Consider the following 113,099-nt stretch of genomic DNA (forward strand, 5'->3'; position numbering starts at 1 on the left):
GTTGGTATTCGCCTCCGAAGGAGAGGCGAATACCCCGATGGCCGAGTCGGTCATCAAGCGGCTCACCGGCCAGGACCCGATCACCGCGAGGTTCTTGAACAGGGAATTCTTCACGTTCAAGCCGACCTTCTTGATCTTCATGGCGACCAACCACCGGCCGCTGATCAAGGGGCAGGACGAGGGATTCTGGCGCAGGGTCCGGCTGGTGCCGTTCCGGCGGTTCTTCGCGCCGGCCGAGCGCGATCCGAACCTGGCCAAGAAGCTGCTCGCCGAAGCTCCGGCGATCCTGTCCTGGGCTGTCCGTGGCGCCCAGGAGTGGTACGCCAACGGGCTCCAGGACCCAGCCGTGGTCACCCGGGAGACCCAGAGCTACCGGGAGACCAGCGACATCCTCGCCGGATTCATTCCCGGCATCCTGGAGCAGATCGAGGACCCACACCAGGAACTGTTCGGACCTGATGTGTACCTGGCCTACCGCGAGTGGGCCGAGGCCGCGGGCATGCCGTACCGGGACATGCTCTCCGCCCGCGCGTTCTACGGCGCGCTGGAGGAGCGGGGAGCACATCGCAAGAGGAGAAGCCGGGGCATCTACTTGACCGGTGTGCGCTGGGGCGCAACCACCGACGGCGCAGCGTCGGGGACAGAAGAGGAAAGCACTGTTGGAGTGCGCGTCGGGGGGCGCCGCATCTTCGAGGAGAGGGCTGCGTGATCACCTACGACTGCCTGTACTGGGCACTCGTCGCCGTTGCAACGGGGGAGCCAGAGGGGCGCGATGAGCCTTTCGGGCCGTTCGCACGGCAGGGACAACCTGTTGGGCTGCTGGGCAAGGCACTGGCGAGGGCCGGCGTGCCGGATCTGTCCGAAGAGGACAGTCCGTGCGTCAACAGCATCCGCCTGCTCGACGTGAAGGCCGCCGCCATGGCCGAGCTGGTTGTGCAAGTACTGGATGCAGGAAAAACCTATGACCAGGCGCGGATCGCCGCCTGGACGACGTTCGAGCTGATGCGCCGGTGCGAACTGTCGGAGGAGACGGACTTGTTCGCCTACGCCGATCCGCCGATCCCCGAAGGCGAAAGTCTGCGGCGTTGCCCGCGAGCACAGTGCTCGGCGAAGGCGGCCTGATGAGAATCCTCAACCACACCATGGCCGGTGCCCCGGTCGAGGTGCGGGTGCTGGAGGGCCGCGGCGACTCCGCGGAGCTGCTGAACTTCTGCACCCACACACCGGTGCTGGCCATGGACACCGAGACCACCGGCCTGGACATCTACGCGGCAAACTTCCGCATCCGCACTGTCCAGTTTGGACACGCCGACCTGGCCTACGTCGTGCCGGTGGAGTACGGCTTCGGCGACCTCGCCACCGAGGGCCTGCGGCGAAGCAGGACCTTGGTATGCCACAACGCACCCTTCGACCTGCTCTCCCTGGACCGGACCGGCCTGGCCGACTTCGAGAAGCTGGCACCCAGGGTGCGGGACACCCGCCTCATGGCCCACCAACTCGATTCACGCGCCCAGGGGGAAGGCGGCATCGGCCATGGCCTCAAGGACCTCGCCGAGGCCCTCATCGACGACCAGGCGCCCGACACCCAGACGGGCCTGCACCAGGTCTTCCGCCAGCTCGGCCTCCGGGTCAGCGAGGGCTTCGCCCAAATCGACCTGGCGCACCCGGTCTACCTGCTCTACGCCGGCCTGGACGTCATCCTCACCCACCGCTTGCACACCGTCCTAACCGCCGAGATCCAGCGGCGGCAGGTGGCGCAACTGGTGGACTTCGACCACCAGGTCCAGCAGGCCACCAGCCGCATGCAGCGGCGCGGCATGCTGCTCGACGTCGAGTACACCGAGCGCCTGGTGGTCGAGCTGCGCGACGACGCGGAGGCCGCTCGGCGCGAGGCCGCGCAGTGGGGCGTGACGAAGGTCGGTTCCCCGGCCCAGGTCGCCGAGGCGCTGATCGCCATGGGCGAGGAACTGGCTGAGCGCACTGCCGGCGGGGCGTGGAAGGTCGACAAGCAGGTCTTGGGCGGCCTCGCCGACCCCGGTCGCGGTCGCGGCGCCAACCCGCTGGCCGCGGCGGTGCTGGCCGCCAAGCGCGCGGACAAGTGGCGCACCAGCTACGCCGAGGCCATGCTCGCCAACCGCGACAGCCACGACCGCATCCACCCCACGATCAACGCCCTCCAGGCCCGCACCGCGCGCATGTCGGTGTCCAACCCGCCGCTGCAACAGCTCCCGTCCCGGGACTGGCGCATCCGGCAGTGCATCCTGGCCGAACCGGGACACGTCATCCTCTCGGCCGACTTCGCCTCCGTCGAACTGCGCGTACTGGCCGCACTGGCGGATGAGCAGGCGATGAAGTCGCTGATCCAGAACGGTGTCGACCTGCACGACTCGACCGCGGCGGCGCTGTTCGGTCCGAATTTCACCAAGGCCCAGCGCCAGCTCGCCAAAGCCATCGCCTTCGGCAAGGTCTACGGCGGTGGAGCCGCCGGCATCGCGCGACAGACCGGCGTGGAACTGTCCATTGTGGAGCGCGCGGTGGCCGGGTTCGACCGGACCTACCCGGCGATCAGCCGCCTCTCGCATCGTCTCCGCGACCGAGTGCGACTCACCGGCGAACGATGGGTGACCACCCCGACCGGTCGCCGGATTCACCTGGACTCCGACCGGCTCTACGCAGCCACCAACTACCTGATCCAGCCCACCGCCCGCGACATCGCCGCGCAGGCACTGCTGGCGATCGAGGACGCCGGGTACGGAGAGTTCCTGCGGATGGTCATCCACGACGAGTTCCTGGCCAGCGTCCCGGCCGTCGACGCGGAGGAGATCGGCCACGGGATCACCCAGGCCATGAGCATGACCCTGCGCGGCGTCCCGATCGACGCCGACTTCGAGGTCGGCGGCCGAAGCTGGGGCTCCCTGTACGGCGCCCCAGCCACCGGTCATTTTTTTGCCCAAACTCATAAGGTGGCCACACACTCGTCCGGCTCGGTGGAGGCACCCACCGAACCACACGGCGAGGGCGGGGCGGCCTCGTGAACGCTTTGGACGCACCCATCGCCGCAGCGGCTGCCCGCGTCCTCGGTCAGAGCGTCCCCGGCCCGGGTGGCTGTCTGCTCTGGCTCGGCGGGCGCAACGACGCCGGCTACGGCTACATCCGAGTCAACGGCCGCTCCACCGGCGTGCACCGCGTCGTCTTCCTCGCCCGCGGAGGCCAACTCCTGCACGGCGAAGCGGTCCACCACCTGTGCGGCGTGCGGCACTGCGTTGCCCACGGCCACCTTGCCGCGGTCACCGCCTCCGCCAACGCGGCCGAGGCCCTGGCCACACACGCCCTGCGCAACCGGATCACCGCGCTCGAACGCGCCCTCCGCTCCATTTCCCCTGCTCACCCACTGCTCGCCGACGCGAGCAACGACAACGACCAGTTGGAGTACGACCTTGCCGACCACGACGCCTTCGACGCCCGTGCTCCGCATGCTGCGTAGCGCTTGCGACCTGGACAACGTGCTCCAGGCCGCCCGGCAGGTCCAGTGGGAACCCGCCCCCACGGCCCAGGCGGACACCGACGGCCGCCGGAGCCAGGGCGGCCACAACGACCCGACCGCCACCGCGGCACTGGATGAACGGCGCCTGCGACTGCGGGCAGCGGTCCAGGCCGTCGAGGGGACGCTTCTGCGTTCAGCCGTCGCGTTCGCATCGGCACGCGAGGAACTCCAGGACGCCCTCGCCGTCTGGCAGAAGCCCTAACCGCAGACCACCACCGCCGGGACGGGCGTCCACCACCCGCCCTGGCTCCCTTCGGCATGCGCCGACCCCTGACCTCAGAGTGTGTGTCCACCTTATTCGGAGATCATCATGCACGCGATCACCCTTGCCGCCGGCCAGGACTGGGACCTCCTGGAACGCCAGCAGGCCGGCGACCAGCACGCCGGAGAACAGCTCGTCGCCGGATGCCTGCGAGCCGCCCAGAAACTCGCCTCGACCCGCGCGACCACCGCCTTCGACCGCGAGGAGGCACTCGCCGTGGCCGTGGCAGCCTTCTGGGCCGCGCTCAGCGCACTCGACCCACATGCGTTGCGCCGCAAGAAGATCCCGGTCTGGTCGGCGGTCAAGAGCACGGTGAACCGGGACCTGACGGCCGCCCGGTACGCCGCACACCACTGCCTGTCCGCCCCCATCGGCGCCATCCAGATGGTCAACCAGATGCTGCGGGAGGCCGACAACGACGTCGACGCCGCGTGGCTGCTCTTCGTCGAGCGCTACAACGAGCGGCTCAGCCGCACCGCCTTCTACGACCTGGCCAGGCACATGATCGGTGGCGTCCAGCACGTCGAGGACATGACCACCATCGTGCAGGACGCGGGCGATCCCACCGCCCAGACGTGCGTGGACCAGGACCGCACTGCCGCCGTCCAGGCCGCGGTGGCTGAACTGGACGCGCGCCAGGCTCAGGTCATCGCTGCCCGTTTCGGCCTGGCCGGCACCGAACCCCTGACCGACACCCATACCGCCAAGACGCTTGGGCTGACGCGCCGTCAGGTCGGTATCGCCCGAGGAGCTGCGCTCGACAAGCTCAAGGTGCGCCTCGCCGACGTGGCCGCCTGAGTGCGATGCCCCGGCACCGAGTTCGGTACCGGGGCATCCTCGCGCCGAGGAGATCGTCAGCGATTGTGCAGTGCGGGCTTGTCCAGCATCAGCCGGAACAGCTTCTTGTTCACCCGCAGCGGAGCACCCTCCGGCCCCTTGATGCACGGCGCGACCGGGATGAGGTCCACTTGCTGCTCCTTGGCGAAGTACCACCGTCGCCAATGCCCGGATACCGGCCACCGGAAGGTGTGGCTCCGCCTTGCGCCGTCCTCACAGCCACCGGAGTCGGGAGCACTCTGGATTTCCCTTACTACGCGGGAAATCTCGCCGCGCAGCGTGACCATCGTGACCTCCGCCGACTGTCCCGCCCGCTCCCGCCGTCGCTGGTGCCGTTTGGGCGGAGTGACCACGGTTCGCTCCACGATCGTCCGGCTCCTCATCAACAGCCAGGTCGACATGAGCGCCCTGATCGAAGGGTTCAAGACCGGGATGTCCAGCTCGGCGAACGGGAGGAACGCCTCGCCGTCGTAACCAAGCCGGCCGCAGGCGCGGAAGGCCGCGGCCAGCTCGTGCTGCCCCCGCTTCTCGTACTGGGCGCTGAGTTTGTCTTGGTCGGAGAGCATGACGATCTGCACCCCATTCTCCCCACGGCGAGAGGCCGGCATCCACATGATCGCGATGATCTCGGTGTAGATGGTCTCCGTTCTCGGCCAGATGCCAGTGGGTGCGACGTAGCGATCTACCGGATCGTCGAAGATGAGAAGCCCCCGAGGAGCTGGCAATGCCGCAGAGTGAAGGTGATAGCGCGGCAGTACGGCCCCGCCGGACTTCGCGAGCGCGGTGGTCTCGCTGGAGGCGTTGAGCAGGGGCGGGTTCACCAGTTCCCGGAGGAGCCGCTCTTGGAACCTCACGCACGCTTCTACCACGGGCAGACCCTCCTCCGGGGACGGCAGTTCCGTGGGAAGACCGTCCAAGAGGGTCTTCGTCAGCCCGCGGTGGAACCCGGGTGTGGCGACGAAATCCCGGAACCGGTCGAGCGTGTCCAGGAGTTCAAGAGAGGAGAGCACGTCTATGCCCTCGTCTCAGGCAGGTTTCGCCCGCCGGACCCGTCCGGGTTCCAGCGGATCGCGCACGGGACGCAGGTCCAGGTTTGTCCGTCGGGCTTCCCGACCGGCCGCCGACACCGCGGGCACATCGCCACCAGCAGAAGGGCGGGCAGTCGCTGGGCGTGCTTGTGCGCCTTGCGTTCGCACGCACCACAAGGCGGCAGGCCGTGGTCCGGGTTAAGCAGCCCCACCACGAAGGCTCCGCAGTACGCCTCGCCGCACGCACCGTTCTTTGGGGGGTCGATCAGGGTGCGGAGTAGGTGGGCAACCCTTCCTCGTCTGGCGACGCTTGGTCTTGAGGTTTGGGGTTCCTGCTTCCGCAGGGGGATCACGTTGTTGAAGGTCAACTCGAAACCCTTCTGGGTAATGTACCCAAATTCGGGTATATAACCTGAAAATGGGTACATTACCCGATCTCTGGTAGTGGTTTACGGTTTTCTGCTGTGACCAGCGCTGATGCGGGATGGGTGCCAACCATCGGCACGTTTGGCGAGCGCATCGCCGCGGTGCGTGTTCACCTGAACTGGAACATGAAGAAGGCCGCCGACCAGACCGGCATCCCGTTCGAGTCCTGGAGACGCTGGGAGAACCGCGAGAGCACGCCCCGGGACCTCGAAGAGACCTGCCGCAAGATCGCGCTCGGGACTGGGTGCGACTATGCCTGGCTGGTCGGTGGTCGGCCGGCCGCCGGAGCCCGGCGCGTCTAGTCCGGGTCGTTCCGCGGCGCTTGTTCCGCTCCGTCGATCTGCTTGAGCGCCGCGTTCCGCAGCGCACTGTTCCGCGCCCGGTTGCCGCCCTGCTCGGACTGGAACGCATCCAGGGTCATCGGCTTGCCGTTCTCCCGTTCGTACCGTTCCAGCAGCTCGGCCGTTCTCGCCAGCTCCTCTGCGGCGAAGGCCCACTCCCGCGGTGCTCGCCGCCCTGGAGAACGCCCTGACGTAGAACGACTTCGTTCCGGCCGGCGGCGTGGAGTCCGTTCTCCAGAACCCTCAGCGGGTTCGGGAGGGCGGGCAAGGTCTGTCATCGCGTTCACCGGCTCTGGAACGGGAGTACTCGCAGCCGCGGAAGCGGCTTGCCGTTCCCGTTCGGCAAGTTCGGTGAAGCAGCGCCCGTACCCGTGGGCGGCCTCGGTGAGGACGATGACGAGCACGGGGCCGAACGCGTGGAGCGCCGCCGTTCCCCACGCGCCGTTCTCCACCGCACCTCCGCAGTTCAGCCACAACGTCATCCCGGCCGTCACCCATCGCAGCGCCGTTCCCCAGCCGGTACGGACGCCGTACTCCTGGAGAACGGCGTCCCCGTACAGGGCGACGACCAGGGCGACGTCGACTGCGGGAGGCAGGAGTACGGCGAGGTACCAGGGAACGCCGTGGTCCTCCAGGTAGTCCTTGGCCGTTCCCAGTGAGTACAGCATCGCGATGCCGGCCACGACCCAAACACCCCGAACGATCATCCGCTGCGCCGTCCTCAACGAACGCGTGTCCCCAGCCATCACGCCCCCACCGCGTACAGCAGCGGCTCGTCGTTGACGAACATCTGCAACCGCTCGGGATCGAAGCGGCGCTCCGCCTTGGTGTGCGGTTGAACGGTGACCTTGACGTTGTGCTGCACCAGGAGATCCCGACGACCGACCTCATCGAGTTCGGCCCATCGTTCAGCGACAGACTGTCCGGTGTGGACTCGATTCTCCCCGGCCGGCCGGAACGGGAGGCCCTCCAGGTACTTCTGCCTCTCCCGAAGATCACGGTAACGCGACAGATAGTCCTGTTCTGCATCTTCATCGCCCTCGAACAGGTTGTGCACATAGCGGTCGTCGCGCAGCCTCTTGAGCGCCTTCTTGACCTCCGCGATTTCGGCGGAGTGGTCCTCCCCCGGGTCATTGATGACCTCAACAACTTCCAGTCGCCCAAACCCTGCAAGAAACTGGGCCTCCACCCATTCCTCAACATAACGGGAAGTTACAGCTACAATCTTGTGCTTGCTCGCACCAGGAAGTGCGGCGAGCGAACACCGGTACACCCTGGTGCGATGCCTGCCGGCACCAGCCTCCCCGCTAACCATACGCGCATCGCATACTCCACAGAAGAGCAAGTCATATAGGAGCCTGACTCCCTTTCTCCTCGTGTTCACATGGCCGCGCTTCTTGGCGTCCATGACGTCGATTACTTCCTGCTGCTCGCTCGCCGTAAGGATCTCTGGACCTCTGCGAACAAACTCCCCAGCCTTCTCATGTCCTGGCGGATAGACCAGAGCACGCGCTTCCAACTGTTTGACCCCGTTGGGGTCCGTGTACTTGAAGTCGTACGTAACGTAGCCGCGGAGAGCCGGAGACCGCATCATTCGCTCGATAGACACCGCAGACCATCCACGATGCCGCTCCGAGACCTTGTGCCGAGGAAGTGGGCGACCAAGAATAGCCGCCACCTCTTGCGAACGCTTCTCGCGAGCGAGCGCAGGAGGAAGTTCTCCTCGTTCATTAAGCCCCTTGGCGATGGAGTACCGCGACTCGTCGTCCCTCAGTCTTGTCGCGATCTCTACGAGCACGGCTACCTGACTCTCATCCTTGTCGAGGACGTAGCCGCCTCCCTCCCGAGCAACCGGCTTGAAACCGTACGGAACGGTCCCATAGCCGTAGCGACCGGAGTACCGCAGATACTCTCGCGCATTGGCAATCCGTTCAGCAATTGCCTCGCGCTCCATCTGAGCCAGCCCAGCCAGCACCGCAACGATGATCTGACCGACCGTCGAGAAGAGATCAAAGTTCTCGGCGGCGGAGATCACCTCCTTGTCGCGTTCCTTTGCCCACTTCAGCAGCTCATGGAAGTCCATGATCGACCGCGCGAACCTGTCGACCTTCCATGCAATGAAGCCGTCGAACTGCTTAGGTGGCGAATCTGTTAGCCACTTACCGAATTCGGGGCGATCAAACGGACTGACCGCGCCCGAAACATCAAGGTCGACTGCCCATGCAACGACCTTGCCGCCTCGACGTTTGGCCTCTTCCAGAATGATCAGTTCTTGCCGCTCAGGACTGGAGGTGTTGTCACGCATATGGGAGAGGCGAATGACGCCGACGTAGCACTTCTCCCGATCCCCGGCAGGGCGCTGAGAGTTCCAGAAATCAGACACCGCGGAACTTCCGTCCCCGCGCCATGCGGACCCGAAGCCGTCGTTCCTGATCCTTGATCCGCTCCTCAAACTCGGCCAGCTCAAGGATTACGCCCAAAATCGGCAGAGACAGAGGACTGTCCATGAGGTTGCGCGACGTCTCAGCGTCCACCAGCATCTTGCCGTGCAGCCGCGCCCAGTTCATCAGCCGAACCAGTTCGATGAACTGCCTGCTATAGGACTCCGGGGACGCAAGAACGATGGCGTCGAAAAGGTGCGGTGCGGGAAGCCGGTCAAGTGGATCGCGCCGGACTGCTGTCCCCGACCGCACGTAGACCCACCTCGTGATCTGACCGCCGAAGTCCTCCACCACTGCGCGGACCCTGCCTTGCTGGCTGTAGTCCTGCCGGATGATGGCGACGAATCTGGGAGCAGCAGGCTGAGGTTGGGTGCCAGCGTCCGGGTTGGTCATGCCGGCTAGCTGGATGCGCCCCTGATCCTGGTGGACGTTCCGTTGTGCGTTGGCGTAACTTGGCATGATCATGAAGTGGCCAATGACGCCTGGTCGGGTGGGGCGGGCAATCACACGCCGGGCGCCGAGGGCGAGTACGCGGCGCGCAAGGCCGCGGCGCACCGGGCCTACTTCGAGTGGATGCCGGTGCGCAACGCCGGGGACCGGCTTTACCGGCGGCTGCGTTTCGGCAAGCTCGCCGAGCTGACCATGCTCGATCTGCGCACGCACCGGTCACAGCAGGTCAAGGCGCTCTCCGGGGAGGTGGACCGGCCGGATCGGAGCATCGCCGGGGCCGAGCAGCTGCGCTGGCTGATCGACGGCCTGGTCGGCTCGACCGCGCAGTGGAAGCTGGTCGGCACCTCGGTGATGATCACGCCGACGCTGATCCCGCCGCTGCCCTCGGAACTGCTCGGGCCGCTGCTGAAACTGCTCGGCCTGCCCCAGGAGGGCGGGGCGGTGCTCACCGACCAGTGGGACGGCTACACCGCCGATCGGCGCAAGGTGCTGAAAGCCTTGGCGGAGAACAAGGTCAAGGACACCGTGTTCCTCACCGGCGATGTGCACTCCTCCTGGGCGGCGGACATCCCGGCGGACGCGGGCCTGTACCCGCTGAGCCCGTCCCTGGCCACCGAACTGGTGTGCACCTCGGTCACCTCGGACAACATCGACGATGTGCTCAAGGTGCCGCCGCGCACCGCCTCGGTGATCGTGGAGAAGGCGATCACCGGGCTGAACCGGCACATCAAGTGGGTGGAGTACGACTCGCACGGCGCCTCGGTGCTGGAGGTGACCCCGGCCGGCACCCAGATGGATTGGTACTACCTGGCCGACCGGACCAAGCCGGACAGCGCGGTGCGGCACGGGCGTTCGTTCCTGGTCAAGGCCGGGACGCAGCGGGTGCAGTCAGTGCCGAATCCCCTGGCCTGACCAGGGACCCGGGGGCCGCTGTCTCCCGCGACAGCGACCCCCGGTCCTCGCTCAGCCCACGCGGTAGGCGCGGACCAAGGTCTCGGTGACCGAACCGCCGTCAGCGTCGATCGCCTTGGTGCGCAAGGAAACGAACCCACTGGCCGGGTTGGTCACCTTGGCGGTCCAGGACTTGCCGGACGGCAGCACCGGGACGGGGTGCCAGGTGGCGCCGTCGTCGGTGGAGGCCTCCATGGTCACCGCCACCGCGCCCCGGCCACCCGAGCCTGCCTGGTGCGGGGCGTTGACGGTGAAGGCGAACTCGCCCGGCCTGGCCCGGTTGGCCAGGTCAAGGGGCACCTCGTAGCGGATGTCCAGCAGTGGCAGCGCGGTCTGCTTCGCCGTCTGTCCACTGTGGAACTTCCAGGTGGCGCTGGACTTCGTGCCCAGCTCCACCCCTGGCAGCGCGCGAGCGCCCTCCACGGTCAGCTCCAGCGGCTGGCGCCGCTCGGGCACGTCCACCGTGGCGATGCCGGGGACGTCACTGCCACCCAGGCGTTTCCCGTTGGTGGACAAGGAGGTGTGGCCCTTGTCGAAGTCCGGGCTGAAGTATCCCATCGCGGGCAGGCCGCCGGACTGGGAGAACATCGGCAGCTCGACCCGCACCTTGTCGCCGGTGCGGGTGATCGCGGGCCGGTGCAGCTCCGGGCCGAACGGGCCGGTGAACAGCGACTGCTGCACGATCTGTCCGGCGCGGAAGGTGATCGGCAGGGTTTCCTGGATGCCGTAGGCCGCGGTCTCGGTCTGGCCGACGGCCGCGCCGGTGATCCAGTCCATGCCTGGGGTGTAGTACACGTCGAGTTCGGCTGGCACCCGGACCGGGGCGACCGACCCGAACCACATGCCGCCGACCTGCACGTTGGCCTGCACCGCGGTGGGCAGTTCGCCGGTGCCGGGCTGAGCGATCCGGGTGCGGGCCTTGCCGAGGTCCTTGGCCGCGTGCGGCCAGTCGATCCCGTCCGGCAGCCGCCCGGTGACCCGGTCGTGCAGCACGTACAGGCTCGGCGAGTTGGCGATGCCGCGGATGGTGACGCTGCCGCCGGGCTGGGCGCGCAGCGCGGCGCTGGCCTCGCCGTAGACGTTGATCACCGGGCCGGGCCACTCGGGCCGGTACTCGGCGCCGGCGTCGTCCAGGATCACTCCGGCCGCACCCGCGGCGAACGCGGCGGCGACCCGCCGGTTGATCTCCACGGTGGGCTGGCGGCCGGGCTGCATCAGCGCGAACGCGCCGCGCACCTCGACCTTGGCGATCTCCTCCGGGGTGCCGCCGCCGGTGTCGGCGACCTTGGCGGTGCGCTCACCGCGGAATCCCAGGGGGTTCAGGTCCCTCGGGTTCAGTTCGCGGTCGCCGAGCTTGGCGGAGAGCAGCGGCCGGTTCCAGGAAGTGTTGCTGTACAACACGAGTCCGGGTGTGGCCGCGCTGGGCACCACGAACTCGCGGCCCGGCTTGGACACCATGGCCACCCCGGCGCGTTGCTTGCCGGGCAGGTCGGAGAACACGCCGACCTCGTGGCCGAGCTGGAACGGGGTCTGCACGGCTTGGGGGTCGTCCACCCGCACCTGGATCGGCTTGGCCTTGCGGCCATCCAGGACGATCTCGGTGTCCCGGTCGACGGTGATCTCCTGCGCCAGCTTGACCCGGTCGGTGAACACGCCGTTGGGCAGGCCGGGCGGGTACTCGGTGTCGATCACCTGGCCGATCACCCGGTACCGCCCGGCGGGCACGCCTTCGCTGCTGTTGTGCAGGATTCTGGCCTTGCCGGTGTCCAGGTTCTGCACCAGGACCAGGGTGAACGCGTCGGTCTTGCCCTGGTGGCTGAAGGACTTCACGGTGACGATGTGGTCGGCGGGACGGCGTTCGGCCACGACCGAGGTGCGCAGTTGCACGCCCTCGCCGGTGGCGGTGAGCCGGGCGCCGACCAGGCCGGTGCCCTTGGTGAAGTCGGCGGTCACGGTGACCTCGGCCGAGCCCTTGGCCGGGACGGTGACCTGCTTGGCGTCGGCGGTGAGCAGGCCGCCGTGCGCGGGCAGGTCCAGTTTCAGCGTGACCGGACGGTCGGAATCGTTGCTGTACTTGAGTTTCCGCTTCTCGGGCTGTTCGCCGCCGGTGGGCACGCTGCCCATGGACAGCGAGGCCGGTTCGACCCGCACCGGCTGCCGGTGCGCCCGCGCCAGGTCGAGGCTGCCGACACCCTGACCGAAGACGTCAACGCCGTTCAGCGGAGTGGCGGCGCCCATCAGCGCGGCCTTGAGCCGCTCCCCGGTCCAGCCCGGATTGCGTTGCGCCAGCACGGCCGCGGCGCCCGCGACGTGCGGGGTGGCCATCGAGGTGCCGGAGATCCGCAGGTACTGCTCGCTGACCGCGAACTGCGGCATCGTGCCCGCCGCGCGGGCGGCCACGATGTCCACGCCCGGCGCGGTGATGTCCGGCTTGGCGGCGTGGTCGAGGTGCCGCGGACCACGCGCGGAGAACGGGGCGAGCTGCCCGGACTTGGTGCTCGCGGCCACGGTGAGCGCCGCGTCGGCGGAGCCGGGTGACTCGACGGCCTCCTCCGAGCCGTTGTTGCCCGCGGCGATGACGAACAGCGTGCCCTTCTGCGCGGACAGCGTGTTCACCGCCTGGGACAACGGATCCGTGCCGTCGGTGGGCGGGCCGCCGAGGCTCATGTTGACCACCTTGGCGCCCTGGTCGGCCGCCCACTGCATGCCAGCCAGGATGCTGTCCTCTGGGCAGTACTCGTCGCACACCTTGCCGATGAGCAGGTTGGCGTCGTAGGCGATGCCGCGGTACCGGCCCCCGGATGCCTTGCCGGTGCCCGCGATGGTGGAGGCGACGTGCGTGCCGTGGCCGTTGCTGTCCCGCACCGGCACGCCCTGGAGGAAACTCTCCGCCGCGGCGACCCGGCCGGTGAGATCCGGGTGGTTCTGGTCGTAGCCGGAGTCGAGCACGCCGACCTTGACCCCGGTGCCGGTGCCCCCGGCCTGCCAGACCTGGGGTGCGCCGATCACCGCCGCGCTCTGGTCCAGGTTGAGCGAAAGCCTGCGGTTGAGCCAGAATTTGCCCTCGGCCGCCCGCAGCGACGGCCCGGTCAGCGAGGCCCAGAACTCCCCGGCGCGCTCGGCCGGCCGGGTCAGCGCGGTGACGCCCAGCGCGGGCAGTTCGCGGGTGACCGTGCTGGCCGCGGGCAGGTCCCGGCGGGCCCTGGACTGCGGCGGCCGGGTCAGCAGCACCGGCAGTACGCCGGTCTCGTCGAAACGCTGCCGCAGCAGTTCGGTGACGTCGAACAGGGTCTCGTCCAGGCGGCCCGCGCGCACCAGCGGCAGCGCGTCGGAGGGGTAGACGAACCGGTGCCCGTTGAGGATCACCTTGTGGAAAGCCAGCTCCTCGCGACCGGGACCGGGCCGGACGGTGACCACGTCCTGGCCGCGCACCACCACCTGGTCGCCGCTGAGCAGGGTGATCACGCGTTGCGGTGGCGCCGACGACGGTGGCGGTTCGGCGGCCGCCGAGACCGGGGTGAGCGCCGCCCCGGCCAGGGCGAGCAGCGCCACGGTCGCGCCCCAACGGCGACCGTGACTGAAGTACGTCCCCATGGATGCTCCCTCGTTGGCGAGAACTCCCGTGTTCTCGCTACGGGAACATCTACGACAAACCGGGCCGTGAGGTTGCTTGTCGACGAGAAGTTCGTGAGATTGGTGGACATGACACGAGCGGTCGGGTCCTGTTCTGCCGTCCACTGTGGACTAACAAGTGCGCGCGGTGGTGCGCGGGCGCGGGCCGGCGACCGGGAGGCCCTGGCGGTGTTCAGCCGAGCAGCGACCTGAGCGCGGCCAGGATCAGCGCGGGCTTGGCCGGGGTGGCGTTGGGGCCCATCAGGCCGATCCGCCAGACCCGGGTGGCGTACTCGCCGGCGCCCGCGCCGATCTCGATGTCGAAGTCGCGCAGCAGCCGGGTGCGGATGGTCGCCGAGTCCACGCCCTCGGGCACCCACACCGTGGTCAGCTGCGGCAGCCGGTGCCCGTCCGCGGCGAAGAGTTTCAGCCCCAGTTCGGCCAGTCCGTCCTGCAACTGCGCCCCCGCCGCCTGGTGCCGGGCGTGCACCGCGGGCAGGCCCTCGGCCAGGATCCGGCCAAGACCGGCGTGCAGGGAGGCGATCATCGCGGTGGGCGCGGTGTGGTGGTAGGTGCGGCCGCCGCCCGCGCCGCCGCTGACGTAGTCGCCGATCAGGCCGAGGTCGAGGTACCAGGTGCTGGGCCGCTCGACCCGTCGTGACCAGGCCCGCTCGGAGAAGGTGAACGGGGCCAGGCCGGGGGCCACGCCAAGGCATTTCTGGGTGCCGGCGTAGGCGATGTCCACGCCCCACTCGTCGATGTGCAGCGGCATGCCCGCGATGGAGGTGACGCAGTCCGCGATCACCAGGGCCTGCTCGTCGCGGGCGTGCACGGCCTTGGCCAGGCCGCCGATGTCGCTGAGCACGCCGGTGCTGGTCTCGGCGTGCACCGCGGCCACCAGGTCCGGTTTGGGGTGCGCGTCCAGGATGCGGCGGATGTCGATCGGGGCGCCCCACTCGTGGTCCACCCGCACCACCTCGGCGCCGTAACGCGAGGCGACCTCGCACATGCGCGTGCCGAAAAGCCCGTTGACGCCGACCACGACCACGGTGCCGGGCCGCACGGTGTTGACGAACGCGGCTTCCATGCCGATCGAGCCGGTGCCCGACAGCGGCAGGGTGCGCCGGTTCGTGGTGCCCCACACGGTGCGCAGCCGGTCGCAGGTCTCGTCCAGGACGCGCAGGAACTCCGGGTCCAGGTGGCCGAGCAGCGGCGCGGCCAGCGCGAGGGTTGCCTCCGGGTAGGGGTTGCACGGTCCGGGGCCCAGCAGCACACGATCAACCAACGGCATGCGCGGCAGGCTACCGCAGGGCCTGTGCACGGGGCCGCGCCCGCGATAGCCGCGCCGACGCGGCCCCTGGCGGCACGGCCGGACCACCCGAATACGCCCGGTATGAGGGCGGCCCGGCCGCACCGCCAGGAACCACCTCGATCACGACTCTCGCCCACGCGGCCCCGCGCACAGGCCCTGGGTTCAGCGATGGCTCCTGATATCCCGCCAGATGATCTGGGCGGCATAGGGCAGCAGGTCGGAGCTACGCCGCCACAGCCACGGCAGGCCCTTGAACAGCAGCCAGCCCACGTGGTGCAGCGGGGTGATCTTGACTCCGCCCGCGCAGGTCATCGACACCGGTTCGGGCACCTGGCAACCGGCCGCTTCCAGGAGTTCGCCGAAGCCGCGGGCCAGCATCCGGTGGCCGAGTTCGGAGGGGTGCAGCCGGTCCACGCTCCAGGTCGGCAGGTCGTAGGCGCCGGGCAGGGTGTCCAGGTCGAGGCAGCCGATGCGGTGGCGGCCGACCACCTCGTCGGTGAGGTCGTTGACCTCGGCGATCCGCGAGCGCAGCGCACGGGCCAGGGGGCCGGGGATGCGGAAGACGCGGGCGTGGTCGTGGAAGCGGGCGGTGAGCACGGTGGTCCCGGCCGCGGTGAGCCTGCCGACCACCTCGTCCAGGTCGGCTTTGATCGCCTCGGCGTCGAAATCCGAGCGCAGGGTGTCGTTCATGCCGACGACGAGCACCGCGGCGTCGGGCCGCTGGGCCAGTGCGCGGGGCAGCTGCTGGTCGCGGACGCAGCGCATGCGCGCGCCCTGGAAGGACAGGTTGTGCAGCTCGGCGCCGAGCCCCTCGGCCAGCAGCGGGGCGAACCCGCGCCAGCCGCCGGGGACTCGGTCGCCGATGCCGACCGTGGTGGAGTCGCCGAGCGCGACCAGGCTGCGTACCGCTCGCCCGGTGGCACCGGGGACGAGCGCCGGGGCGGTGAGCTGAACCGTCACGCTTCCACGATCAGGGCCGCCGGCTCACTGCCGGTGAGATCAGGATGACCGGGCGGAGACGCCTCGGGGAACTTTCGCCCCCGCCCGGACGTTCACGCCTGCATCTGCCAGTCGATCCCGGCCGAGACCATCCGGTGCACCGCCTCGGTGAGGCTGTCCTGGCCGGGGCCGAGGTACATCCGCATGTACGGCATGGGCGACCCGGTGGGCGCGTACGGCCAGGGCCAGGCGGGCGCGAAGAGCACCCCGGTGCGGGCGAAGGTGTCGTCCCGGAACCGCACCGTGCCCTCGGGGATCTCCTGATACGCCTGTGGCAGGGCGAAGAGCAGGTAGGAGGTGCAGCTGCCGGTGTGCACCGCCCCGGCCGGGTAGTTGAGTTTGCCGTGGAAGAGCCGGTCGACCAGGCGGCGTTTGGCCGCGTACTCGGCGCACTGCTCGGCCAGGAACACCGCGCTGGCCGGGTCGGCCAGCCAGTCGGCCATGGCGTGCTGGTAGATCCCGCCGTACATCAGCGAGCTGTGCAGCCGGTACCGGTTGACCAGGAGGTCCAGGGTGGCCGGTTCGGCGGTCATCAGGCCAAGGCCCCACCCGTTGCAGTGGAACTGCTTGCCGAGGGAGCGCACCGCGAGCCAGCGGCGGCGGGCATTGGGCGGGGCGGTGGCGAGCCGGGACAGCAGCACCCGCAGCGCGGAGGTGGGCGCGGTCTCGGGGTCGTGCACGCCGAAGTAGGCGTCGTCGACGAGCAGTCCGGCGCCGTGCCGGTGCGCGGTGTCCACGGCCGCGGCGACGAACTCGGGCCGCCAGTTGACCGCGGTGGGGTTGTGCTGGGCGTTGACCACCACCATGGCCAGGCGTTCCTCCGGGGTGGAGTCGATCCGGTCGATGACGTCCTGGAGTTCCTCGGCCAGCGGGCGGAAACCGGTTTCCGGGCGCAGGTGGAGGTAGCGGACCTGGTAGCCGAGGCTGTGGAAGACGCCTTCGTAGTCCCAGCTGGGGCCGGCGGCCACCACGATCGGGGTGCGCCCGTCGGAGCCGAGTTCATCGAGGAGGTAGCGGCCGAAGTCGAACATGGCGCCGCGGGTGCCGGTCCAGGTGGCGGCGACCTCGAAGTCGCGGCCGGCTTCGGCGATGCCGTCGAGGCGGTGCGAGGTGACGATGTAGTCGCGGGCGACCTTGCGCAGGGCTGGCAGGCCGTACATGGAGAGCTGGTACCCGTGGGCGTACAGCGGGCGCTCATGGAGGTGGTCGAGCAGTCCGGCGGGAACCTGGTTCCAGGTCTCGCCGAAGCTCAGGCACAGCGGGTCGCCGTGCCGACAGCCCTGGGCCAGGTAGGCCCGCAGCAGCCCGACGTCGGGCATGCGGCTGGGCAGGATGTCGTCGGCGACCAGCGCCGTGAAGTCAGCTCGTGTGGTCAATGCAGTAACTCCCCAGTTACTCAGCGGCAGGGTGGAGATCCCAGCCACGTCATACGAGGAGCGTCCGCGAACGGTTCACCCGATCCAGAAGAATATCGTGATTATTATTCCGGACCGGGCCGGCGGGTTTTCAGCGGAAGGCGGGGTAGAGCGGAAGCTGCTCCGCGTCCTGGCCGAACCGGCGCACGATGGCGGCGGTCACCGCTTCGGCGTGTTCGGCGATCTCGGGCTTGCCGCAGGCCAGGGCGTCGGCGCGCAGTCTGCGCCAGCGGTCGGCGAGGGCGGCGCTGCGGCGTGGGGAGAACTGGTTGGCGTCGATGGGCCGGTCGACCTCGGTGGTGCGCGGCAGCAGCCACCAGGTGGACAGCCACACCCACAGCACCTGGGCGTCCAGCAGCCGGGGCAGCAGCACGGCGTCGTCGTCCAGGTCGGGCCAGACGGTGCTGGCCTCGGAGCGCCAGGCGGCGAGCATGGCCTCGGTCATGCCCTGGGGCAGGGCGAAGGAGCACCAGCAGGACGGGAACGGCACCCGCAGGTAGGCCACGTCCAGGGCGACATCGCGCATGCAGCCCCACTCGAAGTCCAGGAACCGCACGCCCCGGTTGGTGACCAGGTTGTTGTCCGGGCACACGTCGGAGGGGCTGAAAGCGCGGTAGCGGGTGCCGCCGAGCAGCCAGGAGGTGTTGCGGGCGGCCTCGGCCACCGCGTCCGGTGTGGTGACGCCGATGGCTTCGGAGAGCAGCGCGGGCAGTTCGGTGAGGGCGGTGCGGGCCTCGGGTGCGATCGGGTCGGTCCAGCTGCGCTGGCCGAGGCGGCGCATCAGCGCGTCGAAGTCGGCCTCGCGGCCCGCGGTGTTGGCGTGCACCCTGCCCAGCGCCCTGGCCCAGGCGAGCAGCGCGCGTTCGGCGGCGCGGGCGTCATCGCCCAGCAACTTGTCGGCCAGGGTGGGGGCGCGGCCGAGGTCTTCGAGCACGAGCAGCCGTTCGGCCGGTCCGTGCGCGATCAGTTCGGGGCTGACCCGTTCGCCCACCGACAGCGCGGTGAACAGCTGACTGCTGGCCGCCTCGTGCGCGAAGGGGTCCGCGGTCTGCCCTGGCAGCAGCGGGGTGCGGTATCGCTTGATCACCAGCGTGCGCGGCATGGCGAAGGGGGTCTCGACCACTCGCACGCGGAGCACGACCGACCGGTCGCTACCGCCCAGATCCTCGGCATCACTCAGCCGGACGCTCGCACCGAAGCGGCGGCGCAGCACTGCCTGCGCAGCGGCGACCGTCTCGGCCACCTCCGCTGCCACCGCGTTGTGGACGTCCAGCGGGCCGGTGGAGATTTCCACGCTCATCGTTGTCGACCCTACCGGGCTCGGCTATCACGGATCGGCATGATCTGGTTACGCTCTGGCAAAGCTATCCCGACCAACAAGCCTGTGGACATTGTCTTTCGGTTCCGATCTCGTTGCGGCGCAAGCCCTCTGCTGCGCGCCGATTCCACCCACCCGGCGTACTACCAACGATCGACAACCACGCTGAAGTTCCCTCGATTGTCCGGTTTTCACCCGTCGGCGAGCGGTCGGCCGTTGTCCTGATATTTGTTCTGACGGTTGCGCAGCAGCAGCACGATCGCGGCGGCCAGGACGATGCCTGCCAGGTTGACCAGCAGTTGCAGCGCGGACTGCCCGGCCCGGCCGGGTTCGCCGAGCACCAGCGCCAGTGCCGCGTATCCGGCGGCCGGGACGGTGGTGACTGAAATGAAAACCCCTACCAACGCGGCGGATTTCGCCGAGGTGAGGGCGAGCATTCCGGCGGCTCCGGCGAGCAGGGCGACGATGAAGGAGAACGGGCCGACCTGGAAGACGAAGTCGACGGCGTGGTTGACGTCCATGATCGATCTGTCGAAGAGTCCGGCGGCGTTGCCGAGCGCGGCCAGTCCGGCGGTGACGGCCATGGCGGCCCAGAAGCCGAGGACGAGGGCGGCCAGGGCGCGCCGGGCCAGGTCCCAGCGCCGCCGGACCAGGCCGACGGCCAGCGCGGCCAGTGGCCCGAACTCGGGTCCGACGACCATGGCGCCGACGATGGTGACCGCGGAGTTGGTGATCACGCCGATGGCGGCGAGCAGGCAGGCGATGGTGAGGAAGCCCAGGTAGGTGAAGTTGAGCCGGGATTCCTCGCCGGTGCGGGAGAGCAGTTCCTCCCACACCACCGCGTCCGCGCCTTCACCGGGTGCGGCGCTCTCGGCCCGGTCGGCGGCGTCGGACAGGGTGGTGTCGATGCTTTCCAGGGTGATCGCGCCGTGGTGGTCGATGCCGAGCGCGCACAGTTCGGTGAGCAGGTCGTCCAGGGACTCCCTGGCCACGTCGGCCTCGATCACATCGCCCTTGGGCGCGACGCCCGCGCCGGCCAGCAGCACCAGGTGGGTGGCTCCCGGGCACTCGTCAAGCAGCCGGAGCACCGTTTCGGTGTGCTCCGGCTGGTTGACGACGCGCAGGTGCAGTAGCGAACTCACGCGGTCGCGGAGTCCTTGCTGTCGGGCTTGGGCGCGGGCTTGAAGTCCACGCCCGCTTCCTTGCGCTGCTGGGCGGTGATGGGCGCGGGGGCCGCGGTGAGCGGGTCGTAGCCGCCGCCGCTCTTGGGGAAGGCGATGACGTCGCGCAGCGAGTCGGCGCCGGTGAGCAGCATGCAGATCCGGTCCCAGCCGTAGGCGATGCCGCCGTGCGGGGGCGCGCCGAACTTGAACGCGTCCAGGAGGAAGCCGAACTTCTCCTGGGCTTCTTCTTCGGAGAGGCCCATCACGCCGAAGACGCGCTGCTGCACGTCGGCGCGGTGGATACGGATCGACCCGCCGCCGATCTCGAAGCCGTTGCAGACCATGTCGTAGGCGTAGGCCAGCGCGGAGCCGGGGTCCTTCTCGAAGTCCTCGATGGAGTCCGGGGTGGGCGAGGTGAAGGCGTGGTGCAGCGCGGTCCAGCTGCCGGAGCCGACGGCGACGTCATCGGTCTCGCTGGTGGCCTCGAACAGCGGGAAGTCGACGACCCAGGCGAACTTCCAGTCGCCGTCGGAGATCAGGCCGAGCCGGTTGGCGATCTCCACCCTGGCCGCGCCGAGCAGCGCGCGGCCGCCCTTGGCGGTGTCGGCGGCGAAGAACACGCAGTCACCCGGCTTGGCGCCGACCGCGGCGGCGAGTCCGGCGCGCTCGTCCTCGGAGAGGTTCTTGGCGACCGGGCCGCCGAGGGTGCCGTCCTCCTGGACGAGCACGTAGGCCAGGCCCTTGGCGCCGCGCTGCTTGGCCCAGTCCTGCCAGGCGTCGAGCTGCTTGCGCGGCTGGCTCGCGCCGCCGGGCATGACCACCGCGCCGACGTAGGGCGCCTTGAACACCCGGAACGGCGTGTTCGCGAAGTACTCGGTCATCTCGACGAGTTCGAGTTCGAAGCGCAGGTCGGGCTTGTCGCTGCCGTAGCGGGCCATCGCCTCGGCGTAGGCGATCCGCGGGATGGGCAGGGCGAGTTCGACGCCGAGGGTCTCGCGCCAGATGGCGGCGATGATCTGCTCGCCGAGGGCGATCACGTCGTCCTGTTCGACGAAGCTCATCTCGATGTCGAGCTGGGTGAACTCGGGCTGCCGGTCGGCGCGGAAGTCCTCGTCCCGGTAGCAGCGGGCGATCTGGTAGTACCGCTCCAGGCCGCCGACCATGAGCAGCTGCTTGAACAGCTGCGGGGACTGCGGCAGCGCGTACCAGGAACCGGGCTGCAGCCGGGCGGGCACCACGAAGTCGCGGGCGCCCTCGGGGGTGGAGCGGGTCAGCGTCGGGGTCTCGATCTCGACGAAGTTGTTGCGGTGCAGCACATCGCGGGCGACCCGGTTGACCTCGCTGCGCATCCGCATGGCCTTGGCCGGGCCGCTGCGGCGCAGGTCGAGGTAGCGGTGCTTGAGCCGGGTCTCCTCGCCGACCTCAAGGTGGTCGTCCAGGGGGAAGGGCAGCGGCGCGGACTCGTTGAGCACGTCCAGGGCGGTGGCCAGCACCTCGATGGCGCCGGTGGGCAGCTCGGGGTTCTCGTTGCCCGCTGGCCGCTGGGAGACCTCGCCGACGATCTTGACGCAGAACTCGGCGCGCAGCCGGTGCGCCCGCTCGGCCATCTCGCCCTCGCGGAAGACGACCTGGGCGACGCCCGAGGCGTCCCGCAGATCGATGAAGATCACTCCGCCGTGATCGCGACGCCGCGCCACCCAGCCGGTGAGGGTGACGGTCTGGCCTGCATGCTCGGCGCGGAGTGCTCCGGCCTCGTGCGTGCGCAACACGGGTTGATCTCCTTGGTCGGCAGAAGTGCTTCCGAGCAGGTTAACCAACACCCCCGGGGGGACTGCCAGCAGGTTTCCCCGGCTGCCCCGGAGGTGCCGGTCGCGCGCGGTAGCGTGCGAACTACCAACGGGTAACGATGGAGGGCACGCATGCGCGCGGCGAGGTTCGACCTGGAATCCGGGAAGTTCGGGCTGCACGAGATCGAGGTGCCCAAGCCGGGTCCGGGGCAGGTGCTGGTGAAGGTGGCCGCGGCGGGCGTGTGCCTTTCCGACGTGCACATCATCGACGGCAGCCTGTCCGGGTTCCGCACGCTGACCGGGCAGACGGTGATCACCCTGGGCCACGAGGTCGCCGGCACCATCGCCGAGGTCAGCGCGGACGTGCCCGATATCTGGCAGCCCGGCGCCCGGGTGGTCCTGGCCGCGGGCGATCGCTGCGGCTCCTGCCCGAACTGCCTGTTCCACACCGGTTTCTGCCTGCTGCCCCCCGCGCGTGGGGTCAGCTACGACGGCGGCTGGGCGGACTACCTGGTGACCAGTCACCGTTCGGTGGTGCCGCTGCCGGAGAACGTGCCCTTCGAGCAGGGGTCGATCATCCCGGACGCGGTGTCCACCCCGTATTCGGCGCTGCTGCACAAGGGCGAGCTGAAGGTGGGTCAGGCGGTCGGCCTGTGGGGCATCGGCGGGCTGGGCGTGCACGCGGTGCGGATCGCCCGGCTGGCAGGCGCGGCCCCGATCATCGCCTTCGACCCGCTGCCCCTGGCCCGCGAACGGGCCCTGGAGGCCGGCGCGGACTACGCCTTCGATCCGGCCGAGCCGGATGTGGCGGCCAAGGTCCGCGCGGCGACCGGGGGCCTCGGCCTGGACCTGGCGGTCGACCTGGTCGGCCACCCGGCCGCCCGCGCCGCCGCGGACGATCTGCTGGCCCCGCACGGCAAACTGGTCCTGGTCGGGATGACCCAGGCTCCGCTGCATCTGGAGCAGGCGGCCCGGTTCAACGCCGCCCAGCACCAGGTCCGCGGCGCCTGGGGCTCGGAGCCGAAGGACCTGCACACCCTGGTCCGCCTGGTCTCCACCGGCCGTCTCGACCTGTCCGGTTCGGTCACCGAGGTGCTTCCCCTGGACGAGGCTCCCGAGGCCGTGCACCGCCTGGCGAACAAGATCGGCAACCCGATCCGGATCGTGCTGAAACCCTGAGAGGTACCCGCTGTCCTGACCCACCACACGTGACCTTGGCGACACCGTGCAACGGCGGGCCGCGCTCCGGCGATGCCCCGATCGGCGGCGTGCGGGTGGCGGAGGTGTGTGGTGGGTCTGCGGGGACTTCTGCTGCGGCGGAATCAGCCGGAACCGACGATCATGAGTGCCATGCTGCACGGACCGAAGGTGCCGGACGCGTCCACGGTGCACCAGGTGCTCGACCTGGCCCTGCGCATCGGCGAACTGCAACTGGCCTGCGGCGCGGGCGCGGCTGACGTCACCGCGACCATGCTGGCCGTCACCAACGCCTATGGCCTGCCGACCACCGACGTCGACGTCACCTTCACCTCGATCACCGCCTGCTGCCACCGCGGCAACCTGGCCGCCCCCGTCACCACCACCCGGGTGGTGCGGGCCCGCAGCCTGGACTACACCCGGCTGTCCGCGCTGGAACAGCTGGTCCGGCGGATCACCGCGGGCGCCCTCACCGCCGATGAGGCCCTGACCGGCCTGGAAGCCGTCTCCACCGCCCCGCACCCCTACCCCCGCTGGGTGGCCACCCTGGCCTGGGCCGCGATGGCCGCCTCGGTGGCGGTGCTGCTGGGCGGCGGCCCACTGCTGGCCGGCATCGCCGCGTTCACCACGGCCCTGATCGACCGGGTCGGCCGGATCGTCAACCGCCTCGCGCTGCCGTTCTTCTTCCAGCAGGTGATCGGCGGCGTGCTGGCCATGGGCATGGCCCTGTCGGTGCACGCCCTCGACCCCGGCAGCCAACTGGTCCGGCCGTCCCTGGTGGTGGTCACCGGCATCATCGTGCTGCTCTCCGGCCTGTCCATCGTGGGCACCGTGCAGGACGCGATCACCGGCTACAACGTGACCGCCGCCGGGCGCGCCATGGAGGTCATGCTGATGACCGCGGGCCTGGTCATCGGCGTGCTGCTGGTCCTGCGCCTGGCCGTCTCCCAGGGCATGCACATCTCCATCGCCGAGCCCCCGCCCCCGCTGCTCGCCCACGTCCCCCTGATGATCGTGGCCGGCGGCCTGACCTCCTTCTGCTTCGCCTGGGCCAGCTACGCCACCCTGCGCGCCCTGTTCGTGGCGGGCCTGGCCGGCGCCGCGGGCACCGCGTCCTACGGCGTCCTCACCGTCCTGGGCACCGACCTCCTGGTCGCCTCCGCGGGCGCGGCCATCCTGATCGGTTTCGTCGGCGGCGTGATCTCCCGCCGCCTCCGCATCCCACCCCTGATCATCGCCGTCTCCGGCCTGACCCCCCTGCTGCCCGGCCTGACCACCTACCACGCCCTCTTCCAGCTCGCGGTAGAGCGCAACATCTCAGCCGGCGCCCAATCCCTGCTACTGGCAGCCGGAATCGGCCTGGCCCTGGCCGCAGGCGTAGTCCTGGGCGAGTTCCTGGCCCAACCGGTCCGCACCGGCCTCGGCCGCCTGGGCCGCACCCTCGCCGGCCCCCGCTTCTCCGGCCCCCTCCGCCCCACCGAAACCCCCCTCGACTAACCCCACCCCCACAGTGTTGGCCGAACCGGACGGCGTGTTGGCCGTTGTCGTACGCCACGTTGGCCGTTCCGGACCGCCGCCCGCCGACTTGGCCCAACTCGTACGCCCATTAGGCCCAACTCGCCGTACCACTTGGGCCAACTCGGCGTACGACAACGGCCAACACTCTGGGAAGGGGTCAGCGCTGGCGGAGTTCCCGGCGCAGGATCTTGCCGGAGAGGGCCCGGGGCACCGCGTCGATGAACTCCACTACCCGGATCTTCTTGTACGGCGCGACTTTGCCTGCCACGTACTCCAGCACGTCGTGCTCCCCCAACGATTCCTGCCCCGCGGCCCGCACCACGAACGCCTTGGGGACCTCCTCGCCCTCGGCGTCCCGAACCCCGATCACCGCCGCGTCCGCGATCCGCGGATCCGACAGCAGCACGGCCTCCAGTTCCGCGGGCGGCACCTGATACCCCTTGTACTTGATCAACTCCTTGAGCCGGTCCACGATGAAGAAGTTCCCTTCCTCATCCACCCGCCCGATATCCCCGGTGTGCAGCCACCCGTCCGCATCGATCATCGAGGCCGTGTCCGCGCCCCTGGCGAAATACCCCTTCATCACCTGCGGCCCACGGATCCAGAATTCCCCGGCCCCGCCCGCCGCGGCGTCTTCGCCAGTGGCGGGATCAATGATCCGGCACTCGGTGTTCGGGATCAGCTTGCCCACCGTGCCATCCGGCGGATTCATATCCGAGTCCGGAACCACATGCGACACCGGCGAAAGCTCGGTCATCCCGTACCCCTGCACCACCCGCACACCCAACCGCTCCGCGCACAGGTGCCCGGTGTCCGCGTCCAGGGGCGCCGCCGCGCACAACACCGCCCGCAACGCGGTCAGGTCGAACTTGTCGACCAGGGGATGCTTGGCCAGCGCCACCACGATCGGCGGCGCCACCGGCACCTTGGTCACCTTGTGCTCGGCCAACGCGGTGAGGAACAACTCCAGCTCGAACCGAGGCAGCACCACCACCGTCGTGCCGTAGTGCAGCGCGTGGTTGAGCAACACGGTGATCCCGTAGATGTGGAACATCGGCAGGATGGCCAGGATCCGATCATCCGGCCCGGTCGGCTGCATGCCACTGGACTGAGCCATGTTCGCCACGATGTTGCGATGCGTCAGCATGACGCCCTTGGCTTTTCCGGTGGTGCCACTGGAATACGGCATCACCGCCACATCCTCAGCCGGGTTGATCTCCACCTCCGGCACCGGCCCGTCGGTGGCCATCAGGTCCTGGATCGACCGGTGGCCTTCGGCGCTGTCGCACACGATCACGTGCTCTATCCCCGCAGCCTGGGCCGCGGGCACCGCGCGGTCCAGGAACAGCGAGATGGTGACCAGGAACTTCGCGCCGGAGTCGCGGAGCTGGCTGGTCAGTTCGTCCACGGTGTACAACGCGTTGACCGTGCTGACGATCGCGCCCAGGGTGGTGGTGGCGTAGAAGACCACCGGGTAGACGACGGTGTTGGGGCTGAACAACGCCAGCACGTCGCCCTTGCGTAATCCCGCTTCATGCAGCCCGGCGGCGAGTCTGCCGACCGAGGCGTCGAGCTGGGCGTAGCTCAACCGCGGCCCGTCCGGCCTGCTGCCGTCGATCACCGCCGGATGATCACCGCGGTCCCGTGCCCCGGCCAGCACGTAGGTGTGCACTGGCAGGTCGGGGATGTCGACGTCGGGGAACGGGCTGCGGTGGATCATGGGGACCTCCGGTGGGGCGTCGTTGCCTTATGCGCGTTCGTCGATCCTGGGGGTGCCGCGCGTTACCACCGTGTCAGTACGACTTGCCGAGGTCCAGGGTGTGCTGGGCGACGAAGTTGAGGATCATTTCCCGGCTGACCGGCGCGATCCGCCCGACCCTGGCCGCCCCGTACAGCGTGCCGACCCCGTATTCGGTGGACATCCCGTTGCCGCCATGGGTTTGCACGGCCGCGTCGACCGCGGCGATGGCGGCTTCGGCGGAGGCGTACTTGGCGATGTTGGCGGCCTCGGCGGCGGTGGGGTCGTCCTGGTCGTAGGCCCAGGCGGCACGCTGGGTGGCCAGCCTGGCCAGCTCGATCTCGATGTGCGCCTTGGCAAGCGGGTGCGAGACGGCCTGGTGGCCGCCGATCGGCGAGTCCCACACCTTGCGGGTGCGCGCGTAGTCGGCCGCCTTGCTCAACGCGTACCGCCCAATGCCGCAACCGTAGGCGGCCACGGTGATCCGCTCCGGGTTGAGTCCGGCGAACAGCGCGGCCAGTCCGGCGTCCTCCCCGCCCACCAAGGCATCCGCCGGCAGCTTGACGTCGTCGAAGAACAGGGTGAACTGCCGTTCCGGGGAGGTGATCTCCATCGGGATCGGCTGATAGGTGTAGCCGGGCGCGTCGGTGGGCACCACGAACAGCGCGGGCCGCAGCTTGCCGGTGCGCGCGTCCTCCAGGCGGGCCACCACCAGGGTCGCGTCGCTCTCGTCCACGCCGGAGATGTAGTACTTGCCGCCGGTCAGCCGCCAGCCGTCGCCGTCGGCGCGGGCGGTGGTGATGATCCGGTGCGAGTTGGAGCCCGCGTCGGGTTCGGTGATGGCGAAGGACATCTTCAGCGAGCCGTCGGCGAAACCGGGCAGCCAGTTCTTCTTCTGCTCCGGGGTGCCGGATTTGGCGATGACGGTGGCCGCGATCGCCGGTGAGACAACAAGAAGCAGCAACGGGCAGCCACCGGCGGCGAGTTCCTCGCAGACGATGGCGAGGTCGGTGATGCCGCCACCGCCACCGCCGTACTCCTCGGGCACAGCCACGCCGAGGTAGCCGAGTTGTCCGGCCTCGGCCCACAGTTCGGTGGTCTTCTCCCCGGCTTTCGCCTTGTCCACCCAGTAGCCGTGGCCGTACTTGGCGGCCAGCGCGGCCACCGAGGCCCGCAGCGCGCGCTGTTCGTCGGTCTCCCGGAAGTCCATGTCCGTCAGTCCTCCATCGGCTGTTGCTCGTTCGGGGCGGGTTCGATCACGGCGAGCACGGCCCCGGCCTCGACCTGGGCGCCCGCCGTCACGGCGAGTTCAGTGAGCACGCCATCGGCTGGCGAGCGCACCGGGTGCTGCATCTTCATCGCTTCCAGCACAAGAAGTTCCTGCCCGGCGCGCACGGTGCCGCCGAGTGTGGCGGTGACCGCGACGACGGTGCCGGGCATGGGGGCCAGCAGTGATCCTTCGGCGTGCGCGTCGCCGGGTTCGACGAAGCGCGGCAACCGGCGCAGTGCCACGCCGCCGAATGGCGAGTCCACGAACACCTGCTCGCCGTAGCGGGCCACATGCAGCTTCCGCCGCACACCGCCGAGTTCCACCACGACCGCCTCGGGCGCGGTGGACACCACGGTCACCTCGGGCAGATCCTCGGCGACAATCCCGTCTCTACCGAACCGGTACCGGACCTCGATTGTCCCTTGTGGACTGTCGTAGCCCTTGACCTGACCGGTCGAGTGCAGATTGCGCCAACCGCCGGGCACCGACGGCTGCACGCCCGCCCCGGCCCGGTTGGCCGCGGCCTCGGCCAGCGCTGCGGCCAGCGCCGAGATCCGGACCGCCTGCTCATCGGCAAGGGGTACGTCGAGTCCTTGCCGGGCAAGGAATCCGGTGTCGACCTTCCCCGCGCGGAAGTCCTCATCCCGCAGCACCCGGACCAGGAGATCCCGGTTGGTGGCCGGACCGTGCACGCGAGCGTCGGCGAGGGCCGCGGCGAGTCGGCGGGCGGCCTCGGCGCGAGTGGGCGCCCAGGCGATCACCTTGGCCAGCATGGGATCGTAGTGCGTGCTGATCACCGAGCCGTCCACCACCCCGGCGTCCAGGCGCAGTCCACGTTCGGCGGTCGCCCCGGTGAACTCACTGTCCACTCCGGACAGCGAGAACCGGTGCAGTGGACCGCTTCCGGGCCGCCAGTCCGCGGCCGGATCCTCGGCGTAGAGCCGGACCTCGATGGCGTGGCCGCGGGAGACCGGCGGTTGCGCGGGCAGCGGGGCGCCGTCGGCGATGGCGAGTTGCCAGGCCACCAGGTCGACGCCGAAGACCGCCTCGGTGACCGGATGCTCGACCTGGAGCCGGGTGTTGGTCTCCAGGAAGTAGAACTCGCCCTGATCGGAGACCATGAACTCCACGGTGCCCGCGCCCCGGTAACCGATGGCCTTGGCCGCCGCGACCGCCGCCGCGGACATCGCGTCCCGGAGTTTCTCGTCCACCGCGGGGGACGGGGATTCCTCCACGACCTTCTGGTAGCGGCGCTGCACCGAGCAGTCCCGCTCCCCCAGTGCCCACACGGTGCCGTGCGCATCGGCGAGCACCTGGATCTCCACGTGTCGCCCGTGTTCCAGGTAGGGCTCGCAGAACACGGTGCCGTCACCGAACGCGCTGGCCGCTTCGGCCCTGGCCGCCGCGACCGCTCCGGCCAGTTCTTCGGCGGCCCGCACGATCCGCATCCCGCGCCCACCACCACCGGCAGATGCCTTGACTAGCAACGGGAATCGAGTTCCCGCAACGTCCTCCGGACTCAGTTCGGGCAGCACCGGCACCCCGGCGTCGGCCATCAGTTTCTTGGCCTCCACCTTGGCGCCCATGGCTTCGATGGCCTCCGGCGGCGGCCCGATCCACACCAGTCCGGCGGCCAGCACCGCACGGGCGAAGCCGGCGTTCTCGGACAGGAAGCCGTAGCCGGGGTGCACGGCGTCCGCGCCACTACCGCGCGCGGCGGCGATCAGGGCGTCGGCCCGCAGGTAGGTCTCGCCGGGGGTCAGGCCAGGCAGCCGGACCGCGAGGTCGGCCTCGGTGACGTGCGGGGAATCGGCGTCGGCGTCGGAGAACACCGCCACCGTGCCGATGCCCAGCGTGGCACAGGTGCGGAACACGCGGCGGGCGATCTCGCCGCGGTTGGCGACCAGGACTCGGGTGATCACGTTGGTGGACCTCACATCCGGAAGACGCCGAAGTTCCTGGTGCCGCTGACTTGTGCACTGTGGATGGTCGAGAGACAGATGCCGAGCACGGTCCTGGTGTCCCTCGGGTCGATCACACCGTCGTCGTAGAGCCGCCCGGACAGGAACGGCGCCAGCGACTGCGCCTCGATCTGCCCTTCCACCATGGCCCGCAAGTTCTTGTCCGCCTCATCGTCGTACGGCGCGCCCTTGGCCATCGCGGCTTGTCTGGCCACAATGGACAGCACCCCGGCGAGCTGGGCCGGTCCCATCACCGCGGATTTGGCGTTGGGCCAGGTGAATAGGAACCGGGGATCGTAGGCCCGCCCGCACATGCCGTAGTTGCCCGCGCCGTAGGAGGCGCCCAGCACCACGGTCAGGTGCGGCACGGTGCTGTTGGACACCGCGTTGATCATCATCGCGCCGTGTTTGATGATCCCGGCCTGCTCGTACTCCTTGCCGACCATGTAGCCGGTGGTGTTCTGCAGGAAGATCAGCGGCACGTCGGCGGTGTTGGCGAGCTGGATGAACTGGGTGGCCTTCTGCGCCTCGGCGCTGAAGAGCACGCCGCGCGCGTTGGCCAGGATGCCCACCGGATAGCCGTGCAGGCTGGCCCACCCCGTCACCAGGCTGGTGCCGTAGCGGGGTTTGAACTCGTCGAACTCCGAGCCGTCCACCAGCCGCGCGATCACCTCCCGCGGGTCGAACGGCAACCGCAGGTCACTCGGCGCGATCCCGAGCAGATCCTCGGTGTCATAACGGGGTTCGACCACCGCCCGGCTCGGCCCAGGCCCGAGTTTGCGCCAGTTCAGCCGGGCCACGATGTCCCGGCCGATGCGCAGCGCGTCCCGTTCGTCCTCGGCGAGGTGGTCGGCGAGCCCGGAGACGGCGGCGTGCATTTCCGCGCCGCCCAGTTCCTCATCGTCGGATTCCTCGCCGGTGGCCATCTTCACCAGTGGCGGCCCGCCGAGGAAGACTTTGGCCTGCTGCTTGACCATCACCACGTGGTCGGACATGCCGGGGATGTAGGCGCCGCCGGCGGTGGAGTTGCCGAAGACCAGGGTGACCGTGGGCAGTCCGGCCGCGGAGGCCCTGGTGAGGTCGCGGAACATCCGCCCGCCGGGGATGAAGATCTCGCTCTGGCTGGGCAGGTCGGCGCCGCCGGATTCGACCAGGCTGAGCACGGGCAGCCGGTTGGCCACCGCGATATCCATGGCCCGGAAGGATTTCTTCAGCGTCCACGGGTTGCTGGCCCCGCCGCGCACGGTCGGGTCGTTGGCGGTGATCAGGCACTCGACGCCGTTGACCACGCCGATCCCGGCGACCAGGCTGGCCCCGACGGTGTAGTCGGTGCCCCAGGCGGCCAGTGGCGAGAGTTCCAGGAACGCGGTGTCCTCGTCGATGAGCAGTTCGATGCGTTCCCGGGGCAGCAGTTTGCCGCGTTTGTGGTGCCGGTCCACGTATTTGGCGCCGCCACCGGCGAGTGCCTTGGCGTGTTCGGTGTCCAGTGCGGCCAGTTTGGCCAGCATGGCCTCCCGGTTCGCCTGGTGCTCCGGCGCCGCGGTGTCCACTGTGGACTTCAGGACGGTCATGCCGTGTACCCCAATCGCCGCGCGGCCAGATCGGCGAGCACCTCGCTGGCCCCGCCGCCGATGCCCAGGATGCGCGCGTCCCGGTAGTGCCGTTCCACCTCGGCCTCCCGCATGTATCCGAATCCGCCGTGCAGTTGCACCGCGGCGTCCACCACGTGCGAACACGCGGCCACGGCGGCGTTCTTGGCCAGGCACACCTCGGCCACCACTTCCTGTCCGGCGGCGGCGCGGGCCGCGACCGAGCGGGTGTAGGTGCGGGCCAGTTCGATCCGTTGTGTCATCTCGACCAGTTGATGCCGCACCACCTGCCTGCTGACCAGTGGCCGACCGAAGGTCTCACGGGCCTTGACCCACTGCACGCTGAGGTCCAAACACCGTTGTGCGGTGGCATAAGCCTGTACGGCCAGGGTGATCCGCTCGTGCTGGAACTGCCGCATCAGCTCGGCGAAGCCGGCGTTCTCCGCCCCGACCAGGTTGGCCACCGGCACCCGCGCGTCCACAAAGGACAGTTCAGCGGTGTCCGAGCAGTGCCAGCCCAGTTTCTCCAGCCGCCTGCTCACGGTGAACCCGGGTGTGCCGCGTTCCACCACCAGGAGGCTGACCCCGCCGTACCCGGCCTCGCCGGTGCGCACCGCGGTGGTGACGAAGTCGGCCCGCGCGCCGGAGGTGATGTAGGTCTTGGCCCCGTTCACCACAAAATGATCGCCATCCCGCACCGCGACGGTGCGCAGCGCGGCCACATCCGACCCGCCGTCGGGTTCGGTGACCCCCAGCGAGCCGATCTTCTCCCCGGCCAGGGTGGGTCGCACGAACCGGTCGATCAGCTCCGGGCCACCGGCGGCGACGATGTGCGGCAACGCGATGCCGTGGGTGAACAGGGCGGCGAGCAGTCCGGAGGAGCCGCCTGCCTGGAGCACTTCCTCGTTGACCACCACCATGTCCAGGAGGTCGCCGCCGCTGCCGCCGACCTCCTCCGGGAAACCAATGCCCAGCAACCCGATCCCGGCGGCGGCCCGGTGCAGTGCGCGCGGCACTTCGCCGTCGCGTTCCCACTGGGACAGCTGCGGCACGGCCTCGCGCTGCGTGAACTTGCGCACGGTCTCCCGCAGCGTTCGCCGCTCGGGTGTCTCGAAGGGGTCCAGGATCTCGCTCACCACAACACCTCCGGCACTTCCACGACTCGGGCCCGCAGCCATTCGCCCAGGGCCTTGGCCTGGGGGTCGAACCTGGTCGAGGAGGCCACACCGTCCCCGAGCAGGCCGCGGATGACGAAGTTCACCGCGCGCAGGTTCGGCAGCGCGTGCCGCTGCACGGTCAGTTCGGCGCATTCCGGCAGCAGTTCCTTGAGCCGATCCATGGTCAGGTGGTGGAACAGCCACCGGTAGGCGGGTTCGGAGCGGACCCACACGCCGAGGTTGGCGTCCCCGCCCTTGTCCCCGGACCGGGCCCCGGCGATCCGCCCGAGCGGCCCGCGCCGGGTGGGCTCATGTCCGCCGAAGGGCACAGGATCGTTGCCCGCCAAGGGTTGCACCGGTCCGGCGGTGGTCACCGGGGGCTCCTCGACCTCGATCCGGGTCCCGTCCGGGAGCACCGCGAGCTGCCGGACCTCGGCGCGGTCGACGTAGGCGGCCGAGTACACCCCGAACGGCGTGCCGTCGCCGGGTGGCGCGGTGACGTGGAATCCGGGGTAGGAGGCCAGCGCGAGTTCGATGGCCGACCGGGAGAACGCCTTGACCCGCTTGGGGTCGGTGTCCTTGATGGTGGCGTGCAGCAGGGCGCTGGCGGTCTCCTCGGTGTCCGCGTCGGCCCGGTCGGTGCGGGCCAGGGTCCAGGTCAGGCCGTCCGCGCCGAGGGCGTCCTCCAGCTGGGTCCGCACCAGGTCGGCCTTGCGCTGCACGTCGAGTCCACAGAGGACGAACGTGGTGGAGTTGCGGAAGCCGCCCAGCCGGTTCAGGCACACCTTCAGCCGTTCCGGCGGCGCGACCCCGGTGACCCCGTGGATCCGCACCCGGTCCGGCCCGGCGTCCTCAAGCTGGATGGTGTCGAACCGGGTGGTGACGTCCGGGCCGGGGTAGGCCGGTTCGGCGATCTCGTAGAGCAGTTGCGCGGTCACGGTGTCCACGGTGACCGCGCCACCGGTGCCAGGGTGTTTGGTGATCACCGAGCTGCCGTCGGCGGCGATCTCGGCGATCGGGAACCCGGGCCGCCGCGGATCGTCGAGATCGGCGAAGAAGGCGAAGTTGCCCCCGGTGGCCTGGGTTCCGCATTCCAGGACGTGCCCGGCCACGGTGGCCCCGGCCAGAGCGTCCCAGTCCTGGCGGTCCCAGCCGAAGTGCGCGGCCGCGGGCCCGACCACCAGGGAGGCGTCGGTGACCCGTCCGGTGACCACCACATCGGCCCCGGCGCGCAGGCAGTCCGCGATGCCCCAGGCGCCGAGGTAGGCGTTGGCGGTCAACGGTTCGCCGAAGCCCAGCTCCGCGGCCCGCTCGCGCAGATCGTCGCCTTCGACGTGCCCGACCCGCACGGCCAGTCCCAGCCGCTCGGCCAAGGTCCGCAGCGCCGCGGCCAGCCCGGCCGGGTTGAGGCCACCGGCGTTGGTGACGATCTTGACCCCGCGTTCCAGGGCCACCCCGAGGCACTCCTCCAGCTGTCGCGGGAAGGTGCGCGCGTAGCCGAGCGCGGGGTCCTTGAGCCGGTCCCGGCCCAGGATCAGCATGGTCAGTTCGGCAAGATAGTCGCCGGTGAGGATATGCAGTTCGCCGTCATATAGCTGCTCGCGCAGCGCGCTGAACCGGTCGCCGTAGAAGCCGGAGGCGTTCCCGATCCGCAGCACCCCGTCAGGCATCGAACTGCCCGGGTTCGCGGTCGGCTCCGGGCGGTCCGGCGAAGGCCTGCGCGATGCTCATCCACTTCGTCGCGACCGCGCCGGTGACGGTGAGCCCCAGGTCGTCGGGGTGCCGGCGGCGCACCACGTGCAGGCAGAAGTCCAGTGCGTCCCCGCTGACCCGGTCCGCCGCGTCCGGCGGTCCCCACTCCCAGCGGTCCCCGTCCGGCCCGACCAGCTCCACCCGGACCGGTGTCTCCGGCGCGGGCTCGCCACGCGAGACGAACGCGAAGCCCATGGTCCGCACGCCCAGGTGCGCGATGTGCCGCAACCGGTGGGTCGGCACTCGCCGTACGCCCAGTGCGTCGGCCACGTCCTGGCCGTGCGCCCAGGTCTCCATGATCCGCGCGGTGGCCATCGAGGTGGACTTCATCGGCGGCCCGAACCAGGGAATCCGCGCGTCAGCCGGTACCGCCGCCAGTGCCGCCCGCAGCGCGGCCCGCCCGTCCCGCCACCGCCCGAGCAGCGATTCCGGCGCCTCGCCAACGCCCTCGTTGGCCCCGTCCTCCACATAGGACAGTGGATTGGCCGCCTTGGCCGCTTCGAGGAACCCGGCCGGATCGGTGGCCGCCTGGATGGCCTGCCGGTCCGTCCACGCCAGATGCGCCAGCTGGTGCGCGATGCTCCAGCCCGCCGCCGGGGTGGGTGTGGCCAGTCCAGCCGCGTCCAGCCCGGCGACCAGGGCGTCCAGGTCACCTCCCTCGGCGTCGAGATCCGCCAGCAAGCCCGCCACCGCGCTCATCCCCGCTCCCCTCGCAACGCCTCGTCCAGCATCGCCGCCCACTGCCGCACGATCCGCTTGCGCCGACGGCTGTCGTCGGTGAGCAGATTCGCCAGCGCCAGTCCGCGGATCAGGTCCAAAGTCGCCTGCACCGCCTCGCGCACCCCGGTCTGCGTCTCGTCCACCCGCAGCAGTTCCAGGGCCAGCCGGTGCGTTTCCCGGCCCAGCCGGGTCTGCAACGGCAGCACCAGCTCACGCAGTTCGGCGTCGGTGCGCGCGACCACCCACAGCTCCAGGGCCGCGGTGAACAGCGGGCTGGCGTAGAAGTCGGCCAGCAGCTCCACCACGGCCACGGTGTGCCCGCCGCCGCTGGAGGCGGTCGCGGCCTGGGCCCGCAGCTGCTCGACGCCGAGCGCGCCCACGTGCTCCACCGCGGCGGCGACCAGTTCGCCCCTGGTCCGGAAGTGGTGCAGTTGCGCGCCCCGGGATACCCCGGCCCGCTGCGCCACCAAGGTGGTCGTCGTCCCGGCCCAGCCCCGCTCCACCAGGCAGTCCACGGTCGCCACCATCAGCTTCCGTCGGGTCTCCCGGCTCCGGTCGGCCTGCCGCTGCCTGGAGGGCGCGCTCATGCCGCAGAGCATCCCGCTCAACTAACAAACAGTCAAGCCTGCTTGTTAATTGAGCAGGCCACCTTCCCGCCCACTCGCCCGTGACCCGCATCACAGTCAATCCCGCTTGCCGAATCGAATCGTACGCCGTACCGTACACCATACGAGCGAGGCGGTACTTCGCCTGCCCGCAGCAAGGCCGGACTGAGCAGTACAAGAAGGAGCGCCAGTGACCGAAACCCATGTCCTCCCCACCGACGGAGCCGGATACGTCCCCACCAGCGAGGACGTGGCGAGCGTGCTCGCCTGGTTCGCCGAGTACGACGGCGCCGCGGCCGAGGTCCAGGTCGAGCGGATGGCCGACATGGCGTTGTTCCCGATCAACGTGGTCAGCACCGACGCCGACGGCAACGCCTCGGCTGCGGCCTGGACCAGGGAGGTCTTCGTCGAGAAGTGGACCGAGATCCTCGGCGGCGGCCAGGACGTGCAGACCACCTCGGTGCGCACCCCGCATTTCCTCAGCAAGGACCTGGTGTTCGTGATCAGCGACGCCACGTTCACCGTGGGCGGGCACAGCCAGACCGTGCGCTACGGCGACCTGCTGGGCCGGGTCGGCGGGCGCTGGCTGTTCCAGACCATGGTGCAGGGCGGCTGGGGCGAGCAGTAACGAATGCAGGCGCCAGGACGGGTCCGGCATCCCCTTCGGGCCCGTCGTGGCGCACACTGCACTGGTGATCACCGTTGCGCTCAACCAGAACGCGGTCGCGGCGCTGCGCGGCCCCGGACTGCGCACCACCGCGCTGCCGAGTGAGCCGCTGCACGCGTCACTGCACACGGCGGTCATCGAACCCGGACTGGCGCGGCTCTCCGGCGCGCTGGTCTTCGCCGCACTCGCCGGCTCCGGCATCCCGGCCGGTCCTGATCTGACCGGCCGGGAGTGCCTGGCGAACAAGCTGCACCTGAGCTACCACCTGCCGGTCTCCACCGGGGTGCCCGACGACGGCAGCGAACCCGATGTGGAGGAGAGCGATCAGCGGCTGATGCTGCGCCAGGGCATCCTGCTCGGCTTCGCCGTGTGCGAACTGGCCGCGAACCTGCCGGAACCGGTGCCGGTTCGCTCGATCGTGTCGGTCAGCCGCAGTGCGGGAACTTTCCGGTTCCACCAGATCCGCGACGGCGAGCAGTGGCTGACCGAGGATCTGGACGGCTACCGGACCGAGCGGATCGCCGCCGTCGACCTGCGCCCCGTTCCCGCGCCATGAGCGATATCGACTTCTACGCCGACCTGGTGGCCACCGGCGCGGTGCTCGGCGCCGACCGGCACTGGACCCCGGCCGAGCTGGACGAACTCTTCGACGCGGACAACCGCGAGTACGTCGAGGCGGTCTCCACCGAGGCACTCAACCTGGACTACGGGCTGCTGGAGTACTTCTGGGAACGCGAGTCCCGCCGCGGCGCGCCCTGGCACGGGGTGCACCTGAGCGCGCAGGTGCACCGGCTGGCCATCGGCTTCGGCGACACCCCCGCGCTGCTGCGGGAGAACTACGGCGCCTTCGAGCCGAACCCGTCCTTCGCCGACCTGCGCGCCGAACTCCAGCGCCGCGACGTCCCCCTGCTCGACCTGCCCCAGGAAATGCCGGCGCACCGCTCCTACTGGCAGCCGGACAGCCAGGCCGTGGTGATCGAGATCGTCGGCCAGGAGGAGTTCGTCACCTCCCCCACCGAGGAGATCGGCTCGATCAGCGGCATCTCCGCCCCCGGCCTGCTGCACAACCTGCCGAGGGCCCGCTTCGACGCGCTCAAGCAGTCCCTCAACCACCTGGCCACCGCCGAGGACGCCGAGCGCACCCGCTGGCTCGACCAGCGCGACCCCGCTCCCGACCAGGAGCGGGCCGAGTGGTGGCGATCGCGGCTGACCGTGTTCGCGATCAAGCTCGGCTGGCGGGAGAGCGCCGAGGCGGTGTGGGTGCCGCTGTACCTGTGGTTCGCCGACCAGGCCGTCCGCCGAGGCGCGCTGGACCCCGCCGAGGTGGCCCGCCGAGTCGCCGAGTCCGCGGCCCGGCTGGAGCTGTACGGCCACAACGGCGCCGAGGACCGCCCCCGCCTGCTGCCCGCCGCGGAGGACCTGACCACCACCCTGCTCGCCGGGGTGCCCCTGGACCGGGTCGACGCCGAACAGCGCTGGGGCGTGCCCGGCCTGCACGGCACCGAGGTCCGCCCGCTGCTGCGGTCCCGGCAGCTGGTGGAGACCGCGGCCCGGCTGCGCCCGTTCCTGCGCGACCCGGCGGTCATCGCCGAGCTGGGCGAGTGGCTGCGGGTATGGCCGGAATTCGGCCGGTCCGCTGGCCTGCTGGAAATGCGGAGTGACTGACCTCCACTACCCTGTCGAAAGGCCTTAACCACGCCGATTTCCCTCTGTACCTACTGGTATGTACAGTACCGGCAGACACCTCGGACCCCTTCCGAAGGAGATCATCGGTCATGCACGCGATGCGGTACGCGATCACCCTGCCCGCCGACTACGACATGGGCATCATCCGGGCCCGAGTGGCCGGCAAAGGGCCCATCCTGGACACCTTCCCCGGCCTGGGCCTCAAGTCCTACCTGATCCGGGAACGAGGCGTGGCAGGCTCCCCGGTCAACCAGTACGCCCCGTTCTACCTGTGGCGCACCACCAGGGGCATGAACGATTTCCTGTGGGGCAAGGGTTTCCAGGGCATCTGCAACGACTTCGGCCGACCCGTCGTCCAGCACTGGACCGGCCTGGCCTTCGAGCACGGCCCGGCCAGCGCGATGGCCCCCACCACCGCCACCACCGAACTGTCCTCCCTCTGCTCCCCCGAGCCAGGCGCCGCCGTCGAAGCCGCCGTGGCCGCCCTGCAAACCCACGCCACCACCCCCGGCGTGCACAGCACGGCCCTGGCCCTGGACCCCCGAACCTGGGAACTCCTCCGCTACACCCTGTGGACCACCGAACCCCCAGCCGGCACCGGCGTCACCTTCCAGGTCCTGCACCTGTCCCGCCCGGAACTGAAAGACCTCCCCACCGGCCGCCACTGGTAAAACCCCAGGCCCCCCAACCCCAAAGTTGACAAGATGCCCCCCATGACCGCCCCACCCGAACACCTCCCCACCGCCCGCCTGATCCTGCGCCGCCTGCAACTGTCCGATGTGGACGAAGTCCACCAGGTGGTCACCTCCGCCCTCCCCCACCTGCGGCCATGGATGCCCTGGGCAGAAGCCGACTACACCAGGGACACCGCGACAACCTGGCTGAACTTCGTCCACCAGAGCTGGCAATCCCACACCGCCTACAGCTACGCCATCACCCACAACAACCACCTCATCGGCGCCACCGCCCTGGAACGCCGAATCGGCCCAGCCGGCCTGGAAATCGGCTACTGGCTGCACCCGGCCCAGTTCGGCGCGGGCTACGCCACCGAGGCCACCGCGACCCTGATCCAGACGGCGTTCTCCTTGCCGGACATCGAATTCGTGCAGATCTGGCATGACCTGGCGAACGTGCGCAGTGGGGCGGTGCCGAAGCGGCTGGGGTTCGCGGAGGTGGCGCGACATGAGCCGCCGCGGGAGCCGTTGAGTCCGGGGGAGGTTGGGGTGGATGTGGTGTGGCAGTTGGACCGGCCCGCGGAGTGAGGGGTTGGCGGGGCGGTCGGGTAGGCAAGGCGGGCGAGCGGGTTAGCCGGGCGGTCGGGCGGGGTGGAGGCGGGTTGAGCGGGTGACTCGGCGGCGCGGACTCGCCTGGCCGCATGGATTTGTTGGCTGGTAGCTTGGATTTGACCGCCTCAGCCCAGGTTTGCCCGCTCCGGCGAAACCGACGTTGAGGTTCACCGGTTTGAGTGACCCAAAGCCGGAACCTTGCACTCTGATCGAATCGTTGCCGCAAATAGAGCGGAATGCGGGGCGGGGGACGGCGGGGCCTCGAGGTGAACCCAGCCAGGCGCCGCTCCACCGCCAGGCTCCCACCTGGCCCCACCGACCGGGTTACCGGGGCCGGGGGTCGAGGCCGGCGCCGGTGTCCGGGAGTTGGTGGCCGTGGTCGCAGGTCAGGATCGCGCGGACCCGACCGCCGCAGTCCCGGTGCCGCAGTTCCAGCGGCGGCGGCGCCGGGGAGACCAGGTGCTTGTCGCCCCACTGCATCAGGGCGGTCAGCACCGGCTGGAGTTCCCGGCCCGCCGGCGTGAGCCGGTACTCCTGGCGAGCCCGCGCCCCCGCCTCGCGGTACTCCTGCCGGGACAGGATCCCGTTGGCCACCAACGTGTTCAGCCGGGCGGTGAGGATTGCCCGGGGCGCGCCGGTGTGGTGGCGGATGGTGTCGAAGCGGCGGTTGCCCAGGAAGACCTCGCGTAGGACCAGCAGTGACCAGCGTTCGCCCAGGACTTCCAGGGACAGGGCTACCGAGCAGGTTCTGGGGGCGGTCACGGGTGTGATTCTTCCATGAGTTGAGTTCGACTTGCGAACCTAGATGATACGGTCCCGCACATGAGTGAGCTGGCGCCCGCGTCCTGGGGTGAGCCCCGGAGCAAGACGGTGACCTGGTACGACCCGTTCGCGCTGGCCAAGGTCGGGGCGGGGTTGTCAGGGCTGGAGTACCTGACCGGGATGGTCGACGGGGAGTCGCCGCCGCCGCCGATCGCCGGGCTGATGGGGTTCCGGGCGGTGTCGGTGCGGGAGGGCGAGATCGTGTTCGCCTGCACCCCGGACGAATCCGCCTACAACCCGATCGGCGTGGTGCACGGCGGACTGGTCTGCACGCTCCTGGACTCCGCGGCGGGTTGCGCGGTGCACAGCACGTTGCCGGCCGGAACGGGTTACACCTCGGTGGAGATCAAGGTCAGCTACCTGCGGCCCGTGCACGCGGACAGCGGCGAACTGATCGCGCGGGGCTGGGTGACCAAGCCGGGGCGGCGGATCGCGTTCGCCGAGGCGAGTGTCACCGACGCGGCGGGCAAGCTGGTCGCGACCGCCAGCAGCAGCTGCCTGATCATGCCGAGCTGACCCGCACAAGCCGACCCGCACAAGCCCTGGCGGCCGACAACGCCGGCTGACAACGCTTGGCCCACAACCTCGCACCTGCGCCCCGGCGTCCGCAGCCGCGACTCACGACAGAAAACCGCGCCTCACAACAGGGTGAGTTGTTCCTGGTCGACCGGGGGCGCGGTGGGGGCGCCCTCGGGCAGGCTGCCTTCCGGCCACACCGCACCCTCATCGCCCGGCACCCCGGTCAGCGTCCGGCCGCGGCCGTCCAGACCATGGCGTCGCAACAACGGCGCCAATCGTTCGGCGAGCCAGGCCCGGTAACGCTTGTCGGCGTAGCTGCCACCGCCATAGATCCGGCGGTAGCCCGCGACCCGATCGGGGTGTTCCCTGGCCAGCCAGCGCATGAACCATTCGCGGGCGCCGGGGCGCAGGTGCAGGGCCAGCACCGTGACACCGCTGGCGCCGGCGGCGGCGATCTGACGTAACAACTCGTCCAGGTGCTCGGTGCCGTCGGTGAGCCAGGGCAGCACCGGGGCGACGAACACGCCGCAGGGCAGGCCGGCGTCGGCGAGCCGGCGCACCAGGTCCAGGCGGGCCTGCGGACTCGGGGTGCCGGGTTCCAGGCTGCGTTGCAGGTCGCGGTCGAGCAGGGCGAGGGAAACTCCCAGGCCGACCGGGATCTGGGTGGCGGCCTCGGCGAGCAGTGGGATGTCGCGGGCCAGCACGGTGCCCTTGGTCAGGATGGACAGCGGCGTGCCGGAGTCGGCCAGCGCGCGGATGATGCCGGGCATCAGCTGGTACCGGCCCTCGGCCCGCTGGTACGGATCGGTGTTGGTGCCCATCGCGACGTGCTCGCGCGCCCACCTCGGCCCGCGGACCTGTTTGGCCAGCACCTCGGCCGCGTTGACCTTGACGATCACCTGGGTGTCGAAGTCCCGTCCGGCGTCCAGGTCGAGGTAGGTGTGCGAGTTGCGGGCGAAGCAGTAGGTGCAGGCGTGCGCGCAGCCGCGGTAGGGGTTGACCGTCCAGCCGAAGGGCATGCTGGAGGCGGCGGGCACCCGGTTGAGCACCGACTTGGCGCGGACCTCGTGGAAGGTGACGCCGGCGAACTCAGGCGTGCGCACCGAGCGGATGAACCCGGACAGGGACAGCAGCGCCGGCTGCCCAGCGTCGACCCGTTGCGCTTCCCATCGCATGCCAGCGAGTCGAACATACGTTCGATTCGAACGCAAGCTCAGATTGACGCGCGCCCCGCCGCCATACCGGGTGACGCAGCGGCCGTCGCCGAATTCCCGTTTCGCCCTATATCGCTTGCGGCAAGCCCCGAGGACGCCGCACACTAGAATAGGAACGCATGAAAACTGGGTGGGGCAATCTTTTCCGAATGGGTGGTTCATGTTCGATGTGATCATTGCCGGGTGCGGGCCGACCGGTGCGATGCTGGCCGCAGAACTACGGTTGCACGATGTGCGGGTGCTCGTTCTGGAGAAGGAAACCGAGCCCGTTTCTTTTGTCCGTATCGTCGGTCTTCATATTCGCAGTGTCGAGCTGATGGCCATGCGTGGACTGCTCAATCGCATTCTCGAACACGGAAGACAGCGTCCGGCAGCCGGTTTCTTCGCCGCCATCGACACACCCGCGCCCAAGGGCCTGGATTCCGCGCACGCCTATTTGCTGGGTATCCCGCAGCCGGTTATCGTTCAGCTGCTCGAAGAACATGCGATCGCACTGGGTGCGCAGGTCCGGCATGGTTGTGTGGTGGCCGGCGTCGAGCAGGACGACGAGGGGGTGACCGTCGAACTGGCCGACGGGGAGCGGCTGCGTTCGCGCTATCTCGTCGGTTGTGACGGCGGGCGCAGCACGGTGCGCACCTTGCTCGGCGTCGGTTTCCCTGGCGAACCCTCGCGGACCGACACACTGATGGGCGAGCTGGAAGTGAGTGTGTCGCGGGAGGAGATCACCGCCAAGGTGACCCACATCCGCGAGACCAACAAGGTATTCAGCCTCGGCCCCTTCGGTGAAAGGGTTTATCGCGTCGTCGTCCCGGCCGCGGAAGTCAGCCAGGATCGCGCGGAGCCGCCCACTCTCGAGGATTTCCAACGAGCGTTGCTGGCCATCGCCGGAACCGATTTCGGCGTGCATTCCCCGCGCTGGTTGTCGCGCTTCGGCGATGCCACCCGGCTGGCCGAGCGGTATCGGGTCGGGCGGGTGCTGCTGGCAGGCGACGCGGCGCACATCCACCCGCCCGCCGGCGGCCAGGGCCTGAACCTGGGCGTGCAGGACGCGATCAACCTCGGCTGGAAACTGGCCGCGCAGATCCGCGGCTGGGCGCCGGAGACCTTGCTGGACACCTACCAGGCCGAACGTCATCCGGTCGCCGCGGACGTGCTGGACAACACCCGCGCCCAGCTGGCCCTGGCCTCCACCGAACCGGGCGCGCGGGCCATGCGCAGGCTGCTCACCGAACTGATGGACTTCGACGAGGTGAACCGCCATCTGATCGAGAAGATCACCGCGATCGGCATCCGCTACGACTTCGGCGCGGGCCCCGACCTGCTCGGCCGCCGCCTACGTGACCTCGACCTGAAACAAGGCCGCCTCTATGACCAGCTACATCGGGGCCGCGGCCTGGTGCTCGACCGCACCGAAGGGCTGACCGTCGAGGGCTGGTCGGATCGAGTCGACCTCATCGCGGATCCCACCGTGGCACTGGATGTTCCGGCCCTCCTGCTCCGCCCCGACGGCCACATCGCCTGGATCGGCGAGCACCAGCGGGACCTGGACGATCACCTCTCCCGCTGGTTCGGCCGGCCCGCCGACTGAGGTCACCTGGGCAATCACAACATGGGTGCTCCCCTCCGGGGTCACGGTCGGACGCTAGGTCGTCCGGGAGCGCCGTTCACGAGCACTCCCGAAAGGCACGGCCGTGCGATTCACCGCTGCACAGCGCCTCGACGACGGCGTCCTCGAACGCGAGTTCACCCTGGGCGAGATCCCCGGCATCCTGTGGACGCCTGGATCCGAACCGGCCCCGCTGATCCTGATCGGACACCCCGGTGGCTTCCACAAGCGGCTTCCCCGGCTGGTGGCCCGAGCCCGGCACTACGCGGCGGAGTACGGCTTCGCGGCCGCCGCCATCGACGCCCCCGGGTGCGGTGACCGGCCACGTTCCGCCGCCGAGGAGCAGGCAGGCGCCGACCTCCGCCGGGCGAAGGAGGCCGGCGAGCCGATCGAGGAGATCCTCGAAGCCTTCATCATCCCGATGGTCGAGAAGGCGGTCCCGGAATGGCGAACCACCCTGGACGCCCCGCTGCAGTTCCTGCTGCAGTGGGACGACGAAGGCAACGACCGGCAGCAGGTCCTGGACCTGTTCGACACCTTCGGCGCCAAGGAGAAAACGCTGCACGCCAACCTGGGCGGGCACACCGGCACCCCGTGGTTCGAGGTGGACGGCGCGGCCCGGTTCTTCGCCAGGCACCTGAAGTGAGGCCGGGCCGTCAGACCGGCGGCTACCGGTAAGCGGTCGGCCACGATGCCCCCATCGAGGACAGGCCCGGCCTTCCTCGATGGCGGCGGCCGGCACCGGCCCGGTCGCGGCGACGCCGGTCCGCGGCGGATCCGCCGGATTCGTCGCCCGGCAACGGACATCACCACAGCGGCGCGGGTTTCCCGTTGGCACGACTGGCTTTCAGCTCCTCGATCACACCACCGCCCCGGACTGCAACGCGGCCAGTGCCGCCGCGGTGGCCTGGTCCACCGGCAGGTAGACGAGCAGCCGGAGTTCGTCCGTGCCCGGCACCGGCAGGCTCTCGTATCCCAGGGTCAGTGGCCCGGCCTCCGGATGCGCCCAGTGTTCGACGCCGGTCCACGCGGGCAGCACCACGGCCGCGGCGTACCGGCGGCTGAACTCCGCGCCCAGCATGATCGCCAGCTCCTCGGCCAGCACCGCCGCCGGGTGGTCGCCCAGATCCGCCGCGGTGCGCAGGACCGCGGCCCGCTCCTCAGCCACCCGGGTCCAGTCCGGGAACACGGTGCGGGCCCGTGGATCGCCGAAGACGAACCGGGTGAGGTTGACCGGCTCCTCATCCAGCAACCCGGTCGCCGCGGCCAGCCGCCGGAACCCCGCGGTGCTCGCCAGCAGCTCGCCATGCGGGGTGAGCACGCACGCCGGCGCCGGATCGAGCTGGTCCAGCAACGTGCGCACGGTCGGCCGCAGTTCGGCCACCTGACTCAAGGCGAACGCACAACTCGTCCCGGCACTCGCCTTGATCAGGCGGTACAGGTGCACCCGCTCGTCCGCGGTGAAGCCCAGCGCGTCGGCCAGCGCGCCCAGCACCTGCCCCGACGGGTGCCGGTCGCTGCCGCGTTCCAGCCGGGTCAGGTACTCCACGCTGATCCCGGCCAGCTCCGCCAGCTCGCCACGCCGCAGTCCGGGTGTGCGCCGGCGCGGGCCGGCAGGCAGCCCGACCTCCGCCGGGGTCACCGCCTCCCGGCGCGCCCGCAGGAATCCACCCAGCACGTTGTCCGCCACGATCCTCGACCATACGCGGAAAGGGTCCCTCGCACGGTCTCCCATCCACAGGCCCGCCACCCGCAGGATGGGCGGCATGCGGTACCGACTTTTCGGCCAGACCGGCCTGCGCGTCTCGGAAATCCTGTTGGGCACCATGGTGTTCGGTGACCAGGCCGAGGCGCGGCGCATCATCGACGCCTACGCCGACGCCGGCGGCAACGTGCTGGACACCGCCTCGGCCTACGGCGACGGCGAAGCCCTTCTGGGTGAAATCCTGACCCGCCGGGACCGGTTCGTGCTCGGCACCAAGTACACCCTCTCCCGCGACCACGACGATCCGAACGCCGCGGGCAACCACCGCAAGAACCTGACCCGCTCGCTGGAGCAGAGCCTGCGCCTGCTGCGTACCGACTACCTCGACATCTATTGGGTGCACCTCTGGGACCGGCACACTCCCCTGGCGGAGACCATGCGCGCGCTGGACGACGCCGTGCGCGCGGGCAAGATCCTCTACACCGGCATCTCCGACGCCCCCGCCTGGGTGGTGGCCAGGGCGAACACCCTCGCCGAGTGGCGCGGCCAGACCCCGTTCGCCGGCCTCCAGGTCCCCTACAACCTGCTGAGCCGCGACATCGAACGCGAACTGCTGCCGATGGCCGAGGCGTTCGGGATGAGCGTGACCGCCTGGGCGCCGCTGGCCTCGGGCAAGCTGACCGCCACCGCGGAGTCCAACCGGGTCGACCCGGCCACCCTCACCCCGCGTGAACTCGCCGCCGCCGAGGCCGTGCGCACCGTCGCCGAAGAGCTGGGCGCGCGGCCGGCGCAGGTGGCGCTGGCCTGGTTGCGCAGCCGGTCCAAGGCGGTGTTGCCGCTGGTCGGGGTGAGCAGCCTGGCCCAGCTCACCGAGAACCTGGCCGCGCTCGACCTGGTCCTCCCCCGGGACGCCCTGGACCGCCTGGAATCGGCCGCGCCGTTCGAGCTGGGCTTCCCCGGCGACTTCATCGCCGAATGCGAACCCGCCCCGTTCTGCTTCGGCAACGCCGCGACCCGTCTGGACGGCCGCTGACATCTCGGCCGATTCACCACCCACGGCGAGGTCCGGTCCTGGCCCGAGGGCACGCCGCCCACCTGCCAGGACCGGCCGCGCACCCGCTAGCCACGCACCGCCTGGGCGACGAACTCGCTCAGCGACAGCGGGGGCCCGCCGATCAGCTTCTCCAGGTCCCCGCGCGGCACGTCCAGCTCGCCCAGGCCCAGCGCCCGGTAGAAGTCCACGATCACCCCGACCAAGCCAGCAGGCAGACCGGCGCCGAGCAGTCCCGCCTTGGCCTCCGCCGGGCTGACCTCGGTGTACTGGACGTTCTTGCCCGCAGCCTCGCCGATCAGATTGGCGAGGTCGGCGTAGCTGTGGGAGACCGGGCCGCCCAGCTCGTAGATCGTGTTCTGGTGGCCGTCGGTGGTCAGCACCGCCGCCGCGGCCCGCGCGTAGTCCTCGCGCGCGGCGGGCGCGAACCGGCCGCCCTGGCTGGAGGTGGCCAGCACGCCGGTGGCCAGCGCGCCCGCGATGGTGCCCAGGTCGTTCTCGAAGTACCAGTTGTTGCGCAGGATCGTGTACGGGATGCCGCTGGCCCTGACCACCTCTTCGGTGGGGCGGTGGGTCTCGGCCAGCGCGATGCTGGCGGTGTCCGCCGAGGTCAGCGAGGTGTAGAGGATGTGCTTCACCCCGGCGTTCCTGGCCGCCTCGACCGCGTTGGTGTGCTGGCGCACCCGGTCGGCCGCGCTCTCCCCGTCGGTGGAGATGATCAGGAGCTTGTCCGCACCGGCGAAGGCGGCGGCCAGGGTCCCCGGACGGTCGAAATCGCCCTGGCGAAGCTCGATGCCCAGGTCGGCGCCCTTATCCGGGTTGCGCACGCTGCCGATCACCTGATCAGCGGGGACCTTGGTCAGCAGGTGCTGGACCACGAGCCTGCCGAGCTGTCCGGTAGCGCCGGTCACCACGATCGTCATTACTGCCTCCTCGGGCGGTGGGGGTTCTTCCATCCGCTCCAACCGGCCCCGCATCCCAATACTTCCTCAAAGTTAGTAATGACTTTGAAGTCAGTTACTATCTAGAGGGAACCAAAGGAGCTGACGTCGTGGAATTCGATCCGAACGACCGGGACTGCCCGGCCCGGCAACTGCTGGACCGCATCGGCGACCAGTGGACGGTGCTGATCGTGCTGTCCCTGCGGGAGGGCGCACGCCGGTTCACCGAGATCGGCGCGGTGATCACCGGCATCTCGCAGAAGGTGCTGTCCCAGACCCTGCGCAGCCTGGTGCGCGACGGCATGCTCACCCGCACCGCCTACGCCGAGGTGCCGCCGCGGGTGGAGTACGCGCTGACCCCGCTGGGGCACAACCTGTCCGAGACCGTCACCTACCTGGATCGCTGGGCCCGCGAGCACATGGGCGAGGTGCTGGCCGCACGCGCCGAGTTCGACCAGGTCAAGGCGGCGGCGCGCTAGGCGCTCCAGCGGGACCGGCCGCGCCAGGACGGATCGCGACCGAGGTAGGCCAGCAGGAACTCGCCCGCGCCCGCGTCCGGACCCTCATGGGTCACCGGGCCGAAGCGGTGCGGGCGGTCCGCCGCGGTGACGAACAGCGGGACCAGGGCCAGGAGTTCGCGAGCCAGGGACTCCGGCAGCGGGCGGTCGCCGTCACAGGCCACCGCCAGGTCCCAGCCGTGCACGGCGACCTCGACCGCGCCGGTGACCAGCACCAGGGTCGCGGTGACCGGACAGCCCGCCACCGCCACCAGGTCCGGACCGTCCCGGCGGCGCCAGCTCCGGACCAGCCGGGTGGCGTGCTGACGAAGGCTGCCGGCCAGGTCGGCGGCGGGTCGCTCGCGGCGGGCCGGGGTCAGCGCGACCTGACCCAGATCGGCGGCCTCGGCCAGCGCGGCCAGGGAGTCCTCCAGGTGGTGCAGCAGCGCGCGGACGTCCCAGTCCGGGCAGGGAGTGGGCCAGGTCAGGGTCGCCGGGGTCACCAGGTCCAGGCCGCCCATGGCGTACCGGACCGCACGTTCCAGCAGGTCGACCCCGCCCAACAGCGGCGCCCCGCCCGTCCCCGTCATGGCCGCCGGTTCCCCTTCCCGCACCGACCGCCGGCACTTGTCAGTACAGACCCGGAAAGCGGCCGGAAATCATCGGCGAACCGGGCAGCACCACCACGGCGCTACTCTCCGCAGCCACTCCCGGCCTGATCACCACGCCCACCACGATGGCAGGACCGAGCCTCCTCGGATTCGCCCTGCTCACAGCCCTGACTCACACCCACCCCAAGACCCACCGCAACCAACCACACCCGATTCGGCGACATCGGGTCACACGATAGAAGATTCCAGGCAAAGAATTCGAACACCTGTTCGATTCCGGGCTAGTCTCAATGCCATGACCCCAGCCCTGCAAACCTCCCTCTTCGACCAGGCAGCCCCCGGACTGTCCCCACTCACCCGCGTCCAGCGCACCCACCTCGCGCACAACGCCTGGATCGACGTCCTGCCCGCCTGGCTGACCGGAGCCGACGAACTCTTCGACGAACTCGCCCGAGCCGTGCCCTGGCAGTCCGAACGCCGCCAGATGTACGACCGCGTGGTCGACGTCCCCCGCCTGCTCTGCTTCTACCCGGAACACTCGGACCTGCCCGCCGCCACCCTCACCGCGGCCCGGGACGCCCTCAACCAGCACTACGCCGCCGAACTCGGCGAACCCTTCCGCACCGCTGGCCTGTGCTACTACCGCACCGGCCAGGACAGCGTCGCCTGGCACGGCGACACCCTGGGGCGGGGCGCCACCGAGGACACCATGGTCGCCATCCTGTCCGTCGGCGCCCCACGTCCCCTGTTACTCCGCCCCCGCGGCGGCGGCGAGGTCCTCCGGTATTCCCTGGGCCACGGCGACCTCATCGTGATGGGCGGTTCCTGCCAACGAACCTGGGAACACGCCATCCCCAAGACCGCCCGCCCGGTAGGCCCCCGGATCAGCATCCAATTCCGCCCCCGAGGAGTCCGCTGACCGTCGGATATCAGCGGGCCCGCAGGCTCATCGACACCTGGACCACGTCATCCAGGGCGATGTTCTCCTTGTTCCGCACGGAGTCACGCAACGGCAGGACATAGCCCTCGTCCTTGGGATAACAGGAGGTACGCCAACGAGACCGCCCCAGCACCACCTCGACCGGCACCATGCCCCACCCATAGGTCACGGTGGCGGCCACCTCCCGGATGAGCCCGGACTCGGCGGCGGGGACGGTCACGAAGTGAAACGGCGCCGGCCCACGCCACTCCCACACCACCCCGTCGAACTCGAACCGCATCGCGGGATCAGCCATCACGGACCTCGCTGCCATCCGGGTCCCGCGGCACAACCCGGCCGGACACCGCACCGCCCCACTCCTCGCGGACAACAACCCCGGCACCGACCGCGCGGCCGGACACAGTGGCCCGGAAGTCCCAGTGCATAACCACGCCCCCAGTCTAGGAACGACCAAACAGAACGCAGTCAGCGCGACCGCAACCCACCATCGCCTCCCGGCGACCACCAACCAACCACAACCTGTCCCCTACACCACCGCTCAGCCCAGCCTGCCCGCCACCCATTTCGACCCCCACCACCAACAATCCCCCGCCAAGCCCCAACCACCCAGCCCCGAGCCCCCATACCCGCCACATCCCAACCCACACCCGGCCGGACCCGGAGGAGCCGCCCCCTGCCCAATCCCGACCCACCCTCCGCTGAATCTCGATCCGCGGTGGCCGCATCCCGACCCACACCCCACCAAGTCCCGACCACCCGGCCGGATCCCGACCCGCGTCCCGCGGAATCCCGGCCCACACCACGCCGGGCCCCGACCCACCCGCCCGGAAAGCGCTTCGCACCACCCACCTCCGCGGACACTCCACGACGCTCCGGCCGGATGCGCCCGTGTGATGGGACGGCGGCTACCGGTTATGGGTACATTTCTCGGTGACCCAGGGCGAGGACGGCCTGGAGATAGGACCGTCGAGATGAGTGCCCGGCCTGCGGAGAGCAGCACCGCCCTGGAGGTCTCAGCGGCGGCGTGCCGACAGGCCCGGTTGCTGGTGCGCGCGACGCTGGCCGGCTGGGGCGTGGCGGGGCCGGTGGTCGAGGACGCCATGCTGGTGGCCAATGAACTGGTGGCCAACGTGGTCGACCACGCCAAGGGGCCGTTGCGGATCGAGTTGCTGCCCAAAGTGGGCGGGGTGCTGATCCGGGTCAGCGACGGCAGCCCGGTGCCGCCCCGGCTGCACCGGGGTCCGGTGGACTCGGTGCGGCGGCGCGGTCTGCAGCTGGTCGAAGCGCTCTCGGTCCGCTGGGGACACCAGCCGACCGGCGAGGGCAAGATCGTCTGGGCGGAACTGGCCGGGTAGGACCGCGGCTACTGAGCCGAGCCGGGTTCAGCCGAATCCCGGGATGACCTGCTCGACGGGTCGACCGGGCCAGCGGGCAGTCGTCATCGACCCGCCCCGCCGGCCACGGTCACGCCAGACCCGGTCAACGCCGCCGACGTGCTCCGGCCGGTCAGGCAAACCGGGCAGCCGGGATGCGGCTAGTTGCTCGCGGGCGGAGCGGCCTGCTCCCCCAGGGCGAACGAGAGCTGCCCCTCGTCGTCGACCTCGGCGTCCAGGATCTTGTCGTCGAGGAAGGCCGCTGCCTGCGGGTCGAGGAATACGTGCGCGCCCTCGCCGACCAGTACCTGGTCGTTCTGTTCCGGGCCGGAGGCGAGGGTCATCTGCAGTTCACCGGGCCGGTCCTCGCCGCTGGCGGAGAACCGCAGGCCGGAGCCTTCCGGCACCCCGTCCGCGGCGACGATCGTGCGGACGACCTCGATGGCCGTGGGCGTGAGAGCGAGCATCGGTGGGTTCCCTCCGTAGTCGGCACGGCTGTCGAAGTGGGCCACGCTAGCGGCGGTGCTGGCGCCGCGCAGCATCAACCATCAAGGTGTACTTGCGGTACACCCCACTAGTGCGCACTATTGGTTCATGCCCTTGCCGCGCTACTACCGGTTACCCACCGAACGCCGTCGACACCTCCTGGACATCGCCCGCGCGCATTTCGCCACGGACGGTCTGGACGGCGCCTCCTACAACAAGATCATCACGGCCGCCGGGATCTCCAAGACCAGCGCCTACCAGTACTTCGACGGCCGGGAGGACCTGCTCGCCGCCGTGGTCGCCGACGCCCGCGACCGCCTGGCCGACACCCTGGGCACCTGGCCGGGAGTGCTGACCCGCGCCGACTTCTGGCGGGAACTCCGCGCGGGCGCCACCCGCCTGCTCGCGCATGTGATCGCCACCCCGGCGGACCTGGCGGTGGCCGTGGCGATGATCACGGTCGAGGCGGACCAGCGGCTGGCGGCGTGGCTGGACGCGCTGCTCGCCGATGGCCGGAAGTTGGGGCTGGTGCGGGCGGAGGTGGATCCGGAGCTGATGCGGGCGGCGACGGCCGCGGTGTTCCGGGCGGCGGACGGCTGGCTCGCGACCCGGTTGGCACCGGCGGATCCGCAGGTGCCGGAACAGCTGTGGCGGCTGCTGGCCGGGTTGTGGTCGGCGCCGGAACTGGCCGAGGCGGACCGGGTTGGGGCGGGCGGAGTCGAGGCGGGCAGGGCAGGTGCGGGACGGGCGAGGGCGGGCGGTGCCGGAACGGGCCGGGCTGCGGCAGATCGGAGCGGGGCAGACCGGGCTGCGGCAGACCGGGCTGCGGCAGACCAGTGCGGGCAGGGCTGAGCGGATGCGAGCCGAGGGAATCCCCACGGAGACCGGACAGGCAGGCGGGGCTGTGACCGGGAACGGGCGGACTGACGCAGCGCGCGCTGAGGAGACCCAGCGGCCCCAGGAGGCCACGCAGGCCCAGGAGGCCGCGCAAGTCCAGGAGGCCGCGCAAGTCCAAGAGAAGCTGCAGGCTGCGGAGACCCAGCGGCCCGCGGAGACGCCACAGGCCGCGGAATCAACTACGGCGGCCAAGGCGCCGCGGGCGGCGGAGACACCTCCGGCGACAGAGGCGTCACGGACGGCGGAAACACCTCGGGCTGACATGCGGGCGGACTGGACGATCCCGGCCACCGCCCCCGGCTGGCGCGGCGCGCTCTCCCGGGCCATGGGCCCCGGCCGTACCCGGGTCGAGCTGCTCGCCGAACTGCTCGGTGGCGGGATCGCCGTGGGGCTGCTCGCGATCCTGCTCGTGCCCTGGTTATGGCCGACCGGACCCGGTCCCGCGGCGGGCTGGGTCCGGGTCACCGTGCTTGTGGTGCTTGCCGTCGACCTGGTCGGCGGGGTCCTCACCAACTCGACCACGGCCGCGAAACGCTGGTATCACCGCGATCCCAGGCCTGGGGCCCGGGTTCGGTTCGTCACGCTGCATCTGGTGCATCTGGTGTTGTTCGGTCTGCTCGTGCTTGACCGGGACTGGGTTTGGGCGCTCGGGAACGCCGCCTTGCTGTTCCTGGGCACGGCGCTCGTCGAAGTGTCGCCGGTGCCTGCGCGGCGGGTGGTGGCGATGGCGGCGTTCCTGGTCGCGGTGCTGGTCAACCTGGTGTGGTTGCCCGTTCCTGTGGTGCTGGTGTGGGTTCCGGTGTTCTTCCAGCTGAAGTTGCTGGTGTGTCACCTGGTGCCGGAGGTGCCGGTGGGTTAGCCGAGGCTGGTGACGAACTTGGCCACGGCTTCGGGGCGGAGGCGTTGGGCGACCCGGCCCTGGGGGGCGAGGGTGGCCAGGCGGTAGAGGGGGCGGTCGGCCGCGGCGTCGCCTCTGGCCTCGGCGCGGAGCTGGGCGACCAGCAGCTCCGAGTAGGTCAGGGCGTGCGCCTCGCCGGTGGTGGCCAGGACGTCGGCCAGGCGGCGCAGGGCGAGGATGCCCAGTTCGCGGCCGCCCACGCCGGCGTAGGTGGCCAGGGCGATGTTGACCGTCTTGTTCTTGGGTGGGCCGCTGACCAGCAGGCCGGTGGTGCGGGCGCCGCGGACGTCGGTGATCAGCAGTTCCAGCCGGTGGGCGGCGCGCAGGTTGACCCGGCGGGTGCCGATGGCGCGGACCGTGACCACGCCGTCCTGCAGCCAGACCTTGCGGCGGGCCTCGGTGATCGCGAGCAGCACCAGCGGCAGCGCGACGATCACCGCCGCGCTCAGGCCGAGGGTGGCGCCACCGAAGAGCCCGAACAGGCCGCCGATGGCGCCGCCGACCAGCACCGCCCCGATCGCCACCGCGCGGGCGCGCTTGCGCAGCAGCGCCCCGTCCAGCAGGTCCAGGGGGATCTTCTCGCCGGGAGTCACCGCGGCTGGGCCAGGGCCGCGCGGATCTCGGTGACCACCTCGTCCAGGGGCACCGGTCGCTGGTCGCCGCTGGTCAGGTCCTTGAGCTGGGCGATGCCCTCGGCCAGGTCGCGGTCGCCGAGCACCAGGGCGAAGCGGGCGCCGGACTTGTCGGCCGCCTTCATCGCGCCCTTGACGCCGCGGCCGCCGTAGGCCAGGTCGGTGCGCACGCCCGCGGCGCGCAGCGCGCCGCCGATGGCGACCAGGCGGGATCGGGCCGCCTCGCCCAGGGGCACGCCGAAGATCTCGCAGCGGGCCGGGTCGCCGACCGCGAGGCCCTCGGCCTGGCAGGCCAGCAGGGTGCGGTCCACGCCGAGACCGAAGCCGATACCCGACAGCGGCTGGCCGCCGAGCTGGGCCATCAGCCCGTCGTAGCGGCCGCCGCCGCCGATGCCGGACTGCGCGCCGAGACCGTCGTGCACGAACTCGAAGGTGGTCTTGGTGTAGTAGTCCAGGCCGCGGACCAGGCGCGGGTTCTCGGTGAACTTCACGCCCAGGTCGCCGAGGTGGCCCTTGGTCTGCTCGTAGTGCTCGCGGCATTCCGTGGACAAGTGCTCGACCATCAGCGGCGCGTCGGCGAGCAGGGCGCGCAGCTCGGGCCGCTTGTCGTCGAGCACGCGCAGCGGGTTCAGCTCGGCGCGGGCGCGGGTGGCCTCGTCCAGGGGCAGCTTGGCCAGGAACGCCTGCAGCTTCTCCCGGTAGGCGGGGCGGCAGGTGGCATCGCCGAGCGAGGTGATCTCCAGGCGGAAGCCGGTCAGGCCGAGGGCGCGGAAACCGGCGTCGGCCACCGAGATGACCTCGGCGTCGATGGCCGGGTCGTCGACGCCGATGGCCTCGATGCCGACCTGCTGCAGCTGCCGGTACCGCCCGGCCTGCGGGCGTTCGTAGCGGAAGAACGCGCCAGCGTAGTACAGCTTCACCGGCAGCTGGCCGCGGTCCAGGCCGTGTTCGATCACCGAGCGCATCACGCCCGCGGTGCCCTCGGGCCGCAGCGTGACCGAGCGGTCGCCGCGGTCGGCGAAGGTGTACATCTCCTTGCTGACCACGTCGGTGGACTCGCCGACGCCACGGGCGAACAGCGCGGTGTCCTCGAACACCGGCAGCTCGATGTAGCCGTAACCGGCCCGCCTGGCCTGATCGGTCAGGGTGTCCCGGACGTGCAGGAAGCCCGCGGCGGTCGGCGGGTAGTACTCGGGAATGCCTTTGGGAGCGGCAAAGGTGCTCATCGGTAGTGCTTCACAGTCCTCGGGTCGGGAAGGCCGGTGCGTCTCCGCCGGACAACCCCATCAGGAACGGGTTGCCGGCGCGCTCGCGGCCGATGGTGGTCGGGCTGCCGTGGCCGGGCAGCACCACGGTGTCGTCAGGCAGTGGCAACACCTTGGCGCGCAACGACTCCATGATCTGCGCGGAGTCGCCGCCCGGCAGGTCGGTGCGTCCGATGGACCCGGCGAAGAGGGTGTCGCCGGAGACCAGCAACCGTCCGCCTTCCTCGGCGCCGGTGCGGAAGCACACCGACCCGCCGGTATGGCCAGGGGTGTGGTCGACGGTGAAGGTCAGCCCGGCGATCTCCAGCTGCTGCCCGTCGGCCAGCTCACGCACCTCGTTCGGCTCGCGCAGTTCCAGCCTGCCGCCGAAGAACTCGGTGGCCTCCTGGCCGAAACCGCGGGCCGGGTCGCTGAGCAGCGCGCGGTCCCCGGCGTGGATCCAGGCTGGAATGTCGTGGCCGTCGCAGACCGGGGTGACGGAGAAGATGTGGTCGAAGTGGCCGTGGGTGAGCAGCACGGCCACCGGGGTGAGCCGGTACTGGCGCAGCGCCTGCTCCAGGAGTTCCTCGGCGTCCTGGCCGGGATCCACGACGACGCAGGCCTCGCCCTCGTCCGCGGCCAACAGGTAACAGTTGGCGGCGAGGGGGCCCGCGGGGAACCCGGCGACGAGCACGGGGAAACCTCCTGGTCGACTGCTGGTGGCGTGTCCCCCTAGCCTAGCGAGCGGTTCCCACCGGATTTCGCGGGTCGGGGCGACTGACGGCGGGTACCGCCACACGGGCCTTACACGATCCGATCTAGACTCCGCGCGCCACCACCACATCAACTTGACCAGGTCGACCCCCAGGGGAGGATCCACGTGCCGAGCAACGAGCAACGGCGCCAGGCTGCCAAGCGCAAGCTGGAGCGGCAGCTGGAACGCCGGGCGGTGCGCGCCAAGCGCCGTCGTGTGATCGGCGCGGCGGTCACCGCCGTGGCGGTCCTCCTGGTCGGCGGCGGCATCTACTGGTTGGCGACCTCGGAGAGCACCCCGGACGCCGCGGCGAACCCGTCGGACACCTCGACCACGCCGCCGCCCCCGCCGGGCAAGCAGACCGAGGGCCCGTGCAAGTACACCGAGACGCCGGCCGAGCCCGCGGCCAAGGAGGCGGGGCTGCCGCCGGATGTCAGCCCGACCCCGGACAAGGGCACCGCGCAGGTGGACCTCAAGACCAGCCAGGGCGCGATCGCGCTGACGCTGGACCGGGCAAAGGCGCCGTGCACGGTGCAGAGCGTCACGCACCTGGTGGCCAAGAAGTACTTCGACAACACCGTCTGCCACCGGATGACCACCGGCGAGGGCCTGAAGGTGCTGCAGTGCGGCGACCCGCAGGGCACCGGCCGCGGCGGCCCCGGGTACACGATCAAGGACGAGAAGCCGAAGGACCTGAAGCAGGGTCAGCAGGGCGCGAGCATCTACCCGCGCGGCACCCTGGCGATGGCCAAGACGCAGGCGCCGGACAGTGGCGGCAGCCAGTTCTTCATGGTGTACGCCGATTCCCAGCTCCCGCCGGAGTACACGGTGTTCGGTTCGGTGTCCGAGGAGGGCCTGAAGGTGCTCGACAAGGTCGCCGCCGGCGGCGTCGAGGCGCCGCAGGGCGGACAGCCCGGTGACGGCAAGCCGAAGCTCGAGGTCAAGATCGAGACGGCCACGCTGAAGGGCTGACCGCTCCCGAGTTCGACGAACCCCCGGCCGGGTTTCCCGGCCGGGGGTTCGTTTTTTCGCGTCCCGCCGGGCTTCCGGGGCCGGGGGGCGGCTTCGCGTCCCGCTGGGCTTCCGGGTCCCGGGGGTCGGCTTGCACTCCGTCGGGCTTCTCCGCGCGGGGTTTGGTTTCGCGTCCTGCTGGATTAACTTCACTGGACACTGAAGCCACTGTGCCTGCCGACGTTCCGGAAGGCGGGCGTCCGGCCTCGCCGGTGCGCCGATGAGCTGCCCTGATGGCGGATTGCTACCAAACGATTGCGCAGGGTAGTTGTTGAGTACCGGGCGGGGGCCGGGTGTTCGCTTCGTCGCCGCGAGCCTTGGGGGCCCGGATGTCCGTGCTGCGCGTAGTTCTCGCTGCCCTGTTGACCTTGACCGCGCTGGTGGCACTGCCCGCCGCCCCGGCAACGGCCACACCGCCGGGGTTCACCGACACGGTCGCGTTGTCCGGGCTGCACGCGCCGACCAACGTGGCCTTCGCCCCGGACGGCCGGATCTTCATCACCGAGAAGAGCGGCCTGGTCAAGGTCTTCGACGGGCCAGCCGATCCGACCCCGACGGTCTTCGCCGATCTGCGGGGGCAGGTCCAGGACTACTGGGACCGCGGACTGCTCGGACTGGCGGTGCATCCGCGGTTCCCGGCGGTGCCGCACGTCTACGTGGCCTACACCTACGACGCGCTGCCCGGTGGCGCGCCGCCTGCCTGGGGCGACACCTGCCCGGATCCGCCGGGCGCGACCGTGGACGGGTGTGTGGTGCAGGGGCGGGTGTCCCGCCTGGTCGCCAACGGGGACGTCGGCACCGAGCAGGTGGTGCTGACCTCCTGGTGCCAGCAGTTCCCCAGCCACACCGTGGGTGAGCTGCGCTTCGGCGCGGACGAGGCGCTCTACGTCAGCGCCGGTGACGGGGCCAGTTTCAACTACGCCGACTGGGGCCAGACCAAGAACCCGTGCGCGGATCCGCCCGGCGTGGCCGGGGTGAACCTGGCGCCGCCGGACGCGCAGGGCGGGGCGTTGCGGGCGCAGTCGGTGCGGCGCCCGGCGAACCTGCCGCGGACGTTGAGCGGCAGCATGATCCGGATCGACCCGAACACCGGCGCCGGGCTGCCGGGCAGTCCGTTCGCGGGCAGCGCGGACGCCAACGCGCGGCGGGTGACCGCGCACGGGCTGCGCAACCCGTTCCGGTTCGCGGTGCGGCCGGGCACCGCCGAGCTGTGGGTGGCCGATGTCGGCTGGGGCACCTGGGAGGAGATCAACCGGATCACCAACCCGGCGGACGCCACCGCGGAGAACTTCGGCTGGCCCTGTTTCGAGGGCGCGGCCCGGCAGGGCGGCTACGACGGGGCGAACCTGGACTCCTGCGAACAGCTCTACGCCGCGGGCGGGCAGCAGGCCCCGCACTACGCCTACCGGCACGACGCCTCGGTGGTGGCCGGGGACGGCTGTCCAACCGGGAGTTCCTCGGTGACCGGGCTGGCCTTCGAGCAGGGCAGCGCCTATCCCGCCGAGTACCGGGGCGCGTTGTTCTTCGCCGACTCCTCCCGCGGCTGCGTGTGGGCCATGCAGGTCGGCGCGAACGGGCTGCCGGATCCGGCGAAGATCGTCACCGTGGCGACCGGGGTGCGGATCCCGGTGGCGATCACCCGCGGCCCCGGCGGGGACATGTTCTACCTGGCGCTGGGCGCGGGCGAGTTGCGGCGGCTGAGCTACCCGTCGGGCAACCGGGTGCCGGTCGCGGTGGCCACCGCGACCCCGGCCAGCGGTCCGGTGCCGCTGACGGTGCGCTTCGACGGCAGCCAGTCCACCGACCCGGACGCCGACACCCTGACCTACGCCTGGGACCTCGACGGCGACGGCGCCTACGACGACTCCCCCCTGCCGCGGCCGAGCTTCACCTACACCCAGGTCGGCGAGGTGCGGGCCGGGCTGCGGGTGACCGACCCCGGCGGGCTGTCCGGGACCACCACGGTCACCGTGACCGCCGGGCAGCCGCCACCGCGGGACCCGGTGCCGGTGATCGAGAACCCGACCGCCGCGCTGCGCTGGCAGGTGGGACAGCGGATCCCGTTCACCGGCAGCGCCACCGACCCCCAGGACGGCAGGCTGCCGCCCTCGGCGCTGACCTGGCGGCTGCTGCTGCACCACTGCCCAAGCAACTGCCACACCCACCCGGTGCAGAGCTTCCCCGGCGTGGCCGGCGGCGAGTTCTTCGCCCCTGACCACGAGTTCCCGTCCTACCTGGAGCTGGTGCTCACCGCCCGCGACTCCGGTGGCCGGGAGGCCAGCACCTCGGTGCGGCTGGACCCGCGCACGGTGAACCTGACCTTCACCAGCGACCCGCCCGGCCTGCAACTGACCACGTTCGCCCAGACCCAGACCACCCCGTTCACCCGCACGGTGATCGTCGGCTCGGCCAACTCGGTGTCCGCGCCGAGCCCACAGTCCTTGTCCGGCACCACTTTCGGCTTCACCGGCTGGTCCGACGGCGGCGCGAACAGCCACGTGATCACCGCACCGGCCACCGCGACCACCTACACCGCGGGCTACCGGGCGACCGGGTTGCTGGCCGAGTACGGCTTCGACGCCGGCAGCGGCACCGGCGCGGCCGATGACAGCGGGAACGGCCGGGCTGGCACGGTGTCCGGGGCGACCTGGGTGACGACTGGGCGGTTCGGGCGGGCGTTGCGCTTCGACGGGGTCAACGACTGGGTCACCGTGCCCAATCACGCCAGCCTGTCCCCCGCCCGGTTCACCCTGTCCGCGTGGGTGCAGCCGGGCACGCTGAGCACGCAGTGGCGCACGATCGCCTTGCGGGAGACCACGAACGGGCTCAGCTACGGGCTGTACGCGAGTTCGCCGGCCAGGGGACCGGGTGCGGCGGTGCGGGTCGGCGGAGTGGAACGGGACACCGCGGGCGCCACCGCGTTGCCCGCCAACGCCTGGTCCTATGTCAGCAGCACCTACGACGGGACCACGTTGCGGCTCTACGTCAACGGGACGCTGGTGTCGAGCCAGGCCGTGGCCGGGTCGGTGACCGCGTCTGCCGGGGCGTTGCGGATCGGCGGGAACGCGGTGTGGGGCAACGAGTTCTTCGCCGGGATGATCGACGAGGTGCGGTTGTACGACCGGGCGCTGAGCCCCGCCGAACTCACCGCGGACATGACCCGGCCGGTGAACTGACCCCGGAGTGTTGGCCGTTGTCGTACGGGGTCTTGGCCGTTGTCGTACGGGGTCTTGGCCGTTGTCGTACGGGGGCGCCATGGGGTGGCGGAGGTTCGGACCGGACTGTGCGAGCGTCACGGACAGCGAGGTGGGCGGTTGGTCCCGCGGCACGCGGAGCGAACTGGCTCGCCCGCACCGCCCAGCCGGACGGAAACCTGGGGACCGACTCGCCGGACGGGCGTACCACAACGGCCAACAGGGCGTACGACAACGGCCAACGTGCCGTACGACAACGGCCAACACTCGGGTGTGGTTGCCTCAGCTCGCCGAGGTGACCCGGTACACGTCGTACACGCCCTCGACGTTGCGCACCGCCTTGAGCACGTGGCCGAGGTGTTTCGGGTCGCCCATCTCGAAGGCGAACCGGCTCACCGCGACCCGGTCCCGCGAGGTCGTCACCGACGCCGACAGGATGTTCACCCGCTCGTCGGCGAGGACCTTGGTGATGTCGGAGAGCAGCCGGTGCCGGTCCAGGGCCTCGACCTGGATGGCGACCAGGAAGACCGAGGAGGCCGAGGGGGCCCATTCGACCTCCAGGAGGCGTTCCGGGCTGGCCTGGAGTTCCTCGCTGTTGGTGCAGTCGGTGCGGTGCACGCTGACGCCGCCGCCGCGGGTGACGAAACCGAGGATCTCATCACCCGGCACGGGGGTGCAGCAGCGGGCGAGTTTGACCCAGACGTCACTGGTGCCCTTGACCACCACGCCCGCGTCCACGCCGCGGCGGCGTTGCACGGTGGACGGGGTGGCGCGGTCGGCCAGCTCCTCCTCGGCGTGCTCGACGCCGCCGAGCAGGGCGACCAGGCGTTGCACCAGGTGCCGGGCGGAGACGTGGCCTTCGCCGACGGCGGCGTAGAGGGAGCTGACGTCGAGGTAGCGGAGTTCGCGGGCCAGCGCGGTGACCGAGTCGGCCGAGACCAGGCGCTGCATGGGCAGGCCGACCCGGCGGACCTCCTTGGCGATCTGGTCCTTGCCCGCCTCGATCGCCTCTTCGCGGCGTTCCTTGGCGAACCACTGCTTGATCTTGGTCTTGGCGCGTGGGCTGGCCGCGAACTGCAGCCAGTCACGGCTGGGGCCGGCTCCTTCGGCCTTGGAGGTGAAGATCTCCACGACCTCGCCGTTGTCCAGCTTGCGCTCGAGGGCGACGAGGCGGCCGTTGACGCGGGCGCCGATGCAGCGGTGGCCGACCTCGGTGTGCACGGCGTAGGCGAAGTCGACCGGGGTGGACCCGGAGGGCAGGGTGACCACATCGCCCTTGGGCGTGAAGACGAAGATCTCCTTGACCGCGAGGTCGTAGCGCAGCGACTCCAGGAACTCGCCGGGGTCGGCGGCTTCCCGCTGCCAGTCCAGGAGCTGGCGCATCCAGGCCATGTCGTCGACCTCGACGCCCTTGTGCGTGCCCCTGGTCTCCTTGTACCGCCAGTGCGCGGCGATGCCGTACTCGGCGGTGCGGTGCATCTCGTAGGTGCGGATCTGCACTTCGAGTGGCTTGCCGTCGGGGCCGATCACGGTGGTGTGCAGTGACTGGTACACGCCGAAGCGGGGCTGGGCGACGTAGTCCTTGAACCGGCCGGGCATGGGCTGCCAGAGCGCGTGCACCACGCCCATCGCGGCGTAGCAGTCGCGCACCTCGTCGACCAGGATGCGCACGCCGACCAGGTCGTGGATGTCGTCGAAGTCGCGGCCGCGGACGATCATCTTCTGGTGGATGGAGTAGTAGTGCTTGGGGCGGCCTTCCACCCTGGCCAGGATGCGCGCGGCCTCCAGATGGCCGGACAGCTCGTCGGTGACCTTGCGCAGGTGCTTGTCCCGGCTGGGCGCGCGGTTGGCGACCAGGCGGACGATCTCGTCGTACTTCTTGGGCTGCAGGATCGCGAAGGCGAGGTCCTCCAGTTCCCACTTCACCGTGGCCATGCCCAGCCGGTGCGCGAGCGGGGCGAGCACTTCGAGGGTCTCGCGGGCCTTGCGGGCCTGCTTCTCCGGGGCCAGGAAGCGCATGGTGCGCATGTTGTGCAGCCGGTCGGCCAGCTTGATGACCAGCACGCGCGGGTCGCGGGCCATGGCGATGACCATCTTGCGGATGGTCTCGGCCTCGGCGGCGGCGCCCAGTTTGACCTTGTCCAGCTTGGTGACGCCGTCGACCAGGTGCGCGACCTCGGTGCCGAACTCCTCGCTGAGGGATTCCAGGGAGTAGTCGGTGTCCTCGACGGTGTCGTGCAGCAGCGCGGCGACCAGGGTGATGGTGTCCATGCCCAGCTCGGCCAGGATGGTGGCCACGGCGAGCGGGTGGGTGATGTAGGGGTCCCCGGACTTGCGGCGCTGGTGCCGGTGCTTGTCCTCGGCGACGTCGTAGGCGCTCTGCAGCAGCGCCAGGTCGGCCTTGGGGTGCAGTTCGCGGTGCACGGCGGCCAGTGGTTCCAGGACCTGCTTGACCGGGGCGGCGCGCTGCGCGGTGATCCGCCGGGCCAGCCGTGCGCGCACCCTGCGGGTGGCTGAGGGCGGCGGCGCGGGGAGCGCCGGCTGCGCCGCTACTACGGAGGCTTCGACGTCTTGACTCAAGTGCACGCTCCCGGATTGCCTCGGGTGCCGGGGCCACCGACCCCGGTAACCGAGGATAACGCCACTTCCCGAGCGGAACGCGCGGGTGTTCGACGAACGTGAAGAGTCACACGATGAATAGCGTCCGGGTTAACGTCGGACCGATCATTTTTCGCCGTGCGTGCCGCCCCGGTCACCGAGCGTGCGCGCCGGCGACCGGGACTCGGCTGTCAGTGCGACCCGGCAGAGCAGCGCGACCCGACAGAGCAGCCCCGCCGGGCGCGCGGGCTCGACGGGGCTGCTCGGCAGCGGGGAGTCGCCGGGTGGCGGGCGGCGACTGCCCGCGAGCCGGTGGGTCAGCGACGACAGGTCGCCATGCCCAGGGGCAGTTCGGCGCCGTCGGGGCACCAGCCGGCCGGGGCCGGGGCGGTGCAGGGACCGGGGCCCTTGCACCAGCCGCTCTCCGCGGCCTTGCTCTCCGTGGCACCCACGACGAGCAGCAGGGCGGTCGCGGCGATCGCGGCGGTGCACACACTGGCGATACGACGTACAACAGTTGAGGTCATGGCAAGTCCCCCGTTGGTGTGGTGGCCGGGCGGTGGCGGCTCGGCTCGGTGTGCCACAGGTCACCAGGTTAGCCCGATCGAGCGACGGGGGGATTGTCTTTTGGTGCACAAGAACGCGCCGGGAATTGTCTCCCGGCGCGTCCGTGATCGTTCCGATTTCAGACCGTGCGCAGTGCCGTGACCTGGTGTCCGGCCAGTGCGGCCCGGCCGTTGAGGGCGGCGATCTCCAGCACCACCACGACTCCGGCGACCACTCCCCCGGCCTGCTCGACCAGCCGGCAGGCCGCGGCCGCGGTGCCGCCGGTGGCGAGCACGTCGTCGATGATGGCGACTCGCTGGCCGGGCTGGATGGCGCCGATGGCGATCTCCAGTTCGGCGGTGCCGTATTCGAGGGCGTAGCTGACCTTCGCGGCGACCGCGGGCAGTTTGCCGGCTTTACGCACCGGCACCACGCCGACGCCGCAGCCGTAGGCCACCGGGGCGGCCAGGAGGAAGCCGCGGGCCTCGATCCCGGCTACCAGGTCGGCTGGCGGGCAGGCCGCGGCCACGCCGTAGACCAGCGCGCCGAGTGCCTTGGCCTCGGCGAGCACCGGGGTCAGGTCGCGGAAGAGCACGCCGGGTTCGGGGAAGTCGGGCACGTCCCGGATCAGGTCCAGGGCGCCTTCCAGGTCACCGGCCAGGGTGACCTGTTTGACCAGGGCCTGCTGGGCGGCGGCCATGGCCTCGCCGACGCCGCTGACGGCGGCGGCGAGGTCCGGCTGCTGCTGTGCTCCGGTCACCGGCCGCGCTTGCCGGTCGGGCGGGCCCGACGGGCCGCGTCGGTGGCCTTGGCGGTGCGGCCGGGCACGCTGGCCGCGGCGCTGACCGCCTGCTCGCGCCGGAATTCAGCGTCCAGGCTGTCCTCGTCGGTGGGCTCGAAGTGCTCACCGGCCGCGGCGGCCTCGGCCTTGCGGGCCAGGTTGGCTCGGCGCTGGGCGACCCGCTGGGCCTGCTGCTGGTACTTCGGCTCGGTCATCTTCAACGTCACCACCAGCGGCGAGGCCAGGAAGATCGAGGAGAAGACACCGGAGATCATGCCGGTCATCTGCACCAGCGCGAGGTCCTTGAGGGTGCCGACGCCGAGCACGCCGACGCCGATGGCCAGCAGCGCGAACACCGGCAGCACCGCGATCAGCGAGGTGTTGAGCGAGCGCACCAGGGTCTGGTTGACCGCCAGGTTGGTGGCCTCGCCGTAGCTGCGGCGGGTGAGTCCGAGCAGGCCGCGGGTGTTCTCCTTGACCTTGTCGAAGACCACCACGGTGTCATACAGCGAGAAGCCGAGGATGGTGAGCAGACCGATCACGGTGGCCGGGGTGACCTCGAAGCCGACGATGGAGTACACGCCCGCGGTGACGATGAGGTCGAAGGCCAGCGCGGCCAGCGCGCCCACGGCCATCCACTTCTCGAAGTAGAAGATCAGGAACAGCGTGACCAGCACCAGGAACACGATCAGCGCGATGATCGCCTGGTTGGTGATCGCACCGCCCCAGGACCCGGACACGGCGCTGTCGCTGATCACCGTCGGCACGCTCAGCCCGTTCACGTCCTTGGGCTTGAGCTGGTTGAACAGCGCGTCACGCAGCTTGGTGACCTGCTCGGAGGACAGCGCCTCGGAGCGGATCTGGATGGTCTGGCTGGTGCCGCTGCCCGCGGTCTGCACCGAGGCGGCTTCCTTGCCGACCGACTGCTGGTAGATGTCCTTGACCTGCTGGTCGGTGATGGCCGGGCCGCTGACGCTGCTGGTCGGCATGGACAGCTTGGTGCCGCCCTTGAAGTCGATGCCCAGCTCGAAGCCCTTGAACAGCATCGAGCCGAGGCAGATCAGGAACAGGATCGAGGTGGCGATGTACCAGATCTTGCGCTTGCCGATGATGTCCAGCGCGCCGTTGCCCAGGTAGAGCCGGGTGAAGAAGGATTCCCTCTTCTTGGGCCGCTGGGTGCTCTCCAGGGTGGGGGCCACCACGGCTCCGGTCTCGTTGTCAGCCATCTCAGGCCTCCTTCACGGCAGTGGTGGCGGCCGGGGCGGCCTTGCGGTAAGTCGCGTTGAACCGCTGTGCCTCGCCGAGTCCGGACAGGCCGGGGCTGGAGAGGAACTTGGACTGGGAGGCCAGCGAGACCAGCGGGTGGGTCACCAGGAACACGATCACCAGGTCGAGCACGGTGGACATGCCCAAGGTGAAGGCGAAGCCCTTCACCTGGCCGACGGCCAGGATGTAGAGCACCGCGGCGGCCAGGAAGCTGACCGCGTCGGCGGAGAGGATGGTGCGCCGGGCGCGGACCCAGGAGCGCGGCACCGCGGAGCGGAAGCTGCGGCCCTCGCGCACCTCGTCCTTGAGTCTCTCGAAGAAGACGATGAAGGAGTCGGCGGTGATGCCGATGGCGATGATGAATCCGGCGACACCGGCGAGGTCGAGGGTGAAGCCCACCCAGCGGCCCAGCAGCACCAGCACCGCGAAGACCACCAGACCGGTCAGGACCAGCGACAACGCGGTGAGCACGCCCAGCGCCCGGTAGTAGAACAGGCAGTAGACCAGCACCAGGCCCAGGCCGATGAGACCGGCGATCAGGCCGGCCTGCAGCGAGGCGAAGCCCAGCGTCGCGGAGACGGTCTCGAACTCCGACTGCTCGAAGTTCAGCGGCAGCGAGCCGTATTTGAGCGCGTTGGCCAGCTGCTGGGCCTCGTTCTGGGTGAACTGGCCGGTGATCTGGGTGCTGCCGCCGACGATCGCCTCGTTGATCGAGGGCGCGGAGACGACCTTGGTGTCGAGCACGAACGCGGCGCGCTTGCCGACGTTCTTGGAGGTGAACTCGGCCCAGGTCTTCACGCCGTCGCCGTGGAAGTTCAGCGTGACCACGAAGCCGGGGCCCTGGCTGTTGGCCTGCGCGCTGGCGTCGGAGATCTGCTTGCCGTCCAGGAACACCGGGCCGAGGATCAGCTTCTCGGTGCCCTTCTCATCACAGGTGGCCAGGGGCAGCTTGGGGTCGTCCAGGCCGGTGAGCGGGTCGGCGGCCTTGCAGTCCAGGGTCGCCAGCGCGAGCTGCTGCATCTGCTGGTCGCTGACCAGCGCCGGGTTCTGCCGGATCTCCTTGGCCTGCTTGATGGCCTCGGGCCCGGCCTTGGGCGCGGGCGGCGCGCTGCTGCTGGGCGGCGGCGCGGCCGAGGAGCTGGGCTGCCCGGTGCCAGTGGGCTGCTGGGCGGGGGCGATCCGGCCCTGCGGCTTCGGCGAGCTGGTCGGGGCGCCCGCGGCCGGACCGGAGGTGGTCGGCTTGGGCGCGTTGGAGCCGGAGGGCTGGTTGCCGGTGCTGGGTGCCGGCTGGTTCGTCGCGGGGACCGCGCCGATCACCTGGCGGAAGCCCAGCACGGCGGTGCGGCCCAGGCTGCGGGCCTCATCCGGGTTGTTGCCGGGGACCGTGATCACCAGGTTGGTGCCGTCCTGCACGACCTCGGCGCCGGAGATGCCGGAGCCGTTGACACGCCGGTCGATGATCTCGCGGGCCAGGTTGAGCGACTCCGCGGAGGGCGGGGCGCCGCTCTCCGACCGCGCGGTCAGCGTGACCCGCGTGCCGCCCTGCAGATCGATGCCCAGCTTCGGCTTCGCCTGCCCGTCACCGGTGAAGAACACCAGTGAGTAGAGCACGACAACGATCAGTCCGAAGGCGGCGAGGTTGCGCCACGGGCGTACATGCCCAGCCGGAGGTGCCACGGTGCGTCGGTCTCCTCAAGCCAACGGGGCCGTCTGCTGGCCCCGTTGCCGATGGTCAGTGGAAGTCGACCACCCTGCCCGCATCGGGCGAGACAAGGCGGTGCGCCCCCGCGCACGCTGCCTGCGGGGGCGCCAGAGCCTAGCGCGCCAGGAAAACCTGACGTTAGCGTCTTACCGGTTGTTCTTTCCCTGCTCAAGGGGCGGGGCGATCTCGGCCTTGCTCTCGTTGGCCTTCTCCGCCGCCGCGGGGGCCGGGATCTCGTCGACCTCGTCGACCTCCACGTCCTCGTCGGCGGTGTCCTTGACCTTCTCGCGGACCGCCGCGCGCACCCATTCGGTGGTCACACCGGGGGCGAGTTCGAGCAGGATGGTGGTGTCGTCCTCGGCGTCGACCACCGTCGCGTACAGCCCGGAGGTGGTCATGACCCGGTCACCAGGCGCGAGCGAGTTCTGCAGCGACTGCTGGTCCGCGATGGCCCTCTTCTGCTTGCGGACGCTGAGGAACATCATGACCCCGAGCCCGACAATGAGGAGCGGGAAGATAAATGACGGGTCCATCATTCTCCGTTCGGCGGAGGCCGCCCTGACGGCCTGACCTCCGGTTTGTTCGGGTATGCGGGTACGAGTGTGCCAGGTGTCACTCGCTGTGCGGCCGGGGCGGGGGCTAACCCACCTCGCCGGGAGCCTGGGCCGGGGGTTCAAGCCCGAGGTGACGCCATGCCGACACGGTAGCGACCCGCCCGCGCGGTGTTCGCGCGAGCATGCCCGCCCGCACCAGGTACGGCTCGCAGACCTCCTCGACGGTGGTCGGCTCCTCACCCACCGCCACGGCCAGGGTAGACACCCCGACCGGTCCGCCACCAAACGACCGCACCAAAGCACCCAGAACGGCACGATCCAGGCGGTCCAGGCCCAGCTCGTCGACATCGTAGACGCGGAGCGCGGCGTCGGCGATGTCCCTGGTCACCGCCCCGTCGGCACGCACCTCGGCGTAGTCGCGGACCCGGCGGAGCAGCCGGTTGGCGATCCGGGGGGTGCCGCGGGAGCGGCCGGCGATCTCGGCCGCGCCGTCGGGACGCAGGTCGACGCCGAGGATGGTGGCCGAGCGGGTGAGGATGCGTTCGAGTTCGCCGGGGACGTAGAACTCCATGTGCGCGGTGAAGCCGAAGCGGTCGCGCAGCGGGCCGGTCAGCGAGCCTGCCCTGGTGGTGGCGCCGACCAGGGTGAACGGGGCGATGTCCAGGGGGATGCTGGTGGCGCCGGGGCCCTTGCCGACCACGACGTCGACCCGGAAGTCCTCCATGGCCAGGTAGAGCATCTCCTCGGCGGGCCGGGCGATGCGGTGGATCTCGTCGATGAACAGGACATCGCCCTCGGCCAGGTTGGACAGCATCGCGGCCAGGTCGCCCGCGCGTTCCAGGGCGGGGCCGGAGGTCAGCCGCAGCGCGGCGCCGAGTTCGGCGGCGATGATCATGGCGAGGCTGGTCTTGCCGAGTCCGGGCGGGCCGGAGAGCAGCACGTGGTCGGGTGGGGAGCCGCGCCGCAGGGCGCCGCCGAGCACCAGTCCGAGCTGTTCGCGGACCCGGGCCTGGCCGACGAACTCGGTCAGGTTCTTCGGTCGCAGCCCGGTCTCGTCCTCCCGTTCGCCGGTGGCGGCGTAGGGGGAGAGCGGGGTTTCCTCGTCGAGGTCGTCGTCGAACACCGCGCGGCCCCGTTACTTCTTGCGCCCGAGCCCGGCCAGGGCCTGGCGCAGCACGGTGGCGGTGTCGCCGCCGCCGTCGGCGAGCACGGACTCGACGGCCTGCTCGGCCTGTTTGGCCGGGAAGCCCAGGCCCAGCAACGCTTCCACCACCTGGCCGCGGACCTGGTCGTGGCTCTCCCCCGGCAGTCCGGGGTTGCTGCTGGGCAGCAGCGCGCCGACCTTGTCCCGCAGTTCGATCACGAGTCGTTCGGCGCCCTTGCGGCCGACGCCGGGGACCTGGGTGAGCACGGTGATGTTGCCCTCGGCCAGGGCGGCGCACAGCTTGTCGGGTTCGAGCACGGCGAGCACGGCGAGGGCGAGTTTGGGGCCGACGCCGGTGACGGTCTGCAGCAGGCCGAAGAGCTCGCGGGCCTCGTCGCCGGCGAAGCCGAACAGGGTGAGGGAGTCCTCGCGCACGACCAGCGTGGTGGACAGGCGGGCCTGCTCACCGCGGCGCAGGGTGGCCAGGGTGGCGGGGGTGGTGCGCACCGCCAGGCCGACCCCGCCGACCTCGATGACGACGTGGTCGAGGCTGATGGCGAGCACCTGGCCGCGTACCGAGGAAATCACGTGATCACTTGTTCCTTGTCCGGGCGGGCTTGGCCGCCGTCCTGGCCGCGGCGGCGAGCCGGGCCTTGTGCGCCTGGGCGAGCTGGGCGGCCCTGGCCTGGGCCTCGGCCAGCCGGGACTGCATGGGCGCGCGCCAGATGTGACAGATGGCCAGGCCGAGCGCGTCGGCGGCGTCGGCCGGTTTCGGCGCCTCGGACAGGCCGAGGACCTTGGTGACCATGGCGGTGACCTGGGCCTTGTCCGCCCGGCCGGAGCCAGTCAGCGCGGCTTTCATCTCGCTGGGGGTGTGGAAGGCGACGGGCAGGTCGCGGCGGGCGGCGCACAGCGCGATCACCCCGCCCGCCTGCGCGGTGCCCATGGCGGTGCGCACGTTGTGCTGGCTGAAGACCCGTTCCACCGCGATGACATCCGGGCGGTAGCGCTCCAGCCAGAGTTCGGCGGCGTCGGCGATCTGCATCAGCCGCACCGCCAGGGGCGCGTCGACCGGGGTGCGGATGACGTCCACGGCGATGGCCCGCACGCTGCGGCCGGTGCCGCCGTCGACCACGGCGATGCCGCAGCGGGTCAGGCCGGGGTCCACTCCCAGCACGCGCACGCAGACCAACTCCCGATCAACTGGCGAACACTCGTTCGAACCCTAGAGGGCGAGCCGTTTCCCCGGGCGGGTGACACGCGAATTCGTGGACAGTCACCCGGCGACTGGGTACCGTCGACGTTGCAATGCGATCGCATTGGAACTCTTGGGGGTTCTTGAGATGAATGATGTCAGCAGACGTGGCTTCCTGGCCGGAGCCGCCGCGGTCGGCGGTCTGGCGGCCACCGGCGGCGTGGCCGCGGCGGCGCCCGCGGCCGAGGCCAGTGGTGGTCATCCGCCGCTGGGCCCGGTGACGGTGCGACCGGGCGACCCGAGGTATGAGGACCTGCGGATCAAGGGGATCAACGTCCGGTTCCGCCCGAGTCCGGAGGCCTTCCAGCTGGTCGGCTCGACCGAGCAGGTGGTGCGCGCGGTGCAGGAGGCGGTGCGCGCGGGCAAGCGGATCACCGTGCGCGGCGGCGGCCACTCCTGTGAGGACTTCGTCGGCGACGGCGCGCAGGTGATCATCGACCTGTCCCAGTTCCACGACGTCTACTTCGACCCGCGCCGCAACGCCTTCGCCATCGAGGCAGGCGCCACCCTGCGCGAGGTGTACAAGACGCTGTACCTGGGCTGGGGCGTGACCGTGCCCGGCGGGGAATGCGGCGAGGTCGGCGTCGGCGGGCACATCCAGGGCGGCGGCTACGGCCCGCAGTCCCGCAAGCTCGGCGTGATGGTGGACTACCTGTACGCGGTGGAGGTGGTGGTCGTGGACAAGGACGGCACCGCCCGCGCCGTGGTCGCCACCAGGGAACCGCACGACCCCAACCGGGACCTGTGGTGGGCGCACACCGGTGGCGGCGGCGGCAACTTCGGCGTGGTCACCCGGTACTGGATGCGCGACCCCAAGGCCAAGGGCACCGATCCGACGAAGTTGCTGCCGAAGCCGGCCGCGGCGGTGCTGGCCGGGGTCGCGCTGTGCGGCTGGGCCGAGATCGACGAGACCCGGTTCGTCCGGCTGATGCGCAACTACGGCGAGTTCATGGAGCGGCACAAGGGCGCGGACTCGCCGTACGCCTCGCTGTGGTCGGCCTTCCTGGTGCCCTGCCCGACCGAGGGCGCGCACCAGGGCGGTTTCATCATCACCGGCCAGCTCGACGCCACCGTGCCGAACGCGGACAAGCTCCTGGCGGACTATTTCGCCGCGGTCACCGCGGGTGTGGACAAGGGCGTGCACGTGCTCCCGCCCGAACGCCGGACCTGGCTGACCAGCGCGCTGTCCTCGGGCACCAACCAGGAATCGGGGCGGTACAAGCAGAAATCGGCCTACCTGCGCAAGCGCTACACCGACGAGCAGGCCAAGATCGCCTACCGGCACCTCACCAAGGCCAAGGCCCCCGAGGGCACCAACCCGCCGCCGATGCTGTGGCTGTTGTCCTTCGGCGGCAAGGTGAACACGGTCGCGCCGGAGGCCACCGCCATGCCGCAACGCGACTCCATCCTCAAGGCCACCTTCATCACCTACTGGCCCGACCCCGCCGAGGAAGCCCTGGAGATCCGCCGCGTGCGCGAGTTGTTCCGCGACCTCTACGCCGACACCGGCGGCGTCCCGGTCCCCAACGCCGCCAACGACGGCTGCTACATCAACTACCCCGACATCGACATGGCCGACCCCGCCTGGAACACCTCCGGCGTGCCCTGGCACGAGTTGTTCTACAAGGGCAACTACCCGAGGTTGCAGCAGGTCAAGGCGAAGTGGGATCCGCGCGACATCTTCCACCACGCCCTGTCCATCCGGCTGCCGTAACCGATCGGCTGCCGGGGCGCACGGGCAGGGCTAGCGTGGCGTTGTGCACGAGTTCACGCTGGCCCTGCATCGGGCGCTCACCGGTCCCGCCGACACCAACGCCTGCTGGTCGCCCTACTCCGTCGCGACCGCGCTGGGCCTGGTCGCCGAGGCGGCCAGGGGGCGATCGCGGGCGGAGATCGTCGAGCTGATCGGGGAGCCCGCGGAGCTGCTCAAGCGGGTCGCGGGGGCGGCTGAACTGTGGGCCGGGACGGTCGCGGTGACCAGCACGCTGTGGGTGGACGACGGGGTCGGGGTGCAGGAGGACTTCCTGGCGCGACTGGACGAGTGGCCGGGGGCGCGGGTCCGGGAACTGGCGTTGCGGGCGGCGCCGGAGGTGGCCCGCGGGGTGATCAACGCCGACGTCGCCGAGACCACCCACGGGCTGATCACCGAGGCGGTGCCCGCCGGGGCGATCACGCCGGAGACCCTGGTGGCGCTGGTGAACGCGCTCTACCTCAAGGTCGGCTGGCTCACGCCGTTCCGGGACGCCGACCAGACGGCCGCGCTGCCGTTCCACGCGCCGGGCGGCACGGTGCCGGTGCCGACGATGAGCCGCGGCGGCAAGCTGCGGCACCGGGCGCTGGGCGGCTGGCAGTCGGTCGTGCTGCCCGCCGACGGCGGCACCGAGGCCGTGGTGCTGCTGCCCGACGGCGACCTGGACGCGGCGAGGCTGGACGCGGAACTCCTGGACGCGCTGGCAGGCTCCGGGGTGTACCGGGAGGTGGAGCTGTTCCTGCCGCGGTTCACGGTGGCCTCGCGGCTGGAACTGGCCGATCCGCTCGGCGAACTGGGCGTGCGCACGGTCTTCGGCGAGCACGCGGACCTGGGCGGGTTGACCCCGGAGCGGGTGGCGGTCACCGCGGCCCTGCACCAGGCGGTGCTGGACGTGGACGAACAGGGCCTGGAAGGGGCGGCGGTCACCGCGATGATGTTCGGCGCGGTCTCCCTGGAACTGGACCCCGAGCCGCCCCTGGAGGTGCGGGTCGACCGGCCGTTCCTGTTCCTGGTGCGGCACCAGGAAAGCGGGGCGCCGTACTTCCTGGCCCGGGTGGCGCGGCCCTGACCGCGATCCGCCCCGGCTGTCCGCCCCTCCTCCGGCAGGATTACCCGCGGCAAGGGGAAGCCTGACCAGTCGCTTCGGGCAAGAGCGGATCGAGAATCGCGAAGTCCTGGGGAATCGGTGAACCCCGGAAACGGCGGCACGCTACGTTGAAACGTCCACCGTCACGGAGCCCGCCGGGAGACCACGTGCCGCGAGTAGCGGTGATCGGCTACGCCAGTGTCGACCACGCCATGGAAACCGGCCCGTTCCTGGCGGCGACCGGCACCACCCTGGTCCGCCGCCGCCTGTCCCACCCCTGGCCTCATCTGGGCGGCATCACCTACGCCGCCGAGGGCCTCACCGAGGCCGGACACGACATCCGCGCGGTCACCTGGGTCGGCCAGGACGCCTTCGGCGCGGCCTACACCGACCGCCTCGCCTCCTGGGGCGTCGACGTGTCCGGGGTGGACCAGAGCGGCGACCGCACCCCGTCGAACTACCTGTTCTACGCCCCCGACGAACAGGTCGTCACCGTCTACGACCCCGGCGAGCCAGTCCCCCAGTCCCTGACCGAGACCCAGCGCGCCGTCATCGCCGACAGCGACTGGGTCTGCCTGCTGGTCGGCCCCCGCCCCGTCACCGTGGAGATCCTGGACCTGCTCCGCCCCGACCAGCACCTGGCCTGGACAGTCAAAGACGACCCCGACGCCTACCCCGGCGGCCTGGTCCACCGACTCCTCTCCACCGCCTCAGTGCTGACCTTCTCCACCCGGGAACGCCTTTTCCTGGAACGAGCGGTGGCACCGAGGACGTTACGAGACCGCACCAGGGCCGAGGCCCTGCGTGCGGAAACCCAGGGTTCGGCCGGCGCCCAGTTCTGGCACAACGGCAGTTCGGGAGCGGTCGGCACCACCGCGGTCGACGCGGTGGACACCACCGGCGCCGGCGACGTGTTCTTCGCCGCGGCGGTGGCCAGCATGATCGAGGCCCCGGCGGAACCGCGCCGGGCCACCGAGGCCGGGGTGGCGGCCGCGACCGCGTTGCTGCGGTGCCGCAAGGACTCCACGGAAGGCAAGGTCTGCTGAGCCGAGGCCGGGCTGTGGGTAGGGCGGGGCGCCCGGGGTGGGCGGCATAGGGTTTGGGGGTGGGTGTTGATTTGCTGGGGCGTGGGGTGGGGTTCGCGGAGTTTTGGACTGAGCGGCGGTTGGCGTCGTTGAGTTCGGTGCGGCCGGATGGGCGGCCGCATGTGGTGCCGGTGGGGGTGACCGTGGACTTCGCGAGTGGGATCGCTCGGGTGATCACTTTTCGGCATTCGGTGAAGGCTCGGTTGGTGGCGGGGGCGGGGGCCGCGGGGCTGGCGGTGGCGGTGTGTCAGTTCGAGGGGGCGCACTGGTCGACCCTGGAAGGGCGGGCCTTGTTGCGGGAGGACGCTGAGTCGGTGGCGGATGCGGTGGCGCGGTACGCGCGGCGGTATCGGCAGCCGAAGGAGAATCCGGCTCGGGTGGTGCTGGAGATCGCGGTCAGCCGGGTGCTGGGGAACCGGTAGGCGCGGGGCGGGGTTTTTCCAGGATTGTGAGCAGGACGCCTGCTGTGTCCGGGTGTTCGGAGACCTGGGTGTAGCCGTGGCGTTTGTACAGGGTCAGGGCTTCCGTGCTGTCGGTTCCGGTGGCCAGCCAGAGGGTGGTGACCTGGGGTGGGGCGGCTTTTTCCAGGGCGTTGAGCAGGGCTCCGCCCAGGCCTTGGCCCTGGCAGTCCGGGGCCACCACCAGGCGGGCCAGTTCCATGCGGGGGCCTTCGACCAGGCCGCGGACCGCGCCGACCAGGCGGTGGGCCTGCCAGGCGCCGAGGGCAGGGATGGCGGGGTTGGCGATCGCGGTCTGGAGGTCTTCCAGGGTGTCCAGGAGTGGGGGGAGGAAGGGTTCTCGGTAGCGCTGGGCTTCGGGGAGGAAGGCGGCGCGTTGGAGGGTGAGGAGTTCGCCCGCGTGGGCGGGGTGCAGGGCGGCGATGTGGGGGGCGGGGTTCGTCATGGGCCGTTCACTCCGGGGAGCCAGCTTTCGGGGGTGCCGCTGGCGGTGAGGACTGGCTGGGCACGGTGGAAGCGGTAGCAGCCGCCTTGCCAGGGCCAGGCGTGGTCGTGGGTGGGCCAGAGCAGTTGCAGGGCGGGGAAATCGTTGCCGGGGTAGAGGGCGCGGGCTGAGGCCAGCCAGTCGGGGTAGTGCTCCTCGGCCACGCGTTCGAAGGTGACCTGGTAGCCGTCGATGAAGCCGTCGTAGCGGTAGCCGGGGGCGAAGCGTTCGCCCGCGGCGGCGCGCTCGGCGTAGCGGCGGACCAGGTCGCGGGCGTGCTGGTCGGGGGCGCCCAGGATGATGACCTCGGGGGTGTGGCGCAGGGCCCACAGGCCGACGGTGTGGTGGCTGCCGGGGATGCGCAGGCCGGTGAGCGGGTCCTGATCGGCGGCCACGGCGACCGTGGCGTAGTCGTGTTCGGCGACGTGTTTCAGCAGGTCGCGGCGGACGTCTTCCGCGGTGGCGCCGTTGCACCTGTCGCACATGCCTGAAGTCCCTCCGGTTGGCTTGTTCGAACATATGTTCGCACGAGCCACCGACAGTCAGGGGCCTTCGGGGCCGGATGTCCAACTTTCGGGGTATCCGGACTCGGTCAGCACCGGCTGCCACTCGAAGAAGCCGGCGGGGGCGTTGTCCTGCCACGGCCAGTGGCCCTCGGGCGTGGTGACGATGATCTGCATCGCCGGGAAGTTGCCCTGGGGGTGGAAGAGGAAGACGAAGCCGAGGAACTCCGGGTAGTAGCCGAGGTTGACCTTCTCGAAGGTGACCAGGCAGCCGGGCAGGAAGTCCTGGTACACCTTGCCCAGCGGGAAGCGCTCGCCGCGGGAGATGCGGTCCACGTAGGCGCCGATGACGTGCGTGGCCGCTTCCTCGGGCAGGCCGATGACGACCGCCTCGGGGGCGCCGAAGCGGCGCCAGCAGCCGACGGAGAGGGCGAAGTTGGCGGCGCCTTCTTCCTCCGGGACGTGCACGACGGCCGCGCCGTGTTGCTCGGCGGAGGCGAGGAGTTCGCGGCGGAGCTGGTCGTCGGCGGTTTCCAGGGGCGGCATGGGGTCATTCTGCCGTTCGGCGGAGGCCGGATGAGCGGGGGTGGACTAGGCCGTTCAGACCAATTTTTCAGCTCCCGCCGCCGGACTGCGCTACGGGCTCCAGGTACTTGTGCGAGCTGTGGACACAAGCGAATGCCGCGCCGCCCCGCTGGTGCGGGACGGCGCGGCATCGCGGAGAACTCAGCCGGAACGGCCGCCTACGCGTCGACCTCGGCCATCACGTCGTCGCTCACGTCGAAGTTCGCGAACACGTTCTGCACGTCGTCGCAGTCTTCCAGGGCGTCGATCAGCCGGAAGACCTTCCGCGCGCCGTCGGCGTCCAGGGAGACGCTGATGGCGGGCAGGAAGTTGGCGTCGGCGGAGTCGTAGTCGATGCCCGCGCCCTGCAGCGCGGTGCGGACCGCGACCATGTCGCCAGCCTCGGAGACGATCTCGAAGCTGTCCCCCAGGTCGTTGACCTCTTCGGCGCCCGCGTCGAGCACGGCCATGAGCACGTCGTCCTCGCTCATGTCGTTCTTGGGCACGAGGATGACGCCCTTGCGGGTGAACAGGTAGGCCACCGAGCCTGGGTCGGCCATGTTGCCGTGGTTGCGGGTCATGGCCACCCGGACCTCGCTGGCGGCCCGGTTGCGGTTGTCGGTGAGGCATTCGACCAGGACCGCCACGCCGTTGGGGCCGTAGCCCTCGTACATGATGGTCTGCCAGTCGGCGCCGCCGGCCTCTTCACCGCCGCCGCGCTTGCGGGCGCGCTCGATGTTGTCCGAGGGCACCGAGTTCTTCTTCGCCTTCTGGATGGCGTCGAAGAGGGTCGGGTTGCCTTCGGGGTCGCCCCCACCGGTCCGCGCGGCGACCTCGATGTTCTTGATCAGCTTCGCGAACAGCTTGCCGCGCTTGGCGTCGAGGGCGGCCTTCTTGTGCTTGGTGGTGGCCCACTTGGAGTGGCCGCTCATCTCTCCTCCGTCGCTCTCGTCACCGTTGACGCGTTCCCCGTCAGCTTCTCAGGCCGCGCGCACGGTGTCCGCGAACAGGCGGTGCACCCGCCCGTCGCCGGTCAGTTCAGGGTGGAACGCGGTTGCCAGCACGCGTCCCTGTCGAACGGCGACGATCCTACCGGCGGCCGCCCCGGAGTCCGGGACCTCCGGCACGGTGGCGAGCACTTCCACCTCGTCGCCGACCGATTCCACCCACGGCGCCCGGATGAACACCGCGCGCACCGGGTCGCCCTCGATGCCGGTGACGTCGAGGTCGGCCTCGAAGGAGTCGACCTGGCGGCCGAAGGCGTTGCGCCGGACCACCATGTCCACGGCGCCGAGCTGGTGCTGGTCCGGACGTCCGTCGAGCACCGTGCTGGCGAGCATGATCATGCCAGCACAGGAGCCGAAGGCCGGCAGGCCCTCCTTCAACCGCAGACGCAACGGTTCCAGCAGCTCGAAGTTGATGAGCAGGCGGCTCATCGTGGTGGACTCGCCACCGGGGATGACCAGCCCGTGCACCTGGGCCAGCTCCTCGGCCCGGCGGACCGGGCGGGCCAGCACATCGCATTCGGCGAGCGCCACCAGGTGCTCTCGCACGTCACCCTGCAGGGCGAGCACTCCGACCACGGGCTGGGCTGCCGACACCGCTCACTCCTGAACTGCTGGAACCGTTGCTTGCTGGTCCGACCAGCTTATTCGCCCGCGATCGGCTCCCGAACGGGGGTGCTCTCCTTGGCCTTGCCCGCCGCGGCGGCGACCGCCTGGTTGCGGCGGCTGACCAGCTTCCAGCCCACGAACAGCACCAGCGCGATGATCGGCATCGAGTAGAACGCGATCCGCTCGGCGCCCTCGGTGAAGGCCATCAGGACCAGCACCAGCACCAGGAAGCCGATGCTGAGCCAGCTGGTGTACGGCGCGCCCGGCATCCGGAACTCGCTGCGCGGCAGCTCGCCCTTGTCGGCCTTGCGGCGCAACCGGATCTGGCAGTACAGCAGGGTGATCCAGGTGGTGATCACGCCGAGGCTGGCCACCGCGATGGCGATGTCGAAGGCCTCCTTGGGCACCAGGTAGTTCAGCACCACGCCGAAGAGGTAGACGATCGCGGTGAACAGGATGCCGCCGTAGGGCACGTGCCGGGCGGACATCTTGCCGGTGAACTTGGGCGCCTCGCCCTTCTGCGCCAGCGAGCGCAGGATGCGGCCGGTGGAGTACAGCCCCGAGTTGCACGAGGACAGCGCCGCGGTCAGCACGACCGCGTTCATCACATCGCCCGCGCCGGGGATGCCCAGCCGGGTGAACACGGTGACGAACGGGCTCTCCGCGCCGGAGTACAGCGTCCACGGCAGCACCATGGCCAGCAGCAGCACCGAGCCGATGTAGAAGATGCCGATCCGCCACACCACGCCGTTGATCGCCTTGGGCAGCACCTTGCGCGGGTCCTTGGTCTCACCGGCGGCGATGCCGACCAGCTCGATCGCGGAGTAGGCGAAGATGACCGCCTGCAGGCTCATCAGCACCACGCCCACGCCGTTGGGCAGGAAGCCCTCGTGCGCGGTCAGGTTGGACACGGACGCGGTCGTCCCGCCGACATCGGCCGAGGTCAGCACCAGCGCGAGGCCGGTGAACAGGAAGACGATGATCGCCAGCACCTTGATGACGGAGAACCAGAACTCCAGTTCGCCGAACAGCTTCACCGACAGCAGGTTGACCAGCAGCAGCACGGCCAGCGCGACCAGCGCGGTGATCCACTGCGGCACGTCGGGCAGCCAGCGGTGCACGTAGATGGCCACCGCGGTGATCTCCGCGATGCCGGTCATGGCCCAGTTGACCCAGTACATCCAGCCGCTGGTGAAGCCGGCCCACGGGCCCACGAACTCGCGGGCGTACTCCACGAAGCTGCCCGCGGTGGGCCGGTGCATGACCAGCTCCCCCAGCGCGCGCATCACGAAGAACGCGGCGATGCCGCAGGCCGCGTAGGCCAGGACCAGTCCTGGACCGGACGTGGCGAGCCTGCCGCCCGCGCCCAGGAACAGGCCGACGCCGATGGCGCCGCCGATCGCGATCATCTGGACCTGGCGGTTGGACAACGTCTTGACGTATCCGTCGTCGTCAGGCTGGCCCGGTTTGGTGTCGAGCTCCGGCGCGGAAGCCACGCGGCGCCCCTCTCTATCCTCGATTACAGATATCCGGGGCCCACACTGTGGAATCACGTAACGGGCCCCGTTGCCCTCTGAAGCGGGGACGATATCGCCATCGAGTGTGCACAAAGCTATAGCGTTCGCTAGGACGTAATGGGAATCACGTTGATTCTTATGAGAACCTCAAGTGCGGCATCAAGATCGCTCCACAGGTCCTCGACGTCCTCCAGGCCCACTGAGACGCGCACCAGTCTGGGGCTGATTCCGCAGGCCAGGCGGTCCGTGTCGGGTACTAGGCGGTGGGTGAGCGCGGCCGGTCGCTCCACCAGGGAATCGACCGAACCGAGGCTCACCGCATGGGTGAAAAGGCGGAGTTTGGCCAGCATGGCATCCGATTCTTCGAATGTCTCGAAGGAGAGCACCGCGCCGGGTCCGCGCAGCTGACGGCCGAGGACCCGGTGCGGATCGGAACCGGCCAGTCCCGGATAATGGACCTTCGCCACTGCCGGGTGAACGCTGAGCCTGGCGGCGAGTTCGGCCGCGGTGCGCTGGGCCGCCTCCACCCGCAGCGGCAGCGTGGCCAGGCCGCGGTGCAGCAGGTAGGCCGACATCGGGTGCAGCAGCGCGCCGGTGGCGATGCGCAGACTCCGGATCGCCGCGGCCTGCTCGGCGGGGGCGGCCACGATGCCGCCCATGGCGTCGCCGTGGCCGCCGAGGTACTTGGTGGCCGAGTGCAGCACGTAGGTGGCGCCGTGCGCGGCCGGGTTCTGCAGCACCGGGGTGGCGAAGGTGTTGTCCACCAGCACTGGCACGCTCCCGGCCGCGGCTACCAGGGCGTCCAGGTCCACCAGGTCCAGGGTCGGGTTGGCCGGGGTCTCCGCGATCACCAGGCCGGTGTCCGGCCGGATCGCCGCGGCCACTCCGGCGGCGTCGGCGAAGGTGACCTGCACGCCGAGGATCCCGCTGGTCAGCAGGTGGTCGGTGCCGCCGTAGAGCGGGCGCAGCGCGACCACGTGCTTGCGGCCGGTGATCAGGCAGGCGGCCTGCACGGTGGCGACCAGGGCGGCCATGCCGCTGCCGAAGGCGACCGCGTCCGGCAGGCCTTCTAGCTCCGCCAGCGCGCGCTCGAACCGGGACACGGTCGGGTTGATCAGCCGCCCGTACACCGGCGAGCCTGCCGTCGGCGCGCCCTCGGCCAGTTCCAGCAGGGCCGCTTCGCCGGAGCCTGCGTCGGTGAGCGGGTAGGTGGTGGACAGGTCGATCGGCAGGGCGTGCACGCCGAGGGCGGTCAACTCGTCCCGGCCGGCGTGCACGGCCCGCGTGTGGATGCTGCGCATGGCCGGAATCGTGAAGCAATCGTCGGCGTCTCTGAGTAGATTGCGAATCCTGTTCGGCGAAGTGAGGTGAGGTCCGTGCTGGATGCGGTGGACGCGGCCATCGTGCAGGAGTTGCAGAACGACGCTCGGCTGCCCAACAAGGACCTGGCCGCGAAGGTGAACCTGGCGCCCTCGACCTGCCTGGTCCGGCACCGGGCGCTACGCGAGCGCGGGGTGCTCACCGGGTACCGGGCCGAGGTGGACCTGGCCGAGCTGGGCAGGCCGGTGCAGGCGATGATCGCGGTGCGGGTGCGCCCGCACACCAGGGCGATCGTGCAGCCCTTCATCGACTTCGCGCTGGCCCTGCCGGAGACCCTGGCCCTGTCCCATGTGGCCGGTCCGGACGATTTCCTGGTGCACGTGGCGGTGGCCGACACCGCGCACCTGCAACGACTGGTGCTGGACTCCTTCACCACCCGCAAGGAGGTCGCCCAGTTGCAGACGCACCTGGTCTTCGAGCACATCCGCAAGCGGGCGGTGCCGCCCGCGGAGGGGGCCCTGCTGGGGTGACGTGCGGGCGTTTCGCGCGTGGGCGGGGCGGGTACCGGCTACCGTGCTCGCCGTGTCAGCACCACAGGATCCGGTCCAGCCACCGTCGCAGGACCCAGCCCCGTACTCCCCGGCCACGGCGGAGCCCCACTACCCCGCGACGCAGTACCCGGTCGCGCCCGAGCCGCAGTACCCGGTGGCTCCGGAGGTGCAGTACCCGGTGACGCCCGAGGTCCAGTACCCGGTCGCGCCGGACGCGCAGTACCAGGTGCAGCCGCAGTACCCGGCGCCGATGAGCTACCAGGACTCCGGCGGCTACCAGAAGGCGTCCTACCCCGGTTACCAGCAGCAGGGCTACCCGGGCGGTTACCAGCAGGGCTATCCGCAGGCGTACCCGCAGCAGAAGACCAACGGGATGTCGGTGGCCGCGCTGGTCTGCGGGATCATCCCGTTCTTCATCCTGCCGGTGCTGGGCATCATCTTCGGCGCGGTGGCGCTCAACCAGATCAAGCAGTCCGGCGAACAGGGCCGCGGCATGGCACTGGCCGGGCTGGTCGTGGGCTGCGTCTGGGTCGGGCTGTTCCTGTTGTTCTTCCTGATCCCGTTGCTCTTCGTGGGCTCGGTGCCGTTCCTGGTGGGCTGAGCGCGGAACCCGGCTGAGCGGAGCCGGTTTGCCTAGACTGTCGCGGGTAGTGGAAAGTTCGCTCCGTGACAGACCAGCCGAAGCCGGAGCAGCCGGGCCAGCCGGATCAGCCGGCGCAGCAGCCCAGTCCGGCGCAGTTCTACCCGTCGGCGCCGCCGCCTCCGCCAGAGGCGCCAGCCGGCTACCCACAGCCGCACCAGTCGTACGGTCAGGCGCCGGTTCCCGGCAACACCAACGGGTTCGCCATCGCGGCGCTGGTGCTGGGCATCATCCCGGGCATCATCACCAACGTGCTGGCGGTGATCTTCGGGCTGGTCTCGCTCAACCAGATCAAGCAGCGGGCCGACCGGGGCAAGGGCATGGCCATCGCCGGGATCGTGGTCGCCGGGGTCTGGCTCGCCCTGTGGGCGACGCTGATCGCGGTCGCGATCAACACCCAGGCCACCCGCAATGAGGCCGGTCAGGTCGTGGACTCCGGTCGGCTGAGCGTGTTCAAGCTGAACGTGGGCGACTGCTTCGACGGGGTTAAGGAGGGCAAGGCGATCACCTCGGTGACCGCCCAGCCCTGCGACAAGCCGCACGAGGCCGAGGTCATGGACCGCTTCCCGATGCCGGCCGCGCCCGAGTACCCGGGTGAGGCGAAGGTGACCAGCGACGTGGAGACCGAGTGCAGCGAGCGCCTGGAAGGCATGCTGCCGCCGGCCACCCTGGAGAAGCTGGAGCTGTACTACTTCTACCCGACGGCTTCTTCCTGGCGGACCGGTGACCGCACCGCGGTGTGCGTGGTCACCGGCCAGCAGGGCACCAAGCTGACCGAGAAAATCGCGAAACGCTAAGGGATTCCGGCCAGCCGGAGTCCGGCGGCGGTGCCCGCGGCGAGCAGCACCACCACCGCGAACGGCAGCTTCCGCCACGCGGCCAGGGCCCCGACCAGCACACCCGCTGGTCGGGCCCAGCCGCTGAAGACCTGCCCGTCCAGCACGGCCTGGGTGAGCACCAGCGCGGACAGCAACGCGATCGCGGCCAGGGCCAGCCCGCGTTGCAGTTTCTCCGAGATCTCCAGGCGGTCCCGCAGGAACGGCCCGGCGGCGCGCAAGGCGTAGGTCCCGCCCGCGAGTACCAGGATCGTCGTGAGCGTCATGCGGCCTTCTTCTTCCAGTTCGGCACGGGCAGGGCGGCGGCCAGGCCGAGCAGGCCCAGCAGCACCGGCAGTCCGGGCGGCAGCAGAGGTGCGGTGGCCACCGCGATCACCCCGCCCAGGATCGCCACCCGGCGCGGGGTCTTGTCCGCCAGCTGCGGCAGGATCAGCGCGAACATGCCTGCCGGGAACACCGCGTCCAGGCCGAAGTCCTTGGGGTCGCCCACGGCCGAGCCGATCAGGGCGCCGATGAGCGTGCCGGAGTTCCAGGTGACGAACGCGGCGATGCTGGATGCCCAGTACACCGCGCGGGCCCGTTCGGGATCCTTCTGCGCCAGCGCGAAGGCCACTGACTGGTCGATCATCAGGTAGCTGCCCAGGAGTCTGCTGTACCAGCGGCGGCCGAACACCCCGCCCACGGCCAGCCCGAAGGGCAGCAGCCGCGCGTTGACCAGCAACCCGGCCAGCACGGTGGCCAGCGGACCGGCGCCAGCCGCGGCCACCCCGACCGCGGTGAACTGGGCGCCACCGGCGAAGACCAGCACGGACATCGCCACGGCCAGCCACACGGACAGCCCGGAGGTCACCGCGACCGCCCCGAAGGACATACCCATCATGCCGCCGGTCAGGGCGGCGGCACTCACGTCACGGATGAGCGCGGAGTCAAGTGTTCGCCATATCGAACGCATCGACGCCTATACTGAACACACTAAGGTGCGTTCGTCAACGCGAATACAAGGACCGCTGGAGCGAACACGATGACCGACGCCCGCCCCGGCGGCGCACCCCTGCGCACCATCGCGGCCAACCTGCGCCGCGAACGGGACCGCACCGGCCTCACCCTGACCGAGTTGGCCAAACGGGCAGGCATCGCCAAGTCCACGCTGTCGCAGCTGGAGTCGGCGAGCGGGAATCCGAGCGTGGAGACGCTGTGGGCGCTGGGGGTGGCACTGGGGGTGCCGTTCTCGCGGCTGGTGGAGCCACCGGTGGCGCAGGTGCGGGTGATCCGGGCCGGCGAGGGGCCGGGGGTCGCCTCGGAGCAGGCGGCATTCGTGGGGACGTTGTTGTCGGCTTGTCCGCCCGGGGCGCGGCGGGATATTTACGTGATCACGATGGAGCCGGGGCAGACCCGGTTCGCTGATCCGCATATCCCGGGGTCGATCGAGCACGCGGTGGTGAGCAGCGGACGATTGCGGTGCGGGCCCGCGGAGAGTTCGGTGGAGTTGGCGGCCGGGGATTACGCGGCTTTCCCCGGGGACGCGCCACACGTGTATGAGGCTTTGGCCGCAGGAACGTCGTTCGTACTGGTAATGGAACACATCTGAGGCAGTTCATCCCGAGTGTTGGCCGTTGTCGTACGCCGAGTTGGCCGTTATGGACGGCGAGTTGGCCCAACTCGTACGCCACGTTGGCCGTTGTGGGACGGCCGCAGGCCGGGGCGGAGGGGTGAAACCCCCACGACGAGGGCTCTCGCGTGTTCTCCGTACGGCCTGGAGCATGCAGACCACACCCCGATGAGCGGCCCCTGCAACACAATCCGCCGCCCGGCCAACCCAACGTGACGGGGGCCGCTCATCGGGGTGTGGTTGGCTGGCGGAAGGCCGTACGGAGAACACGCGAGCCCTCGGAGCCACGCTGGGTCTCGAGTCGGCAGCCCAGACCCCGCCCCGCAACCTGCTCGTCCCGGGGTTTGATCTGCCCCACCCCTCCGGTGGTCTGCCCGGCCGGCGAGGCCATCCTTTCTTGATCTTCGGGTTGACAGTCAAGAGCGAAGATCAAGATCGTCCTCGCCGGACGGGCAGGAATCAAAGGATGGGGGGAAGAACAAAGTCAAGGGCAAAGAGCAGTGCTCGTGTGCGGTTCCCCATCCCCGTCAGCCCTCCGATACCAAACCACACATCCCGGGCAGCGGCCCGGTCGCGTTGGGTTGGCCGGGCGGCGGATTGTGTTGCGGGGCCGCTGCCCGGGATGTGGTGTGTCCTCTCCAGGCTGACGGGGATGGGGAACCGCTCGGGGAAAGTTTGAAAAGCCACCCCCGCTGCCTGTCCCGGGCTTCGCCCGACCGCAGCGACCTACGGCGTCCCACAACGGCCAACGTGGCGTACAACAACGGCCAACTCGGCGTCCATAACGGCCAACTCGGCGTACGACAACGGCCAACACTCGGTGGGGGTTGAGTGTTGGCCGTTGTTGTGCGGGGTTACCAGCCTCGGGTGGCGAGGCGTTGGGAGTCGGGGAGGTCGGAGATGTTGATGCCGACCATGGCTTCGCCCAGGCCGCGGGAGACCTTGGCGATGACGTCGGGGTCGTCGTGGAAGGTGGTGGCCTTGACGATGGCTTCGGCGCGCTTGGCCGGGTCGCCGGACTTGAAGATGCCGGAGCCGACGAAGACGCCTTCGGCGCCGAGCTGCATCATCATGGCGGCGTCGGCGGGGGTGGCGATGCCGCCCGCGGTGAACAGGACCACGGGGAGTTTGCCGAGCTGGGCGATTTCCTTGACCAGCTCGTACGGGGCGCGCAGTTCCTTGGCCGCGACGAAGAGTTCGGGCTCGTCCAGCAGGGTCAGCCGCTTGATGTCGGCGCGGATCTGGCGCATGTGCCGGGTCGCCTCGACCACGTTGCCGGTGCCGGCCTCGCCCTTGGAGCGGATCATGGCCGCGCCCTCGCTGATGCGGCGCAGGGCCTCGCCCAGGTTGGTGGCGCCGCAGACGAACGGGACGGTGTAGCCCCACTTGTCGATGTGGTGGGCCTCGTCGGCGGGGGTCAGCACCTCGGACTCGTCGATGTAGTCCACGCCGAGCGACTGCAGCACCTGGGCCTCGGCGAAGTGGCCGATGCGGGCCTTGGCCATGACCGGGATGGACACGGCGGCGATGATGCCGTCGATCATGTCCGGGTCACTCATCCGGGCGACGCCGCCCTGGACCCGGATGTCGGCGGGGACCCGCTCCAGGGCCATCACCGCGACGGCGCCGGCGTCCTCGGCGATCTTGGCCTGCTCCGGGGTGACCACGTCCATGATCACGCCGCCCTTGAGCATCTCGGCCATGCCGCGCTTGACCCGCGCGGTGCCGACGGCCTGGATGTCACTGGAGGTCACTGGTGTCCTGCCCAACTGTGCTCTGAAGTGGGAAAACCCACTCCGGTGGATGACTGGGAACCACATGCTACGTCCGCGCGCGGCCCCTCAAAGTGGCCAATTCCGCGCGATTTGAGCAGGCCAGTTACCCGCGTCACGCCACTCCCCCGGACGGTGGCTCAGCCTGCGCCGAACCGCCAGCGGGTCATGCTCTCCCCGTCCCGTGCCCAGCCGAAGACCACCCGCGGCCGCACCAGGTAGGCCGGGCCGCCCTGACCGCCCTCGCCCGCCAGCCGTCCGTCGGCCAGATGCAGGGTCCACCGGTACTTCTCACGCAGGGCCTCGGCCAGGCGCAGCAGGTCCAGCTGGGCGGTGACCAGGGCGGCCTCGCCCTCCACGATGACCACCTCGTCGCCGCTTTCCAGGTGCACGCTGATCTCCCGGCTCACCGCCAGGTTGCGCACCGCGGCCGACCCCGTGACAAAGCAGAAACCCGCTGGCAGCCACACCCCCCACACCGGCCGGGTGTGCGGTCGCCTGCCCGCGCTCGCGGTGGCGATCCAGTAGTTGCGGGCGTCCTCCAGGCGGTAGCGCGCCCAGTCCCAGTCGAGCAGGTGCGCGCCGGTGGCCCGGACACCGCCGCGGCTGGGCCGGGAGGTGCGCGGACGGGGCAGCGGGGTCAGCAGCTCACTCATCACCGCAATTAGTACTCCCGGATGGTGCGCGCGCCCTGGGGTGGACGCCACCGGGGCATCGGGTGTGAGATCGGACACATCCAACGCGCGGTCGGATCAGGCCGGCCGTTCGGGAGGTGGAAGTCCCATGGGCACCAAGCACACGGACAACGGCCATGCCGGCGGCCAGGTCGCTGTAGCCGACCCCACCAAGGTGCGCAACGTCGTGCTGGTCGGACCGTCGGGTTCCGGGAAGACCACGCTCACCGAGGCGTTGCTGGCGGCGGCGGGGGTGATCAACCGCACCGGCTCGGTCACCGAGGGGACCACGGTGTGCGACCACGATCCGGCGGCGGTGCGGCAGCAGCGTTCGGTCGGGCTGTCGGTGGCCCCGTTCCTGCACCGCGAGGTCAAGGTCAACCTGATCGACACTCCCGGGTACGCGGATTTCGTCGGTGAGCTGCGCGCCGGGTTACGCGCCGCCGACGCCGCGCTGTTCGTGGTGTGCGCGGCCGAGGGCGTGGACGCGGCCACGGTGGCGCTGTGGCAGGAGTGCGCCGCGGTGGGCATGCCGCGCGCGGTGGTCATCGCCCGCTGTGACCACCAGCGCGCCGACATCGACGCGGAGATCGCCGCCTGCCGGGAAGCCTTCGGCGAGGGCGTGCTGCCGCTGTACCTGCCGCTGCGGGCAGGCGGCGAGCTGTCCGGGCTGGTCGGGTTGATCACCGGCACGCCTCCGGCGGAGATGGCCGAGGAGTTCGCGGCGGCCAGGGACACGCTGATCGAGGGGATCATCGCCGAAAGCGAGGACGAGTCCCTGATGGAGCGCTATCTGGAGGGCGAGGACCTGGACCAGGGGGTGCTGATCGCCGATCTGGAGACCGCGGTGGCCCGCGGCTGTTTCCACCCGGTGATCCCGGTCTGCGCCACCACCGGCCTCGGCGTGCCGGAGTTGCTGGAGATGCTGACCAGGGCCTTCCCCTCCCCCGCCGAGCACGACCCACCCGAGGTGACCGGCACCGACGGCATCCCGCGCCCCCGGCTGGCGGCCGACCCGGACGGGCCACTGGTGGCCGAGGTGGTGCGCACCGCGGTGGACTCCTACGTCGGCCGGGTCTCCCTGGTCCGGGTGTTCTCCGGGACGTTGCGGCCGGAGCGGCCGGTGCACATCTCCGGGCACGGCATGGCCGACCGCGGGCACGAGGACCACGACAACGACGAACGCGTCGCACACGTCTACTCCCCGCTGGGCGCGACCCTGCGCGAGGTGCCCTACTGCGTGGCCGGGGACCTGTGCGCGCTGACCAAGCTCACCTCGGCCGAGACCGGGGACACCGTGTCCGCGCCGGAGGATCCGCTGCTGGTGCGCCCGTGGGACATGCCGGAGCCGCTGCTGCCGGTGGCGGTGCTGGCCCGCACCCGCAGCGATGAGGACACCCTGGCGCGCAACCTGGCCAAGCTCGCCGCGAGCGATCCGACGCTGCGCCTGGAACGCAACGCCGAAACCCATCAGCTGGTGCTGTGGTGCATGGGCGAGGCGCACGCCGACGTGGTGCTGCAACGGCTGCGGGCCGGTGGCGCGGAGGTGGACACCGAGGAGGTGCGGGTGCCGCTGCGGGAGACCTTCGCCAAGGCGGGCAAGGGACACGGGCGGCATGTGAAGCAGTCCGGCGGACACGGCCAGTACGCGGTGTGCGACCTGGTGATCGAGCCGCTGCCGCGCGGGTCAGGGCTGGAGTTCGTGGACAAGGTGGTCGGCGGATCGGTGCCGCACCAGTTCATCCCGAGTGTGGAGAAGGGGGTGCGCGCGCAGATGGCCAGGGGTTTGCAGTCCGGGTATCCGGTGGTGGACCTGCGGGTGAGCCTGGTCGACGGCAAGGCGCACAGCGTGGACTCCTCCGACGCGGCGTTCCAGACCGCGGCCTCGCTGGCGATGAAGGAGGCGGCGGCCGCGGCCGGGATCGCGTTGCTGGAGCCACTGGACGAGGTCGCGGTGCTGCTGCCCGATGACCACCTGGGCACCGTGCTGGGCGATCTGTCCGGGCGCCGCGGCCGGGTGCTGGGCACCGAGGCGGCCGGGGCGGGGCGGACGCTGGTGCGCGCGGAGGTGCCGTGCGTGGAGTTGTTGCGCTACGCCATTGATCTGCGGTCGCTGACCTCGGGCACCGCGACCTTCACCCGCCGCTTCGTCCGCTACGACCCGCTGCCGGAGGCCATCGCCGCGAAACTGTGAGACCGCCTGGCCTGGTTCGGCGCTGCCGCCGGTAGCGTCGAACCCATGGGGCACGCGGGCGGACGATGGTCCGGCAGTTCGCGATCGATCCGGACCTGGAGCCGTGGCTCGTGCACCGCGGTCAGTGGCTGGGCACGGTGGTGTTCGGTCGCGAAGGCGCGCACTGGCTGATCGTGGCGGCCGGGCATGCGCGGTCGGGACCGGCCAGCGCGGACCGGTAGACCGCTTCGAGTTGTCCGGCCACCTCGGTCCAGTCGTACCGCCGGGCGCGGATCCGCCCGGCCGCCGACAGTCGCGCCCGCTGTCCCGGATCGGCCAGCAGCATGGCGATTTTCCCTGCCAGGGCAACGGAATCGCCGACCGGGAAGGTCTCGCCCGCGCCGCCGAGCACCTCGGTGAAGGCGGCCAGGTCGCTGGCGAGCACGGGGGCGCCGGCGGCCATGGCCTCGGTGAGGACCATGCCGAAGCTCTCGCCGCCGAGGTTGGGCGCGCAGTAGAGGTCCAGGCCACGCAACAGGCGGGCTTTGGTCGGGTCGTCGATCTGGCCCAGGAGGGTGATCCGGGCGGACAGGGCCGGTCCGGCGGCGCGGTGCAGGGCGGCGGGGTTGCCGGTGCCCGCGATGACCAGGTTCAGGTCCGGGTGGGTGGGCAGCAGGTGGCGGGCCGCGGCCAGGAGGACGGGCAGGCCCTTGCGGGGTTCGTCGTAGCGGCCGAGGAAGCCGAGCGCGCCGGGTGGCAGCGGCAGCGGGGTGGCCCTGGCGAAGCGGGTGGTGTCGACGCCGTTGGGGATCTCGATCATGCCGGGGGTGCTGCGGGCGGTGGCGGAGACGGCGATGCGGGTGGTGATGCGGCGCAGCAGTGGCCGCAGCAGCGGGTTTCCGGCGGCCGGGGAGCTGGTGTGGAAGGTGGCCACCACGGGGCACTCGGCCTGGGTGAGGGCGAGCAGGGACAGGCTGGGGGCGGCGGGTTCATGCAAGTGCAGCAGGTCGGGGCGGTGGGTGCGCAGCCAGCGGCGGACCCGGTGCAGGGCGCGGGGTCCGAAGGCGAGGCGGGCGATGGAGCCGTTGTAGGGGATGCCGAGCGCGCCGCCCGCGGGGGTGACGTAGTCGGGCAGGTCGGCGTGCCGGGCGGGGGCGAGCACGGCGACCCGGTGGCCGCGGTGGCGGAGTTCGCGGGCCAGCTCGAGGACGTGGGTCTGCACGCCGCCGGGCACGTCGAAGGAGTACGGGCAGACCAGGCCGATCCTCACCGCCGGCCGGTCCACACCGGGTGCAGCATGTGCCAGTCGGCGGGGTGCCGGGCCAGGTCGGCGGCGAAGACCTGGGCCAGTCGCTGGGTGGTTTCGGCGACGCCGGTGACCGGCAGCGCGGGGTGGAAGCGCAGGCCCCAGCCGTGCCGGGTGAACCAGGTGGCGGCGGGCAGCAGGGCGGCGCCGGTGAGCGCGGCCAGCCGCGCGGGTCCGCCGGGCAGCCTGGCCGGTGCGCCGAAGAAGGTGACCGGCACGCCCGCGCCGGTGAGCACCCGGTCGGCCAGCAGGCAGACGATCCGGTTGGCGCGCAGGCGTTCCAGGAGCAGTCGTCCGGGTGGGGCGCCGCCGGTGAGTGGCAGGATCTCGAAGCCGAGGGATTCGCGGTAGGCGGTGAAGCGGCGGTACAGCGATTCGGGGCGCAGGCGTTCGGCGACGGTGGTGAACCGGCCGGCGTGCCCGGTCAGCCACACCCCGGCGATGTCCCAGTTCCCGCTGTGCGGCATGGCCAGGACCACGCCGCGGCCGGTGGCCAGGGCGGCGTCGAGGTGGTCGACGCCGGTGGTGGCGATCCGGCGGCGGATCGCGGTCAGGTCCTGGGCCGGCAGGCGGAAGGTCTCGGCCCAGTAGCGGCCGTAGGAGCGCAGGCCGGCCCGGACGGTGGCGTCCAGGCGGTCGGGGGGCACGATCCGGGCCAGGTTGGCGCGCAGCCGGTGGCCGGGGCCGAGGTGGGCGGCGCACTGGGCGAAGGTGGCGAACAGGTGCCGGGTGAGGGGGTCGGGCAAGGCGCGGGTGAGTCGCCAGGCCGCCGCGTAACCGGTGTCCAGTGCCCGGTCGCGGGCAGCGGTCACGGCGTCGCCTTGGCGCTGCGGTACACCGCGTGCAGCCGCTGGCCGACGGTGAGCAGGGACAGCGCGGCCAGGGACCACAGCGCGATGTCCAGGGCGTAGGGCACGTCCAGGCCGGTGAGGCCGGTGCCGACCAGGGCGAGGATGAGTCGTTCGGCGCGTTCGACCAGGCCGCCGTCGGCGGAGAGCCCGGTGGCTTCGGCGCGGGCTTTGACGTAGGAGATGACCTGCGCGGTGACCAGGCACAACAGTGCCGCCGCGCCAAGGGCTCGGTCGTGCGCCTCGACAAAGGCCCACCAGGCGATGGCGGCGAACAGGGCGCCGTCGGCGATCCGGTCGCAGCTGGCGTCCAGGACCGCGCCGAAGCGGGTGCCGTTGCCCTGGGCGCGGGCCATCGCGCCGTCGATGAGGTCGAACAGGGTGAACACGGTGACCACCAGGGTGCCCACCAGCAGCTGGCCGCGGGGGAAGAACCACAGTGCGGAGAGCACCGTCCCGGCGGTGCCGAAGACGGTGATCGCGTTGGGGGTCAGCCCGCGGCGCAACAGCCAGGAGCCGACCGGGTCGGTGACGCGCGAGACCGACGCGCGGGCGAAGATGTTCAGCATCGGCTGTTCGGCATCGACTTTCGGTGACCCCGTGGGCAACAAAGAACCTGGTGACGCCAGCCTAACCGGCCGGTAGCCCAGGCACCCGACGCGGCTAGCCGACCTCGTCCCAGGCCCCGGCGAGCAGCTCCCTGGTCTCGCCGAGCAGTTGCGGCAGCACCTTGGTGTGCGCGACCACCGGCATGAAGTTGGCGTCCCCGCCCCAGCGCGGCACCACGTGCTGGTGCAGGTGCGCGGCGATGCCCGCCCCGGCCACGGTGCCCTGGTTCATGCCGATGTTGAAGCCGTGCGGGGCGGCGGCGTGCCGGATCACCCGCATGGCGCGCTGGGTGAACTCGGCGAACTCGATGGTCTCGGCCGGGTCCAGGTCGGTGTAGTCGGGGATGTGCCGGTAGGGCAGCACCATCAGGTGGCCGGGGTTGTACGGGTACAGGTTGAGCACCGCGAACACCAGCCTGCCGCGGGCGATGACCAGGCCGTTCGGGTCGTCCAGCTGGGTGACCTGGCAGAACGGGCAGCCCGTCGCCTCGGCGTCGGCGGGCTTGCCCTCACCGCGGATGTAGGCCATCCGGTGCGGGGTCCACAACCGCTGCAACGGGTCGGGGATCCCGATGCCCTCCTGCTCGTCCAGCTCCGGCTCGCCCATGAAATCGATCCTAGGGGGCGGAGTCGATCACGGTGACCGTGCCCTGGCCGCCGTCGACCCGGACCCGGTCCCCGGTGCGCAGCCTGGTGGTGGCGTCGCCGCAGCCCACCACGGCCGGGATGCCGAGTTCGCGGGCGACGATCGCGGCGTGCGAGAGCGGGGCGCCGATGTCGGTGACCACGGCGGCGGCCCGCGGGAACAGCGGGGTCCAGCCGATGTTGGTCACCGTGGTCACCAGGATCTCCCCCGGTTGCAGTTCCGCGCCGCGTTCGACCGTGGGCACCAGCCGGACCAGGCCCTCCACCACGCCGGCGACGCCGCCGAAGCCACGGACCAGGTCGTCCGGGGCGGGCGCCGGGGTGGCGGTGGCGTCGAAGCGGTCGGTGCGGCGGTGCGGGTCGGCGGCCCAGGTGTCCGGGTCGAAGTGGCCGCGGAGCAGGGTCGGGTACCGCGGCAGGGCGCGGTAGTGCTCGTACGCGGCGCGCCGGGCCGGGATGGCGGCCAGGGGTGCGGGGTCGCCGTGCAGCACCCGCACGGTCTCCTCGATGGACAGGAAGAACAGGTCCTCGCCGTGGCCGGTGAGTTCGCCCGCCCGGACCAGGAAGGCGCGGAAGATCCAGAACAGCCGGGCGAACTCGGAGCGGGCCTGTTCGCGGCGGCGGGCGGCGCGGGCGGCCCGGTCCAGCTTCGGCCACAGCTTGGCCGCGTGTGCGGGGTGCCGGGTCTGCAGCCGGTGCCAGGCGGCCTGGCGGAGCTGGGCCTGGCGGGCGAGCAGGGTGGACGGGTCCTGTTCGCCGGTGCCGAGGGTGCGCAGCTGCGCCTCGATCCAGGCCGGGGTTTCGGCCGGGCGCGGCAGGGAGACCTCGAACTCGTCGGGTCCGCGGTGGCCCCAGGCGGCGGCGTAGGCCTCCCGGTCGAGCCGTCCCGCGCGCAGCTCGGCCAGCCCGAGCACCGGGCCCAGGCTGGCCAGGTCGCCGCCCGCGCCGTGCGCGCCGCTGAGCAGCGCGGTCACCTCGCCAGGGTCGAGGAGTTTCTCCAGGCGGGTGCGGACCCGGCTCTGGTCCAGGGCGACGGTGCGGGCGGCTGCGGAGAGCAGGTGCGCGTCCACCCGCAGCACCTGGTCGAGTTCGGTGTCCCAGAGCCGGGCCAGTGCGGCCGGGTCGTCGGTTTTGGCGATGCGTTCGCGCAGGTCGCGGCTTCGGTCCTGGCCGGTGGCGAGCAGCTCGGGCAGGCGGCGGCGCAGGGTGCGGGCGGTGCCGAGTTCGCCGAGGGCCATGCGCAGGGCCAGCCGGATCAGGGTGAGCCGGGAGGTGGGCAGCCTGGGCAGGTCCGCGCCGATGCGGCCCCACAGGTTCTCGTTGGCACGGCGCAGGAATCGGCCGGCGCCCACCGCGTCGGCCAGGCCGAGGCTGAGGCTGATGTTGAGGTAGAACCGGCCGCCGATGTTGCCGTTCATCGGGTGCCCACCGAGGGAGCTGACCGACACCGCGCGCACCAGCGACCAGGTGGCCGGGGTCATCACGCTGGGGATGGCCTCGCCGAGGTTGGCCGAGGTCCACAGGTAGTCGCCCAGCTGGGAGTCGTTCCAGGTCTCGCGGACCACGGTGGTGATCGGGCGGGCCTGCAGGATGGCGAAACGGCCGTCGTGCCAGGCCCATTCGATGTCGGTGGGGCGGTGGTAGAGCCGGTGGATCCGGCGGCCGAGCGCGGCGAGTTCGCGGGCCTGGTCGTCGGTGAGCACGGGCAGCCAGCGCAGGTCGGTGGGGACGGGTTCGTCGCGGGTGCCCCTGGCCGTGCGCACGGTGCGGACGGTCTTGTCCGCGACCTCGCGGGTGACGACGGTGTCGTTGGTGATCACGTAGGTGTCCGGGGTGACCTGGCCGCCGACCACGGATTCGCCGAGGCCCCAGGCGGCGTTGATCACGACCTCGTCCTGGGCGCCGGTGACCGGGTTGGCGGTGAAGAGCACGCCGGCCGAGTCGGCGGGCACCAGTTCCTGGACCACCACGGCCAGGGCCAGGTCGCCGGTGATGCCGTGCCGGGCGCGGTAGCCGATGGCGCGGGCGGTCCACAGCGAGGCCCAGCAGCGGCGGACGGCGTCCAGGAGGGCTTCTTCGCCGGTGATGTTGAGGAAGGAGTCCTGCTGGCCGGCGAAGGAGAGGCCGGGGAGGTCCTCGGCGGTGGCGGAGGAGCGGACCGCGACGGCGGGGCTGCCCAGGTCGGCGTAGGCGGACAGGATCGCGGCGGCGGTGCTCGCGGGGAAGGGGGCTCGGGCGAAGGCGGCGGCGATGGTGCTGGCGGCGTCTTCGGGTTCGGTGGTCAGGGCGGCGTGGATGAGGGTGGTCAGCGGGCCCGCGGTGAAATCGCGGTAGGCGGTGGTGCTGATGTGGAAGCCGGGTGGGACCGGGATGCCCGCTCTGACCAGGATGGAGAGGGATTCGCCCTTGCCGCCCGCGGTCGCCAGGTCCGCCTGCTCCGCACCCAGCGGCAGTACCACGCCAACACTCATGCCTATATGTTGCCAGGCGACACATGCGGGCGCTCGGTTTTGCCCAACCAGCCGCCCACTAGGCCCAACTCGCCGTACCAGTTGGGCCAAACCGGCGTACGACAACGGCCAACACGCGCGCGGGGTTGAAACCCTGCCGGCGTGTTGGCCGTTCTGGGACGGTGTGTTGGCCGTTGTCGTACGGGGTTTTGGCCGTTGTGGGGGTTACTGGGGGAGCAGGGGGGTGACTGTGGCGGCGGTGGGGCTGGTGTTGTCGCGGCGGGTGATCCAGGTGGCGATGAGGTCGACCGCCTGTTCGACCGGGACGCCGTTGATCTGGGTGCCGTCGCGGAAGCGGAAGGAGACCGCGCCCGCTTCCACGTCCTTGGCGCCCGCCAGGAGCAGGAAGGGGACCTTCTGGGTGGTGTGGTTGCGGATCTTCTTCTGCATGCGGTCGTCGCTGGCGTCCACCTCGGCGCGGATGGCCTTGGCGCGCAAGGCTTTCCGCACGCCCATGAGGTGGTCGACGTGGTCGTCGGCGATGGGGATGCCGACCACCTGGGTCGGGGCCAGCCAGGCCGGGAAAGCGCCGCCGTAGTGCTCGGTGAGGACGCCGAAGAAGCGCTCGATGCTGCCGAAGAGGGCCCGGTGGATCATCACGGGGCGCTGGCGGGAGCCGTCGCCCGCGGTGTACTCCAGCTCGAAACGCTCGGGCAGGTTGAAGTCGACCTGGATGGTGGACATCTGCCAGGTGCGGCCCAGGGCGTCCTTGACCTGCACGGAGATCTTCGGGCCGTAGAAGGCGGCGCCGCCGGGGTCGGGGACCAGTTCCAGGCCGGAGTCCTCGGCGGCGGAGCGCAGCGCCTCGGTGGCGGCGGCCCAGACCTCGTCCGAGCCGACGTACTTCTCCTCGTTGCGGGTGGACAGCTCCAGGTAGAAGTCGTCCAGGCCGTAGTCGCGCAGCAGGCCGAGCACGAAGCCGAGCAGGGACTTCAGCTCCTCCTGCACCTGGTCGGGGGTGCAGAAGATGTGCGCGTCGTCCTGGGTCATGCCGCGGACCCTGGTGAGGCCGTGCACCACACCGGACTTCTCATACCGGTAGACCGTGCCGAACTCGAACATGCGCAGCGGCAGCTCGCGGTAGGAACGGCCCCTGGACCGGAAGATCAGGTCGTGGAAGGGGCAGTTCATCGGCTTGAGGAAGTAGTCCTGGCCCGGCTTGCGCAGCTTGCCGTCCTCGTCGTACTCGGCGTCCAGGTGCATCGCCGGGTACATGCCGTCGCGGTACCAGTCCAGGTGCCCCGAGGTCTCGAACAGTCCGCCCTTGGTGATGTGCGGGCTGTAGACGAACTCGTAGCCCTCCTCCTCGTGCCGCTGCCGCGAGTAGTCCTCCATCGCCTTGCGGATCACGCCGCCGCGCGGGTGGAACACGGCCAGGCCGGAGCCGATCTCGTCCGGGAAGCTGAACAGGTCCAGCTCCACGCCCAGCTTGCGGTGGTCGCGGCGCTCGGCCTCGGCCAGCAGCTCCAGGTAGCCGTCCTGGGCCTCCTGGGTCTCCCAGGCGGTGCCGTAGATCCGCTGCAGCTGCGGGTTCTTCTCGCTGCCCCGCCAGTACGCGGCGGCCGAGCGGGTCAGCTTGAACGCCGGGATGTACTTGGTGGTGGGCACGTGCGGGCCGCGGCACAGGTCGGCCCAGACCCGCTCGCCGCTGCGCGGGTCGAGGTTGTCGTAGATGGTCAGCTCGCCGCCGCCGACCTCCATCACCTCGGTGGTGTCCACATCGGACTTGAGGTCGACGAGTTCCAGCTTGTACGGCTCGGCGGCGAGTTCCGTCTTGGCCTCGTCCTGGGAGCCGAACACCCGGCGGGAGAACCGCTGCGCGCCCTTGATGATCTGCTTCATGCGCTTCTCCAGCGCGGTCAGATCCTCCGGGGTGAACGGGCGGGCCACGTCGAAGTCGTAGTAGAAACCGTCCTTGACCGGCGGGCCGATGCCCAGCTTGGCCTCGGGGAAGAGTTCCTGCACCGCCTGGGCGAGCACGTGCGCGGCGGAGTGCCGGATCACGCTGCGGCCGTCCGCGGACTCGGCGGTGACCGGCTCGACCTCGGTGTCGACCGACGGCGCCCAGGACAGGTCGCGCAGGTTGCCCTCGGGATCGCGCACCACGACCACGGCCTGGGCCCCCTTGTTCGGGGCTTCCACCTCGCGCAGGGCCGCGCCGGCGGTAGTCCCGGCTGGCACCGTCACACGCGAGGCGAGCACGGCGGGCGCGGGACTGGCTTGGGACACGACGAACTCCTAGGACATCGAGGTCAGGCACCGGGCGCGGCACGCCCGAGGAGCCTCGATGCTATCGGCCGTGCCCGGTCCGGCCGGTGCCGGGCATATCCTGGCCGGTATGCCGAAGATCGTCGGTGGCTCACTGGCCGAGCACCGGGAGCAGACCCGGGAGCGGATCTTCGCCGCCCTGGCCCGGCTGGCGGGCGAACGCGGCTACCACGCGATCACCCTGGCCGAGGTCGCCGCCGCGGCCGAGGTGGGCCGCACCGCGATGTACAACTACTTCCCGGACAAGGAATCGCTGCTGCTGGCCTTCGCCGAGCACGAGACCGGCGGCTACCTGCGTGAGCTGACCGCGGCCCTGGCCGAGCTGGACAACCCGGTGGACAAGCTGGCCACCTACGTCCGGCTGCACATCCGGGTCTTCGCCACCCGGCACATGCCGCCCAGCTCGGCGTTGCGGCCACTGCTGTCCGAACAGGGCCGCAGCCGGGTCCTGGACCACGTGGCCGAACTGGAGGCCACGCTGCGCCGGGTCCTGTCCGCCGGGATGGAACAGGGCTACCTGCCCGCGGCCGAACTGGACGCGCTGGTGCCCCTGGTCACCGCGTGCGTGAGCGGCCGCAGCCTGGCCGGGCTGGACGAACCGGCCCTGGCCGAGGCCACCGAACACACCGTCGGATTCGTGCTGCGCGGGGCCGGGGCGCGACTCGGACCCGACGGCAAACCGCGCAGGCTCCCCCGCCGTTAGTCCTGAGCGGCCGGGCGGAAGACGCAGACCTGCACGCCGGTGCCGCCCTTGACCGTGGACACCAGTTCCAGGGGCCGCTTGCCGCCGTCGGCCGGGAAGATCGACTTGCCGCCGCCGAGCAGCACCGGCATCAGGATCAGCCGCAGCTCGTCGACCAGACCCGCGCTGATCAGCGCGCGCACCAGGCTCGGGCTGCCCATGATCAGCAGGTTGCCGCCCTCGCCGGCGCGCAGCTTCCCGATCTCGGCGATGGCCTCCGCGCCCGGGATGAGACTGGTGTTGTGCCAGGTCAGGTCGGCCTCGCCGAGGGTGGCGGAGACGACGTGCTTGGGGATGGCGTTCATCCGGTCGGCGAAGGGATCGCCCGCCCGCTCCGGCCACGCCCCGGCCATCACACTCCAGGTGCGGCGGCCGAACAGCAGCGCGTCGGCGTCCCGCAGCGCCTCGTCGAAGGCGACGCCGACCACCTCGGGGTCGAAGAACGGGCCGGACCAGCCGCCGTGCGCGAAGCCGCCGTCGGTGTCCTCCTGCGCGCCGCCGGGGGCCTGCACGACGCCGTCCAGGCTGATGAACTCGCTGACCACGATGCGCATGGGTCCCGCTCCTCTGTTTCGCTGCCGGGCTTACGGGAAGAGAGACCGGCGGACCACCGGAAACTCATCGTCACCCCCAGAGTGACCTGGAGCACACTCTCTCGCGCCCTGGACAACTTAGGTAAGCCTAACTTAGCCTGGGCGGGCACGGCGGGATTCTGACACCTCGTCAGGATATTCTGACAACCTGTCGTGAAACCCTTGACCCCCCGTCCGCTCCGGCCGCACACTGGGTCCGGGCGAGGAGGAGGCTGACCGTGTCCGAGAACAGCGAAACCGTTGCACCACAGCGTTTTTCCACCGAGTTGCGAGCCCGCACCCGCGGAGATCACGCGCAGGCGCAACAACTCCCGTACGTGGACGCGATGCTGGCGGGCAAACTCAGCCGCGCCGGGTACGCCGAGATGGTCGCCCAGCAGTACTTCGCCTACTCGGTCCTGGAACAGGCCGCGCAGGTCATGCGAACCGACCCGATCGGGCGACGTTTTGTGTTGCCGGAACTCGACCGGGCGCCCGCGCTGGCCGAGGACCTGGCCTACCTGCTCGGCCTGGACTGGCAGGACCGGATCACCCCGAGCCCGGCCACCCTGCGCTACCTGGACCGGATGCGCGCGGTCTGCTTCGACTGGCCCGGTGGCTTCATCGCGCACCACTACACCCGCTACCTGGGCGATCTCTCCGGCGGCCAGATCATCCAGCGCTGCGTGATCCGCGCCTACGACCTGCCCGGCGACCGCGGCGCCTCCGCCTACACCTTCCCGCTGATCAAGAACGTCAAGCGGTTCAAGGACGGCTACCGCGAGATGCTCGACCTGCTCCCGTTCGACCCGGCGCAGCAACGCCGGGTGATCGAGGAGGCGATCGTGGCCTACCGGCACAACATCGAGGTCTTCGACGACCTGGGCCGCGACCTGCCCGCTTACCTGGTCGCCTAGCACTTCTGGTGGAGTCCGGGCGGGTTTTGACCCGTTCGGACCACACGGCTCACCGGTCTGCGTCAGACTGTGGTGGCTTTCGCCCCCCACGTTTTCCGCAGGAGTACTCGGTGACCTACCCGCCCCAGCAGCCAGGCCCGTACGGCCAGCCCGACCCCTACGGCCAGCAGCCGGGTCAGCAGGGCTGGGGGCAGCAGCCGCCGCAGCAGCCCGGCTACCCGCAGCAGCAGCCCGGCCAGCCGCAGCCCGGTCAGCAGCCGCCCGGGTACCCGCAGACCGGCCCGCAGCCCGGCTACGGCCAGCAGCCGCCGCCGGGGTACGGCCAGCCCGACCCGCAGCAGCAAGGCTGGGGCCAGCCGGGTCAGCCGCAGGACCCGTACAACCAGGGCTACCAGCAGAACCAGCAGTTCGGCGGCTACCAGCAGCCGGGCTACCCGGGTGGGCCGACGCCGCCGAGCGGGCCGAACAAGGGCCTGATCGCCGGGATCGCGGTGGCCGGTGTGGTCATCGTGGTCGGCGCGGTGATCGGCGGCATCTACGCCTTCTCCGGTGACGACCCCACCCCGTCCAACACCGCGGCCGCGCAGACCAGCGAGACCAGCGTGACCGCCACCTCGCGGCCGAAGCTGACCACCGGGTCGGTACGGCCGACCGGCGGCAGCGTCGCGCCCACCGGCTCCGACACCGGCGGCGGCGGCGACTCCGGCGCCGAGGCGGCCGCGGTCCGCCAGGTCGCGGCCGGTTTCGCCGGGGCCTGGCAGAACGACCTGCGCTCCGGCGGCAAGACCCCAGTCTCCGAGTACGCGCCCTTCACCTGCGCGAAGATGGTGGAGAAGCTGACCAAGAACAAGTCGGAGGGCAAGGTCGTCAAGCACGTCCCGGACGCCACGCTCACCGTGGCCAAGGTGATGGCCATGCCGGCCACCGGGATCGCCATGATCGACCTCACCGCCTCCGGCCAGGCCCCCGCGAAGCAGTCGCTGTCCCTGGTCAAGGAGGAAGCGGGCTGGAAGGTCTGCGAGTGACCTGCCGCGGCGAGGGCTGAGGTCGTGCTCGACCTCCGCCGCCTGCGGATGCTGCGGGCACTGGCCGACCACGGCACGGTGACGGCGGCCGCGGACGCGTTGTACGTGACGCCGTCCGCGGTCTCCCAGCACCTGGCCGCGCTGGAGACCGAGGTCGGCCAGCCCCTCCTGGAACGCCGCGGCAGGCGGGTCCGGCTCACCGCCGCCGGTGAGCTGCTGCTCAGTCACACCAACACGATCCTGGCCGAACTCGAACGCGCCGAGGCCGCCCTGGCCGCGCACGCCAGCGGCCAGAACGGCGAGATCGTGGTGGCCGCCTTCGCCAGCGCCATCGGCCTGCTGGTCGCGCCCACCATCGCCGCGCTGCGCGAACGCGCGCCCGGCGTGCTGGTGCGGGTGCGCGACGCCGAAGGCCACGAGAGCCTGCCGATGCTGATGGACGGCGGCGTCGACCTGGCCGTCGCGGTGGAATACCGCGGCGCACCCCGGGAAGACGACGAACGAGTGGCCAGGGTCGCCCTCTACGCCGAACCCTTCGACGCCGTGCTCTCCGCCGCCCACCCCCTGGCCCAGGCCGCCGAGGTCCCCCTGGCCGAACTGGCCGGCGAGGACTGGATCAGCCCCTCCCCCGGCAACCCGGTCTACGACGTGGTCCGGCTGGCCTGCGAACACGCCGGGATCACCCCGCGGATCGCGCACTACTCCGCCGATTTCCGCGCCACCGCCGCACTGGCAGGCGCGGGCGCCGGGGTGGCGCTGGTGCCGCGCACCGCGCTGTACGGGGTGCGACTGACCGGCGCGGTCACCCGGCCCCTGGTCGCCCCGGCCCCGGTGCGCCGGGTCTTCGCCGCCATCCGCCGCGGCGCCGAGACGCGGCCACTGGTCGAGGCGACCCTGACCGAACTGCGCCGCACCGCCGAGGAACTCGGCTGAATCAAGATCGACTACTCTGGGGTGACCGTCCACGGTGGACGGTCAGCTCGGAGGAAAACCCATGCCACGCCGCCTGTTCCCGTTCATCGCCGCCACCGCCCTGCTGATCGTCAGCCCCGGCGTGGCCGCCGCCGACCCGTCCGGGCCGCCGGTCCTGGACTGCAAGGCCTCCTGGTACGGCTCGGAAGGTCAACCCGATCGGATGACCGCCTACGGGGAGCGCTTCGACCGGCTGGCCATGACCACCGGGGCCCGCGACTGGGGCCACAACACACTGCTGCGGGTCACCTGGACCGGCACCGAGAAGTCGGTGCAGGTGCGGGTCAACGACTTCAGCCCCAACGCCGAGGCTCACCCGGACCGCTGCGTCAACCTCACCTGGGCGGCCTTCGGCGCCCTCGCCCCGCAGTCGGCGGGAGTGTTGCCGGTGCGCGTCGAACGGCTCAACTGACACATCACTGCCTCGCTACTCGGTATGGTCGGGGCAGGGGGTGGTGACGACGGAACTCGCGGAGAGCCTGCGGATCATGCCGGGGGTGCGCTCGACGCGCAGACCGGTGACACCCGGCAGCCTGGCCGGTTTCGCGCTCAGCCACGTCCGGGCGGACCCGCCGCCCACTGCCCTGCCACCGATCCTGATCCTGCCCGGCGGCCCCGGCCTGGCCTCGGTGCTGCCCTACGTCGGGCATCGCGCCGTGGCCACCGCGCGCGGCCTGGATGTGCTGATGGTCGAACACCGCGGCGTCGGCCTGTCCCGCACCGACGACACCGGCCAGGACCTGCCCCTGGCCGCCATCACCGTCACCCAGGTGGTGGACGACCTCGCCGCCGTACTCGACGATCTTGGCCTCGATCGGGTGGTGGTCTACGGCTGTTCCTACGGCACCTACCTGGCCCAGGGCTTCGGCGTCCGGCACCCGCACCGGGTCGCCGGGATGGTCCTGGACTCCCCGATGCTCACCGCGCACGACGGCCGGGTGCAACGCGCCGAACTGCGCCGCCGCTACCTCGACGGCGCGGACCCGGACACCGCGCCCGCCGCGCGCACCCTGCGCGAACTGGTGGCCGCGGGCCGCCTGGACCCCGCGCAGACCGGCGAGGTCATCCAGCTGGTGCACGAGTACGGCGGCCCACGGCTGGTCCGGCGGCTCCTGGACCTGATCGCCGCCGGGCGCGGGGACCGGCTGTGGCGGTGGCTGCACGGACTCGGCAACCGGGAGATCACCGAGAACAAGCCGTGTGTCATGGAGTTCGACCTGGCCGGCGCGATCGCCTTCCGCGAACTCGGCTACGCCCCCGAACCCGACGGCGGCCCCCTGGACGTCAACCTGTCCTTCGCCAAGCGCGCCAAGGACTTCCCGCCTTTCACCGGCGAACCCTTCGACCTGCCCGCCGAACTGCCCGGCTTCGACTGGCCGGTCGCGGTGCTCTCCGGCGAACGCGACGTGCGCACGCCCAGGGTCATCGCGGCCCAGATCGCCGATCTGGTCCCGGACGGAATCCTGGTGCCGTTCAACGGGATCGGCCACAGCATCCTGGACTCGCACCCCTCGGCCGCGCTCATCGCCGCCGCCGCGGTCGCCACCGGCGCGCACCGGCGGCTGCCCGCGATGGCGGGCAGGCTCGGCTCGATCCCCCGCCCGGCCCGTAGCCGCGCACTCGAACTGATGCTGCACGCCCGCCTCACCCTGCCCTGGTAATTGGGTGGCGCGATCCGGCCGCGCGGCCGACCATGACCGCTCGTGTCCGACCAACGATCCGGCTGGCGAGCCCGCATCGCCGCACTGCGCATGGACTTCAGCCCACTGCGCGTGTCCAGGGACTACCGGTACCTGACGTTCTCGGGCGCGATCACCATGTTCGGCAGCTACGTCACCTTCATCGCGGTCCCGATCCAGATGAAGGAACTCACCGGCTCCCCCGCCGCGGTCGGCCTGGTCGCGCTGGCCGAGTTCATCCCGATGGTGCTGTGCGGCCTCTACGGCGGCGCGCTGGCCGACGCCCTGGACCGGCGGAAAATCGTGGTCTGGTGCGAGGTCGGCCTGATGGTGTGCACCGGGGGCCTGCTGCTCAACTCGATGCTGCCCACGCCGCAGGTCTGGGTGCTTTACGTGGTCGCGGCGGGCGTGGCCTCCTTCGACGCGTTGCAACGCCCCAGCCTGGACGGCCTGGTGCCGCGGTACCTGCCGCATTCGATGATGGCCTCCGCGGGCGCGCTCAACTCGCTGCGCTGGAACTTCGGCGCCATCGCCGGCCCGGCCATGGGCGGGCTGCTGGTCCAGTTCGCCGGCTTCCAGTGGGCCTACTTCCTGGACGTGCTCACCTTCGGCCTGTCCCTGCTGCTGCTCCTGCGCATGCGCCCCTCCCCGCCGACGGAGAAGGCCGAGGCGGCCGGACTGCGCAGCATCGCCACCGGCATCCGCTACGCCGCCACCCGCCCCGACCTGGCAGGCACCTACCTGGTCGACATCGTGGCGATGGCCATGGCCATGCCCCAGGCCCTGTTCCCGTTCCTGGTGGACCGCCTGCAAGCCCCCTGGGCACTGGGCCTGATGTACTCCGCGGGCGCGGTGGGCGCGTTGCTGGCCGCGCTGACCTCGGGCTGGACCAGCAAGGTGCACAAACACGGCCTGGCCGTCATCCTGGCCGCCGCGGCCTGGGGCGCGGTGATGGCCCTCGCCGGGCTGACCACCAGTCTGTGGCTGGTCCTGGTCTGCCTGGTCCTGGCCGGGGTGTTCGACATGATCAGCGGCCTGTTCCGGTCGGTCATCTGGAACCAGTCCATCCCCGATGAGCTACGCGGCAGGCTGGCCGGGATCGAACTGCTGTCGTACTCGGCGGGCCCGATGCTCGGCAACGCCCGCGCCGGACTGATGGCCCAGTGGACCGGCGTGCCCACCGCCATCATCAGCGGCGGCCTGCTCTGCACCGCCGGAGTCGCGGCCCTGGCCGCCGCCCTGCCCAAGTTCCGCCGCTACGACGCCCGCATAGACGAACACGTCCTCCGCGAAGCCGCCCGCCGCCAGACCACAACCACCCCCGGCGCCACCCCGTAGCCCACCCAACGTCGAGTTGGCCCAAGTCGTACGCCTGGTTGGCCAAACCGGGCGTACCAGTTGGGCCAACTCGACGGCGGGGTGGGACACCGGCCATCCTCCGACCCACCGCGATTGGGGGATGGCCACCCATCGGATCTCCACGGATACTGTCCGTGATCGCGGGATTCCGGAGGGCCGATGACCAGCGAGCCACCCCGGTTGTGCACCGCGGACGAACGCCTCGCCTACATCGCCGGGCTGCGCGCGGGCACCGCCGCGATCCGGGGCATCTCCCCGGTGCTCGGCAGGCTCGCCGGTCGCTGCCCGGCCGGGCGGCCGGACGGGCCGGAGGACGAATCCGCGGTCATGGTGCCGTTCCTGGTCGTCGACGAGCAGGACTGGCGGCGGGCCACCACCGGCGAACCACTGTCCCGGCTCATCTCCCTGCTGCACCGCGAGGGCGGTTTCTGGCTGGCCGAGAACCTCGACGGCCGGGTCCGCTGGTGCGCGGCCCCGGTCGGCGCGGTCACCGAGGACGGCGTGCACCGCGACCCGGACACCGGCGAGGTGATCACGCCCTGGCTGCGCCTGGACATCACCTGCACCGGGCCCTGGCACGGCAGTTTCGCCTTCTCCGCACCGGCCACCGACCTGGCGCCCGAACTGTGGTTGCTGGGCGGCTCTCCGGTGTTCGGCATCGTCACCGAACCCCTGGGACGGCCCGGCGCCGGGCGGCGGACGCCGGTGCTGGACCTGGACACCTTCGAGATCCGGCTCAACCGCAGCCTGCACCTGCGGGCCGATCCACCGCGCTCGGTGCGCCAGCTGGTGATCGACTCGGGCTGGCCGGGGGCCGAGCAGCTCGCCGGGCTGGCCGGGTTCAGCGGCGCGGACTGGCCGTTCTGAGCAGCAGCAGCGTGCAGCCGGTCAGGGTGGCCAGGGCCGCGGACTGGAGCAGGGCGAACAGGGTCGCGCCGCCGCCGATGACCGCCACCGAGCTGCCCAGGTAGGTGAAGTTGTCGCCCAGCAGCAGGGATCCCAGGAACAGGAACAGTTCCGGCGCCGCGAAGGCGAGCAGCGCGGCCGGGATGAAGGCACGCGGGCGCGGGCCGGTGACCGTGGTGAGCGCGACCAGCAGGCAGAGTCCGCCGAGCGCGGCGAACGGGAGCAGCGTGCCCAGCGCGCCGGCGCGGGCGATGAGGCTGGCGGTGCCGTAGGCGCTGGGGATGCCGACGAACAGCAGGATGAACTGGGCGGCCAGGGCGATGATCACGCCGTAGGCCAGGGGTCGCCGGCTGGGTGGCAGCAGCGGTGGGCGGTGCGGGCGGGGCAGCGGGGCCAGGCGCGGCAGGAGCAGGGCGAGGAAGGCGGCCACCGCCAGGAACTGGAGCCAGCCGAGGATGTCGCCGCGGGCGTGGATGGAGGTCAGCGCGTCGGCCACCGAGCCCAGGGCGCTGCCCGCGACCAGGCCCAGGCCCAGGCTTGCCCGGTCGCCGTCGCGGCGGAACCAGGTCAGGCCCAGGCCCAGCAGGGTGAACCGGGCGGCCAGGTAGAGCAGGGCCAGGAGGGTGGCGATGCCGAGGGTCTCGGTCCAGACCGCGACGGTGGTGGCGGACATGGCGACCGCGGCGATCGGCAGCAGCGCCGGGTTGTGCGCCGTGGCCAGGGAAATCCGCGGCCGACCCGCCGATGTGGACACTTGGCGTCGCCATTCCTGGACGGCGGCGAGTTTGCCTGCCAGGTCCGGGATGTGGGACAGGCCAAGGCGTTCCTCCAGGCCAGCGGTGAGGATGTCCAGGGGCATGGTGGCGGCGTAGGGGCCGAGCAGGTGCAGTGCGGCGGGCAGTCGGCCGCACAGCAGGGCCAGCTCGTCGACGGGTTCGGCAGCTAGGCGGTCCGCGCCGAGGTAGGGGGCGAGCAGTTCGCGGGCTCCCGGGGCGTCGAGGGTGTCCAGCACCAGGGGCCGGGCGCCGTGGGTGGCGTAGAGGTCGGGCAGTGACCGGCGGGCGGTGACCACCGCGAACGCGGCCGGGCCGGCAGGCAGCAGCGGGCGGACCTGGTCGGCGTCCCGGGCGTCGTCCAGGACCACCAGGATCCGCCGGTCGGCCACCAGTTCGCGGTACAGGCCCAGCCGGGAGTCGTGATCTGGGGGAATCCGCTCCACGCCGAAGGCTTCCAGGAACCGGTGCAGCACGTGCTCGGCCCGCACCGGTGGCGCGTCCGCCGAACCACGCAGGTCCGCGTACAGGCACCCGTCCGGGAACTCCGCGGCGACCTGGTGCGCCCAGTGCAGTGCCAGCGCGGAACGCCCCAGCCCCGGCGCGTCCTGGACCCCCGACACCACCGCCACCCGCGCCCCCGCCGCGCGCACTCCGGTCAGCGCCGCCAGTTCCCGCTCCCGGCCGACCAGGTGACCGGCGATCCCGGGCAGTTGCCTGGGCACCCGCGGCGGTGGCGCGCCCGGCCCGACGTGGATGTCGCCGTGCACATCCCTGATCTGCCAGGCGTTCCCGCCCACCGTGCCGCTCAGCTCGTTGTCGCTGTCCCCGGCGGCCTTGTCCTCGGTCACCCGCAGCTCTCCCCACTCGTGCGCTCACCCTCTGCATGTCACACGAGAGTGGCGAACGCAACACTCAAGCCGCTCATCGCGACAGAACTGCCGCTGCCCGACCACGCCACCCCGCCCCTCGAACGGGTGATCGAGCACGACTAGGTTGAGCACAATGTTCTCCTCCGCCAGTTCCACCGGTCCCGGCGAGCCCTGGGCGCGCCCGGCACACCTGGCCGTCGAGCCACCCGAGACCCCCGTGGCGCCGAGCGTGGATCCGGACGAGGCCGAGGAGTTCCTGCGCCTGTTCCACGCCGAGCACCCCGACGCCGGGGACGTCGAGCCCCGGGTGCGCTGGGTGCGCGCGGAGATCGAGCTGACCGGCGGCTACCAGCACTCCAGCGCGGAACTGGCCTTCGGCGCGCGAGTGGCCTGGCGCAACAGCGCGCGCTGCATCGGCCGGTTGTACTGGCGCAGCATGAAGGTCCGCGACCTGCGCGCGGTGCACAGCGCCGCCGAGATCGCCGCGCAGTGCTTCGAGCACCTGCGGGTGGCGCACAACGACGGCCGGGTGCGGCCGACCATCACCGTGTTCGCCCCCGACCTGCCCGGCAGGCCCGCGCCGCGGATCTGGAACGAGCAGCTGCTGCGCTACGCCGGCTACCCGGTCGGCGACGGCACCGTGCTCGGCGACCCGCGCTACACCGGGTTCACCGCCCAGGTGCTGCGGATGGGCTGGGAACGGCCGCTGCCGCGCGGCCCGTTCGACCTGCTGCCCCTGGTGGTGGAGACCGCCGCGGACGGCCCGAGGCTGTTCGACCTGCCGGCCGACGTGCGGGTGGAGGTGCCGCTGACCCACCCGGACCTGCCCTGGTTCGGCGAACTGGGCCTGCGCTGGCACGCGGTCCCGGCGATCAGCAACATGACCCTGTCCATCGGCGGCGTCAACTACCCCGCGGCCCCGTTCAACGGCTGGTACATGGGCACCGAGATCGGCGCCCGCAACCTCGGCGACACCGGCCGCTACGACGCGCTGCCCGAGATCGCCGAGCGGATGCGCCTGGACACCAGCTCGGAGGCCACCCTGTGGCGGGACCGGGCCCTGGTCGAGATCAACCGGGCGGTGCTGCACTCCTACCAGGTCGCCGGGGTCGCCATCAGCGACCACCACACCGAATCGCAGCGGTTCCTGACCCACATCGCCAAGGAGGAGAAGGCGGGGCGGACGTGCCCGGCGGACTGGAGCTGGATCGTGCCGCCCATGTCCGGCTCGCTCACCCCGGTCTTCCACCGCTACTACGAGACCCCGCACCTGCGCCCGGAGTTCACCCTGGACGACGAGGCGGCCCGGCGGGGTCAGCTCGGCAGCCCCGAACACTTCGCGACCAGGCCGCATACCGCGGGCATTGCGCCGGACGTGTGGAGTTGGCTGCGCAGGCCGGTCGCGGTCGGCGGCTGAGCCCGTCCGGCGGCGGCGGTTACCCCGGTCAGCCCTGGTTCCCGCGGCCGAACGCGGAAGATCCACTGATACGGACAGTGGTCACCCAATCACCATGCGTTGTCTTCGGGCGGGGCGCCGGATAGTGTCCGCTGCGGCGATCGCCCCGCTGTTTCCCTTGTGCGCCAACGTCATGTGAGGTGAGCTGTGTCCGCTCGTGCCCGCGCGGTGCTGTCCGGAGTCCTTCTCGCCCTGGCCGGGGTCCTCGGCCTGCTGTTGCCCACCGGAACCGCTTTCGCCGCGGCCGATCCCGCCGGGTACACCGCCAGCAAGACCACGCTCGCCCCGGAGGAGACCTTCGTGCTCACCGCGACCTTCACCAACCCCGAGAGCACGCCGGTGATCTTCCTGTGGCAGGGCATCCACCCGGCGGTCAACGGCGGCGCCTGGACTCTGGAAGCCTGCCTCGGCTGCACGCCCTCGGGCGCCAACAACGCGGTCGCCGCGGACAGCACCCCCGTGCTGCCAGGGGAAAGCCGCTCGATCCAGGCCACCTACAAGGCCAAGGCCGGCAGCACCGGCTACTCCACCTTCGACGGCTACGTCTACTACGAGTCCGGCGGCGCCGGCAAGGACAAGCTGACCCCGGCCGCGGTCGCGGTGACCATCGCGAACCCGTGATACCGCGACGGCCGCCCGCACACCTGGGGTGCGCGGGCGGCCGTCGTTTCCGCTCTGGTCAGCTCAGCCCTCGGCCAGCGCGGCCAGGTCCATCCACATGACCTCCCAGACGTGGCCGTCCAGGTCGCGGAAGCTGCCGCCGTACATGAAACCGTGGTCCTGGAACGGCTTCCACTCGGTGCCACCGGCGGCCAGCGCGGCGGCGACCAGCTGGTCGACCTCCTCGCGGCTGTCCGCGGACAGGGCGTTGAGCACCTCGGTGGTGTCGGGGTCGCTGATCTCCCCGTTGATGAACTCCTTGAACTTGGCCTCGCCCAGCAGCATCACGGTGATGTTCTGCTCGACCACCATGCTGGCCGTGTTCTCATCGCTGAACTGCTCGTTGGCGGTGAAACCGAGCTTGGTGTAGAAGTCGCGGGCCGCGGCGACGTCCTTGACCGGCAGGTTGACGAAGATCATGCGCATGACGGGATTCTCCTGATTTGTCAGCTTGTTCGTGGGCGATTCAGGCAAAAAGATCAAGCGGATCGGCGCGGGCGGCGGGCCCAGGCGACGATCCCGGCGAGCACGCCGAGGGTGACCGTGGTGATGGCGAAGACCGGGGTGCCGAAGACGACCACCTGGTAGTAGGTGGCGCCGACCATCAGCAGGGTCAGGCCGAGTCCGGCCGCCGCCGCCAGTCGCGGGATGACCAGGCCGATCGCGCCCGCCAGTTCGACCACGCCGATGAACAGGCGGAACCAGTCGCCGCCGATGGTCTCGAAGATCCCGACCGCGGTGGCCTCGCCGACCAGTTTCGGGATCGCCGCGGCGACCAGGAAGAAGGCGCCGAGCAGGCCCTGCAGGGTCCAGAGCGCGATGTTCCCGGCGCGGGAGGCGGGCTTGGCGGTGCTGGTGGCGGTGGCGATGGTGGTCATGGCTGGCTCCCCGGATGCTGTCCTCGTTGTGCTGTCACCCGTACTGACCACGGTCCCTGGCGAAACTCATCGCACCTCGCCGAACTTTTTTCCGGCGGGCCCGTCTGTACAGGTCAGGGGCCATGAAGCAGACTGGGGCCGCTTGCCGAAGAGCTGTCTGGGGAGAGGAAGAACGGTCGTGGTGTCCACGGAGAAGCCGGTCGAGGACGAATTCCTCGGTCAGGCCGGCCAGTACCGGCGGGAGCTGCTCGCGCACTGCTACCGCATGCTCGGCTCGGCGCACGACGCCGAGGACCTGGTGCAGGAGACCTACCTGCGCGCCTGGCGGGCCTACGACAAGTTCGAGGGCCAGTCCTCGCTGCGCACCTGGCTGCACCGGATCGCCACCAACACCTGCCTGACCGCGCTGGAGAACCGGGCCAAGCGCCCGCTGCCCACCGGCCTGGGCCAGCCCGGCTCCCAGGCCGAGGACCCCCTGGTGCAGCAGCCGGAAGTGCCGTGGCTGGAACCGATCCCGGACAGCGCGGTCGGTCTGGACAGCGCGGACCCGGCCACCATCGTCACCGACCGGGAGACCATCCGGCTGGCCTTCGTGGCCGCCCTGCAACACCTGCCGCCCAGGCAACGCGCGGTGCTGATCCTGCGCGATGTGCTGCAGTGGAAGGCCGCGGAGGTGGCCGAGGCGGTGGACATCTCGGTGGCCGCGGTGAACAGCACCCTGCAACGCGCCCGCGCCCAGCTCGAAGCCGTCCAGCCCCGCCAGGACACGGTCGCCGCTCCCCTGGAGGCCGATCAGCGCGAGTTGCTCGAACGCTACGTGAAAGCCTTCGAGGACAAGGACATCAACGCGATCGTGGCCCTGTTCACCGCCGACGCGGTGTGGGAGATGCCGCCGTTCATCGGCTGGTACCAGGGCGCGGCCAACATCGGCAGGCTCATCGACACCGCCTGCCCCGCCGAAGGCCCCGGCGACATGAGACTGCTCCCCATCAACGCCAACGGCCAGCCCGCCTTCGGCCTGTACATGCGCGAGGGCGACGTGTACAAACCCTTCAACCTTCCGGTGCTCACCTTGGGCCGCAACGGAATCACCCACGTCTCCAGCTTCTTCGACCTGTCCCTGTTCGAGAAATTCGGCCTGCCCGCACAAATCCCGGCCTAACTCGGCGTCCGAACTCCGCCAGACCAGGACGGTCCGCTCGACCAGGCTGAGTGTCATGAACGAACTCACTGGCCGGACCGCCCTGGTCACCGGCGGCAGCCGGGGCATCGGCGCCGCCATCGCGCTGGCCATGGCCGCCAAGGGCGCCGAGGTGGCCATCACCTACAACACCAGCGCCGACGCCGCCGCCCGGATCGTCGAGGAGATCAAAGATCGCGGCGGACGTGGCCTGGCCATCCAGGCGGACAGCGCCAACCCCGTGGCGATCACCACCGCCGTGGCAACGACGGTGGAAACCCTTGGCGCCCTGGACATCCTGGTCAACAACGCGGCCGCGTTCGACTTCGCCCCGCTGGAGGAGCTCAGCGCGGAAGCAGTGAACCGCACCCTCGCCGTCAACGTCCGCGCGCCCCTGCTCGCCGCCCAGGCCGCCCTCCCCCACCTGCGCGAAGGCGGCCGCATCATCAACATCGGCAGTAACGTCGCCGACCGGGCGGTCTTCCCCGGCTTCGCCCTGTACTCGATGAGCAAAAGCGCCCTCACCGGCCTCACCAAGGCCCTGGCCCGCGAACTGGGCCCCCGCGGCATCACCGTCAACCTGGTCAGCCCCGGCCCCACCCACACCGACGCCGCCCCCACCGACCCAGCCTTCGTCGAAGCCATCAACGCCTTCACCGCCCTGGGCCGCTTCGCCACCCCAGAAGAAATCGCCGCGGTAGCAACCTTCCTCGCCACCCCCGCGGCCCAATACGTCACCGGCGCCACAATCAACGCCGACGGCGGCTTCACCGCCTAACCCACCCCCACCCACTGCGCGTGTTGGCCGTTGTCGTACGCCGAGTTGGCCGTTATGGACGGTGAGTTGGCCGATGTTGTACGCCACGTTGGCCGTTGTGGGACGCCGTAGGTCGCCGCGACCGGGCGAAGCCCGAGGCGGGGGGCGGGGTGGCTTTTCGAAAACCCCATCCGAGCGGTTCCCCATCCCCGTCAGCCTGGAGAGGACACACCGCATCTCACCGAGTGGCCCCTGCAACACAAACCGCCGCCGACACCACCCAACGCGACGGGGGCCGCTCGGTGAGATGTGGTTTGGTATCGGAGGGCTGACGGGGATGGGGAACCGCACACGAGCACTGCTCTTGCTCTTCGTTCTTCCCCCCCCATCCTTTGATTCCTGCCCGTCCGGCGAGGACGCCCTTGATCTTGATCTTTGGTTTAGATCAAAACCCGAAGATCAAAAAAGGATGGCCTCGCCGGCCGGGCAGACCACCGGAGGGGTGGGGCAGATCAACACCCGGGTGAGCGGGTTGCGGGGCGGGGTTTGGGCTGCCGGGGCCTGACCCAGCGTGGCTCCGAGGGCTCGCGTGTTCTCCGTACGGCCTTCCGCCAGCCAACCACACCCCGATGAGCGGCCCCCGTCACGTTGGGTGGGTTCGGTGGCGGATTGTGTTGCAGGGGCCACTCATCGGGGTGTGGTCTGCATGCTCCAGGCCGTACGGAGAACACGCGAGGGCCCTCGTCGTGGGGGTTTCACCCCAACCCCACCTCTTGCCCTGTCCCACAACGGCCAACGTGGCGTACGAGTTGGGCCAACTCGCCGTCCATAACGGCCAACTCGGCGTACGACAACGGCCAACACGCCGTCTGGGGGGGCTTCTCGACGGGGTCGGGCCGTGGCCTGCCTGCGCTCGCCTACGTCATCTGGCGGAGGGCTTTTGGCTGGCGGGCGTGATCCCATTGGTCGGTGGACTTCCCGGTCTTCTTCGCCCAGACCTGCCCCGGCATGCTCGCGCGCGCCCTCATGCTCACCCACAACCGCCAGGACGCCGAGGACGCCATCCAGGAGGCCTATGCCGAGGCCATGCGGCGCTGGGCCGAACTCGCCGACCGGGCGCCGGAGGAGTGGGTCTATCAGTCAGTGAAGCGGCGACTGTGGGCGGCGGCGCGGCGGTGGCGGATGCACCGGCCCCTGGAACTCGTGGTGTCGCTGCCCGCCCGGTGTTCCACCGAACAAGCCGCCGAGGTCCGCCTCGTCCTGGACGCGTTGTCCCGGTTGCCGCGCAAGCATCGCGTTGTCGCCTACCTGCACTGGGCCGAAGGGCTCAGCGCACGCCAGATCGCGGCCGAACTCGACACCAGTGAAAGCGCGGTGACCGGCATGCTCGGCAAGGCCAGGGTGGCGCTGGACAGCCTGCTCGGACTCACCGGCGTGCGGGACCGGGAAGCGCTCACCGGCAAGGTCCGCCGGGTCACCCTGCCCGGTCAGCCGGGCGAACCGGCCGACGCGGTCGCGGAAGCCTTGCGGCGCACCGAGAACCAGCTGCGGGCCGGAGCCTCGGAGGACGCCGCGGCCCTGGACCGGATCTCCGGGAGGCTGGGCCTGTCGTGATCTCCCGGGTGCTGGCGACCGTGCGCGGGCTGCTCGCCGTCGGGCTGCTCGCCGGCTTCTACGTGCTCGCCGCCTGCCTGGTCCTGGGCTACCTCGCCTTCGTCGTGCTCGCCCTGCACACCCTCACCCTGCCCACCAACACCTTCCCCACCAACTTCCACCTGCCCGTGCTCATCGCGGGCAGCAGCATCCCGGTGCTGCTCGGCGTGGTCCGCGGCGTGCTCGCCACCAACTCCCCCGGCCACCTCGACCTCGACTCGGTCATCCTCACCCGCGCCCAGGCCCCGCTGCTCTGGAAAACCGTGGCGGACCTCGCCGAACGCGCCGGCGCGCCCATGCCGGACGAGATCCGGCTGACCGCCGAGGCCAACGCCGCGGTCACCGAGGACACCCGGATGCTCGGCCTGGTCGTCGGCGAACGCCGCCTCTACCTCGGCCTGCCCCTGCTCACCGGACTCCCCCTGGACGAGCTGAAAGCCATCCTCAGCCACGAACTCGGCCACTTCGCCGGACGGCACAACCGGTTCGGCGCCGTGGTCTACCGCGGCGCCCTCGCCCTGGACACCGCCACCGAGGAAATGCGCAGCGCGATCAACACCAACGCCCTGGCCAGGATGTACTCCGGACTGATCTTCGGTGTTAT

The 113,099-nt window shown here is 70.7% G+C and carries 109 protein-coding genes (2 of these 109 only partly in view); 49 read left to right on the top strand and 60 right to left on the bottom strand.

Translation table 11 applies throughout. The features are described from left to right. The 6 genes from ACTOWY_RS00895 to ACTOWY_RS00920 all read left to right on the top strand — a co-directional run. Window positions 1–709 carry the 3' portion of a phage/plasmid primase, P4 family gene (locus ACTOWY_RS00895; RefSeq protein ID WP_441307670.1) on the top strand. Its footprint begins 1,751 nt before the window's first position, so only the last 709 of its 2,460 coding nucleotides appear in the window; the start codon falls outside the window, past its left edge; it ends in the stop codon at window positions 707–709. Next, the gene (locus ACTOWY_RS00900; protein WP_441307671.1) at window positions 706–1,122 is read left to right on the top strand and encodes a hypothetical protein; all 417 of its coding nucleotides are present in this window, start codon (window positions 706–708) and stop codon (window positions 1,120–1,122) included. The genes ACTOWY_RS00895 and ACTOWY_RS00900 overlap by 4 nt, the downstream gene beginning before the upstream one ends. Beyond that, window positions 1,122–3,035: a DNA polymerase gene (locus ACTOWY_RS00905; RefSeq protein WP_441307672.1), complete on the top strand. Its 1,914-nt coding sequence runs from the start codon at window positions 1,122–1,124 to the stop codon at window positions 3,033–3,035. The genes ACTOWY_RS00900 and ACTOWY_RS00905 overlap by 1 nt, the downstream gene beginning before the upstream one ends. Then, entirely contained in the window at window positions 3,032–3,484 is a 453-nt protein-coding gene (locus ACTOWY_RS00910) for an HNH endonuclease (protein ID WP_441307673.1), read from the top strand. Before ACTOWY_RS00905 ends, ACTOWY_RS00910 begins: the two co-directional genes overlap by 4 nt. Beyond that, on the top strand, window positions 3,474–3,746 hold the full coding sequence (locus ACTOWY_RS00915; RefSeq protein WP_441307674.1) for a DUF7169 domain-containing protein: 273 nt from the start codon (window positions 3,474–3,476) through the stop codon (window positions 3,744–3,746). The genes ACTOWY_RS00910 and ACTOWY_RS00915 overlap by 11 nt, the downstream gene beginning before the upstream one ends. Before the next feature lie 108 nt (window positions 3,747–3,854). After that, window positions 3,855–4,604 carry a hypothetical protein gene (locus ACTOWY_RS00920; RefSeq protein WP_441307675.1) on the top strand — a complete coding sequence of 250 codons (750 nt, stop codon included), beginning with the start codon at window positions 3,855–3,857 and terminating at the stop codon, window positions 4,602–4,604. Window positions 4,605–4,660: 56 nt separating this feature from the next. Here the strand turns inward: ACTOWY_RS00920 and ACTOWY_RS00925 are convergent, their stop codons facing one another. After that, window positions 4,661–5,653 (bottom strand): hypothetical protein, encoded by a 993-nt coding sequence (locus tag ACTOWY_RS00925; protein ID WP_441307676.1) that lies wholly within the window; start codon window positions 5,651–5,653, stop codon window positions 4,661–4,663. Between the two features lie 482 nt (window positions 5,654–6,135). Between ACTOWY_RS00925 and ACTOWY_RS00930 the strand changes: the two genes are divergently transcribed. Next, the gene (locus ACTOWY_RS00930) at window positions 6,136–6,399 is read left to right on the top strand and encodes a helix-turn-helix domain-containing protein (RefSeq protein ID WP_441307677.1); all 264 of its coding nucleotides are present in this window, start codon (window positions 6,136–6,138) and stop codon (window positions 6,397–6,399) included. On the opposite strand, the gene ACTOWY_RS00935 is transcribed toward ACTOWY_RS00930, so the two are convergent. The 3 genes from ACTOWY_RS00935 to ACTOWY_RS00945 form a co-directional block, all read right to left on the bottom strand. Beyond that, the gene (locus ACTOWY_RS00935) at window positions 6,396–7,121 is read right to left on the bottom strand and encodes a hypothetical protein (RefSeq protein WP_441307678.1); all 726 of its coding nucleotides are present in this window, start codon (window positions 7,119–7,121) and stop codon (window positions 6,396–6,398) included. The two genes, ACTOWY_RS00930 and ACTOWY_RS00935, sit on opposite strands and share 4 nt — an antisense overlap. A 62-nt stretch (window positions 7,122–7,183) precedes the next feature. After that, window positions 7,184–8,821, bottom strand: coding sequence for a recombinase family protein (locus tag ACTOWY_RS00940; protein WP_441307679.1), 1,638 nt, complete (start codon window positions 8,819–8,821; stop codon window positions 7,184–7,186). Then, entirely contained in the window at window positions 8,814–9,272 is a 459-nt protein-coding gene (locus tag ACTOWY_RS00945) for a hypothetical protein (RefSeq protein ID WP_441307680.1), read from the bottom strand. Before ACTOWY_RS00945 ends, ACTOWY_RS00940 begins: the two co-directional genes overlap by 8 nt. A gap of 30 nt (window positions 9,273–9,302) precedes the next feature. On the opposite strand from ACTOWY_RS00945, the gene ACTOWY_RS00950 reads away from it, so the two are divergent. After that, a complete protein-coding gene (locus ACTOWY_RS00950; protein WP_441307681.1) occupies window positions 9,303–10,241 on the top strand; it encodes an alkaline phosphatase D family protein in 939 nt (312 codons plus the stop codon). 51 nt (window positions 10,242–10,292) lie between these two features. Here ACTOWY_RS00950 and ACTOWY_RS00955 read toward each other — a convergent pair whose 3' ends face one another. From ACTOWY_RS00955 to aspS, 7 genes are all read right to left on the bottom strand, one after another. Next, window positions 10,293–13,874, bottom strand: a complete 3,582-nt coding sequence (locus ACTOWY_RS00955; protein WP_441307682.1) for a S8 family serine peptidase — start codon at window positions 13,872–13,874, stop codon at window positions 10,293–10,295. Between the two features lie 211 nt (window positions 13,875–14,085). Continuing rightward, window positions 14,086–15,183, bottom strand: coding sequence for a pyridoxal-phosphate-dependent aminotransferase family protein (locus tag ACTOWY_RS00960; RefSeq protein WP_441307683.1), 1,098 nt, complete (start codon window positions 15,181–15,183; stop codon window positions 14,086–14,088). 183 nt (window positions 15,184–15,366) lie between these two features. Further along, window positions 15,367–16,164 (bottom strand): SGNH/GDSL hydrolase family protein, encoded by a 798-nt coding sequence (locus tag ACTOWY_RS00965; RefSeq protein WP_441307684.1) that lies wholly within the window; start codon window positions 16,162–16,164, stop codon window positions 15,367–15,369. Between the two features lie 92 nt (window positions 16,165–16,256). Beyond that, on the bottom strand, window positions 16,257–17,579 hold the full coding sequence (locus ACTOWY_RS00970) for an aminotransferase class I/II-fold pyridoxal phosphate-dependent enzyme (RefSeq protein WP_441307685.1): 1,323 nt from the start codon (window positions 17,577–17,579) through the stop codon (window positions 16,257–16,259). A gap of 130 nt (window positions 17,580–17,709) precedes the next feature. Beyond that, window positions 17,710–18,918 (bottom strand): phosphotransferase family protein, encoded by a 1,209-nt coding sequence (locus ACTOWY_RS00975; protein ID WP_441307686.1) that lies wholly within the window; start codon window positions 18,916–18,918, stop codon window positions 17,710–17,712. 209 nt (window positions 18,919–19,127) lie between these two features. Next, a complete protein-coding gene (locus tag ACTOWY_RS00980) occupies window positions 19,128–20,078 on the bottom strand; it encodes a DUF389 domain-containing protein (RefSeq protein ID WP_441307687.1) in 951 nt (316 codons plus the stop codon). Next, on the bottom strand, window positions 20,075–21,868 hold the full coding sequence (gene aspS, locus ACTOWY_RS00985; protein WP_441307688.1) for an aspartate--tRNA ligase: 1,794 nt from the start codon (window positions 21,866–21,868) through the stop codon (window positions 20,075–20,077). The genes ACTOWY_RS00980 and aspS overlap by 4 nt, the downstream gene beginning before the upstream one ends. A gap of 150 nt (window positions 21,869–22,018) precedes the next feature. On the opposite strand from aspS, the gene ACTOWY_RS00990 reads away from it, so the two are divergent. Beyond that, window positions 22,019–23,065, top strand: coding sequence for a zinc-binding dehydrogenase (locus ACTOWY_RS00990; RefSeq protein WP_441307689.1), 1,047 nt, complete (start codon window positions 22,019–22,021; stop codon window positions 23,063–23,065). 171 nt (window positions 23,066–23,236) lie between these two features. After that, entirely contained in the window at window positions 23,237–24,580 is a 1,344-nt protein-coding gene (locus tag ACTOWY_RS00995; RefSeq protein ID WP_441307690.1) for a threonine/serine ThrE exporter family protein, read from the top strand. Between the two features lie 178 nt (window positions 24,581–24,758). On the opposite strand, the gene ACTOWY_RS01000 is transcribed toward ACTOWY_RS00995, so the two are convergent. The 8 genes from ACTOWY_RS01000 to ACTOWY_RS01035 all read right to left on the bottom strand — a co-directional run bounded on the left by ACTOWY_RS01000 (window position 24,759) and on the right by ACTOWY_RS01035 (window position 35,375). Beyond that, on the bottom strand, window positions 24,759–26,321 hold the full coding sequence (locus tag ACTOWY_RS01000) for an AMP-binding protein (protein WP_441307691.1): 1,563 nt from the start codon (window positions 26,319–26,321) through the stop codon (window positions 24,759–24,761). A 73-nt stretch (window positions 26,322–26,394) separates the two neighbouring features. Further along, window positions 26,395–27,549, bottom strand: a complete 1,155-nt coding sequence (locus tag ACTOWY_RS01005; protein ID WP_441307692.1) for an acyl-CoA dehydrogenase family protein — start codon at window positions 27,547–27,549, stop codon at window positions 26,395–26,397. Window positions 27,550–27,554: 5 nt separating this feature from the next. Then, complete coding sequence (locus ACTOWY_RS01010; RefSeq protein WP_441307693.1) at window positions 27,555–29,531, bottom strand: ATP-binding protein; 1,977 nt, start codon at window positions 29,529–29,531, stop codon at window positions 27,555–27,557. A gap of 11 nt (window positions 29,532–29,542) precedes the next feature. After that, entirely contained in the window at window positions 29,543–31,141 is a 1,599-nt protein-coding gene (locus tag ACTOWY_RS01015; protein WP_441307694.1) for an acyl-CoA carboxylase subunit beta, read from the bottom strand. Then, on the bottom strand, window positions 31,138–32,286 hold the full coding sequence (locus tag ACTOWY_RS01020) for an acyl-CoA dehydrogenase family protein (RefSeq protein ID WP_441307957.1): 1,149 nt from the start codon (window positions 32,284–32,286) through the stop codon (window positions 31,138–31,140). Before ACTOWY_RS01020 ends, ACTOWY_RS01015 begins: the two co-directional genes overlap by 4 nt. A gap of 5 nt (window positions 32,287–32,291) precedes the next feature. Then, window positions 32,292–33,986, bottom strand: coding sequence for an acyclic terpene utilization AtuA family protein (locus ACTOWY_RS01025; protein WP_441307695.1), 1,695 nt, complete (start codon window positions 33,984–33,986; stop codon window positions 32,292–32,294). After that, on the bottom strand, window positions 33,979–34,767 hold the full coding sequence (locus ACTOWY_RS01030; protein ID WP_441307696.1) for a TIGR03084 family metal-binding protein: 789 nt from the start codon (window positions 34,765–34,767) through the stop codon (window positions 33,979–33,981). The genes ACTOWY_RS01025 and ACTOWY_RS01030 overlap by 8 nt, the downstream gene beginning before the upstream one ends. Further along, a complete protein-coding gene (locus ACTOWY_RS01035; RefSeq protein WP_441307697.1) occupies window positions 34,764–35,375 on the bottom strand; it encodes a TetR/AcrR family transcriptional regulator in 612 nt (203 codons plus the stop codon). The genes ACTOWY_RS01030 and ACTOWY_RS01035 overlap by 4 nt, the downstream gene beginning before the upstream one ends. Window positions 35,376–35,583: 208 nt before the next feature. On the opposite strand from ACTOWY_RS01035, the gene ACTOWY_RS01040 reads away from it, so the two are divergent. The 5 genes from ACTOWY_RS01040 to ACTOWY_RS01060 all read left to right on the top strand — a co-directional run bounded on the left by ACTOWY_RS01040 (window position 35,584) and on the right by ACTOWY_RS01060 (window position 39,008). Next, a complete protein-coding gene (locus ACTOWY_RS01040; RefSeq protein WP_441307698.1) occupies window positions 35,584–36,021 on the top strand; it encodes a nuclear transport factor 2 family protein in 438 nt (145 codons plus the stop codon). Window positions 36,022–36,085: 64 nt separating this feature from the next. Continuing rightward, window positions 36,086–36,616: a hypothetical protein gene (locus ACTOWY_RS01045; RefSeq protein WP_441307699.1), complete on the top strand. Its 531-nt coding sequence runs from the start codon at window positions 36,086–36,088 to the stop codon at window positions 36,614–36,616. Continuing rightward, window positions 36,613–37,725 carry a hypothetical protein gene (locus tag ACTOWY_RS01050; RefSeq protein WP_441307700.1) on the top strand — a complete coding sequence of 371 codons (1,113 nt, stop codon included), beginning with the start codon at window positions 36,613–36,615 and terminating at the stop codon, window positions 37,723–37,725. Before ACTOWY_RS01045 ends, ACTOWY_RS01050 begins: the two co-directional genes overlap by 4 nt. A 110-nt stretch (window positions 37,726–37,835) precedes the next feature. Beyond that, on the top strand, window positions 37,836–38,417 hold the full coding sequence (locus ACTOWY_RS01055; protein ID WP_441307701.1) for a DUF4865 family protein: 582 nt from the start codon (window positions 37,836–37,838) through the stop codon (window positions 38,415–38,417). Window positions 38,418–38,459: 42 nt separating this feature from the next. Next, window positions 38,460–39,008, top strand: coding sequence for a GNAT family N-acetyltransferase (locus ACTOWY_RS01060; protein ID WP_441307702.1), 549 nt, complete (start codon window positions 38,460–38,462; stop codon window positions 39,006–39,008). Between the two features lie 348 nt (window positions 39,009–39,356). On the opposite strand, the gene ACTOWY_RS01065 is transcribed toward ACTOWY_RS01060, so the two are convergent. Further along, window positions 39,357–39,794: a winged helix-turn-helix transcriptional regulator gene (locus tag ACTOWY_RS01065; protein ID WP_441307703.1), complete on the bottom strand. Its 438-nt coding sequence runs from the start codon at window positions 39,792–39,794 to the stop codon at window positions 39,357–39,359. A 60-nt stretch (window positions 39,795–39,854) separates the two neighbouring features. Between ACTOWY_RS01065 and ACTOWY_RS01070 the strand changes: the two genes are divergently transcribed. After that, the gene (locus tag ACTOWY_RS01070) at window positions 39,855–40,370 is read left to right on the top strand and encodes a PaaI family thioesterase (RefSeq protein WP_441307704.1); all 516 of its coding nucleotides are present in this window, start codon (window positions 39,855–39,857) and stop codon (window positions 40,368–40,370) included. Window positions 40,371–40,492: 122 nt separating this feature from the next. Here the strand turns inward: ACTOWY_RS01070 and ACTOWY_RS01075 are convergent, their stop codons facing one another. Next, window positions 40,493–41,548, bottom strand: coding sequence for an Rv2578c family radical SAM protein (locus ACTOWY_RS01075; protein ID WP_441307705.1), 1,056 nt, complete (start codon window positions 41,546–41,548; stop codon window positions 40,493–40,495). Between the two features lie 199 nt (window positions 41,549–41,747). Between ACTOWY_RS01075 and rox the strand changes: the two genes are divergently transcribed. Both rox and ACTOWY_RS01085 read left to right on the top strand, forming a co-directional pair. Beyond that, window positions 41,748–43,175, top strand: coding sequence for a rifampin monooxygenase (rox, locus tag ACTOWY_RS01080; protein WP_441307706.1), 1,428 nt, complete (start codon window positions 41,748–41,750; stop codon window positions 43,173–43,175). 103 nt (window positions 43,176–43,278) lie between these two features. Next, window positions 43,279–43,839, top strand: a complete 561-nt coding sequence (locus ACTOWY_RS01085) for an alpha/beta hydrolase (RefSeq protein WP_441307707.1) — start codon at window positions 43,279–43,281, stop codon at window positions 43,837–43,839. Between the two features lie 213 nt (window positions 43,840–44,052). Here the strand turns inward: ACTOWY_RS01085 and ACTOWY_RS01090 are convergent, their stop codons facing one another. Next, window positions 44,053–44,883: a helix-turn-helix domain-containing protein gene (locus ACTOWY_RS01090; protein WP_441307708.1), complete on the bottom strand. Its 831-nt coding sequence runs from the start codon at window positions 44,881–44,883 to the stop codon at window positions 44,053–44,055. Window positions 44,884–44,959: 76 nt separating this feature from the next. Here ACTOWY_RS01090 and ACTOWY_RS01095 point away from each other — a divergent pair, with 76 nt between their 5' ends. After that, complete coding sequence (locus ACTOWY_RS01095) at window positions 44,960–45,931, top strand: aldo/keto reductase (RefSeq protein ID WP_441307709.1); 972 nt, start codon at window positions 44,960–44,962, stop codon at window positions 45,929–45,931. A gap of 86 nt (window positions 45,932–46,017) precedes the next feature. Here the strand turns inward: ACTOWY_RS01095 and ACTOWY_RS01100 are convergent, their stop codons facing one another. Continuing rightward, window positions 46,018–46,872, bottom strand: coding sequence for an SDR family oxidoreductase (locus tag ACTOWY_RS01100; RefSeq protein ID WP_441307710.1), 855 nt, complete (start codon window positions 46,870–46,872; stop codon window positions 46,018–46,020). 128 nt (window positions 46,873–47,000) lie between these two features. Here ACTOWY_RS01100 and ACTOWY_RS01105 point away from each other — a divergent pair, with 128 nt between their 5' ends. Next, entirely contained in the window at window positions 47,001–47,369 is a 369-nt protein-coding gene (locus ACTOWY_RS01105; protein WP_441307711.1) for a winged helix-turn-helix transcriptional regulator, read from the top strand. Here ACTOWY_RS01105 and ACTOWY_RS01110 read toward each other — a convergent pair. Next, window positions 47,366–47,977, bottom strand: coding sequence for a TIGR03086 family metal-binding protein (locus ACTOWY_RS01110; protein WP_441307712.1), 612 nt, complete (start codon window positions 47,975–47,977; stop codon window positions 47,366–47,368). The two genes, ACTOWY_RS01105 and ACTOWY_RS01110, sit on opposite strands and share 4 nt — an antisense overlap. A gap of 316 nt (window positions 47,978–48,293) precedes the next feature. Between ACTOWY_RS01110 and ACTOWY_RS01115 the strand changes: the two genes are divergently transcribed. Continuing rightward, window positions 48,294–48,917 (top strand): alpha-ketoglutarate-dependent dioxygenase AlkB, encoded by a 624-nt coding sequence (locus ACTOWY_RS01115; protein ID WP_441307713.1) that lies wholly within the window; start codon window positions 48,294–48,296, stop codon window positions 48,915–48,917. A gap of 10 nt (window positions 48,918–48,927) precedes the next feature. Here ACTOWY_RS01115 and ACTOWY_RS01120 read toward each other — a convergent pair whose 3' ends face one another. Together ACTOWY_RS01120 and ACTOWY_RS01125 are read right to left on the bottom strand one after the other, a co-directional pair. Next, window positions 48,928–49,233: a DUF1905 domain-containing protein gene (locus ACTOWY_RS01120; protein ID WP_441307714.1), complete on the bottom strand. Its 306-nt coding sequence runs from the start codon at window positions 49,231–49,233 to the stop codon at window positions 48,928–48,930. Beyond that, the gene (locus ACTOWY_RS01125; RefSeq protein ID WP_441307715.1) at window positions 49,226–49,369 is read right to left on the bottom strand and encodes a hypothetical protein; all 144 of its coding nucleotides are present in this window, start codon (window positions 49,367–49,369) and stop codon (window positions 49,226–49,228) included. Before ACTOWY_RS01125 ends, ACTOWY_RS01120 begins: the two co-directional genes overlap by 8 nt. A 540-nt stretch (window positions 49,370–49,909) precedes the next feature. Between ACTOWY_RS01125 and ACTOWY_RS01130 the strand changes: the two genes are divergently transcribed. Next, on the top strand, window positions 49,910–50,293 hold the full coding sequence (locus ACTOWY_RS01130) for an ATP-binding protein (RefSeq protein ID WP_441307716.1): 384 nt from the start codon (window positions 49,910–49,912) through the stop codon (window positions 50,291–50,293). 179 nt (window positions 50,294–50,472) lie between these two features. On the opposite strand, the gene ACTOWY_RS01135 is transcribed toward ACTOWY_RS01130, so the two are convergent. Continuing rightward, the gene (locus ACTOWY_RS01135; RefSeq protein WP_441307717.1) at window positions 50,473–50,778 is read right to left on the bottom strand and encodes an iron-sulfur cluster biosynthesis protein; all 306 of its coding nucleotides are present in this window, start codon (window positions 50,776–50,778) and stop codon (window positions 50,473–50,475) included. 127 nt (window positions 50,779–50,905) lie between these two features. On the opposite strand from ACTOWY_RS01135, the gene ACTOWY_RS01140 reads away from it, so the two are divergent. After that, window positions 50,906–51,649 carry a TetR/AcrR family transcriptional regulator gene (locus tag ACTOWY_RS01140; protein ID WP_441307718.1) on the top strand — a complete coding sequence of 248 codons (744 nt, stop codon included), beginning with the start codon at window positions 50,906–50,908 and terminating at the stop codon, window positions 51,647–51,649. A gap of 307 nt (window positions 51,650–51,956) precedes the next feature. After that, entirely contained in the window at window positions 51,957–52,553 is a 597-nt protein-coding gene (locus ACTOWY_RS01145) for a hypothetical protein (protein WP_441307719.1), read from the top strand. Here ACTOWY_RS01145 and ACTOWY_RS01150 read toward each other — a convergent pair. From ACTOWY_RS01150 to ACTOWY_RS01160, 3 genes are read right to left on the bottom strand one after another with little or no spacing between them, the layout of a single operon-like run. Continuing rightward, window positions 52,550–53,185, bottom strand: coding sequence for a hypothetical protein (locus ACTOWY_RS01150; RefSeq protein WP_441307720.1), 636 nt, complete (start codon window positions 53,183–53,185; stop codon window positions 52,550–52,552). The genes ACTOWY_RS01145 and ACTOWY_RS01150 overlap by 4 nt on opposite strands. Further along, a complete protein-coding gene (gene hisS, locus ACTOWY_RS01155; protein WP_441307721.1) occupies window positions 53,182–54,450 on the bottom strand; it encodes a histidine--tRNA ligase in 1,269 nt (422 codons plus the stop codon). The genes ACTOWY_RS01150 and hisS overlap by 4 nt, the downstream gene beginning before the upstream one ends. A gap of 10 nt (window positions 54,451–54,460) precedes the next feature. Further along, window positions 54,461–55,162, bottom strand: a complete 702-nt coding sequence (locus ACTOWY_RS01160; protein ID WP_441307722.1) for an MBL fold metallo-hydrolase — start codon at window positions 55,160–55,162, stop codon at window positions 54,461–54,463. Window positions 55,163–55,348: 186 nt separating this feature from the next. On the opposite strand from ACTOWY_RS01160, the gene ACTOWY_RS01165 reads away from it, so the two are divergent. Both ACTOWY_RS01165 and ACTOWY_RS01170 read left to right on the top strand, forming a co-directional pair. Then, on the top strand, window positions 55,349–56,194 hold the full coding sequence (locus ACTOWY_RS01165; protein WP_441307723.1) for a peptidylprolyl isomerase: 846 nt from the start codon (window positions 55,349–55,351) through the stop codon (window positions 56,192–56,194). A gap of 407 nt (window positions 56,195–56,601) precedes the next feature. Beyond that, window positions 56,602–59,409 (top strand): LamG-like jellyroll fold domain-containing protein, encoded by a 2,808-nt coding sequence (locus ACTOWY_RS01170; protein ID WP_441307724.1) that lies wholly within the window; start codon window positions 56,602–56,604, stop codon window positions 59,407–59,409. Between the two features lie 300 nt (window positions 59,410–59,709). Here the strand turns inward: ACTOWY_RS01170 and ACTOWY_RS01175 are convergent, their stop codons facing one another. From ACTOWY_RS01175 to ruvC, 9 genes are all read right to left on the bottom strand, one after another. Next, entirely contained in the window at window positions 59,710–62,007 is a 2,298-nt protein-coding gene (locus ACTOWY_RS01175; protein ID WP_441307725.1) for a RelA/SpoT family protein, read from the bottom strand. A gap of 335 nt (window positions 62,008–62,342) precedes the next feature. After that, entirely contained in the window at window positions 62,343–62,552 is a 210-nt protein-coding gene (locus tag ACTOWY_RS01180; protein WP_441307726.1) for a hypothetical protein, read from the bottom strand. Window positions 62,553–62,710: 158 nt separating this feature from the next. Then, window positions 62,711–63,271 carry an adenine phosphoribosyltransferase gene (locus ACTOWY_RS01185; RefSeq protein WP_441307958.1) on the bottom strand — a complete coding sequence of 187 codons (561 nt, stop codon included), beginning with the start codon at window positions 63,269–63,271 and terminating at the stop codon, window positions 62,711–62,713. A gap of 56 nt (window positions 63,272–63,327) precedes the next feature. Further along, the gene (gene secF, locus ACTOWY_RS01190; protein ID WP_441307727.1) at window positions 63,328–64,578 is read right to left on the bottom strand and encodes a protein translocase subunit SecF; all 1,251 of its coding nucleotides are present in this window, start codon (window positions 64,576–64,578) and stop codon (window positions 63,328–63,330) included. Window position 64,579: 1 nt separating this feature from the next. After that, window positions 64,580–66,295 carry a protein translocase subunit SecD gene (gene secD, locus ACTOWY_RS01195; RefSeq protein ID WP_441307728.1) on the bottom strand — a complete coding sequence of 572 codons (1,716 nt, stop codon included), beginning with the start codon at window positions 66,293–66,295 and terminating at the stop codon, window positions 64,580–64,582. A 171-nt stretch (window positions 66,296–66,466) separates the two neighbouring features. After that, window positions 66,467–66,805, bottom strand: a complete 339-nt coding sequence (yajC, locus tag ACTOWY_RS01200) for a preprotein translocase subunit YajC (protein WP_441307729.1) — start codon at window positions 66,803–66,805, stop codon at window positions 66,467–66,469. Window positions 66,806–66,959: 154 nt separating this feature from the next. Next, window positions 66,960–67,997, bottom strand: coding sequence for a Holliday junction branch migration DNA helicase RuvB (gene ruvB / locus ACTOWY_RS01205; RefSeq protein ID WP_441307730.1), 1,038 nt, complete (start codon window positions 67,995–67,997; stop codon window positions 66,960–66,962). A gap of 12 nt (window positions 67,998–68,009) precedes the next feature. Next, the gene (gene ruvA, locus ACTOWY_RS01210) at window positions 68,010–68,606 is read right to left on the bottom strand and encodes a Holliday junction branch migration protein RuvA (RefSeq protein ID WP_441307731.1); all 597 of its coding nucleotides are present in this window, start codon (window positions 68,604–68,606) and stop codon (window positions 68,010–68,012) included. A gap of 4 nt (window positions 68,607–68,610) precedes the next feature. Then, window positions 68,611–69,201, bottom strand: a complete 591-nt coding sequence (gene ruvC / locus ACTOWY_RS01215; RefSeq protein WP_441307732.1) for a crossover junction endodeoxyribonuclease RuvC — start codon at window positions 69,199–69,201, stop codon at window positions 68,611–68,613. 160 nt (window positions 69,202–69,361) lie between these two features. On the opposite strand from ruvC, the gene ACTOWY_RS01220 reads away from it, so the two are divergent. The 4 genes from ACTOWY_RS01220 to ACTOWY_RS01235 all read left to right on the top strand — a co-directional run bounded on the left by ACTOWY_RS01220 (window position 69,362) and on the right by ACTOWY_RS01235 (window position 73,617). Next, complete coding sequence (locus ACTOWY_RS01220; RefSeq protein WP_441307733.1) at window positions 69,362–70,987, top strand: FAD-binding oxidoreductase; 1,626 nt, start codon at window positions 69,362–69,364, stop codon at window positions 70,985–70,987. Between the two features lie 43 nt (window positions 70,988–71,030). Beyond that, window positions 71,031–72,092 carry a serpin family protein gene (locus ACTOWY_RS01225; protein WP_441307734.1) on the top strand — a complete coding sequence of 354 codons (1,062 nt, stop codon included), beginning with the start codon at window positions 71,031–71,033 and terminating at the stop codon, window positions 72,090–72,092. A gap of 185 nt (window positions 72,093–72,277) precedes the next feature. Next, the gene (locus ACTOWY_RS01230; protein ID WP_441307735.1) at window positions 72,278–73,156 is read left to right on the top strand and encodes a carbohydrate kinase family protein; all 879 of its coding nucleotides are present in this window, start codon (window positions 72,278–72,280) and stop codon (window positions 73,154–73,156) included. Between the two features lie 59 nt (window positions 73,157–73,215). After that, window positions 73,216–73,617 (top strand): pyridoxamine 5'-phosphate oxidase family protein, encoded by a 402-nt coding sequence (locus ACTOWY_RS01235; protein ID WP_441307736.1) that lies wholly within the window; start codon window positions 73,216–73,218, stop codon window positions 73,615–73,617. Here the strand turns inward: ACTOWY_RS01235 and ACTOWY_RS01240 are convergent. The 7 genes from ACTOWY_RS01240 to ACTOWY_RS01270 all read right to left on the bottom strand — a co-directional run bounded on the left by ACTOWY_RS01240 (window position 73,592) and on the right by ACTOWY_RS01270 (window position 79,635). Further along, window positions 73,592–74,098, bottom strand: a complete 507-nt coding sequence (locus tag ACTOWY_RS01240; RefSeq protein ID WP_441307737.1) for a GNAT family N-acetyltransferase — start codon at window positions 74,096–74,098, stop codon at window positions 73,592–73,594. The genes ACTOWY_RS01235 and ACTOWY_RS01240 overlap by 26 nt on opposite strands. Continuing rightward, the gene (locus tag ACTOWY_RS01245; protein ID WP_441307738.1) at window positions 74,095–74,622 is read right to left on the bottom strand and encodes a DUF4262 domain-containing protein; all 528 of its coding nucleotides are present in this window, start codon (window positions 74,620–74,622) and stop codon (window positions 74,095–74,097) included. Before ACTOWY_RS01245 ends, ACTOWY_RS01240 begins: the two co-directional genes overlap by 4 nt. Window positions 74,623–74,679: 57 nt before the next feature. After that, a complete protein-coding gene (locus ACTOWY_RS01250) occupies window positions 74,680–75,186 on the bottom strand; it encodes a DUF4262 domain-containing protein (protein WP_441307739.1) in 507 nt (168 codons plus the stop codon). Between the two features lie 197 nt (window positions 75,187–75,383). Continuing rightward, window positions 75,384–76,136: a YebC/PmpR family DNA-binding transcriptional regulator gene (locus ACTOWY_RS01255; protein WP_441307740.1), complete on the bottom strand. Its 753-nt coding sequence runs from the start codon at window positions 76,134–76,136 to the stop codon at window positions 75,384–75,386. Between the two features lie 48 nt (window positions 76,137–76,184). Continuing rightward, window positions 76,185–76,805 carry a pyridoxal 5'-phosphate synthase glutaminase subunit PdxT gene (gene pdxT, locus ACTOWY_RS01260; RefSeq protein ID WP_441307741.1) on the bottom strand — a complete coding sequence of 207 codons (621 nt, stop codon included), beginning with the start codon at window positions 76,803–76,805 and terminating at the stop codon, window positions 76,185–76,187. Window positions 76,806–76,852: 47 nt separating this feature from the next. Next, window positions 76,853–78,226 (bottom strand): amino acid permease, encoded by a 1,374-nt coding sequence (locus ACTOWY_RS01265; RefSeq protein ID WP_247758263.1) that lies wholly within the window; start codon window positions 78,224–78,226, stop codon window positions 76,853–76,855. 215 nt (window positions 78,227–78,441) lie between these two features. Further along, window positions 78,442–79,635 carry a trans-sulfuration enzyme family protein gene (locus tag ACTOWY_RS01270; protein WP_441307742.1) on the bottom strand — a complete coding sequence of 398 codons (1,194 nt, stop codon included), beginning with the start codon at window positions 79,633–79,635 and terminating at the stop codon, window positions 78,442–78,444. A gap of 78 nt (window positions 79,636–79,713) precedes the next feature. Here ACTOWY_RS01270 and ACTOWY_RS01275 point away from each other — a divergent pair, with 78 nt between their 5' ends. The 3 genes from ACTOWY_RS01275 to ACTOWY_RS01285 all read left to right on the top strand — a co-directional run bounded on the left by ACTOWY_RS01275 (window position 79,714) and on the right by ACTOWY_RS01285 (window position 81,642). Beyond that, window positions 79,714–80,184, top strand: a complete 471-nt coding sequence (locus ACTOWY_RS01275; protein WP_441307959.1) for an Lrp/AsnC family transcriptional regulator — start codon at window positions 79,714–79,716, stop codon at window positions 80,182–80,184. Between the two features lie 52 nt (window positions 80,185–80,236). Continuing rightward, window positions 80,237–80,806, top strand: a complete 570-nt coding sequence (locus ACTOWY_RS01280) for a DUF4190 domain-containing protein (RefSeq protein ID WP_441307743.1) — start codon at window positions 80,237–80,239, stop codon at window positions 80,804–80,806. 65 nt (window positions 80,807–80,871) lie between these two features. Beyond that, a complete protein-coding gene (locus ACTOWY_RS01285; protein WP_441307744.1) occupies window positions 80,872–81,642 on the top strand; it encodes a DUF4190 domain-containing protein in 771 nt (256 codons plus the stop codon). On the opposite strand, the gene ACTOWY_RS01290 is transcribed toward ACTOWY_RS01285, so the two are convergent. Next, window positions 81,639–81,947 carry an AzlD domain-containing protein gene (locus ACTOWY_RS01290; protein WP_247757592.1) on the bottom strand — a complete coding sequence of 103 codons (309 nt, stop codon included), beginning with the start codon at window positions 81,945–81,947 and terminating at the stop codon, window positions 81,639–81,641. The two genes, ACTOWY_RS01285 and ACTOWY_RS01290, sit on opposite strands and share 4 nt — an antisense overlap. Continuing rightward, window positions 81,944–82,588, bottom strand: a complete 645-nt coding sequence (locus ACTOWY_RS01295) for an AzlC family ABC transporter permease (protein ID WP_441307745.1) — start codon at window positions 82,586–82,588, stop codon at window positions 81,944–81,946. Before ACTOWY_RS01295 ends, ACTOWY_RS01290 begins: the two co-directional genes overlap by 4 nt. A gap of 114 nt (window positions 82,589–82,702) precedes the next feature. On the opposite strand from ACTOWY_RS01295, the gene ACTOWY_RS01300 reads away from it, so the two are divergent. Next, entirely contained in the window at window positions 82,703–83,269 is a 567-nt protein-coding gene (locus ACTOWY_RS01300) for a helix-turn-helix domain-containing protein (RefSeq protein ID WP_441307746.1), read from the top strand. An 875-nt stretch (window positions 83,270–84,144) separates the two neighbouring features. Here ACTOWY_RS01300 and pdxS read toward each other — a convergent pair. Next, window positions 84,145–85,044: a pyridoxal 5'-phosphate synthase lyase subunit PdxS gene (gene pdxS / locus ACTOWY_RS01305; RefSeq protein WP_441307747.1), complete on the bottom strand. Its 900-nt coding sequence runs from the start codon at window positions 85,042–85,044 to the stop codon at window positions 84,145–84,147. A 158-nt stretch (window positions 85,045–85,202) separates the two neighbouring features. After that, on the bottom strand, window positions 85,203–85,718 hold the full coding sequence (locus tag ACTOWY_RS01310; RefSeq protein ID WP_247757595.1) for a pyridoxamine 5'-phosphate oxidase family protein: 516 nt from the start codon (window positions 85,716–85,718) through the stop codon (window positions 85,203–85,205). Window positions 85,719–85,845: 127 nt separating this feature from the next. On the opposite strand from ACTOWY_RS01310, the gene ACTOWY_RS01315 reads away from it, so the two are divergent. Then, complete coding sequence (locus ACTOWY_RS01315; protein ID WP_441307748.1) at window positions 85,846–87,930, top strand: elongation factor G-like protein EF-G2; 2,085 nt, start codon at window positions 85,846–85,848, stop codon at window positions 87,928–87,930. 121 nt (window positions 87,931–88,051) lie between these two features. Here the strand turns inward: ACTOWY_RS01315 and ACTOWY_RS01320 are convergent, their stop codons facing one another. The 6 genes from ACTOWY_RS01320 to thrS all read right to left on the bottom strand — a co-directional run bounded on the left by ACTOWY_RS01320 (window position 88,052) and on the right by thrS (window position 96,055). Then, entirely contained in the window at window positions 88,052–89,179 is a 1,128-nt protein-coding gene (locus tag ACTOWY_RS01320) for a glycosyltransferase family 4 protein (RefSeq protein WP_441307749.1), read from the bottom strand. Next, window positions 89,176–90,027, bottom strand: a complete 852-nt coding sequence (locus tag ACTOWY_RS01325) for a phosphatidylinositol mannoside acyltransferase (RefSeq protein WP_441307750.1) — start codon at window positions 90,025–90,027, stop codon at window positions 89,176–89,178. The genes ACTOWY_RS01320 and ACTOWY_RS01325 overlap by 4 nt, the downstream gene beginning before the upstream one ends. Then, window positions 90,024–90,632, bottom strand: a complete 609-nt coding sequence (gene pgsA, locus ACTOWY_RS01330) for a phosphatidylinositol phosphate synthase (protein ID WP_247757598.1) — start codon at window positions 90,630–90,632, stop codon at window positions 90,024–90,026. The genes ACTOWY_RS01325 and pgsA overlap by 4 nt, the downstream gene beginning before the upstream one ends. 94 nt (window positions 90,633–90,726) lie before the next feature. Continuing rightward, window positions 90,727–91,278: an HIT family protein gene (locus tag ACTOWY_RS01335; RefSeq protein ID WP_247757599.1), complete on the bottom strand. Its 552-nt coding sequence runs from the start codon at window positions 91,276–91,278 to the stop codon at window positions 90,727–90,729. Between the two features lie 10 nt (window positions 91,279–91,288). Next, window positions 91,289–93,787, bottom strand: a complete 2,499-nt coding sequence (locus ACTOWY_RS01340) for a PEP/pyruvate-binding domain-containing protein (protein WP_441307751.1) — start codon at window positions 93,785–93,787, stop codon at window positions 91,289–91,291. 204 nt (window positions 93,788–93,991) lie between these two features. Beyond that, complete coding sequence (gene thrS, locus ACTOWY_RS01345) at window positions 93,992–96,055, bottom strand: threonine--tRNA ligase (RefSeq protein ID WP_441307752.1); 2,064 nt, start codon at window positions 96,053–96,055, stop codon at window positions 93,992–93,994. A 109-nt stretch (window positions 96,056–96,164) separates the two neighbouring features. On the opposite strand from thrS, the gene ACTOWY_RS01350 reads away from it, so the two are divergent. Then, window positions 96,165–96,797: a TetR/AcrR family transcriptional regulator gene (locus ACTOWY_RS01350; protein ID WP_441307753.1), complete on the top strand. Its 633-nt coding sequence runs from the start codon at window positions 96,165–96,167 to the stop codon at window positions 96,795–96,797. Here ACTOWY_RS01350 and ACTOWY_RS01355 read toward each other — a convergent pair. Further along, window positions 96,794–97,390 (bottom strand): dihydrofolate reductase family protein, encoded by a 597-nt coding sequence (locus tag ACTOWY_RS01355; protein WP_441307754.1) that lies wholly within the window; start codon window positions 97,388–97,390, stop codon window positions 96,794–96,796. The genes ACTOWY_RS01350 and ACTOWY_RS01355 overlap by 4 nt on opposite strands. 257 nt (window positions 97,391–97,647) lie before the next feature. Here ACTOWY_RS01355 and ACTOWY_RS01360 point away from each other — a divergent pair, with 257 nt between their 5' ends. The 7 genes from ACTOWY_RS01360 (at window position 97,648) to ACTOWY_RS01390 (ending at window position 104,227) form a co-directional block, all read left to right on the top strand. After that, window positions 97,648–98,325, top strand: coding sequence for a biliverdin-producing heme oxygenase (locus tag ACTOWY_RS01360; RefSeq protein WP_185007212.1), 678 nt, complete (start codon window positions 97,648–97,650; stop codon window positions 98,323–98,325). Window positions 98,326–98,435: 110 nt separating this feature from the next. Next, window positions 98,436–99,350 (top strand): hypothetical protein, encoded by a 915-nt coding sequence (locus ACTOWY_RS01365; protein WP_441307755.1) that lies wholly within the window; start codon window positions 98,436–98,438, stop codon window positions 99,348–99,350. A 24-nt stretch (window positions 99,351–99,374) separates the two neighbouring features. Next, a complete protein-coding gene (locus ACTOWY_RS01370) occupies window positions 99,375–100,283 on the top strand; it encodes a LysR family transcriptional regulator (protein WP_441307756.1) in 909 nt (302 codons plus the stop codon). A 61-nt stretch (window positions 100,284–100,344) separates the two neighbouring features. After that, window positions 100,345–100,734, top strand: a complete 390-nt coding sequence (locus tag ACTOWY_RS01375) for an RlpA-like double-psi beta-barrel domain-containing protein (RefSeq protein WP_441307757.1) — start codon at window positions 100,345–100,347, stop codon at window positions 100,732–100,734. Window positions 100,735–100,777: 43 nt separating this feature from the next. Beyond that, window positions 100,778–101,983 carry an alpha/beta fold hydrolase gene (locus tag ACTOWY_RS01380; protein WP_441307758.1) on the top strand — a complete coding sequence of 402 codons (1,206 nt, stop codon included), beginning with the start codon at window positions 100,778–100,780 and terminating at the stop codon, window positions 101,981–101,983. 42 nt (window positions 101,984–102,025) lie between these two features. After that, complete coding sequence (locus ACTOWY_RS01385) at window positions 102,026–103,339, top strand: MFS transporter (protein ID WP_441307759.1); 1,314 nt, start codon at window positions 102,026–102,028, stop codon at window positions 103,337–103,339. 180 nt (window positions 103,340–103,519) lie between these two features. Next, window positions 103,520–104,227 carry a hypothetical protein gene (locus ACTOWY_RS01390; RefSeq protein WP_441307760.1) on the top strand — a complete coding sequence of 236 codons (708 nt, stop codon included), beginning with the start codon at window positions 103,520–103,522 and terminating at the stop codon, window positions 104,225–104,227. On the opposite strand, the gene ACTOWY_RS01395 is transcribed toward ACTOWY_RS01390, so the two are convergent. Continuing rightward, a complete protein-coding gene (locus ACTOWY_RS01395) occupies window positions 104,202–105,890 on the bottom strand; it encodes a hypothetical protein (protein WP_441307761.1) in 1,689 nt (562 codons plus the stop codon). The two genes, ACTOWY_RS01390 and ACTOWY_RS01395, sit on opposite strands and share 26 nt — an antisense overlap. A 154-nt stretch (window positions 105,891–106,044) precedes the next feature. Between ACTOWY_RS01395 and ACTOWY_RS01400 the strand changes: the two genes are divergently transcribed. Then, window positions 106,045–107,328: a nitric oxide synthase oxygenase gene (locus ACTOWY_RS01400; protein ID WP_441307762.1), complete on the top strand. Its 1,284-nt coding sequence runs from the start codon at window positions 106,045–106,047 to the stop codon at window positions 107,326–107,328. A 186-nt stretch (window positions 107,329–107,514) separates the two neighbouring features. Continuing rightward, window positions 107,515–107,988, top strand: coding sequence for a hypothetical protein (locus tag ACTOWY_RS01405; RefSeq protein WP_441307763.1), 474 nt, complete (start codon window positions 107,515–107,517; stop codon window positions 107,986–107,988). A 63-nt stretch (window positions 107,989–108,051) separates the two neighbouring features. Here ACTOWY_RS01405 and ACTOWY_RS01410 read toward each other — a convergent pair whose 3' ends face one another. Then, a complete protein-coding gene (locus ACTOWY_RS01410; protein WP_441307764.1) occupies window positions 108,052–108,453 on the bottom strand; it encodes a VOC family protein in 402 nt (133 codons plus the stop codon). A gap of 53 nt (window positions 108,454–108,506) precedes the next feature. Next, on the bottom strand, window positions 108,507–108,905 hold the full coding sequence (locus tag ACTOWY_RS01415) for a DoxX family protein (protein WP_441307765.1): 399 nt from the start codon (window positions 108,903–108,905) through the stop codon (window positions 108,507–108,509). Window positions 108,906–109,086: 181 nt separating this feature from the next. Here ACTOWY_RS01415 and ACTOWY_RS01420 point away from each other — a divergent pair, with 181 nt between their 5' ends. The 4 genes from ACTOWY_RS01420 to ACTOWY_RS01435 all read left to right on the top strand — a co-directional run. Further along, window positions 109,087–110,067, top strand: a complete 981-nt coding sequence (locus ACTOWY_RS01420) for a sigma-70 family RNA polymerase sigma factor (RefSeq protein WP_441307766.1) — start codon at window positions 109,087–109,089, stop codon at window positions 110,065–110,067. Window positions 110,068–110,122: 55 nt separating this feature from the next. Next, complete coding sequence (locus tag ACTOWY_RS01425; protein ID WP_441307767.1) at window positions 110,123–110,863, top strand: SDR family NAD(P)-dependent oxidoreductase; 741 nt, start codon at window positions 110,123–110,125, stop codon at window positions 110,861–110,863. A gap of 948 nt (window positions 110,864–111,811) precedes the next feature. Continuing rightward, window positions 111,812–112,456, top strand: a complete 645-nt coding sequence (locus ACTOWY_RS01430; RefSeq protein WP_441307768.1) for a sigma-70 family RNA polymerase sigma factor — start codon at window positions 111,812–111,814, stop codon at window positions 112,454–112,456. Further along, window positions 112,453–113,099, top strand: partial view of a M48 family metalloprotease gene (locus ACTOWY_RS01435; RefSeq protein ID WP_441307769.1) — the beginning only. The gene runs 1,240 nt beyond the window's last position; 647 of the gene's 1,887 nt are visible here — the first part of the coding sequence; it begins with the start codon at window positions 112,453–112,455; its stop codon lies off the right edge, out of view. The genes ACTOWY_RS01430 and ACTOWY_RS01435 overlap by 4 nt, the downstream gene beginning before the upstream one ends.

The sequence above is a fragment of the Crossiella sp. CA198 genome (genome assembly GCF_052078295.1).
GTDB lineage: Bacteria > Actinomycetota > Actinomycetes > Mycobacteriales > Pseudonocardiaceae > Crossiella.

Excerpts from the sequence above, each read along its gene's own strand:
- ACTOWY_RS01350 (WP_441307753.1), top strand. The coding sequence starts at position 96,165 with ATGCCGAAGATCGTCGGTGGCTCACTGGCCGAGCACCGGGAGCAGACC.
- yajC (WP_441307729.1), bottom strand. The coding sequence starts at position 66,805 with ATGATGTTCCTCAGCGTCCGCAAGCAGAAGAGGGCCATCGCGGACCAG.
- ACTOWY_RS01315 (WP_441307748.1), top strand. The coding sequence starts at position 85,846 with ATGGGCACCAAGCACACGGACAACGGCCATGCCGGCGGCCAGGTCGCT.
- ACTOWY_RS01300 (WP_441307746.1), top strand. The coding sequence starts at position 82,703 with ATGACCGACGCCCGCCCCGGCGGCGCACCCCTGCGCACCATCGCGGCC.
- ACTOWY_RS01425 (WP_441307767.1), top strand. The coding sequence starts at position 110,123 with ATGAACGAACTCACTGGCCGGACCGCCCTGGTCACCGGCGGCAGCCGG.
- ACTOWY_RS01095 (WP_441307709.1), top strand. The coding sequence starts at position 44,960 with ATGCGGTACCGACTTTTCGGCCAGACCGGCCTGCGCGTCTCGGAAATC.
- ACTOWY_RS01070 (WP_441307704.1), top strand. The coding sequence starts at position 39,855 with ATGAGTGAGCTGGCGCCCGCGTCCTGGGGTGAGCCCCGGAGCAAGACG.
- ACTOWY_RS00955 (WP_441307682.1), bottom strand. The coding sequence starts at position 13,874 with ATGGGGACGTACTTCAGTCACGGTCGCCGTTGGGGCGCGACCGTGGCG.
- ACTOWY_RS00975 (WP_441307686.1), bottom strand. The coding sequence starts at position 18,918 with ATGAGCGTGGAAATCTCCACCGGCCCGCTGGACGTCCACAACGCGGTG.
- ACTOWY_RS01180 (WP_441307726.1), bottom strand. The coding sequence starts at position 62,552 with ATGACCTCAACTGTTGTACGTCGTATCGCCAGTGTGTGCACCGCCGCG.
- ACTOWY_RS01250 (WP_441307739.1), bottom strand. The coding sequence starts at position 75,186 with ATGCCGCCCCTGGAAACCGCCGACGACCAGCTCCGCCGCGAACTCCTC.
- ACTOWY_RS01005 (WP_441307692.1), bottom strand. The coding sequence starts at position 27,549 with ATGGACTTCCGGGAGACCGACGAACAGCGCGCGCTGCGGGCCTCGGTG.
- ACTOWY_RS01375 (WP_441307757.1), top strand. The coding sequence starts at position 100,345 with ATGCCACGCCGCCTGTTCCCGTTCATCGCCGCCACCGCCCTGCTGATC.
- secF (WP_441307727.1), bottom strand. The coding sequence starts at position 64,578 with ATGGCTGACAACGAGACCGGAGCCGTGGTGGCCCCCACCCTGGAGAGC.
- ACTOWY_RS01265 (WP_247758263.1), bottom strand. The coding sequence starts at position 78,226 with ATGATCGCGATCGGCGGCGCCATCGGCGTCGGCCTGTTCCTGGGCGCG.
- ACTOWY_RS01240 (WP_441307737.1), bottom strand. The coding sequence starts at position 74,098 with ATGACGAACCCCGCCCCCCACATCGCCGCCCTGCACCCCGCCCACGCG.
- ACTOWY_RS01310 (WP_247757595.1), bottom strand. The coding sequence starts at position 85,718 with ATGAGTGAGCTGCTGACCCCGCTGCCCCGTCCGCGCACCTCCCGGCCC.
- ACTOWY_RS01135 (WP_441307717.1), bottom strand. The coding sequence starts at position 50,778 with ATGCTCGCTCTCACGCCCACGGCCATCGAGGTCGTCCGCACGATCGTC.
- ACTOWY_RS01000 (WP_441307691.1), bottom strand. The coding sequence starts at position 26,321 with ATGATCCACCGCAGCCCGTTCCCCGACGTCGACATCCCCGACCTGCCA.
- rox (WP_441307706.1), top strand. The coding sequence starts at position 41,748 with ATGTTCGATGTGATCATTGCCGGGTGCGGGCCGACCGGTGCGATGCTG.
- ACTOWY_RS01025 (WP_441307695.1), bottom strand. The coding sequence starts at position 33,986 with ATGCCTGACGGGGTGCTGCGGATCGGGAACGCCTCCGGCTTCTACGGC.
- ACTOWY_RS00905 (WP_441307672.1), top strand. The coding sequence starts at position 1,122 with ATGAGAATCCTCAACCACACCATGGCCGGTGCCCCGGTCGAGGTGCGG.
- ACTOWY_RS01245 (WP_441307738.1), bottom strand. The coding sequence starts at position 74,622 with ATGTGCGACAGGTGCAACGGCGCCACCGCGGAAGACGTCCGCCGCGAC.
- ACTOWY_RS01390 (WP_441307760.1), top strand. The coding sequence starts at position 103,520 with ATGACCAGCGAGCCACCCCGGTTGTGCACCGCGGACGAACGCCTCGCC.
- ACTOWY_RS01415 (WP_441307765.1), bottom strand. The coding sequence starts at position 108,905 with ATGACCACCATCGCCACCGCCACCAGCACCGCCAAGCCCGCCTCCCGC.
- ACTOWY_RS00990 (WP_441307689.1), top strand. The coding sequence starts at position 22,019 with ATGCGCGCGGCGAGGTTCGACCTGGAATCCGGGAAGTTCGGGCTGCAC.
- ACTOWY_RS01055 (WP_441307701.1), top strand. The coding sequence starts at position 37,836 with ATGCACGCGATGCGGTACGCGATCACCCTGCCCGCCGACTACGACATG.
- ACTOWY_RS01130 (WP_441307716.1), top strand. The coding sequence starts at position 49,910 with ATGAGTGCCCGGCCTGCGGAGAGCAGCACCGCCCTGGAGGTCTCAGCG.
- ACTOWY_RS00915 (WP_441307674.1), top strand. The coding sequence starts at position 3,474 with ATGCTGCGTAGCGCTTGCGACCTGGACAACGTGCTCCAGGCCGCCCGG.
- ACTOWY_RS01035 (WP_441307697.1), bottom strand. The coding sequence starts at position 35,375 with ATGAGCGCGCCCTCCAGGCAGCGGCAGGCCGACCGGAGCCGGGAGACC.
- ACTOWY_RS01030 (WP_441307696.1), bottom strand. The coding sequence starts at position 34,767 with ATGAGCGCGGTGGCGGGCTTGCTGGCGGATCTCGACGCCGAGGGAGGT.
- ACTOWY_RS00960 (WP_441307683.1), bottom strand. The coding sequence starts at position 15,183 with ATGCCGTTGGTTGATCGTGTGCTGCTGGGCCCCGGACCGTGCAACCCC.
- ACTOWY_RS01050 (WP_441307700.1), top strand. The coding sequence starts at position 36,613 with ATGAGCGATATCGACTTCTACGCCGACCTGGTGGCCACCGGCGCGGTG.
- ACTOWY_RS01075 (WP_441307705.1), bottom strand. The coding sequence starts at position 41,548 with ATGCGATGGGAAGCGCAACGGGTCGACGCTGGGCAGCCGGCGCTGCTG.
- ACTOWY_RS01270 (WP_441307742.1), bottom strand. The coding sequence starts at position 79,635 with ATGCGCAGCATCCACACGCGGGCCGTGCACGCCGGCCGGGACGAGTTG.
- ACTOWY_RS01255 (WP_441307740.1), bottom strand. The coding sequence starts at position 76,136 with ATGAGCGGCCACTCCAAGTGGGCCACCACCAAGCACAAGAAGGCCGCC.
- ACTOWY_RS00945 (WP_441307680.1), bottom strand. The coding sequence starts at position 9,272 with ATGACCAACCCGGACGCTGGCACCCAACCTCAGCCTGCTGCTCCCAGA.
- hisS (WP_441307721.1), bottom strand. The coding sequence starts at position 54,450 with ATGAGCACCTTTGCCGCTCCCAAAGGCATTCCCGAGTACTACCCGCCG.
- ACTOWY_RS01340 (WP_441307751.1), bottom strand. The coding sequence starts at position 93,787 with ATGAGTGTTGGCGTGGTACTGCCGCTGGGTGCGGAGCAGGCGGACCTG.
- ACTOWY_RS01140 (WP_441307718.1), top strand. The coding sequence starts at position 50,906 with ATGCCCTTGCCGCGCTACTACCGGTTACCCACCGAACGCCGTCGACAC.
- ACTOWY_RS01410 (WP_441307764.1), bottom strand. The coding sequence starts at position 108,453 with ATGCGCATGATCTTCGTCAACCTGCCGGTCAAGGACGTCGCCGCGGCC.
- ACTOWY_RS01185 (WP_441307958.1), bottom strand. The coding sequence starts at position 63,271 with ATGGCCGCCGCCCAGCAGGCCCTGGTCAAACAGGTCACCCTGGCCGGT.
- pgsA (WP_247757598.1), bottom strand. The coding sequence starts at position 90,632 with ATGCTGAACATCTTCGCCCGCGCGTCGGTCTCGCGCGTCACCGACCCG.
- ACTOWY_RS01220 (WP_441307733.1), top strand. The coding sequence starts at position 69,362 with ATGAATGATGTCAGCAGACGTGGCTTCCTGGCCGGAGCCGCCGCGGTC.
- ACTOWY_RS01400 (WP_441307762.1), top strand. The coding sequence starts at position 106,045 with ATGTTCTCCTCCGCCAGTTCCACCGGTCCCGGCGAGCCCTGGGCGCGC.
- ACTOWY_RS01290 (WP_247757592.1), bottom strand. The coding sequence starts at position 81,947 with ATGACGCTCACGACGATCCTGGTACTCGCGGGCGGGACCTACGCCTTG.
- ACTOWY_RS01145 (WP_441307719.1), top strand. The coding sequence starts at position 51,957 with ATGCGGGCGGACTGGACGATCCCGGCCACCGCCCCCGGCTGGCGCGGC.
- ACTOWY_RS01335 (WP_247757599.1), bottom strand. The coding sequence starts at position 91,278 with ATGGGCGAGCCGGAGCTGGACGAGCAGGAGGGCATCGGGATCCCCGAC.
- ACTOWY_RS01110 (WP_441307712.1), bottom strand. The coding sequence starts at position 47,977 with ATGACGGGGACGGGCGGGGCGCCGCTGTTGGGCGGGGTCGACCTGCTG.
- ACTOWY_RS01060 (WP_441307702.1), top strand. The coding sequence starts at position 38,460 with ATGACCGCCCCACCCGAACACCTCCCCACCGCCCGCCTGATCCTGCGC.
- ACTOWY_RS01115 (WP_441307713.1), top strand. The coding sequence starts at position 48,294 with ATGACCCCAGCCCTGCAAACCTCCCTCTTCGACCAGGCAGCCCCCGGA.
- ACTOWY_RS01015 (WP_441307694.1), bottom strand. The coding sequence starts at position 31,141 with ATGACCGTCCTGAAGTCCACAGTGGACACCGCGGCGCCGGAGCACCAG.
- ACTOWY_RS01355 (WP_441307754.1), bottom strand. The coding sequence starts at position 97,390 with ATGCGCATCGTGGTCAGCGAGTTCATCAGCCTGGACGGCGTCGTGCAG.
- ACTOWY_RS01100 (WP_441307710.1), bottom strand. The coding sequence starts at position 46,872 with ATGACGATCGTGGTGACCGGCGCTACCGGACAGCTCGGCAGGCTCGTG.
- ACTOWY_RS01120 (WP_441307714.1), bottom strand. The coding sequence starts at position 49,233 with ATGGCTGATCCCGCGATGCGGTTCGAGTTCGACGGGGTGGTGTGGGAG.
- ACTOWY_RS00920 (WP_441307675.1), top strand. The coding sequence starts at position 3,855 with ATGCACGCGATCACCCTTGCCGCCGGCCAGGACTGGGACCTCCTGGAA.
- ACTOWY_RS00995 (WP_441307690.1), top strand. The coding sequence starts at position 23,237 with ATGCTGCACGGACCGAAGGTGCCGGACGCGTCCACGGTGCACCAGGTG.